The 89,733-nt window shown below is 70.8% G+C and carries 83 protein-coding genes, 2 rRNA genes and 1 pseudogene; 59 read left to right on the forward strand and 27 right to left on the reverse strand.

Features of this window, described 5'->3' with window-relative positions:
• Positions 1-126: ribosomal RNA gene (locus FDA94_RS30705) — 23S ribosomal RNA — on the forward strand; the annotation flags it as partial.
• Between the two features lie 52 nt (positions 127-178).
• Positions 179-295, forward strand: a 5S ribosomal RNA gene (rrf, locus tag FDA94_RS30710).
• Positions 296-443: 148 nt separating this feature from the next.
• Here the strand turns inward: rrf and FDA94_RS39565 are convergent.
• The gene (locus tag FDA94_RS39565) at positions 444-2,132 is read right to left on the reverse strand and encodes a hypothetical protein (protein WP_170991201.1); all 1,689 of its coding nucleotides are present in this window, start codon (positions 2,130-2,132) and stop codon (positions 444-446) included.
• On the opposite strand from FDA94_RS39565, the gene FDA94_RS30720 reads away from it, so the two are divergent.
• The gene (locus FDA94_RS30720; protein ID WP_137250562.1) at positions 2,025-3,035 is read left to right on the forward strand and encodes a tetratricopeptide repeat protein; all 1,011 of its coding nucleotides are present in this window, start codon (positions 2,025-2,027) and stop codon (positions 3,033-3,035) included. The two genes, FDA94_RS39565 and FDA94_RS30720, sit on opposite strands and share 108 nt — an antisense overlap.
• Here FDA94_RS30720 and FDA94_RS30725 read toward each other — a convergent pair whose 3' ends face one another.
• Complete coding sequence (locus FDA94_RS30725) at positions 3,036-3,962, reverse strand: MBL fold metallo-hydrolase (RefSeq protein WP_137250563.1); 927 nt, start codon at positions 3,960-3,962, stop codon at positions 3,036-3,038.
• 100 nt (positions 3,963-4,062) lie between these two features.
• Between FDA94_RS30725 and FDA94_RS30730 the strand changes: the two genes are divergently transcribed.
• Positions 4,063-4,440, forward strand: coding sequence for a single-stranded DNA-binding protein (locus FDA94_RS30730; protein ID WP_137250564.1), 378 nt, complete (start codon positions 4,063-4,065; stop codon positions 4,438-4,440).
• A 103-nt stretch (positions 4,441-4,543) separates the two neighbouring features.
• Here FDA94_RS30730 and FDA94_RS30735 read toward each other — a convergent pair whose 3' ends face one another.
• Positions 4,544-4,909, reverse strand: a complete 366-nt coding sequence (locus FDA94_RS30735) for a transposase (RefSeq protein WP_170991202.1) — start codon at positions 4,907-4,909, stop codon at positions 4,544-4,546.
• A 223-nt stretch (positions 4,910-5,132) separates the two neighbouring features.
• Here FDA94_RS30735 and FDA94_RS41620 point away from each other — a divergent pair.
• Positions 5,133-5,356 (forward strand): annotated as a pseudogene (locus FDA94_RS41620) (transposase); the annotation flags it as partial.
• A 623-nt stretch (positions 5,357-5,979) separates the two neighbouring features.
• The gene (locus tag FDA94_RS30745; RefSeq protein WP_137250566.1) at positions 5,980-6,837 is read left to right on the forward strand and encodes a hypothetical protein; all 858 of its coding nucleotides are present in this window, start codon (positions 5,980-5,982) and stop codon (positions 6,835-6,837) included.
• A gap of 407 nt (positions 6,838-7,244) precedes the next feature.
• Here FDA94_RS30745 and FDA94_RS30750 read toward each other — a convergent pair whose 3' ends face one another.
• Complete coding sequence (locus FDA94_RS30750; protein WP_137250567.1) at positions 7,245-7,487, reverse strand: hypothetical protein; 243 nt, start codon at positions 7,485-7,487, stop codon at positions 7,245-7,247.
• Positions 7,488-8,127: 640 nt separating this feature from the next.
• Positions 8,128-9,354 (reverse strand): DUF1015 family protein, encoded by a 1,227-nt coding sequence (locus tag FDA94_RS30760; protein ID WP_246060239.1) that lies wholly within the window; start codon positions 9,352-9,354, stop codon positions 8,128-8,130.
• A 165-nt stretch (positions 9,355-9,519) separates the two neighbouring features.
• Between FDA94_RS30760 and FDA94_RS30765 the strand changes: the two genes are divergently transcribed.
• Together FDA94_RS30765 and FDA94_RS30770 are read left to right on the forward strand one after the other, a co-directional pair.
• On the forward strand, positions 9,520-9,861 hold the full coding sequence (locus FDA94_RS30765) for a tetratricopeptide repeat protein (RefSeq protein ID WP_137250569.1): 342 nt from the start codon (positions 9,520-9,522) through the stop codon (positions 9,859-9,861).
• On the forward strand, positions 9,858-10,847 hold the full coding sequence (locus FDA94_RS30770) for an HAD-IIA family hydrolase (RefSeq protein WP_212735579.1): 990 nt from the start codon (positions 9,858-9,860) through the stop codon (positions 10,845-10,847). Before FDA94_RS30765 ends, FDA94_RS30770 begins: the two co-directional genes overlap by 4 nt.
• 747 nt (positions 10,848-11,594) lie before the next feature.
• Here FDA94_RS30770 and FDA94_RS30775 read toward each other — a convergent pair.
• Together FDA94_RS30775 and FDA94_RS30780 are read right to left on the reverse strand one after the other, a co-directional pair.
• Entirely contained in the window at positions 11,595-11,942 is a 348-nt protein-coding gene (locus FDA94_RS30775; protein WP_137250570.1) for an SCP2 sterol-binding domain-containing protein, read from the reverse strand.
• A gap of 297 nt (positions 11,943-12,239) precedes the next feature.
• Positions 12,240-13,088, reverse strand: coding sequence for a hypothetical protein (locus FDA94_RS30780; RefSeq protein WP_137250571.1), 849 nt, complete (start codon positions 13,086-13,088; stop codon positions 12,240-12,242).
• Positions 13,089-13,119: 31 nt separating this feature from the next.
• Here FDA94_RS30780 and FDA94_RS30785 point away from each other — a divergent pair, with 31 nt between their 5' ends.
• From FDA94_RS30785 to FDA94_RS30850, 14 genes are all read left to right on the forward strand, one after another.
• Positions 13,120-13,350, forward strand: coding sequence for a hypothetical protein (locus FDA94_RS30785; protein WP_170991203.1), 231 nt, complete (start codon positions 13,120-13,122; stop codon positions 13,348-13,350).
• 160 nt (positions 13,351-13,510) lie between these two features.
• Positions 13,511-13,804, forward strand: coding sequence for a hypothetical protein (locus tag FDA94_RS30790; protein WP_137250573.1), 294 nt, complete (start codon positions 13,511-13,513; stop codon positions 13,802-13,804).
• Between the two features lie 40 nt (positions 13,805-13,844).
• Positions 13,845-14,657, forward strand: coding sequence for a TlyA family RNA methyltransferase (locus FDA94_RS30795; RefSeq protein WP_137250574.1), 813 nt, complete (start codon positions 13,845-13,847; stop codon positions 14,655-14,657).
• Complete coding sequence (locus tag FDA94_RS30800; RefSeq protein WP_137250575.1) at positions 14,654-15,559, forward strand: NAD kinase; 906 nt, start codon at positions 14,654-14,656, stop codon at positions 15,557-15,559. The genes FDA94_RS30795 and FDA94_RS30800 overlap by 4 nt, the downstream gene beginning before the upstream one ends.
• 76 nt (positions 15,560-15,635) lie before the next feature.
• Complete coding sequence (gene recN / locus FDA94_RS30805) at positions 15,636-17,354, forward strand: DNA repair protein RecN (RefSeq protein ID WP_137250576.1); 1,719 nt, start codon at positions 15,636-15,638, stop codon at positions 17,352-17,354.
• A gap of 425 nt (positions 17,355-17,779) precedes the next feature.
• Complete coding sequence (gene steA / locus FDA94_RS30810) at positions 17,780-18,985, forward strand: putative cytokinetic ring protein SteA (RefSeq protein WP_425460185.1); 1,206 nt, start codon at positions 17,780-17,782, stop codon at positions 18,983-18,985.
• Positions 18,982-19,986 (forward strand): copper transporter, encoded by a 1,005-nt coding sequence (locus FDA94_RS30815; protein WP_137250578.1) that lies wholly within the window; start codon positions 18,982-18,984, stop codon positions 19,984-19,986. The genes steA and FDA94_RS30815 overlap by 4 nt, the downstream gene beginning before the upstream one ends.
• Positions 19,987-20,002: 16 nt before the next feature.
• Entirely contained in the window at positions 20,003-20,851 is an 849-nt protein-coding gene (locus FDA94_RS30820; protein WP_137250579.1) for a hypothetical protein, read from the forward strand.
• The gene (gene murJ, locus FDA94_RS30825; protein WP_137250580.1) at positions 20,848-22,416 is read left to right on the forward strand and encodes a murein biosynthesis integral membrane protein MurJ; all 1,569 of its coding nucleotides are present in this window, start codon (positions 20,848-20,850) and stop codon (positions 22,414-22,416) included. The genes FDA94_RS30820 and murJ overlap by 4 nt, the downstream gene beginning before the upstream one ends.
• Positions 22,413-23,429 carry a glycosyltransferase family 4 protein gene (locus FDA94_RS30830; protein ID WP_137250581.1) on the forward strand — a complete coding sequence of 339 codons (1,017 nt, stop codon included), beginning with the start codon at positions 22,413-22,415 and terminating at the stop codon, positions 23,427-23,429. Before murJ ends, FDA94_RS30830 begins: the two co-directional genes overlap by 4 nt.
• Positions 23,430-23,674: 245 nt before the next feature.
• Positions 23,675-24,661, forward strand: a complete 987-nt coding sequence (locus FDA94_RS30835) for a TerC family protein (protein ID WP_137250582.1) — start codon at positions 23,675-23,677, stop codon at positions 24,659-24,661.
• 140 nt (positions 24,662-24,801) lie between these two features.
• Positions 24,802-25,434: a phosphatidylserine decarboxylase gene (locus FDA94_RS30840; RefSeq protein WP_137250583.1), complete on the forward strand. Its 633-nt coding sequence runs from the start codon at positions 24,802-24,804 to the stop codon at positions 25,432-25,434.
• Entirely contained in the window at positions 25,421-26,248 is an 828-nt protein-coding gene (pssA, locus tag FDA94_RS30845) for a CDP-diacylglycerol--serine O-phosphatidyltransferase (RefSeq protein ID WP_137250584.1), read from the forward strand. The genes FDA94_RS30840 and pssA overlap by 14 nt, the downstream gene beginning before the upstream one ends.
• Before the next feature lie 36 nt (positions 26,249-26,284).
• Positions 26,285-26,557, forward strand: coding sequence for a hypothetical protein (locus FDA94_RS30850; RefSeq protein ID WP_137250585.1), 273 nt, complete (start codon positions 26,285-26,287; stop codon positions 26,555-26,557).
• Here the strand turns inward: FDA94_RS30850 and FDA94_RS30855 are convergent, their stop codons facing one another.
• Both FDA94_RS30855 and FDA94_RS30860 read right to left on the reverse strand, forming a co-directional pair.
• Positions 26,558-27,196, reverse strand: a complete 639-nt coding sequence (locus tag FDA94_RS30855) for an MBL fold metallo-hydrolase (RefSeq protein ID WP_137250586.1) — start codon at positions 27,194-27,196, stop codon at positions 26,558-26,560.
• Between the two features lie 4 nt (positions 27,197-27,200).
• On the reverse strand, positions 27,201-27,902 hold the full coding sequence (locus tag FDA94_RS30860; protein ID WP_137250587.1) for a maleylpyruvate isomerase N-terminal domain-containing protein: 702 nt from the start codon (positions 27,900-27,902) through the stop codon (positions 27,201-27,203).
• Between the two features lie 148 nt (positions 27,903-28,050).
• On the opposite strand from FDA94_RS30860, the gene uvrA reads away from it, so the two are divergent.
• From uvrA to FDA94_RS30920, 12 genes are all read left to right on the forward strand, one after another.
• A complete protein-coding gene (gene uvrA, locus FDA94_RS30865) occupies positions 28,051-30,891 on the forward strand; it encodes an excinuclease ABC subunit UvrA (RefSeq protein ID WP_137250588.1) in 2,841 nt (946 codons plus the stop codon).
• 107 nt (positions 30,892-30,998) lie between these two features.
• Positions 30,999-31,586, forward strand: coding sequence for a Rieske (2Fe-2S) protein (locus FDA94_RS30870; protein WP_137250589.1), 588 nt, complete (start codon positions 30,999-31,001; stop codon positions 31,584-31,586).
• Between the two features lie 155 nt (positions 31,587-31,741).
• The gene (locus FDA94_RS30875) at positions 31,742-32,800 is read left to right on the forward strand and encodes a hypothetical protein (RefSeq protein ID WP_137250590.1); all 1,059 of its coding nucleotides are present in this window, start codon (positions 31,742-31,744) and stop codon (positions 32,798-32,800) included.
• A 51-nt stretch (positions 32,801-32,851) separates the two neighbouring features.
• Positions 32,852-34,753: an excinuclease ABC subunit UvrC gene (gene uvrC / locus FDA94_RS30880; protein ID WP_137250591.1), complete on the forward strand. Its 1,902-nt coding sequence runs from the start codon at positions 32,852-32,854 to the stop codon at positions 34,751-34,753.
• The gene (gene rapZ / locus FDA94_RS30885) at positions 34,750-35,628 is read left to right on the forward strand and encodes an RNase adapter RapZ (RefSeq protein ID WP_137250592.1); all 879 of its coding nucleotides are present in this window, start codon (positions 34,750-34,752) and stop codon (positions 35,626-35,628) included. Before uvrC ends, rapZ begins: the two co-directional genes overlap by 4 nt.
• Positions 35,625-36,560 carry a gluconeogenesis factor YvcK family protein gene (locus FDA94_RS30890; protein ID WP_137250593.1) on the forward strand — a complete coding sequence of 312 codons (936 nt, stop codon included), beginning with the start codon at positions 35,625-35,627 and terminating at the stop codon, positions 36,558-36,560. Before rapZ ends, FDA94_RS30890 begins: the two co-directional genes overlap by 4 nt.
• A 63-nt stretch (positions 36,561-36,623) precedes the next feature.
• Complete coding sequence (gene whiA / locus FDA94_RS30895; RefSeq protein ID WP_030452232.1) at positions 36,624-37,604, forward strand: DNA-binding protein WhiA; 981 nt, start codon at positions 36,624-36,626, stop codon at positions 37,602-37,604.
• A gap of 164 nt (positions 37,605-37,768) precedes the next feature.
• Positions 37,769-38,773: a type I glyceraldehyde-3-phosphate dehydrogenase gene (gap, locus tag FDA94_RS30900; RefSeq protein ID WP_137250594.1), complete on the forward strand. Its 1,005-nt coding sequence runs from the start codon at positions 37,769-37,771 to the stop codon at positions 38,771-38,773.
• Positions 38,773-39,960, forward strand: coding sequence for a phosphoglycerate kinase (locus FDA94_RS30905; RefSeq protein ID WP_137250595.1), 1,188 nt, complete (start codon positions 38,773-38,775; stop codon positions 39,958-39,960). The genes gap and FDA94_RS30905 overlap by 1 nt, the downstream gene beginning before the upstream one ends.
• Position 39,961: 1 nt before the next feature.
• Entirely contained in the window at positions 39,962-40,726 is a 765-nt protein-coding gene (gene tpiA, locus FDA94_RS30910) for a triose-phosphate isomerase (protein WP_137250596.1), read from the forward strand.
• A 116-nt stretch (positions 40,727-40,842) separates the two neighbouring features.
• Positions 40,843-41,073, forward strand: coding sequence for a preprotein translocase subunit SecG (secG, locus tag FDA94_RS30915; RefSeq protein ID WP_061300674.1), 231 nt, complete (start codon positions 40,843-40,845; stop codon positions 41,071-41,073).
• Between the two features lie 72 nt (positions 41,074-41,145).
• A complete protein-coding gene (locus FDA94_RS30920; RefSeq protein WP_081898407.1) occupies positions 41,146-41,493 on the forward strand; it encodes an RNA polymerase-binding protein RbpA in 348 nt (115 codons plus the stop codon).
• Positions 41,494-41,542: 49 nt separating this feature from the next.
• On the opposite strand, the gene FDA94_RS30925 is transcribed toward FDA94_RS30920, so the two are convergent.
• Positions 41,543-43,171, reverse strand: a complete 1,629-nt coding sequence (locus FDA94_RS30925) for an amidohydrolase (RefSeq protein WP_137250597.1) — start codon at positions 43,169-43,171, stop codon at positions 41,543-41,545.
• 1 nt (position 43,172) lies between these two features.
• The gene (locus FDA94_RS30930) at positions 43,173-44,561 is read right to left on the reverse strand and encodes an NAD(P)/FAD-dependent oxidoreductase (protein ID WP_137250598.1); all 1,389 of its coding nucleotides are present in this window, start codon (positions 44,559-44,561) and stop codon (positions 43,173-43,175) included.
• Positions 44,562-44,750: 189 nt separating this feature from the next.
• Between FDA94_RS30930 and FDA94_RS30935 the strand changes: the two genes are divergently transcribed.
• Complete coding sequence (locus tag FDA94_RS30935; RefSeq protein ID WP_137250599.1) at positions 44,751-45,782, forward strand: GNAT family N-acetyltransferase; 1,032 nt, start codon at positions 44,751-44,753, stop codon at positions 45,780-45,782.
• A 58-nt stretch (positions 45,783-45,840) separates the two neighbouring features.
• Here the strand turns inward: FDA94_RS30935 and FDA94_RS30940 are convergent, their stop codons facing one another.
• A complete protein-coding gene (locus tag FDA94_RS30940; RefSeq protein WP_137250600.1) occupies positions 45,841-46,458 on the reverse strand; it encodes a Clp protease N-terminal domain-containing protein in 618 nt (205 codons plus the stop codon).
• A gap of 37 nt (positions 46,459-46,495) precedes the next feature.
• Positions 46,496-47,002, reverse strand: coding sequence for a GNAT family N-acetyltransferase (locus FDA94_RS30945; RefSeq protein WP_137250601.1), 507 nt, complete (start codon positions 47,000-47,002; stop codon positions 46,496-46,498).
• A 23-nt stretch (positions 47,003-47,025) separates the two neighbouring features.
• Here FDA94_RS30945 and FDA94_RS30950 point away from each other — a divergent pair, with 23 nt between their 5' ends.
• A complete protein-coding gene (locus FDA94_RS30950) occupies positions 47,026-47,775 on the forward strand; it encodes a hypothetical protein (protein WP_137250602.1) in 750 nt (249 codons plus the stop codon).
• On the opposite strand, the gene FDA94_RS30955 is transcribed toward FDA94_RS30950, so the two are convergent.
• The 8 genes from FDA94_RS30955 to tkt all read right to left on the reverse strand — a co-directional run bounded on the left by FDA94_RS30955 (position 47,762) and on the right by tkt (position 57,992).
• Positions 47,762-48,718 carry a quinone oxidoreductase family protein gene (locus tag FDA94_RS30955; protein ID WP_137250603.1) on the reverse strand — a complete coding sequence of 319 codons (957 nt, stop codon included), beginning with the start codon at positions 48,716-48,718 and terminating at the stop codon, positions 47,762-47,764. The two genes, FDA94_RS30950 and FDA94_RS30955, sit on opposite strands and share 14 nt — an antisense overlap.
• A 1-nt stretch (position 48,719) precedes the next feature.
• Positions 48,720-49,607 (reverse strand): dioxygenase family protein, encoded by an 888-nt coding sequence (locus FDA94_RS30960; protein ID WP_137250604.1) that lies wholly within the window; start codon positions 49,605-49,607, stop codon positions 48,720-48,722.
• A 203-nt stretch (positions 49,608-49,810) separates the two neighbouring features.
• Positions 49,811-50,539: a 6-phosphogluconolactonase gene (gene pgl / locus FDA94_RS30965; RefSeq protein ID WP_137250605.1), complete on the reverse strand. Its 729-nt coding sequence runs from the start codon at positions 50,537-50,539 to the stop codon at positions 49,811-49,813.
• Positions 50,540-50,603: 64 nt separating this feature from the next.
• Positions 50,604-51,509: a glucose-6-phosphate dehydrogenase assembly protein OpcA gene (locus FDA94_RS30970; RefSeq protein WP_137250606.1), complete on the reverse strand. Its 906-nt coding sequence runs from the start codon at positions 51,507-51,509 to the stop codon at positions 50,604-50,606.
• Positions 51,506-53,113 (reverse strand): glucose-6-phosphate dehydrogenase, encoded by a 1,608-nt coding sequence (gene zwf / locus FDA94_RS30975; protein ID WP_137250607.1) that lies wholly within the window; start codon positions 53,111-53,113, stop codon positions 51,506-51,508. The genes FDA94_RS30970 and zwf overlap by 4 nt, the downstream gene beginning before the upstream one ends.
• A gap of 50 nt (positions 53,114-53,163) precedes the next feature.
• Positions 53,164-54,777, reverse strand: a complete 1,614-nt coding sequence (locus FDA94_RS30980; protein ID WP_137250608.1) for a glucose-6-phosphate isomerase — start codon at positions 54,775-54,777, stop codon at positions 53,164-53,166.
• Between the two features lie 3 nt (positions 54,778-54,780).
• Entirely contained in the window at positions 54,781-55,887 is a 1,107-nt protein-coding gene (gene tal, locus FDA94_RS30985; RefSeq protein ID WP_137250609.1) for a transaldolase, read from the reverse strand.
• A 2-nt stretch (positions 55,888-55,889) separates the two neighbouring features.
• Positions 55,890-57,992, reverse strand: coding sequence for a transketolase (gene tkt / locus FDA94_RS30990; RefSeq protein WP_170991204.1), 2,103 nt, complete (start codon positions 57,990-57,992; stop codon positions 55,890-55,892).
• Between the two features lie 257 nt (positions 57,993-58,249).
• On the opposite strand from tkt, the gene FDA94_RS30995 reads away from it, so the two are divergent.
• From FDA94_RS30995 to FDA94_RS31015, 5 genes are all read left to right on the forward strand, one after another.
• Positions 58,250-59,173 carry a heme o synthase gene (locus FDA94_RS30995; RefSeq protein WP_062340442.1) on the forward strand — a complete coding sequence of 308 codons (924 nt, stop codon included), beginning with the start codon at positions 58,250-58,252 and terminating at the stop codon, positions 59,171-59,173.
• A gap of 36 nt (positions 59,174-59,209) precedes the next feature.
• Positions 59,210-60,370, forward strand: a complete 1,161-nt coding sequence (locus tag FDA94_RS31000) for a PrsW family intramembrane metalloprotease (protein WP_137250610.1) — start codon at positions 59,210-59,212, stop codon at positions 60,368-60,370.
• A 132-nt stretch (positions 60,371-60,502) separates the two neighbouring features.
• Positions 60,503-63,106, forward strand: coding sequence for a M14 family zinc carboxypeptidase (locus FDA94_RS31005; protein WP_246060241.1), 2,604 nt, complete (start codon positions 60,503-60,505; stop codon positions 63,104-63,106).
• A gap of 114 nt (positions 63,107-63,220) precedes the next feature.
• Positions 63,221-63,652 carry a cellulose binding domain-containing protein gene (locus tag FDA94_RS31010; protein WP_137250611.1) on the forward strand — a complete coding sequence of 144 codons (432 nt, stop codon included), beginning with the start codon at positions 63,221-63,223 and terminating at the stop codon, positions 63,650-63,652.
• A 174-nt stretch (positions 63,653-63,826) separates the two neighbouring features.
• Positions 63,827-65,101 (forward strand): lytic polysaccharide monooxygenase, encoded by a 1,275-nt coding sequence (locus FDA94_RS31015; protein WP_137250612.1) that lies wholly within the window; start codon positions 63,827-63,829, stop codon positions 65,099-65,101.
• 116 nt (positions 65,102-65,217) lie between these two features.
• Here the strand turns inward: FDA94_RS31015 and FDA94_RS31020 are convergent, their stop codons facing one another.
• Together FDA94_RS31020 and FDA94_RS31025 are read right to left on the reverse strand one after the other, a co-directional pair.
• Complete coding sequence (locus FDA94_RS31020) at positions 65,218-65,883, reverse strand: SanA/YdcF family protein (RefSeq protein ID WP_246060242.1); 666 nt, start codon at positions 65,881-65,883, stop codon at positions 65,218-65,220.
• A gap of 6 nt (positions 65,884-65,889) precedes the next feature.
• On the reverse strand, positions 65,890-66,831 hold the full coding sequence (locus FDA94_RS31025; protein ID WP_246060243.1) for a COX15/CtaA family protein: 942 nt from the start codon (positions 66,829-66,831) through the stop codon (positions 65,890-65,892).
• 72 nt (positions 66,832-66,903) lie between these two features.
• Between FDA94_RS31025 and FDA94_RS31030 the strand changes: the two genes are divergently transcribed.
• The 6 genes from FDA94_RS31030 to FDA94_RS31055 all read left to right on the forward strand — a co-directional run bounded on the left by FDA94_RS31030 (position 66,904) and on the right by FDA94_RS31055 (position 72,151).
• Positions 66,904-68,067 (forward strand): NAD(P)/FAD-dependent oxidoreductase, encoded by a 1,164-nt coding sequence (locus FDA94_RS31030; RefSeq protein ID WP_246060244.1) that lies wholly within the window; start codon positions 66,904-66,906, stop codon positions 68,065-68,067.
• The gene (locus tag FDA94_RS31035; protein ID WP_137250614.1) at positions 68,064-68,300 is read left to right on the forward strand and encodes a (2Fe-2S)-binding protein; all 237 of its coding nucleotides are present in this window, start codon (positions 68,064-68,066) and stop codon (positions 68,298-68,300) included. The genes FDA94_RS31030 and FDA94_RS31035 overlap by 4 nt, the downstream gene beginning before the upstream one ends.
• Positions 68,297-69,541 (forward strand): FAD-dependent oxidoreductase, encoded by a 1,245-nt coding sequence (locus FDA94_RS41235; RefSeq protein ID WP_137250615.1) that lies wholly within the window; start codon positions 68,297-68,299, stop codon positions 69,539-69,541. The genes FDA94_RS31035 and FDA94_RS41235 overlap by 4 nt, the downstream gene beginning before the upstream one ends.
• Positions 69,538-70,407 (forward strand): dihydrodipicolinate synthase family protein, encoded by an 870-nt coding sequence (locus FDA94_RS31045; RefSeq protein WP_246060245.1) that lies wholly within the window; start codon positions 69,538-69,540, stop codon positions 70,405-70,407. Before FDA94_RS41235 ends, FDA94_RS31045 begins: the two co-directional genes overlap by 4 nt.
• A gap of 1 nt (position 70,408) precedes the next feature.
• Complete coding sequence (locus FDA94_RS31050; protein WP_137250616.1) at positions 70,409-71,407, forward strand: proline racemase family protein; 999 nt, start codon at positions 70,409-70,411, stop codon at positions 71,405-71,407.
• A 66-nt stretch (positions 71,408-71,473) separates the two neighbouring features.
• The gene (locus tag FDA94_RS31055) at positions 71,474-72,151 is read left to right on the forward strand and encodes a GntR family transcriptional regulator (RefSeq protein WP_137250617.1); all 678 of its coding nucleotides are present in this window, start codon (positions 71,474-71,476) and stop codon (positions 72,149-72,151) included.
• A gap of 63 nt (positions 72,152-72,214) precedes the next feature.
• On the opposite strand, the gene FDA94_RS31060 is transcribed toward FDA94_RS31055, so the two are convergent.
• The 3 genes from FDA94_RS31060 to FDA94_RS40090 all read right to left on the reverse strand — a co-directional run bounded on the left by FDA94_RS31060 (position 72,215) and on the right by FDA94_RS40090 (position 74,853).
• Positions 72,215-73,087, reverse strand: coding sequence for an EamA family transporter (locus tag FDA94_RS31060; RefSeq protein ID WP_246060246.1), 873 nt, complete (start codon positions 73,085-73,087; stop codon positions 72,215-72,217).
• 96 nt (positions 73,088-73,183) lie between these two features.
• Positions 73,184-73,948, reverse strand: a complete 765-nt coding sequence (locus tag FDA94_RS40085; RefSeq protein WP_425460186.1) for an ABC transporter permease — start codon at positions 73,946-73,948, stop codon at positions 73,184-73,186.
• Positions 73,945-74,853 (reverse strand): ABC transporter ATP-binding protein, encoded by a 909-nt coding sequence (locus FDA94_RS40090; protein WP_137250618.1) that lies wholly within the window; start codon positions 74,851-74,853, stop codon positions 73,945-73,947. The genes FDA94_RS40085 and FDA94_RS40090 overlap by 4 nt, the downstream gene beginning before the upstream one ends.
• A gap of 149 nt (positions 74,854-75,002) precedes the next feature.
• Between FDA94_RS40090 and FDA94_RS31075 the strand changes: the two genes are divergently transcribed.
• Positions 75,003-75,776 carry a VOC family protein gene (locus tag FDA94_RS31075; RefSeq protein WP_137250619.1) on the forward strand — a complete coding sequence of 258 codons (774 nt, stop codon included), beginning with the start codon at positions 75,003-75,005 and terminating at the stop codon, positions 75,774-75,776.
• Positions 75,777-75,834: 58 nt separating this feature from the next.
• On the opposite strand, the gene FDA94_RS31080 is transcribed toward FDA94_RS31075, so the two are convergent.
• A complete protein-coding gene (locus FDA94_RS31080) occupies positions 75,835-79,170 on the reverse strand; it encodes a glycosyl hydrolase family 95 catalytic domain-containing protein (protein WP_212735580.1) in 3,336 nt (1,111 codons plus the stop codon).
• Between the two features lie 291 nt (positions 79,171-79,461).
• Between FDA94_RS31080 and FDA94_RS31085 the strand changes: the two genes are divergently transcribed.
• The 11 genes from FDA94_RS31085 to FDA94_RS31135 form a co-directional block, all read left to right on the forward strand.
• Positions 79,462-80,376, forward strand: coding sequence for an alpha/beta fold hydrolase (locus tag FDA94_RS31085; RefSeq protein ID WP_137250620.1), 915 nt, complete (start codon positions 79,462-79,464; stop codon positions 80,374-80,376).
• Between the two features lie 288 nt (positions 80,377-80,664).
• Entirely contained in the window at positions 80,665-81,396 is a 732-nt protein-coding gene (locus tag FDA94_RS31090) for a helix-turn-helix transcriptional regulator (RefSeq protein ID WP_137250621.1), read from the forward strand.
• On the forward strand, positions 81,393-82,805 hold the full coding sequence (gene sufB / locus FDA94_RS31095) for a Fe-S cluster assembly protein SufB (RefSeq protein WP_137250622.1): 1,413 nt from the start codon (positions 81,393-81,395) through the stop codon (positions 82,803-82,805). Before FDA94_RS31090 ends, sufB begins: the two co-directional genes overlap by 4 nt.
• 2 nt (positions 82,806-82,807) lie before the next feature.
• Positions 82,808-83,926 (forward strand): Fe-S cluster assembly protein SufD, encoded by a 1,119-nt coding sequence (gene sufD, locus FDA94_RS31100; protein WP_137250623.1) that lies wholly within the window; start codon positions 82,808-82,810, stop codon positions 83,924-83,926.
• A complete protein-coding gene (locus FDA94_RS31105; protein WP_137250624.1) occupies positions 83,923-84,240 on the forward strand; it encodes a non-heme iron oxygenase ferredoxin subunit in 318 nt (105 codons plus the stop codon). Before sufD ends, FDA94_RS31105 begins: the two co-directional genes overlap by 4 nt.
• A gap of 1 nt (position 84,241) precedes the next feature.
• Entirely contained in the window at positions 84,242-84,988 is a 747-nt protein-coding gene (gene sufC / locus FDA94_RS31110; protein ID WP_137250625.1) for a Fe-S cluster assembly ATPase SufC, read from the forward strand.
• Positions 84,988-86,253 carry a cysteine desulfurase gene (locus FDA94_RS31115; RefSeq protein ID WP_137250626.1) on the forward strand — a complete coding sequence of 422 codons (1,266 nt, stop codon included), beginning with the start codon at positions 84,988-84,990 and terminating at the stop codon, positions 86,251-86,253. Before sufC ends, FDA94_RS31115 begins: the two co-directional genes overlap by 1 nt.
• Positions 86,250-86,681, forward strand: coding sequence for a Fe-S cluster assembly sulfur transfer protein SufU (sufU, locus tag FDA94_RS31120; protein WP_030452277.1), 432 nt, complete (start codon positions 86,250-86,252; stop codon positions 86,679-86,681). The genes FDA94_RS31115 and sufU overlap by 4 nt, the downstream gene beginning before the upstream one ends.
• Before the next feature lies 1 nt (position 86,682).
• On the forward strand, positions 86,683-87,051 hold the full coding sequence (locus tag FDA94_RS31125; RefSeq protein WP_137250627.1) for a metal-sulfur cluster assembly factor: 369 nt from the start codon (positions 86,683-86,685) through the stop codon (positions 87,049-87,051).
• Positions 87,052-87,361: 310 nt separating this feature from the next.
• The gene (locus FDA94_RS31130) at positions 87,362-89,194 is read left to right on the forward strand and encodes a DEAD/DEAH box helicase (protein WP_212735581.1); all 1,833 of its coding nucleotides are present in this window, start codon (positions 87,362-87,364) and stop codon (positions 89,192-89,194) included.
• 169 nt (positions 89,195-89,363) lie between these two features.
• On the forward strand, positions 89,364-89,733 hold a 370-nt coding region (locus FDA94_RS31135), incomplete at its 3' end, for a GntR family transcriptional regulator (protein WP_170991205.1).

Here is an 89,733-nt window from a genome sequence, read left to right on the forward strand (position 1 = left end):
CTTGAGATGAGGTCTCCCACCTGTGAAGGGTAAGGCCCCCGGTAGACGACCGGGTTGATAGGCCGGGAGTGGAAGCGCGGTAACGTGTGGAGCTGACCGGTACTAATAGGCCGAGGACTTGACCATAAATGCTCGCGTCGACTATGCAACTCTCAGGCTGCAAACAGCCTAGTAGAGTTACGGCGGTTATGGCGGAGGGGAAACACCCGGTTACATTCCGAACCCGGAAGTTAAGCCCTCCAGCGCCGATGGTACTGCACCGGGGACGGTGTGGGAGAGTAGGACACCGCCGGACAATTTTCAACGAAAGCCCGACCAGTATTGGTCGGGCTTTCGTCATTTCCGGGCAGGTCCGCATCACCTGCGAAGACTTGCTAGGCTGGCGTAGCCGGGCCACCCTGACGAACGGGTGGCCTTCGTCGCGTCAGAGGAATACGCGACCCCTAACAGTGCCCATACCGCGCACCCGCCTCGCAGCCAGAGACGTAGATCCGTACGCGGTGGAGCAACAGAGGATCAAAGTGAACAGAGAAGACGGGCGTGACGGCGCGGGCCGTGGCGATGAGCGAAACGACCGACCGGCCGGCGGCCGCGACGGCGACAGGTATGGCCGCGGCGATGCCGGCGGCAGAGGTGGCCAGGTAGACGGCCAGAACGACCGGGGCAACCGCCCCTTCCGCGCGAACAGCCGCGGTGGTTACCGCGACCGCGACGAGGTCCGCGGCGGCGGCTTCGGCGGCCGCTACGGTGTGCGCGACTCCCGCCCCCAGCGGTCGTCCGGCGACCGCGGCGACCGCGGTGACCGCCCCCAGCGTTCTTACGGCGACCGTGACGACCGGCGCGGCTTCCAGCCCCGCGACGACCGCCCCCAGCGCCCCTTCAACGACCGCGGCGACCGTGGCGACCGCCCGCAGCGGCCTTTCAACGACCGAGGCGATCGTCCCCAGCGGCCCTTCAGCGACCGTGGTGACCGTGGTGACCGCCCCCAGCGGTCTTTCAACGACCGGGGTGACCGCCCGCAGCGGTCCTTCGGTGACCGTGGCGACCGGCCGCAGCGTTCGTTCGGTGACCGTGGTGACCGCCCTCAGCGGCCTTACCAGGACCGCGGCGACCGTCCCCAGCGGCCTTTCAACGACCGTGGTGACCGTGGTGACCGGCCCCAGCGGTCTTTCAACGACCGGGGTGACCGCCCGCAGCGGTCCTTCGGTGACCGTGGCGACCGTCCCCAGCGGCCTTTCCAGGACCGTGGTGACCGGCCGCAGCGTTCCTTCCAGGACCGTGGTGACAGGCCGCAGCGCCCGTATGGCGACCGGGGTGACCGCCCGCAGCGATCGTTCGGTGACCGTGGCGACCGCCCTCAGCGGCCTTTCCAGGATCGTGGTGACCGCCCTCAGCGGCCGTTCCAGGATCGTGGTGACCGTCCCCAGAGGTCCTTCAACGACCGTGGCGACCGGCCCCAGCGTCCCTACCAGGACCGCGACGACCGTCGTGGCTTCCAGGACCGGGGCGACCGTCCGCAGCGTTCCTTCCAGGATCGCGGTGACCGGCCCCAGCGGTCCTACGGCGATCGTGACGACCGTCAGTCCCGGCCCTTCCAGAACCGTGACGACCGTCCGCAGCGCTCCTACGGAGACCGCGACGACCGTCCGCAGCGGCCGTTCCAGAACCGGGATGACCGGCCTCAGCGGTCGTTCCAGGATCGCGGTGACCGTCCGCAGAGGTCCTATGGCGACCGTGACGAGCGGCCTTCCTACGGTGACCGTGATCGCTTCCGGGGTGGGGACCGTCCGCAGCGGTCGTACGGGAACCGGGATGACCGGTCCCAGCGGTCCTTCCAGGATCGTGGCGACCGGCCGCAGCGGCCCTTCCAGGACCGTGACCGCCGGCCTTCCGGCGACCGCGACGACCGTCCGCGCCGCAGCTTCGACGACCGTGGTGACCGTCCGCAGCGGTCCTTCGATGACGACCGGGGCGGCAGCCGTACCCGCTATGGGCGTGAAGACGAGCCGCAGCGCGAGCGCGAGGTGCTGCCCGAGCTCGAGGCGGACATCACCGCCGAGGAGCTCGACCGCGAGGCCCGTGGCGAGCTGAAGTCGCTGCCGGGCGATCTGGCCGAGCTGGTGGCCAAGCACCTGGTCGCGGCGACGCGCGCCCTGGCGGCGGAGGACGCCGAGAAGGCCTACGAGCACGCCAAGGTCGCGCGCCGGTTCGCCGGACGCATCGGTGTGGTCCGGGAGGCGGTGGGCATCGCCGCCTACCACGCGGGACAGTACGCCGAGGCGCTCAGCGACCTGCGGGCCGCCCGCCGGATGACCGGTTCGGAGGCGTTCCTCCCCGTCATGGCCGACTGCGAGCGCGGCATGGGCCGGCCGGAGCGCGCGCTCGACCTGGTGAAGTCCAAGGAGGCCGAGAAGCTCGACCGGTCCGGCAAGATCGAACTGGCCATCGTCGAGTCGGGCGCCCGGCGCGACCTGGGCCAGCTCGACGCGGCCGTCGTGACCCTCCAGCGCCTGCCCGAACTCCGCGACCCGCAGCCCCGTGACTGGTCGGCCCGCCTGGCCTTCGCCTACGCCGACGCCCTCGCGGCCGCCGGCCACGCGAGCGCCGCCGCCGACTGGTTCGGCCGCGCCGCCTCCTTCGACGAGGACGGCGAGACCGACGCGGCCGAGCGCTACGCGGAGTTGACCGGCGCGGTGATCGAGGACCTGGAAGAGGACGACGACTTCGAGGACGACTTCGCCGACGACGTCTCGGACGAGGACGTTCTCGACGACGAGGACTCCGGGGACTCCGAGGACGAAGCTCCGGAGACCGCCTCCACGGAGGAGGACTCCGACGTGGACGACTCGGAGGTAGACGACGCGGACGCCTCCGACGACGACTTCGACGACGAGGACCTCGACGAGAAGCCGGCCCCGGCCCCGGTGAAGGCCGAGGCCGACAAGCCCGCCGAGGAGGCCGGGTTCGGTCCGGCGTTCATCGAACCCGACTACGGCGACGTCCTCGACGGACCGGCGGACAAGCCGGAGGCCTGATCAGGCCTCCGGGCGGTCGAGCCAGTGCATGATCCCCGCCAGGTTCGGCTCGGTGCCGCTGAGCATCTCGATGTGCTCAGCGGCCTTGTCGCCGGGCGCGGGCCGGGCATAACGGTCACGGGTGCGCTGGTCGACCATCGCCACGGCGTGGTCGAGGTCGAGCTGCTCGCCCTTGGCCTGCTTGGCCAGATCCACCCAGATCAGTAGTTCCTCGGCGGATCGCTCCAGAATCGAGCCGACCTCGTCGACCGGGCCGTAGTGGCTGAACAGCAGCCGCTGCGGCCCGAGCGCTTCGAAGAGGGCGATCGACGCCAGAGCGGTCTCGAGGTCGAAATCCGGCGGCGGCGTGGACGGCCGGACGTCCCCGGTGTCCGGGATGTACACCCCGGCGGCATCCCCGACGTACAGGTCACCCGTCAGCGAGTCGACCAGCCCGACGTGATGCTTCGCGTGTCCGGGCGAATAGTGGCTGGTCAGCTGCCTCCCGTTGCCCAGATCGATGGCCCCGGTGTCGCCGAGCGCCCGGATCCGGGCCGCGTCGGTCGGTTTCAGCATCCCGAAGAGGGTGTCGAGCCGGTCACCCCAGACCATCCGGGCACTGGACATGAGCCGGGACGGATCGGCCAGATGCCGGGCCCCTTTCTCGTGTACGACGATCTCCGCCGCCGGGAACATGGCGGAGATGTCGCCCACGCCACCCGCGTGGTCGAGATGGATGTGCGTCACGACGACCGTGGCGAGATCGCCGGCCCCGACACCGAGCGAGGCCAACGCGTCGCGGACGACCGGCGCCGAGGTCGACGTACCCGTCTCCACCAGGCATGGTCGATCACCGAGAATCGCATATCCGGCAGTGATTCCGGCATATCCGGCCAGCCTCGTGTCGATTTCGTACACGTCTCCGCCGAGCGGGGTCACGTTTTCCACAGCTCACCTCAGAGCGAGAACGGGTTCTCACAGAATGGGACTCGAATAGCCGGTGCAGCAGCATAGTCACCGACAGTGGTGCCCGAGAGAAGGGGATCACATGTCAGTTGATCAAATGGTGAGCGCTCCTGCCCACCACAACGAGGTCGTTCTCGTCGGCCGCCTGTCCAAGGGCCCGGAGGCCCGCCTCCTGCCCAGCGGCACCGAGCTGATTCAGTGGCGCCTCGCCGTCCGCCGCCCCACCCCCGACAACGAGAAGGGCCGCGCCGACGCCATCGAGTGCGTGACCTACGACCCGATCGTCCGCGAGTCCCTGACGGGCCTGACCGTCGACGACGTGGTCGAGGTCCAGGGCGCCCTCCGCCGCCGCTGGTGGCGCGGCGGCAGCGCCTTCGAAGTCGAGGCCCGCTCGGTACGCCTGGCGCACCGCGCCGGGACGGGTGATACCGAGGCCAGGCCGGAGGAACCTTCGGAGTGAGGCTATAGAACCCTGCGGAGCGTCCTTGCGGCCGGCAGTTCGTGAGGTGGCGCTCCGGTTATCACGGCGCTGCACCTGGTTCCCGCAGACGAACCCTTGCCTTTCAACCGACAGGCGGTCCCAGCGAGTCACGGGTATGGGCCAGGCGGGCGATGATGACCGCGGCTCGGTAGCGGATGGCGGGCTTGTTGTAGCGGGTGGTGATTCCGTGGAGGCGTTTGAGCTGGTTGAAGCAGTGTTTGACGATGTTGCGCCGCTTGTGGCGCTCCCGGTCGATCCCGCAGCGGCGCCATCCGCGCCGGGCCGAGTGCGGCCGGCTGTCCACCCGCTCGGGAAGGGTGTGAGAGATCCGGCGCGGCCGCAGGTGGGTGCGGTCGATGCCGGTGGAGTATCCCTTGCCGGCCGCCAGGTGAGCGGGACGGCTGTGTGGTCGTCCCGGTCCGGTCCAGGCGATGGAGATGGCCTCCACCACGGTGATCAGGCGGGTGCGGTCGTTGATGTTGCCGCCGGTGATGACGAAAGGCCGGCGGCAGGCCGCGTCCTTCGCACGCCAGGTGGATCTTTGTGGTCAGGCCGCCCGGGGATCGTCCGAGCACGTGGTCGTCGGGTTCGGGTCCTTGTTGCGGAGTGAGCCGGCCTGAGCCCGGATCGTGCCGTTATCACCGGAAGATCCGGACCGGAGTGGATGGTGGCGCGATCACCGGCAGGTGATCAACGCAATCCCGTAGAAGATCCGCACCGGTGCCGACTGGCGGGACTTGCCCGACCGGTACGGGCCCAGGCAGACCCCTCTACCAGCGGTTCCGGCGTGGCGCAGGTCCACGACGACAGCGCAGGCCGAGTCGACTGGAGCATCGTGCCCGCTCACCAGTACGCGGCCGGCGCGCGAAAAGAGGATTGCGGAAGAGACGAACCTTCATCGTGAGTTCGTGACGGCGCACCATGCCACCATCAAGCCACACCACCTAGATCAAGGTCTGCAAGCCGAGCCGGTCGGCCAAGTCCACCACCTTCCGGCAGCGGCATGTGGAGCGGCGACGTCCAGCGCGCAGGTATCGCGGACAGACCGTAAACGGCTTCCGCCAGGCCTCCCGTCACGGCGGCGACCGTGTCGGTGTCGCCGCCGATACCGCCGAACCTGGGCAGGATCAGACGGCGCCGTTGAACTCCGTCGCCGACGTGGGATGCCATCCTTACGCCGTGACCGTGGCATACCGGTCGCGATGGTCGGGGTGTACGGCCCCCAGGTGGTGCAAGGGGCCACCTCCGGTCAAGGCGACGCGGATCAGCTCGTGGAAGATCACCCGCGAAGTAGACCGCCGCCGTGGTGGTGCGCATCAAGGAACCGTTGCCCGCCGCGTGGCGAGCTGTGCGGAAATGGGCGGCGGCGGCGCTGGGCCGCCGACGACCCCAAGGACATCGGCCTACAGACCGAGGACGTGCTGACCCGTGGCCCCGGGCGCGTCGCCCACGGCGGAGCCGACGATCACCCCGGCGGCGCGCTCTGTGCGGTCCATGTCGGCAATTATGATCACCCGCATGTTCTCACCCAGATTCGGGGCGATCGTCATCACTGTCGCCGTTTCGACCGGCTGCGGAGACGGCGGTGGGGGCACGGCGCGCACGCCCGCCGAGGCGGTGACCCTGGCGATGACGGGCTCTTCCGGGGTGAAGGTCACCAGGAACATACGCTTCGACTACGGCGAGCAGGCCGCGAAGGAAGACGGCAGCTTCAGTTTCGCCGGCGAGTACGAGGAGAGCCGCACGACCGGCGTCGTCGGCGCGACCGGCGCCGACCTGACCACGACGTTCCATTACATCGGCATCCCTGACGAGCTGAAGGGGATCATCCCGGCCGATCTCGACCACATGACGACCCGGACGATCACGATCCCCGGCTCCGGCACCTACCTGAACCGCGTCGACCGGAGGGATGTCCCCGAGGGCAAGTCCTGGCTCTACGGCCGCGACGCCACATGTGAACAACTGCTGGACCTCAAGGGCCCGGCCACCATCCATGACCTGCTCTCCCCCGAGATGCTGGGGAAGCTGACGGCCGCGCCCCCTTCTCCCGGGGAGACCGTCGACGGAGCCGCCACGCTCGTGTACGAGGGAAGCGCTCCCCAGTCGGAGTTCGGCGTCGAGGTCCAGAACGACGACCCGGTGTTGAGAGCCCAGTTCCGCGAGCAGTTCGGCTCGGCGCGGATCTCCTGGCGGCTCTGGGTCGGGCCCGATCTGCTCCCCCGCCGGGCACACGTCACCTTCACCCAGGACGGAGAACCCACGGCGGGCAGGGCCGAGATCGACCTCACCGCCTGGGGTACCGAGGTGACCGTAGAGCCCCCGCCATCCGACCAGGTGCACGAGACCACATCCTGCCAGGACCCGGAACCGTGACGGGTGACACCTGAGGGCCACCCGTCAGGCGGCCAGCAGCCCACCATCGTCGCGATCGCTGCGGGACTTCGTGCGCTGGGCGGACCTGACGCGTCAAGCCACCCTCCTCGACGACGCTCCGGTCGTGCCATCACCGCACCACGACGTCGGCGCGATCTCGGCCGCCTGGCGGTGGCCCTGGCCCCCGTCGAGGACCTGGACCTGGACGCCGAGGCCGCCCGCACCTGCGAGACGGCTCTCGCGCGCACCCAGAACCCGGCCGAACGGGCCATCCTGCAAGGGCGGCTGGAGGAGTTGCGGTCAGGGCGACTTCCACCGGCTCTTGCCCCGCGCACGCCGGAAACGCCTGGGCCCGCGCCACAGCGGATACTCGAACGAGTACAGCTGCGCCGCCTCCACCAGGGTGGTCACCATGCGCCCCCGCGGCTGCGAGCCGAGCTCTTCACCTGCTCCAGCAGGAGGACGCCGAGTTGCGCCCAGGCCGGTATGACATGGCCGTTTCCGGTGACGACCACGCCCGCCCGCCGGGCGCGCGGATCCGGGGTCCCTTCGAGGGCGCGGCGGTAGAACGGCAGGGCATCGCCGGGCCGCCGCAGCATCTCGTGGAACGACCGCACCCGCCTGATCACCGTGGTGGAGGCCATCTCCATCGCCCGGACCGGACCGGGACGACCACACAGCCGTCCCGCTCACCTGGCGGCCGGCAAGGGATACTCCACCGGCATCGACCGCACCCACCTGCGGCCGCGCCGGATCTCTCACACCCTTCCCGAGCGGGTGGACCAGCCGGTCGCACTCGGCCCGGCGCGGATGGCGCCGCTGCGGGATCGACCGGGAGCGCCACAAGCGGCGCAACATCGTCGAACGCCGCTTCAACCAGCTCAAACGCCTCCGCGGAATCACCACCCGCTACGACAAGCCCGCCATCCACTACCGAGCCGCGGTCACCATCGCCCGCCTGGTGCTCCGACTCAACCACGATCCACCAAACACGCCCTACGCAGTGGTCTTCACGCCGGGCAAGCCGAACTCCCTGAAGGCCTGTCCGCAGTGACCCTCACGCTGGGCAAGCCGAACATCCGAAAGGACCGCCCGTGGCGGCTTTCACGCTGGGCGGGGCGGACCGATCGTCCGCATGGAGGGTGTGGTGGTCGTGCGCGGAGTCGGTTCGCGGTATCCGTCACGCCGGGCAGTCGGCCGCGCGTGCAAGTCGGCCAGTGGCGGCCCTCATGCCAGGCGGGCTGATCGGCTTCGGGGCCTGCCGATCCGGGACACGCATCATGCGCCCGCTCAGCCGGTGGCGAAGGTTCTCAGGACCAGGCCGGTGGCGGGTTTCGGGCTGAAGGAGGTCGATTTTCTCGGGACTCGCTCGCCTTCTTCGGCTACGGCGAAGACGTCGGCCGCGTTCAGAGGACGCATCAGGACCGCCGTGCCGTTGGACCGCCCGGCCTGGTGGGCGGCGGCGGTGTGGTCGTGGTGGACGATCTGGACGTGTTCCTCGTCGTCGTCGATGCCCCAGACCTTGGGGAGGAGGAACTCGTTCAGGACGGCGGTGGCCAGGGAGCGCCAGCGGGCCGAGCGGTCTTTCGGCATGGCCAGGTTCAGCTGGAGGGGGTCGGGATTGGTCAGGAGGTGGGCAGTCTGGCCTGCGGTGACGACGTAGGCGGGGTCCTCCGCTGTGGCCAGGGCGGCGAGGGCTTCGTCCAGGTTGGGGTGGTCGTGGACCTGCCAGGCGCCCTTGGCGCGGGCGACCGCCTCGCTGAGGGGGAGGTCCGGGATCACGCGGTGGATCGCCTTCAGGTCGGGCGGATAGGCCGTGGAGTCGACCAGGTAGGCGAGGCCGCCGTCCCAGGGGCCGGGTTCGTCGTGTTCGGCCTGGAGTTCGCGGTAGGTGGCGTAGCGGTGGTGGCCGTCGGCGATCATGGCGCGGTGGTCGGCCAGGTCGGTGGCGATCTTGTCCAGGGCGCCGGGGTCGGTGATGGCCCAGAGGCGGTGCCTGGTGTGCTCGCTCAGCTGGACGTCCACCAGAGGGGGTCTCGTCGAGGCCGTCTCCTCGACGAGGGCGGTGGCGGGGCCGTCTCCGGCGTACAGGAGGAAGATGGGTTCGAGGTTGGCCTCGGTGGTGCGCATGAGGGCCAGGCGGTCGGCCACGGGGCCGGGCATGACGTTCTCGTGGGGGAGGACGGCGTCGGAGCCGACCCCCACGGCGCCGATCAGGCCGCGCTGGACGAAGGTGGGGCCGCTCTGTTCGTACACATAGAGAGCGGGTTGCTCGTCGGCGGCCAGGATCCCCTCGCTGAGCCACGCGGCCAGGGTGTCGCGGGCCTCGGTGTAGTGGCCGGCGCCGGGAAGGATCAGGCGGACCACGTTGTTCGGATGGGCGTCAGCGAGCCGCCGAGCCTCGGCGGGGGAGATGAGGTCGTAGGGCGGCGAGGTGAGGGCGCTCAGATCGTCGGCCGTGTATCGCACGCCGCGGAACGGGCGCAGCACCAGTCCCGCCCGTTCAGATCTCTCCATATCGGGCATGCTGCCATAAAGGCCCGGACTCCCCACTGCCGCGGTGCCCGGTTGGAACCGAAATCGGAAGCAGGAGGCCATTGCGTGACACGGCATGATCAGAATGGAGTGGGCGATACGTCCGGCAGCCCGTCGGGCGACGTATACGAGTGGTACCAGCGTGGCATGAAGCTCCTCCAGGAGGGCAGCCCCGCCGCCGCCGCGGCGCTCCTCGAGCGCGCGGCCGACGCCGAGCCCGACTCCCGGAGCATCCGCGAGGGCCTGGCTCGGGCCCAGTTCAACTCGCGCCGGTACGAGGACGCGGCCACCAGCTTCCGCTGGATCGTGGACGCGAACCCGGCCGAAGACTACGCCTACTACGGTCTCGGTATGGCACTTTGGCGAACCGGTGACATCGAAGGCGCCCAGGAACCCCTGGCCGTCGCCGTTGCGATGCGTCCCGACGAACGAAACTACGTCTCCGCCCTCACCCAGATCCGGGCGACCCTGCGCGCGAGGCGCGCGTGAATCACCTGCTCGACGCGTACGACACCTTGCTCCTCGACCTCGACGGTGTGGTCTACCTGGGACGGCACGCGGTCCCGGGCGCACCGGAGGCGCTGGCCCTGGCCGGGGAGCGGGGCGTACGCCTGGCTTACGTCACCAACAACGCCTCCCGCACCCCGGCGGCGATCGCCGAACACCTGACCCACCTGGGGGTGCCCGCGTCGCCCGACGACGTGGTGACCTCCGCGCAGGCCGCCGCCCGGCTCGTGGCCGAACACGTACCGGCCGGGTCTCCCGTGCTCGTCGTCGGCGGCATGGGGCTGCGGTCGGCGCTGCGCGCACACGGGCTGCGGCCGGTGACGACCGCGCTGGAGGGGCCGGCGGCGGTCGTCCAGGGCATCTGGGACGGCATCTCCTACGGGCTGCTCAGCGAGGGGACGCTGGCGGTGCGGGCCGGGGCCTGGTTCGTGGCGGCCAACCACGACAGCACGATGCCGACCGACCGGGGCGAGATGCCCGGGAACGGGTCGATGCTGAAGGTGATCGAGTCGGCGACCGGGGTGAGCCCGGTGGTGGCGGGGAAGCCGGAGCCTCCGCTGCATCGGGAGTCGATGATCCGTACCGAGGCGAAGCGGCCCTTGATCGTGGGCGATCGGCTCGACACCGACATCGAAGGCGCCAACCGGGCCGGGGTCGACAGTCTGCTGGTGCTGACCGGGGTGGCCACGCCGCTCGACCTGCTGACGGCAGAGCCGGTTCATCGGCCCACCCACGTGGCGGACGACCTTTCCGGGCTGCATCAGCCTGCTGCCTCGGCCCGTGCCATCGACGATGGGTGGGAGTGCGGCGGGTGGGTGGCTTCCTGGGATGGCGGGCGGTTGCGGCTGACCGGCGGCGGGGAGTCGATCGACGCGTTGCGGGCGGCTTGCGCTGCTACGTGGGCCGGCGTGGGGGATGGGCGAGCGGAGGAGGATGCCGTCAAGCCGGCGCTTCGGGCCTTGGGCTAGGGCTCAGGCCGGGTTGGTTTCCCAGGCTTCGGGCGGTGGCCTGTTGCCGTGAGGACCGAGCGGGTCATGCGCGGCAGCCGAGCAGGTCATGTGCGAGCGGCAGAGGGCTTGAGTATCGCCTACGGCGGGTTACCCCGTCGGGCGGGCGGATTCTCGGCTGTGACTCTTTCGCGTGGTATTGAATTGTCGCTGCGCGGAGGTGGGCGGGTCGGCTTTCTCGGTTGGGCTTACGGGGCTGGAGCGGTTGCGGCTCCGGGCTGGAGTAGGCGCGGACTGGTAGCCATTCGAAGGAGCTGCTTGGGCCGTCTGTCGGCTTCAGACGCAATGAGTTCGTGCAGTGGCTGGGCGGGGTGCTTGCGTTCGCCTTTCTTGGGAGTCGGATCGGTCGTTTCGTTGGGGCTTTAGAACTTAAACCCCTTGAAACGGTGCGGGACGCCGGATGCCGCGCCGAATTCGTCGCGATGGGGTGGAAGCCCTCCAGGTGTGGTCTCCCGGCTGTGGTCGTGGTGGAGCGGTGCGCGTTCACGGCGGAGGTCTCAGATGGGGGTCTGCACTCGCGGTGGGGTGTTGTCGTAGGAGCCCTCTGACCGGTAGTCCATCGCACCGGCGGTCGGTGTGGTGGTCTGGGTCGCGTCGCGGACCACCACACCGGGCGTGCGGGTGCGGTCGTCGGGACGGGAATCGGGGTCGCGTTGAGGGGTTCTCGGCTCGCGGGAAGCAGGCGGAGGGCGGGCCGGATGGGGGCGTTCAGAGGAGGCGGCGGAGGCGGAGGAGGTCGCCGAGGCTCGCGTCGATTTTGACTCTGCCGGTGAAAAGGGCTCTGGCCATGTCGAGTTCGCCGTTGACGAGGGCGATGAGGTCTTCGCTGCCCACGGTGAGTTTCACTTCGGCGGGACGGCCGTCGGCCGGGGGGATCTCGGTGAAGGGGTCGAGACCTTCGCGGTGAATGCGGCCGTAGAAGGTGACGTTCAGGTCGGAGATGCGGCATTGGAGCCGGCGCTCGACGACGTGTTTGGCTCGGTCCTCGTCACTGATCTCGTGGAACTGCTCGCCCAATTTGTCCAATGCGGCACGGCATTCTTCGATCGTCGCCATGCGTCATCCCCCTTAAGCCAGGACCGGTCAAATGCCCATCTACCAACGGACGGTAGCGTTCAACCTGAGTACTACGCGAAATCTGACACGTGGGGGCGTGTCAGATGACAAGGGGGTTCGCATGGTGTTCCACACGTTGCGTGGCATCGTACAGATGGCCACGTCACTCACCGAGACGGCCACGAGCAACGCCCGTGCAGCCGTCATCGACATGCTCGACACGGACTCGTCGCGGTCCGCCAAGGGGCGGCGGGCATCGTCCCGTTCGTCCCGGTCGGCGCGGTCGTCGAAGGGGATTCAGGGGCTCGTCCGGTCGGGGGCCGACCAGGTGCTCGGGGTGTTCGACCTCGCGCGCAAGGACGAGGTCGACCGGCTGCGGTCGCAGGTCCGCGAACTGCAGGGACGTCTGAAACCGGCCAGTCGCGCCAACAGGTCGCGGACGAGCACCCGGGCGAAGGCGGCCTCGGCGCGGACGTCCCGGGGGGTGTCGTCCCGGGTGACCGGGATGGCGGCCCAGGCCGAGCGGACCATCTCGGCCATCAGCGGGAAGGCCGCTTCGGCGACCGCCACGAAGACGTCGGCGGCCAAGCGGACCGCCAAGGCGGCCGCTTCGGGGACGACGGCCCGCAAGACGTCGGCCGCCCGTTCCGGCACGGCGCGCAAGGCCGTGACCGCGCGCACCGCCGCGTCTCGGAAGGCCTCGACGACGGCCCGTACCGCCGCGTCGCGGTCCAGGGCCGGGCTCAACGGCGCGTCGGCGGGATCCGCGTCCGCGCACAGTGCGTCCGCGCGTACTACGTCGGCGTCTCGTGCGTCGGCGGCGGGTTCGCGGGCCGGTTCGGCTCGTCGGGCTGCCGGCTCGCGGGCGGCGGGGGCCGCCAAGGCGTCGGCCGGTTCCGCCCGTAAGGCGTCGGCTGGTTCCGCGCGTAAGGCGTCGGGTTCGCGTTCCACGGCGGCCAAGTCCGTGGCGGCTCGTTCCGCCGCCTCGGGTTCCGCGCGGAAGGCGTCGGCCTCCCGGTCGGCCTCGGCTGCTCGTAAGGCGTCCACCTCGGCTCGGGCCTCGGCCGCTCGGAAGGGCTCCTCGGTCACCGCCGGGAACCGGATCGCGCAGGCCGAGAAGGCCGCCGCGCGGATCGTCAAGGCCACCGGGTCCACCCGTGTCGCGCGGGCCGAGAAGATGGCCGCCCGGATGGCCCACGCCGTCGGGACCGCTCGCACGCCGGCCACCGCCGCGTCCCGGATGGTCAAGGCCACCGGGTCGGCTCGGGCGGCCAAGGCGCTGGGGGCGGCCTCGCACGCGGGGAACGTCGTGGCGGCCAAGCTGTCGACCGCGCCCGGGAAGGGCGGGAAGAAGGCCGCCAAGAAGGCGATCGCCAAGAAGCCGGGCAAGAAGGCCGGCAAGAAGTAGCGGCGCCGCCGCAGGCGGGTGGGCGGCGGGCGACGTCGTCGGCCCGGTCCGCTACCGTCGAGGCGGCGGAGCGTCTGAGGCCCGTGTTCGGGAGCCTTGTTTCGGGTGCCTCGTGAGGCGTTTCGGGCGAGGGCCGCGTATCTGACACCGGAGGGGGCGCATGACCGAGATGAACTCGGCCGGCGGTGGGGAAGCCGTCGTGCCGGTGCAGGCCGCTGTGTCCGCGGATGCCGGTTCGCCGGCGGACGTCATGGCGACCCCGACAATCAACGTGGTGCCGGCCGTTGCCCCGGCCGGCACCCAACCGCCCGGCGCCGAGGCCGATCCGGAGGCGGCGGTCCGCGCCGCCGTCGAACGGCTCGCGGAGGTGCCGGTGGCGGCTCATGTCGAGGTGTACGAGCAGGTGCTCGGCACGTTGGAGGAGACCCTTGCCGCTGTGGACGACCGCCCGTGATCGATAATCCCCCCACCACGTCCTTCGCCAGGGGTGACCGTTGAGTCAGCGCCGCCGTCTCGACAGCGAGCTGGTGCGGCGCAAGCTGGCCCGCTCGCGGGAGCAGGCCGCCCAGCTCATCGAGGCGGGCCGGGTCACCATCGGTGGCCAGCCCGCTTCCAAAGCGGCCACGCAGGTCGACACCGCCGCCCCGATCGTGGTCGCCGAGGCCCCCGACGGGCCCGACTACGTCTCGCGGGGGGCGCACAAGCTCATCGGCGCGCTCGACGTCTTCACCGACCTCGACGTCACGGGGCGGCGCTGCCTCGACGCGGGCGCGTCGACCGGCGGGTTCACCGACGTGCTGCTGCGGCGGGGGGCCGCCCACGTGCTGGCGGTCGACGTCGGCTACGGGCAGCTGGCCTGGTCGCTGCGGACCGACGAGCGGGTCACCGTGATGGAGCGGGTGAACGTCCGCGACCTCACCCCCGAGATGGTCGGGGAGCCGCCCACGCTCGTCGTCGGCGACCTGTCGTTCATCTCGCTGCGGCTGGTGCTGCCCGCGCTGACCGCGTGCCTGGCCGAGGGCGGAGAGCTGGTCATGCTGGTCAAGCCGCAGTTCGAGGTGGGGAAGGAACGCGTGGGCGCCGGAGGGGTCGTCCGCGACCCGGAACTGCGGGCCGAGGCGGTGCGCGACGCCGCGGCGGCGGCGCGGCAGCTGGGGCTCACGGTCAAGGGCGTGACGGCCAGTCCGCTGCCGGGACCTTCGGGGAATGTGGAATACCTGATCCGGCTCGGGAAGGGGCCTGGTCACGAGGCGGTCGGCGATGTGGCCGCCGCCGTCGCGCGTGCCGTCGAGGAGGGGCCCCGATGAGCGACAGCCGATCGGTCCTGATCACCACCCACACCGGGCGTGACGCCGCGGTCGAGAGCGCCCGGCTGGTCATCGACCGGCTGCTCAAGGAGGGGCTGACGGTCCGGGTTCTGGCCGACGAGGCCGAAGAGGTGGCCCGGCTGGGCGTCGAGGTCGTCCCGGCCGACGAGCGGGCCGCCTTCGGCGCGGAGATCATCATCGTCCTGGGGGGCGACGGAACGCTCCTGCGGGCCGCCGAGATCTCCCGGCCCACGGGCGTGCCGCTGCTGGGCGTCAACCTCGGGCACGTCGGCTTCCTGGCCGAGGCCGAGGTGGAAGACCTGCACGTCGTCGTCGACCGGGTCGTCGACGGGCGGTTCGAGGTCGAGGAGCGCATGACCCTCGACGTGACCGTGCGCAACGGCACCGTGCTGGCGCGCACGTGGGCGCTCAACGAGGCGTCGGTGGAGAAGCGCGACCGCATGCTGGAGGTCGTGGCCGAGATCGACGGGCATCCGCTGTCCCGCTGGGGCTGCGACGGCGTCATCTGCGCCACGTCGACCGGGTCGACCGCCTACGCGTTCTCCGCCGGAGGGCCCGTCGTGTGGCCTCAGGTCGAGGCGCTGCTGGTGGTGCCCAACAGCGCCCACGCGCTGTTCGCGCGGCCTCTCGTGGTGGCCCCGACCAGCTCGATCGCGATCGAGCTGCTCTCGACGACACACCCGGGTGAGCTGTGGTGCGACGGCCGCCGCCGCTTCGATCTGCCGCCGGGCGCGCGCGTGGAGGTCCGCAAGGGCACCCATCCGGTACGCCTCGCGCGCATGCTCGGCGTCGACTCCACGGGCGTCCCGTTCACCGACCGGTTGGTCGCCAAGTTCGGCCTTCCGGTAGAGGGATGGCGCGGCCGCGCCAGGCCCGCCTGAGGTCCGAGCGACTCGAAAATCTTGGCGAGTTGCGCGTAGGATCGCTTGCGACATTGACGTTGAACGGGAGGGACCAGTGCGGCCGAGGGTCGAGGAGGTCCGCATCCAGGGACTGGGTGTCATCGACGAGGCCGTCCTCGAGTTGTCACCCGGTTTCACCGTTGTCACAGGTGAGACGGGCGCCGGCAAGACCATGGTGGTGACGGGCCTGGGGCTGCTGTTCGGCGGCCGGGCCGATCCCGCGCGGGTCCGGCCGGGGGCCGACAAGGCGACCGTCGAGGGCACGCTCATCGTCGATCCGAGCGGCCGGGCCGCTCAGCAGGTGTTCGACATCGGCGGTGAGGTCGACAACGGCGAGCTCATCATCTCCCGCACCGTCTCCTCCGAGGGCCGCTCGCGGGCCTGGCTCGGCGGGCGCACCGTCCCGGTCGGGACGCTCACGTTCCTGGCCGACGACCTGGTGGCCGTCCACGGGCAGATGGACCAGCAGCGGCTCCTGCAGCCGGGCCGCCAGCGCGCCGCGCTCGACCGCTACGCCGGAGACGAGCTGGTCAAGCCGCTGCGCGCCTACGAGCAGGCCTACAAGCGCCACAAGCAGGTCGGCGACCTGCTCGCCGAGCTGACCGGCCGGGCGCGCGAGCGCGCGCAGGAGGCCGACGTGCTGCGGTTCGGCCTGGAGGAGATCGAGAAGGTCGCCCCCCTGGCCGGCGAAGACGCCGAGCTGAAAGAGGAGGCCGAGCGCCTCACCCACGCCGACACCCTGCGCACGGCCGCCACGACCGCCCACACCGCGCTGCTGGGCGACCCGATGTCGGGGCCCGAGGCGGCGCCCGACGCGGTGTCGCTGATCGGGCAGGCGCGGTCGGCCGTCGAGTCGGCCCGCGACTACGACCCCGCCCTCGCGGGCCTCGCCGAGCGGCTGGCCGAGGCCGGCTACCTGCTCAACGACGTGGCGACCGAGCTGGCCGCCTACGCCGAGTCGGTGGAGGCCGACCCCCAGCGCCTGTCGATCGTGCACGAGCGCCGGGCCCTGCTCAACGGGCTGACCCGCAAATACGGCGCCGACGTCGCCGAGGTGCTGGCCTGGGCGCAGCGGGCGGCCGTCCGCGTCGGCGAGCTCGACGGCGACGACGACCGCATCGGCGAGCTGACCCGCGAACACGAGGAGCTGACCGCCCGGCTCGGCGAGCTGGCCGGTGAGCTGACCCGAATCCGCGAGGCCGCCGCCGAACGCTTCGCGGTCGCGGTGACCGAGGAGCTGACCGCCCTGGCCATGCCCCACGCCCGGGTCGCCGTCGTGATCGAGTCGAGCGGCGACTTCGGCCCTACGGGGGTCGACGAGGTCGAGCTGCGCATGGCGCCCCACCCGGCGTCCCCGCCGCTGCCGCTGAACAAGGGCGCGTCGGGGGGCGAGCTCAGCCGCGTCATGCTGGCCATCGAGGTCGTGTTCGCCGGCGCCGACCCGGTGCCGACGTTCGTCTTCGACGAGGTCGACGCGGGCGTCGGCGGCAAGGCGGCCGTGGAGATCGGGCGGCGGCTGGCCAAGCTGGCCCGCACCGCCCAGGTCATCGTGGTCACCCACCTGCCCCAGGTGGCGGCCTTCGCCGACCAGCATCTCGTGGTCGAGAAAGACAGCGACGGCAGCGTGGTCCGCAGCGGCGTGGTCACCCTCGACCGCGAGGCCCGCAAGCGCGAGCTCGCCCGCATGCTGGCCGGCATGGAGGACTCCGAGCTCGGCCGCGCCCACGCGGAGGAACTCCTGGCCACGGCGGCCGCCGCGAAGTCGGTCGGCTGACGGTCTCCGTCGTCGCGGTGAGCGGCCCGATCGGAGCCTGGCGCCGGATGCGGCGCGGCGGGGCGTCGGCGGGCGGGGCCGGGTGGGCGGAGCCGTAACGGAAGCGAATAAGCAGGTCAGTGTGGGCGGCGGGAGAGCGGAATCACGACCTCGCCTTAATCACATATCGGAAACGTGTCAGCGAATCTCACGAAATTCGGCCAGGCTGGAGTCACGACGGATGCCGGTCGCGCGGGGGCGTGGGACCGGTCGGCCGGAAACGCTTCCCGCGACGGGTGACATCGGTTCGTGTTCTGGGCATATGTGGGCATCGTGCCCGGACGAGGCCGGATGGCGACATGGGGGACGGCAGCATGAGGGCAGGGTGGCGACAAAGCTGGCGGGTGCCGGGGTGTCGGGCCTTCACGCTCGTCGCCTCTGGCAGGATGGTCCCGATGAAGGTCTCGAGCGTCAGGGTTCCAGGCCTCCGCCGCCGGAAGGTCAGTGTCCTTCCCGGGGTGACTGCGACGGCGCGCATCGACCGACGCACGAAGAGGCTCACCAAACGCCTTCGCCCGGGGGAAGTCGCGATCATCGATCACGTCGACATCGACCGGGTCAGCGCGGAGGCCCTCGTCGCGTGTGGCGTGGCCGTGGTGGTCAACGTCGCGGCGAGCGTCTCCGGCCGTTACCCGAACCTGGGGCCGCAGATCCTCCTTGAGGCCGGGGTGACCCTGGTCGACAACGCGACGCCCGACCTGTTCGAGAAGGTCCGCGACGGCGACACGGTCCGGGTCTCCGACGGCGTCGTCTACGTCGACGAGGAGATCGCCGGCAAAGGCGAGGTGATGACCGCCGAAACGGTCGAGGCCGCCATGGTCGAGGCCCGCGCGGGGTTGTCAGTCCAGATCGAGGCGTTCACCGTCAACACCATGGAATACGTGCGCCGCGAGCGCGACCTGCTCATCGACGGCGTGGGCGTGCCCGACATCCGCACCAAGCTCGACGGGCGCCACGCGCTGATCGTGGTCCGCGGCTACCACTACAAGGAAGACATCGCCGCCCTGCGGCCCTACATCCGCGAATACCGCCCGGTCATGATCGGGGTCGACGGCGGCGCCGACGCGCTGCTGGAGGCCGGCTACCGGCCCGACATCATCGTCGGCGACTTCGACTCGGTGTCCGACGAGGCGCTGACCGGCGGCGCCGAGCTTGTCGTCCACGCCTATCCCGACGGGCGGGCCCCCGGGCTCGACCGGGTGCGCAAGCTGGGGCGCGACGCCGTGGTCTTCCCGGCCGCCGCCACCAGCGAGGACATCGCGATGCTGCTGGCCGACGAGAAGGGCGCCTCGCTCATCGTCGCGGTCGGCACCCACGCCACGCTCGTCGAGTTCCTCGACAAGGGCCGGTCGGGCATGGCCAGCACCTTCCTCACCCGGCTCCGGCTGGGCAGCAAGCTCATCGACGCAAAGGGCGTCAGCAGGCTCTATCGCAGCCGCATCTCCGCGGCGTCGCTGCTACTCCTGGTGGCCACCACCATCGTGACGATCGGCGTGGTGCTGTTCGTCTCGCCGGTCGGCAAGATCTGGCTCGACGGGGCGCAGGACGTCTGGAACGGCTTCATATTCTGGGTGGTCGGACTCTTCTCGTGATCGATTTTCGCTATCACCTCGTCTCCATCGTGGCGATCTTCCTGGCGCTGACCGTGGGCATCGTGCTCGGCAGCACCGTCATCCAGGATCCGATCATCGAGTCGACGCAGGTGACCGCCGAGACCTTGAAGAAGGAGAACCTGACCCTGCGGGCCGAGATGGCCGCGCAGCAGGCCCGCGAAGACGGCAACAACACCTTCGTCGGCGCCGCCACCGCCGAACTGGTCGAGCGTGACCTGGCGGGCGAGCGGGTCGTGGTCGTCGAGGCGCCGGGCGCGCCCACGGCCCTGCGCGACCCGCTGCGCGAGGTGCTGGAGCTGGCCGGGGCGACCTACACGGGCCGGGTGTCGCTCACCGACGGCTTCCTGGAGCCCGAGCAGGCCGGGGTCGTCGACGGCCTGGCGACCCAGCTCGCCCCGGCGGGGGCGGCCTTCCCCGAGGGCGCGACGCCCTACGACAAGGCGGGCACCGTCCTGGCCGCCGCGCTCGTGACGAACATGCGGCCGCAGGCGGGCACCGTCAACACCGCCACCTCGACCGTGCTGTCGGCCTTCCAGGAGGGCGGGTTCATCGCGGTCTCCGGCGAGCCGGCCGACCGGGCCACCCTGGCGATCGTGGTCGCGCCCGCGCTGCCCTACGAGGGCGAGACCGCCGAGACCATGAACGGGGCGATCGTTTCGGTATCGGGCGCCCTCGACAAGGCCGGGCTCGGTACCGTCATGACCGGCACCACCGCCGCCTCGGCGACCGGCGGCGTCATCGCCGCGCTGCTCGACTCGGGCGAGGAGACCTCCCAGGTCTCCAGCGTCGACACCCTCGACCTGCCGTCGGGCCGGATCGTGGTGGTCGACGCGCTCCGGGAGCAGCTCGGCGGCCAGTCGGGCGCCTACGGGATCGGCAGCGGCGCGACCGCGTTCGAGCCGGCCCCGGCCGTGCCCGCGATCACGCCGTCCGTCACCCCCTCTGCCACCCCGTCTCCCGTGGCCTCGTCCACGGGCTGACCCGGAAGGATCCGCCGTGACTCAACGTCCCCTGCTCCTCGCCCTGGCGGGGGCGGCGCTCGGCGCGGCCGCCGCGAGGGTCGCCTACACGACCTTCACGAAGAGGCAGCCCTTCGGCGACGAGAAGACCTGGGCCCGCGTCAACCATCGCGGCGAGCCCGTCACGCTGCTCGAAGGCCCGGCGTTCGCGGCGGGGGCGGGGGCCGCGCTGGCGCTCACGCCCGGTCTGCCGGTGAAGGTGAAGGCGGCCGGGGTGCTGACCTCCGTCGCCTGCGGCGCGCTCGGCGCCTACGACGATGTGTTCGGCACCAGCGCGTCCAAGGGGTTCAAGGGGCATCTGTCGGCGCTGCGCCGGGGGCAGGTCACCAGCGGCGCGGTGAAGATCCTCGGGATCGGCGCGACCGGCCTCGCCGCCGCCGCGCTGACCCGCCGGAACGCGGCCGACATCGTCGTCGACGGCCTGCTGATCGCCGGGTCGGCCAACCTGGCCAACCTGTTCGACCTGCGGCCCGGCCGGGCGATCAAGGTCGGACTGCTGGCCGGGGCCCCGCTCGCGGGCTCGCCGCTGGCGGCCGTGCCCCTCGGCGCGGCCGCGGCGCTGCTCCCCGACGACCTGGCCGAGCGCGCCATGCTGGGCGACACCGGCGCCAACGCGCTGGGGGCGCTGCTGGGGCTGGCCGCCGCACAGCAGCTGGGGCGTCCGGGGCGGCTGGCCGTGCTGGGCGCCGTCGCGGCGCTGACGGCCGCCTCGGAGAAGGTGTCGTTCACCAAGGTCATCGCGGGTAATCCGGTGCTGAACCGGCTCGACATGCTCGGGCGTCGCCCGGTGCCGCCTCCGGCCGAGGTCATCCGGCCCACCCCTTGACCGTCCGGGGGGTCGCCGGCGCGGCCCTGCTCATCGGCGTCATCACGATCGCGGCGCGGGTCACCGGCTTCGCCAAACAGCTGGTGTTCGCCAAGACGGTCGGCACCGGCTGCCTGTCGACGGCCTATTTCACGGCGAACGCCGTACCGAACCTGATCTTCGAGATCGTCGTCGGGGGCGCGCTGGCGGGCATGGTCGTGCCGGTGCTCGCGGGCGCGGCCGAGCGCGGCGACACGGAGACCACCGGGCGGATCGCCTCGGGGCTGCTGACCTGGGTCGTGGTGCTGCTGGTCCCGCTGAGCGCGCTGACCGCGCTGCTCGCGGGCCCGGTCGTGTGGGTGTTCGTGCCGGGCGCGATGGACGGGTGCGACGCCGGTGACGTCGTGGCGCTCGCCGCGCACATGCTCGTCGTCTTCGCGCCCCAGATTCTCCTGTACGGTCTGGCGGTCGTCCTCTACGGCGTCCTGCAGGCCCACCGGAGGTTCGCCGGGCCCGCCCTGGCCCCGCTCGTGTCGAGCGTCGTCGTCATCGCGGCCTACCTGGCGTTCGTCCCGCTCGGCGGCACGATCGAGATCACCGGGCTGCCCCGCGCGGCCGAACTCGTGCTCTCGATCGGCACCACCCTCGGCGTGCTGTGCCTGGTGCTGACCGTGCTGTGGCCGGTCGCCCGGCTCGGCCTGCGCTGGCGGCCGACCCTGAGCTTCCCGCCCGGGGTCGCGCCCCAGGTCAGACGCCTGGCGGTGGCCGGGCTGAGCGCCCTGCTGGCCCAGCAGGCGGCGATGGCCGTGGTGGTCAGGCTGGCCAACGAGGGCGGCGCGGGGCGGCTGGCCGCCTACAACTACGCGTGGGCGATCTACCTGGTCCCGTACGCCGTCCTCGCCGTCCCGATCGCGACCAGCGCGTTCCCCGTGCTGTCGGCCCGCTGGGAGACCGGCGACGCGCGGGGGTTCGCGGAACTGGCCGCCCGCACCACGCGCGCGGTGCTCCTCATCTCCGGCCTGGCCGCGGGCGCGCTGGTGGCCGTGGCCGCGCCGGTCGCCGAGGTGTTCCTGGCGACCCGCTCGAAGGTCCCGCCCGACCAGCTCACCCTGGGCATCGTCGCCTTCGCCCCCGGCCTGGTGGGTTACGGCCTGATGGCCCACCTGTCGCGCGTCCTGTACGCCGGCGGCCACGGCCGCCCCGCCGCCCGCGACCAGGTGATCGGCTGGCTCGTGGTGATCGCCGCCCAGGTGACCCTGGTGCTCACGCTGCCCGACGACTGGGCGGTCGGCGCCCTCGGCCTGGGCAGCACGATCGGCATGACCACGGCGGGCGTCCTGCTGCTCCTGGCGGTACGCCGCGTCCACGGTCCCCTCGCCGGGCTCTCCCGGGCCGCGTTCGCCTCCGTCGCCGGCGGCGTGACGGGCGCGGCGGCCGGTTCGGCCGTCGTCTGGCTGCTCGGCACCCCGGGCCTGTGGCTCAGCGTGCTGGTGGCGGGCCTGGCCGGGATCGTGGCGGCCGGCTTCGGCGGGGCGGTCGCCGCCGCGATCGACCGCGACGACCTCAAGGAAGTGATCAGACGGTGAAGATCCTGCTGACCCTCGGCACCAGCGCCGGGGGAGTGGGCCGCCACGTCCGCACCCTCGCCGACGGCCTCCAGGCCCGGGGGCACGAGGTCGTCGTCGCGGGCCCGGCCGAGACCAGGCACCGCTTCGGCTTCACCCAGACCTTCGTCGAGATCCCGGTCGCCGACCGGCCCCACCCGGTCAACGACGCCCGGACGGTCGGCGTCCTGCGCCGGATCACGGCCGACGTCGTGCACGCCCACGGCCTGCGGGCCGGCGCCCTGGCCGCGCTGGCCCGGCCGCGCCGGCTCGTGGTCACGCTGCACAACGCGGTCACCGCCGGGGGCGCGATCGGCGCGGTCTACGCGACCCTCGAACGGGTCGTGGCCCGGCGGGCCGACGTGGTGCTGGGCGTCTCGCCCGACCTCTGCGAGCGCATGACGGCGCTCGGCGCACGGGCCGTCGCCCCGGCCGTGGTGCCGGCGCCGCCGCTGGCCGACCTGCCCGCCACCACCGAGTTCGGCGGGAAGAGGGTGCTGCTGACCGTGGCGCGGCTGGCCCAGCAGAAGGGGCTGGAGGTGCTGCTCGACGCGGCGGCGGGGGCGTACCCGCCTGATGTGGTCTTCGCCGTGGCCGGGGAAGGGCCGCTGCGCGACGCGCTCCAGGAGCGGGTGACCCGCGAGAACCTGCCCGTGATCCTGCTCGGCCCCCGCGACGACGTGGCGGCGCTGCTGAGGGCCGCGACCGCCCTGGTGGTGCCGAGCCGGTGGGAGGGGCAGCCGCTGGTCGTCCAGGAGGCGCTGCGGGCCGGGGTGCCCGTCGTGGGCTTCGCCGTGGGGGGCGTCCCCTCGATGGTGGGCGAGGCGGGGCTGCTGGTGCCGTCCGGCGACGACGGGCGGCTGCGGGCCGAGCTGGTGCGGCTGCTCCTCGACGCGAAGCTGGCCGAGGACCTGTCGGCCGCCGCGCTGGCCAGGGGAAGGGCGCTGCCGGACGAGGCGGACGCCGTTGAGGCCGCCTTGAAGAACTACGGCTGACCGGGGAATCACCCGGGCTTGTTCCGGGTTGAGAGGAATAATTCGTTCAGGAAACCTGGCCCTGGGGTTCAGTAGCCCTTGGGCATGGTCTCTATACTGTTCGCGTTGGGGGGGAGTATCCCTTCGCGACGGTCCCGTCATCACGGTGTCAGCACCCGGGGCCGTCGGTCCGTGTCTGGAAGATTTCCAGGGGCGGGAGAGACCTCCGGCAGTGTGTCTTGTCGCGCGCCGGAGGGATTAAGAGAGTGGACATTCCCGTGTGGGGTTGGGCTGCCGTCATCATCGGCCTGCTCGTGGTCATCGCCATCGATCTGTGGGTCGTGGACCGTGGAGAACCCAAGGAGTTCTCCATCCGTCAGGCGGGCTTCTGGGTGGGTCTCTACGTCGCGCTCGCCGTGCTGTTCGGCATCGGCCTGCTGATCTTCGCGGGGCCCCAGCAGTCGGGTGAGTTCTTCGCCGGTTACATCACCGAATACAGCCTGAGCATCGACAACCTGTTCGTGTTCTTCATCATCATGTCCAGGTTCGCGGTGCCGAAGGCCTACCAGCACAAGGTGCTGACGATCGGCATCCTGATAGCGCTGGTCATGCGCGGGTTCTTCATCGTCGTCGGCGCCGCCGCCCTCAACTCCTTCCACTGGCTCTTCTACGTGTTCGGCGCGATCCTCCTCTACACCGCGTACACGATGATCCGCGACCACAACAAGAGCGAAGAGGACTTCGACGAGAACATCCTGCTGCGCTACGCGCGCCGGGCGTTCCCGACCACCCCCGACTACGTCGGCTCCAAGATGATCGTCCGGGTCGACGGCAAGAAGATGGTCACCCCGATGCTGATCGTCATGATCGCCATCGGCAGCACCGACCTGCTGTTCGCCCTCGACTCCATCCCCGCGATCTTCGGTCTGACCACCGACGCGTTCATCGTCTTCACCGCCAACGCGTTCGCCCTGATGGGTCTGCGGCAGCTCTACTTCCTGCTCGGCGGCCTGCTGCAGCGCCTGGTCTACCTCAGCTACGGCCTGGCGTTCATCCTCGCCTTCATCGGCGTGAAGCTGATCCTCGAGGCCATGCACGACATCGTCGACTGGGCGCCGAAGATCCCGATCCAGGTCTCCCTGGGCGTCATCATCGGCACGATGCTGATCACCACGGTGGCGAGCATCGTCAAGTCCCGCCGCACTCCGGCCGTCCCGACGGACGCCGCCCCCGAGCAGGCGGAGCGCCACTAAGCCTCGAAAACCCCGCTGGGGTGCCGCGCTTGACGCGAAAGAGGACGGTTAGGGACTGTGGCATCGGTAACATAACTGCTTAAGTCGCAAATCCGTCCTCTAGTCGCAAAAGAGTACAAAGGCTCCTAGTGTCGAACGAAATGGAAAGTCCTCGCCCGCGCGTACGGCTCGCGCGCGGTGTGTCGCCGTGGCTGGCTCCGACTGCGGCCGCGGCGGCCGTGACCGCGGCCCTGACCGCTCGGTCTCCCAAGTGGGCTCTCGCGGCGGTGCCGCTGACGGCCCTCACGGGAGGGATGCTCTGGTTCTTCCGCGATCCTGACCGTTCGCCCGGCGCCGGGCGGCTTATCTCGCCCGCCGACGGCGTCGTGCAGAGCGTCGACCCCTGGGCCGACGGCCGCACTCGCGTCGCCATCTTCATGAGCCCGCTGAACGTCCACGTCAACCGTGCGCCCGTCGCCGGGACCGTCGTCTCGGTCGAGCACGTCGCGGGGGGCTTCGTGCCCGCGTTCAACAAGGACAGCGACAAGAACGAACGCGTGGTGTGGCACTTCGACACCGCGCTCGGCGACATCGAGATGGTCCAGATCGCCGGGGCCGTCGCGCGCCGAATCGTCCCCTATCTGCAGGCCGGCGCGAAGGTCGCCCAGGGCGACCGCGTCGGGCTGATCCGGCTGGGCTCCCGGGTCGACCTCTACCTGCCCGAGGGCGTCGAGCCCGCCGTGACCGTCGGCGACAAGACCGTGGCAGGGGTGACCCGCATTGACCGCGCCTGATATCAGGGCCGGAAGCTGGTCCGTCGAAGAAGAGGAAGAACCGACAGGGCCGGTCGGCAAGGCGTTCCGCCTGTCGGCGGCCGACCTGCTCTCTCTGGGCAACGCGCTGTCGGGGTTCCTGTCGGTCGTCGTGCTGGCGTACAGCGCGATCGACCAGCTCAGGATGACCGGCAAGTTCGAGCCCGACCCGCGCTTCTTCGGGACCGCCGTCGTGCTGCTGCTCGTCGGGGCGACCTGTGACCTGTTCGACGGGCTGGTGGCCCGCCGGTTCCGGGCCTCGGCGATGGGCGCCGAGCTCGACAACCTCGCCGACGTGATCAGCTTCGGCTTCGCACCGGCGTTCATGATCGTGATCTGGGGCGGGTTCGACGCCCCGCTGCCCCTGTGGCTCGTCTTGGCGGCCGCGGCGTCGGTGCTGCTCGCCGGGGTGATCCGGCTCGCCCGGTTCGCCTGCGTGAAGACCAAGAGCGGCGACTTCATGGGGCTGCCCATCCCCATGGGCGCCATGACGATCGTCTCGATCGTGCTGCTGTTCCAGCCGACGATCTGGACGGTCCTCGGCATCTTCGCCACGTCCTACCTGATGATCAGCCGGATCGAGTACCCCAAGCCCAAGGGCAACCTGGCGGCCCTCGTCCTCGGCTGGATGATGATCAACGTGGCCTGCCTCACGATCTGGGCGGCCGGTCTCCCCGGCGGCGACCAGCTCATCCAGGTCGGCGCGATCATGCAGATCGCGATCGTGTCGGCGATCCCCCTGCGGGTGCTGATGTTCCGGCGGGCCCAGCGCAAGGAGCGCCGCTCGGCGGGATGACTTTCCGGGGCGGGACCGCCGTTGTTCAATGAACGCATGGCGACCGCCCCGCGTGAGCTCACCCGGTCTTATTTCCTCGGCAAGCTGGCGCGTGAGCTCGAACAGCGCGGCTTCGCCGTCACCCTGCGGCTCGACCCGCCGTCGCTGAAGGTGAGCGACCCGGAGGCCGCCCTGCTCAACGAGACCGTCGACTGCGTCTCGCTGCAGGGCGGCTGGTTCTACCGGTGGTCGTGGGGCGAGATCGTCGAGAGCGCCGACGATCCCGACGCCGCCGCCACCCTCATCGCCAAGGTGCTGGGCGCGCGCTGACTACCAGCCGCGCGCCTTCCATTCGGGCAGCGCGGGGCGCTCTGCCCCGAGCGTGGTGTCCTTGCCATGACCCGGGTAGACCCAGGTCTCGTCGCCGAACCGGTCGAAGATCCGCTCCACCACGTCGGTGTAGAGCCGGTTGAACCGCTCCGGATCCTTCATGGTGTTGCCCACCCCGCCCGGGAACAGCGAGTCTCCCGTGAAGACGTGGCCCGGGTAGTAGAGGGCGATCGAGCCCGGCGTGTGGCCGCGCAGGTGGATCACCTCCAGGTCGGTCACGCCGACGGTCACCCGGTCGCCGCCGTCGACGGGCCGGGCCTCGACCGGCAGCGCCGCGGCGTCCTCGCGGCCCGCCACCACGGTCGCGCCGGTCGCCCTGGCGACCTCCTCCAGGGCGCCCCAGTGGTCGCCGTGCTGGTGGGTGGTCACGATCACGCTGATGGGCTGTCGCCCGATCAGCTCCAGGAGTCTCTCGGGCTCGGCGGCGGCGTCGATCAGCATGCCGTCGCCGGTCTCGCGGCAGCGGATCAGGTAGGCGTTGTTGCCGAAGTCGCCGACCTCCATCTTGGCTATGGTGATCTTCTCCAGCTCCCGGACGTCGGCCGGGCCGCCCTTGGACACGTCTCCCGTATAGGTCATGAGATCACGCTAGGCCTTCGGGGGCGGACCGGACCATCCAGGGCGGGGGAGCGGGGAAGCCGCCGGGGGCGTGGCGGCCGATCAGCCAGGCGACGAGCTCGCGCTTGGTGGCCTGGAGGTCCGGGCCGTCGGTGCCGCCGATCTTCTCGCCGGTGTCGGTCGCGGTGAGGCTCCGGTACGTCGGCTCGCCCAGCAGCGCGGGGGAGTCGCGCCACTCCCAGTCGACGTAGCGGTCGGGCCAGTCGCGCCAGGTGTACTCGGTGCCGAGGTCGCCGTGGTGGATCTCGACCTCGCGCAGGCGGCGCATCACGACGTACCAGGCGGGGTGCTCGGGCGGGCGGGTGCCGCTGATCAGGGCGTTCCACCGCTCCTCGGGGATCGCGTCCATGGCCGCGGCGAAGCGGGCGGTGCTCTCCTCAAGGTCGGCGAGCTGCTCCTTCGCGGGACGGCCGTAGCCCGCCTCGATGCCGGCGTCGCGTTCGGACGCGTCGCGGTACTGCGGGGTGACCACGCCCGTACGGGCCCAGGTGAGCAGGTTGACCAGGGAGTCGGCGTTGCGGGCGACGTGGGTGACCGCGTGGCCCCGGGTCCAGCCGGGCAGGGCCGAGGGCGCGCGCATCTCCTCGTCGGACAGGGCGGCCACGGTGGAGATCAGCCGGGCGTCGGCGGCCTGGAGCTCCGCCCGGTAGTCGTCAAGAAGGGACATGGCTTCATCCTGGACCACGGGACAACAGGTTTGACCGGCTGCATACTCTGGATGAGCAGGGGGAGACCGGCCCGGCCGGTTTTTGTCGGTGGCGGCGGATAGCCTGCCCGACGCACACCTGTAGACCCCAACGACCATCGGGAACGCTGTGGCTGACCGTCTCGTCGTGCGTGGCGCGCGCGAACACAATTTGAAGGACGTCTCTCTCGATCTCCCCCGAGACGCCCTGATCGTCTTCACCGGGCTGAGCGGCTCAGGCAAGTCGAGCCTGGCCTTCGACACGATCTTCGCCGAGGGCCAGCGGCGCTATGTCGAGTCGCTGTCGGCGTACGCCCGGCAGTTCCTCGGCCAGATGGACAAGCCCGACGTCGACTTCATCGAGGGCCTGTCCCCGGCGGTGTCGATCGACCAGAAGTCGACCAGCCGCAACCCTCGGTCGACCGTCGGCACGATCACCGAGGTGTACGACTACCTGCGGCTCCTCTGGGCCCGCATCGGCAAGCCCCACTGCCCGACCTGCGGGCGGCCGATCGCCCGGCAGACCCCGCAGCAGATCGTCGACCGCGTCCTGGAACTGGAGGAGGGCACCCGCTTCCAGGTGCTCGCGCCGGTGATCCGGGGCCGCAAGGGCGAATACGCCGAGCTGTTCCGCGAGCTCCAGACCAAGGGCTACGCCCGCGCCCGCGTCGACGGCACGATCATCCGCCTCGAAGAGCCGCCGACCCTCAAGAAGTACGAGAAGCACGACATCGAGGTGATCGTCGACCGGCTGGCGGTCAAAGAGTCGGCCCGCCGCCGGCTGACCGACTCGGTCGAGACCGCGCTGCAGCTGTCGGGGGGCACGATCACCCTCGACTTCGTCGACCTGGAGGCCGACGACCCCAACCGGGAGCGCTTCTACTCCGAGCACCTCTACTGCCCCTACGACGACCTGTCGTTCGAGGAACTGGAGCCCCGCTCGTTCTCGTTCAACTCGCCGTTCGGCGCCTGCCCCGAGTGCACCGGCCTGGGCACCCGGATGGAGGTCGACCCCGAGCTGGTCGTCCCGGACCCCGAGAAGACCCTCGGCGACGGCGCGCTCACCCCGTGGGCGGGCGGCCACACCAGCGACTACTTCGAGAAGCTGATGGAGGGCCTGGGCAACGCGCTCGGGTTCGACCTCGACACCCCGTGGGAGAAGCTGACCCGGGCCCAGCAGAACGCCCTGCTGCACGGCCACGACGAGCAGGTCCACATCCGCTACAGCAACCGGTTCGGGCGCCAGCGCTCCTACTACACCGACTTCGACGGCGTGATCCCGTGGATCCAGCGCCGCCACGCCGAGTCCGAGAGCGACGCGGTGCGGGAGAAGTTCGAAGGCTACATGCGGGAGATCCCGTGCCCGGCCTGCAAGGGCCGCCGCCTCAAGCCGGTCTCGCTCGCGGTGACCGTCGGCGGGTCGTCGATCGCCGAGGTCGCGGCCCTGTCGATCGGCGAGTGCGCGAAGTTCCTGGCCGGGTTCAAGCTCTCCGAGCGCGACATGCACATCGCCGAGCGGGTGGTGAAAGAGATCAACGCCCGCCTGGGCTTCCTGCTCGACGTGGGTCTCGACTACCTCACCCTCAACCGGGCCGCCGGCACCCTCGCCGGCGGCGAGGCCCAGCGCATCAGGCTCGCCACCCAGATCGGCTCGGGCCTGGTCGGCGTCCTGTACGTCCTCGACGAGCCCTCGATCGGCCTGCACCAGCGTGACAACATGCGCCTGCTGGAGACCCTGATCCGGCTGCGCGACATGGGCAACACCCTGATCGTCGTCGAGCACGACGAAGACACCATCGCGGCGGCCGACTGGGTGGTCGACATCGGCCCCGGCGCCGGTGAGCACGGCGGCCAGGTGGTCGTCTCGGGCACCGTCGAAGAGCTGCTGGCCAGCGAGGAGTCGCTGACCGGCGCCTACCTGTCGGGCCGGCGGGCCATCGCGGTGCCGAAGAAGCGCCGCAAGCGCGACCGCAAGCGCCAGCTGGTGGTCAAGGGCGCCCGGGAGCACAACCTCGGCGGCATCGACGTCGAGTTCCCGCTCGGCGTCTTCACCGCCGTGACCGGGGTGTCCGGATCGGGCAAGTCGACGCTGGTCAACGACATCCTCTACAACGCGCTGGCCAAGGAGCTGCACGGCGCGAAGACCGTGCCGGGGCGGCACTCGCGGGTCAACGGGGTCGACCAGCTCGACAAGGTCGTCCACGTCGACCAGTCGCCGATCGGGCGCACCCCGCGCTCCAACCCGGCGACCTACACCGGGGTGTTCGACCACGTCCGGAAGCTGTTCGCGCAGACGACCGAGGCCAAGATCCGCGGCTACCAGCAGGGCCGGTTCAGCTTCAACGTCAAGGGCGGGCGCTGCGAGGCGTGCGCCGGCGACGGCACCATCAAGATCGAGATGAACTTCCTGCCGGACGTCTACGTCCCGTGCGAGGTCTGCCACGGCGCCCGCTACAACCGGGAGACGCTGGAGGTCCACTACAAGGGCAAGACGATCGCCGAGATCCTCGACATGCCGATCGAGGAGGCGCTCGACTTCTTCGAGGCCATCCCGGCGATCAGCCGCCACCTGCGCACCCTCAACGACGTCGGCCTCGGCTACGTCCGTCTCGGGCAGCCCGCCACCACCCTGTCGGGCGGCGAGGCCCAGCGCGTGAAGCTCGCCTCCGAGCTGCAGCGGCGGTCGACGGGCCGCACGATCTACGTGCTCGACGAGCCCACCACCGGTCTCCACTTCGAGGACATCCGGCGGCTGCTGGGCGTGCTGGAGCGGCTGGTCGACGCCGGGAACACGGTCATCGTCATCGAGCACAACCTCGACGTGATCAAGACGGCCGACTGGGTGATCGACATGGGCCCCGAGGGCGGTTCGGGCGGCGGCCGGGTGGTCGCGACCGGCACCCCCGAAGACGTCGCGCTGGTCGACGGCAGCCACACCGGGGTGTTCCTGCGAAAGATCCTCGACCTGTAAGTGCATTTCTTCATATTCCGGTGGGATCCGGTAGGCCAGGCTGAACCACGAACGGGGTTGGGCCCGTACCTACCAATGATCGGGAAGTCCCCCAGCGGAGGATGGAAATGAACGTTAACGGCACCTCTGAGCAGGAGCAGGTCACGAGCGCGCTGACGCGGCGGGGCCTGGTCTTCGCGGTGGGCGGCGCCGGGCTGGCCGCCGCCCTGACGGCGTGCACCGGCTACTCCTCCGGCACGGCCACCAGCGCCGAGCCGCCGGGGTCGGTGCCCGCCGACCAGGCGAAGCCGGCCTGGGGCGACAATCCGCCTCCCGCCGGCGACACCGAGTCCGAAGCGCCCCCGGCCGACCAGCCGGAAGAGGAGCCGGCCGACCCGCCGGCCGAGGAGGAGCCGCCCGCCCAGGCGGCCAACGCCTTCGCCAAGACCGCCGACATCCCCGAGGGCGGCGGCAAGATCTTCGAGGCGGAGAAGGTCGTCATCACCCAGCCGACGCCGGGCAACTTCAAGTGCTTCACCGCGGTCTGCACCCACGCGGGCTGCACGGTGGCCAGCATCTCCGGCGGCACCATCAACTGCCCCTGCCACGGCAGCAAGTTCAAGATCGCCGATGGGTCGGTGGCGGGCGGCCCCGCGCCGTCGCCGCTGGAGGAGAAGCAGATCACGGTGAACGGGGACAGCATCGTCCTCGCGTAGTGTGATGGCGCGTGCTCCGCACGCGCCCGAGCGGAGGTCTGGCTTGTGGTCATCGGGAACGCGGATCGGCGCGGTCCGGGCGGAGGTCGTGGACGGGCAGGCCCGCCCTTGGGGTGTCGGGGGTGCTCGGTTGACGGTCGGTTGATGATCATGGAGTGGTGTGGGGGTTCGCGCGGGCCGGTCGGCCGGGGTGGTTCGTCCTGGCCGCGGGGGCGGTGCTGGGGTGGGGGGTGCTCGTCGCCTTCCGGCACGCCTGGCTGGCGGACTGGGACCTCCATGTCGCCACCCTGCGGGCGATGCTCGACGAGCCGCCGGCCGGGGGCTGGACGCCGACGCCCTACGTCCTCGGGCTGGCGATGCTGGCCCGGATCTCCGGCGCCGGGCCCGAGACCGTTCTCGGGGTCGCCGGCTTACTGAACGTCCTGTTGCTGCTGGTGGCCCTGCGGGCGTTCGGGCGGGAGCTCGGCGCGCGTGACTCCGTCGCGGCGCTCGCGGCGGTCTTCACGGTGGTGCTGTGGGGGGTCAGCGGGTTCGGGGCCACCGGGTTCCCGGGGCTCACCTCCTTGTCGTTCTCGTTCGCCTTCCCCTCGACGCCCGCGTTGGCGCTGATGGTGCTGACCTGGACGGTGTTCGTGCGGTTCCGGGAGACCGGGCGCGGGCTCGTCGGGCTGGTGCTGCTGCCGCCGATGATCCTGCTCGTCCATCCGTTCGCGGCCGTGGCGACGCTGCTCGGGGTGGTGGGCATCCTGGTGGCCCGGCGGTGGGAGTGGCGGCGGCTGGTGCTGATCGTTCCCGCCGGGGTGGGGGCGATCGCGCTGGCGCTGGCGTGGCCCTATCCCGACGTGACCGGGGTGCTCGGCGATTCGCCGGAGTTCTCCGAGGTGCACGCGCCGCTGCTGGAGGACCCGCATCTCCGGTACGGCCTCGCGCTGCTCGGCGTCCCCGCCCTCCTCTACGGCGTGCGCCGGCGGCTCGGCAGGGAACTGCTGATCATCGCCGCCCTCGGGACCGGGGTCGTCGGGGTGGCCGCGTGGGCGGGGCGCTATGAGTTCGCCCGCTTTGTACCGGTCGTCGTGCTGATGTGCCATCTGGCGCTGGCGCGGCACCTGGCGGAGCGGATGACGGGCTGGCGGCCCTACGCCGTTGTGACCGCCATCGGCTGTGTCGCCGGGTTCGTGGCGGCGATGCCGCAGATGGTGGAGACGCTCCCGTGATGTCCTCGATCATGGAATCGGAATGTCAGCGGGGGCGGATAGTCTTTGAGGGTGGCTGATCCGGCAACCTATCGGCCCGCACCCGGATCGATCCCCGAGTCTCCCGGCGTCTACCGTTTCAGGGATCCCTCCGGCCGGGTGATCTACGTGGGCAAGGCGAAGAGCCTGCGGCAACGACTGAACTCCTACTTCGCCGACTTCGCGAGCCTCCACTTCCGCACGCAGTCGATGCTGACCACCGCCGCCCGCGTCGACTGGACCGTCGTCGGCACCGAGGTCGAGGCCCTCCAGCTCGAATACTCCTGGATCAAGGAGTTCGACCCCCACTTCAACGTCAAATACCGCGACGACAAGTCCTATCCCTACCTCGCCGTGACGATGTCCGACGAGTTCCCCCGCGTCCAGGTCATGCGCGGCGCCAAGCGCAAGGGCACCCGTTACTTCGGGCCCTACAGTCACGCCTGGGCCATCCGCGAGACCGTCGACCTGCTGCTGCGGGTCTTCCCGGTCCGCACCTGCTCGGCGGGTGTGTTCAAACGGGCCGGCCAGATCGGGCGGCCCTGCCTGCTCGGCTACATCGACAAGTGCTCGGCGCCGTGCGTCGGCCGGGTCACGCCTGAGCAGCACCGCGACTTGGCCGAAGATTTCTGCGACTTCATGGCCGGCAACACCACCCGCTTCATCAAGCGCATCGAACAGGAGATGCGCGAGGCCGCCGCGGTGGAGGAGTACGAACGCGCCGCCCGCCTGCGCGACGACGTCCAGGCCCTCCAGAAGGCGCTGGAGAAGCAGGCCGTGGTGCTCGGCGACGCCACCGACGCCGATGTGGTGGCCCTGGCCGAAGACGACCTCGAGGCCGCCATCCAGGTCTTCTACGTGCGCGGCGGGCGCATCCGCGGCCAGCGCGGCTGGGTCGTCGACAAGGTCGAGGAGTCCACGCCCGGCGACCTGGTCGAGCACTTCCTCATCCAGATGTACTCCGAGGCCGAGATCCCGCGCGAGATCCTCGTCCCGGCGAACCCGCCCGACCTCGACGCCGTGGTCGAGCTGCTCTCCGAGGCGAAGGGCGCCCGCGTCCAGGTGAGGGTGCCGCAGCGCGGCGACAAGAAGGCGCTCATGGAGACCGTCGAGCGCAACGCCAAAGAGGCCCTCACCCAGCACAAGCTGCGCCGCTCCAGCGATCTGACCAGCCGCAGCAAGGCCCTCCAGGAGCTCGCCGAGGGGCTCGACCTCGACCAGGCGCCGCTGCGCGTCGAGTGCTACGACGTCTCCCACATCCAGGGCACCAACGTGGTCGCCTCGATGGTCGTCTTCGAAGACGGGCTGGCCCGCAAGAGCGAATACCGGCGGTTCCAGATCAAATCCGCCGAAGGCGACGTCGCCTCCATCCACGAGGTCATCACCCGGCGGTTCCGCCGCTACCTCGAGGAGCGCAGCGCCACGGGCGAGCTCGGCGGCGAACCGACCGGCGAGCCGATCGACCCCGAGACCGGCCGGCCGCGCAAGTTCGCCTACCCGCCCAACCTGGTCGTCGTCGACGGCGGCCCCGCGCAGGCCGCGGCGGCCCAGCGGGCCCTCGACGAGCTCGGCATCGACGACGTGGCGGTGTGCGGCCTGGCCAAGCGGCTCGAAGAGGTCTGGCTGCCGGGCGACGACCAGCCGGTGATCCTGCCGCGCACGAGCGAGGCCCTCTACCTTCTGCAGCGGCTCCGTGACGAAGCGCATCGCTTCGCGATCACCTACCATCGTGCCAAGAGGTCCCGATCGCTCAAAGAGAGCGCTCTGGACGCGGTCCCCGGTCTCGGTCCCGCCCGGCGGCAGGCTCTTCTCCGTCACTTCGGCTCCGTGAAACGCCTTGGTGACGCGACGGCCGCCGAGATATGCGAGGTTCCCGGCATCGGGCCGGCGACGGCCGAGGCCATCGTCGCGGCGTTGAAGGGGGAGAGCGCATGAGCGAGAACGGCTCCGGCGAGCCCGGTTTCGTGATCGTCACCGGAATGTCCGGCGCCGGGCGGAGCACCGCGGCCAAGGCGCTGGAGGACCTGGGCTGGTTCGTCATCGACAACCTGCCGCCCGGCCTGCTGTTCTCGCTGGCCGAGGAGGCCGGGCGGGTCAAGCTGGCCGCCGACCACGTCGCGGCGGTCGTCGACGTCCGGTCGCTGGCGTTCACCACCGACCTCAACGCGGCGATCGAGGAGCTCGACGGCCGCGGGGTCGAGGTCCGGGTGGTGTTCCTGGAGGCCAGCGACGACGAACTGGTGCGCCGGTTCGAGAACGTGCGCCGGCCCCACCCGCTCCAGGGGGAGAACCGCCTGGTCGACGGCATCGACCGTGAGCGGGGCATCCTGCGCGAGGTCCGGGCCAACGCCGACCTGGTGATCGACACCTCCAAGCTCAACGTCCACGAACTCCGCAAGAAGATCGTCTCGTTCTTCGGCGGGGAGGACCGGCCAGGCCTTAAGGTCAACGTGGTGTCGTTCGGTTACAAATACGGCCTTCCGGTCGATGCCGACCTCGTGGTCGACTGCCGTTTCCTGCCCAACCCTCACTGGGTGCCGGAACTGCGGCCGATGAACGGTCTCGACGTACCGGTGAGGGAATACGTGCTCAGCCAGCCCGGCGCCAAGGAGTTCCTCGACGGCTACGAGGAGGTCTTCGGCGTGGTCGCCGCCGGTTACACCCGCGAGGGCAAGGGCTATGCCACCCTCGCCGTCGGCTGCACCGGTGGCAAGCACCGCAGCGTGGCCATGTCCGAGCAGCTCGGCGCGCGGCTGCGCGAACGCGGCATGGACGTCCAGGTGAGCCACCGCGATGTAGGCCGCGAGTGAGCGAGGGCGTCAGAGTCGTCGCGCTGGGAGGCGGCCACGGTCTGCACGCCTCGCTCTCCGCCCTGCGCCGGGTCACCACCGACCTCACCGCCGTGGTCACGGTCGCCGACGACGGCGGCTCCAGCGGCCGGCTGCGCCGCGAACTCGGCGTGCTGCCGCCCGGCGACCTGCGCATGGCGCTGGCCGCGCTCTGCGGCGACGACGAGTGGGGCCAGACGTGGTCCCGGGTCGTCCAGCACCGCTTCCACGGCGAGGGCGACCTGCAGGGGCACGCGGTCGGCAACCTGCTGATCGTGGCGCTCTGGGAGCTCCTTGACGACCCTGTCAAGGCGCTCGAGTGGGTCGGCCGCCTTCTCGGCGCCCACGGGCGGGTGCTGCCGATGGCCTCGGTGCCGCTCGACATCCAGGCCGAGGTCGAGCTCGACGGCGCGGTGACGACCGTCCGGGGGCAGGTCGCGTGCGCGCTCACGCCCGGTCGCGTGCGGGCGATTTCGCTCGTTCCATCCGATCCGCCGGTGTCTCCCGAGGCGGTCCGCGCCATCCACGAGGCCGACTGGGTGGTGTTCGGGCCCGGCTCCTGGTTCACCAGCGTGCTGCCGCATCTGAAGGTCCCCGAGCTGGCCAGGGCGCTGGCGACCACCACCGCCCGGCGCCTGGTGATCCTCAACCTGGCTCCTCAGCCGGGGGAGACCGACGGCTTCTCGCCCGAGAACCATCTGGAGGTGCTCCGCGACCACGCGCCGACGCTGCTGGTCGACGCCGTCGTCGCAGATCGGGGCGTCGTTCCCGAACCGGGCGAACTGGAGAAGGCCGTGGTGGCCCTCGGGGGCCGCCTGGTATTGGCCGATGTGGGCGCCTCTGACGGATCTCCCAGGCACGATGCACCACGCCTTGCCGCTGTCCTGGACGAGATTTTCCGCGAGAAGCGGTGATACCCCCTAGTCAGCGTGCGAGAGACTAACGGCCATAGTCTGTTTGGGGGAGGACACGCGCTAATGGCCATGACAGGCGTGGTAAAAGACGAGCTGAGCCGCCTGCCGGTGCTGAAGCCCTGCTGCCGCAAGGCCGAGGTGTCGACGCTGCTCAGGTTCGCCAGCGGGCTCCATCTGGTGGGCGGCCGGATCGTGATCGAGGCCGAGCTCGACACCAACGTGACGGCCCGCCGCCTGATCAAGGACATTGGCGAGGTGTTCGGCCACAAGGCCGAGGTCCTGGTGCTGGCCCCGGCGGGGCTGCGGAAGGGGTCGCGTTACGTCGTGCGCGTCTACAAGGACGGCGAGGCGCTGGCGCGGCAGACCGGCTTGATCGACAACCACGGCCGCCCGGTGCGGGGCCTGCCCCGACAGGTCGTGTCAGGAGCGACGTGCGACGCCGAGGCCGCCTGGCGGGGCGCGTTCCTGGCCCACGGCTCGCTGACCGAGCCGGGCCGGTCCATGTCGCTCGAGGTGACCTGCCCCGGCCCCGAGGCCGCGCTGGCCCTGGTCGGGTCCGCGCGCCGCCTGAAGATCCACGCCAAGGCGCGCGAGGTGCGCGGCGTCGACCGCGTGGTCGTCCGCGACGGCGACGCCATCAGCGCCCTGCTGACCCGCCTGGGCGCCCACGACAGCGTGCTGGCCTGGGAGGAGCGCCGGATGCGGCGCGAGGTCCGGGCCACCGCCAACCGCCTCGCCAACTTCGACGACGCCAACCTGCGCCGCTCGGCCCGCGCGGCCGTGGCCGCCGGGGCGCGCGTCCAGCGGGCCCTGGAGATCCTCGGCGACGACGCCCCCGAGCACCTGGTGATCGCCGGGCGGCTGCGGGTGGAGCACAAGCAGGCGTCGCTGGAGGAGCTCGGCCAGATCGCCGACCCGCCCCTGACGAAGGACGCCATCGCCGGCCGCATCCGCCGCCTTCTCGCCATGGCCGACAAGCGGGCCCAGGACCTCGGCCTGCCGACCACCGAGGCGAGCCTCACGGCCGACATGCTCAGCGGCTGAGCTGTCGAATAGGGGCAATTTTTTACAGTTAGCCGCCCCGCTTTGCGGCTTTCTTACGCTATGCCGCCCTGCGGCAGACCCGCTTGGTCTAAACCAATTTGAGTCCGATAGGGTCTGCACCGAGGTTTCAGTCACGTAACGACGGACGAGGAGAACGGATCCCCGTGACCATCCGCGTAGGCATCAACGGCTTCGGCCGCATTGGCCGCAACTTCTGGCGAGCCGCCGCAGCCAGCGGCAAGGACATCGAGGTCGTCGCTGTCAACGACCTCACGGACAATGCCACGCTCGCGCATCTGCTGAAGTACGACAGCATCCTCGGCCGCCTCCCCTACGAGGTGAAGGCGACCGCTGACGAGATCATCGTCGACGGCAAGCCCATCAAGGCGTTCGCCGAGCGCGACCCGGCCAACCTTCCGTGGGGCGACCTGGGCGTCGACGTCGTCGTCGAGTCGACCGGCTTCTTCACCGACGCCAACAAGGCCAAGGTCCACGCCGCGAACGGCGCGAAGAAGGTCATCATCTCCGCTCCGGCGAAGAACGAGGACGTCACCATCGTCATGGGTGTCAACCACGACACCTACGACCCGGCGAACCACACGATCATCTCCAACGCGTCGTGCACCACCAACTGCCTGGCCCCGCTCGGCAAGGTCCTCAACGACTCCTTCGGGATCGAAAAGGGCCTCATGACGACGATCCACGCGTACACGCAGGACCAGAACCTGCAGGACGGCCCGCACGGCGACCTCCGCCGCGCCCGCGCCGCCGCGCTGAACATCGTCCCCACCTCGACCGGCGCCGCCAAGGCGATCGGCCTGGTGCTGCCGGAGCTCAAGGGCAAGCTCGACGGCTTCGCGCTGCGCGTGCCGATCCCCACGGGCTCGGCCACCGACCTGACCGTCGACCTCAAGCGCGAGGTGACCGTCGAAGAGGTCAACGCCGCGTTCAAGGCCGCCGCCGAGGGCCCGCTCAAGGGCTTCCTGACCTACACCGAGGACGAGATCGTCTCGAGCGACATCGTCACCGACCCGAGCTCCTGCATCTTCGACGCCGGCCTGACCAAGGTCTTCGGCAACCAGGTGAAGGTCATCGGCTGGTACGACAACGAGTGGGGTTACAGCAACCGCCTCGTGGACCTCATCGAGTACGTGGGTGCCTCGCTCTGATGCGTGGTCTCGACGAGCTCGACGTGAAAGGTCGGCGCGTCCTCGTGCGCGCCGACCTGAACGTTCCCCTCGACGGGGACGTGATCACCGATGACGGCCGCATCCGCGCCTCGCTCCCGACGATCCGGGAGCTGGCCGGCAAGGGCGCCAAGGTGATCGTCTGCGCTCACCTGGGCCGTCCCAAGGGCCAGGTCAAGCCGGAGTTCTCGCTGGCCCCCGTGGCCAAGCGGCTCTCCGAGCTGCTGGGCGAGCCGGTCGCCTTCGCCGCCGACGTGGTCGGCGACTCCGCCCGCGCCACCGTCGCGGCGCTGGAAGAGGGCCAGGTGGCCCTGCTGGAGAACCTGCGCTACGAGCCGGGCGAGGAGTCCAAGGACGACGCCGCCCGCGCCGAGTTCGCGGCCCGCCTGGCCATGCTCGCCGACCTCTACGTCGGCGACGGCTTCGGAGCGGTCCACCGCAAGCACGCGTCGGTCTACGACGTGCCCAAGCAGCTTCCGCACGCGGTCGGCGGCCTGATCGCCGCCGAGGTCGACGTGCTGAAGAAGCTGACCGTCGACCCGGCCCGCCCCTATGCGGTGGTGCTGGGCGGTGCGAAGGTCTCCGACAAGCTCGGCGTCATCGCCAACCTGCTGACCAAGGTCGACCGCCTGCTGATCGGCGGCGGCATGGCCTACACCTTCCTCAAGGCCCAGGGCTACGAGGTCGGCAGGTCGCTGCTGCAGGAAGACCAGCTCGACACGGTCCGCGGGTTCCTCAACCAGGCCGCCTCGCTCGGCGTCGAACTGGTGCTGCCGGTCGACATCGTCGCGGCCACCCACTTCGCCGAGGACGCGGAACACGAGGTCGTCGACGCCACCGCCATCCCGGCCGACCGGGAGGGCCTGGACATCGGCCCGCGCACGCGCGAGCTGTTCGCCCAGAAGCTGGCCGACGCCCAGACCGTGTTCTGGAACGGCCCGATGGGCGTGTTCGAGTTCGACGCGTTCGCGAACGGCACCCGCGCGGTCGCCGAGGCGCTCGTGCGCTCCGAGGCGTTCACCGTGGTCGGCGGCGGCGACTCCGCCGCGGCGGTCCGCAAGTTCGGCCTGCCGGAAGACGGCTTCTCGCACATCTCGACCGGAGGCGGCGCCTCCCTCGAGTACCTCGAGGGCAAAGAACTGCCCGGCCTGATCGCGCTGGAGGACTGACGTGAGCCGCAAGCCGCTCATCGCCGGCAACTGGAAGATGAACAAGAACCACCTTGAGGCGATCAAGCTGGTTCAGGAACTCGCCTTCTCCCTGACCGACAAGGACTTCGACAAGGTCGAGGTCGCGGTGCTGCCGCCGTTCACCGACCTGCGCAGCGTCCAGACGCTGGTCGACGGCGACAAGCTCCGCATCGTCTACGGCGGCCAGGACCTGTCCGCCTACGACGGCGGCGCCTACACCGGCGAGATCTCCGGCGCCATGCTCGGCAAGCTCGGCTGCACCTTCGTGGCGATCGGCCACTCGGAGCGCCGGCAGTACCACGCCGAGGACGACGCTCTGGTCAACGCCAAGGTCCAGGCGGCCTACCGCCACTCGGTGACGCCGATCCTGTGCGTCGGCGAGGGCCTGCCGGTCCGGCAGGCGGGCAACCAGGTCGAGCACACGCTGGCCCAGGTCGACGGCGCCCTCAAGGGTGTCTCGGCCGAGCAGGCGAAGACGATCGTGATCGCTTATGAGCCGGTCTGGGCGATCGGCACCGGCGAGGTCGCCACTCCTGACGACGCTCAGGAGGTGTGCGGCGCGATTCGCGTGCGACTCGCCGAGCTGTACGACACGGAAGTCGCCGACGCCGTCCGTATTCTTTACGGAGGCTCGGTGAAGTCTGACAACATCGCGGGGATCATGGCACAGCCCGACGTCGACGGCGCGCTCGTCGGCGGGGCCAGCCTCGACCCGGCGGAGTTCGTGAAGATCTGCCGGTTTTAGCGCAGATGTCGGCCTAGCTGGGTCATTATGGGGGTGCGACTTGACACCAGGTCGTACCCTCATAGAGCACGTTTGAATCGTCATGCCGCTCAGGCGCTATCCGGAAAAGGTCTGCCGTGACTATCGGAATCTCCATCGCCCTCATTCTGTCGAGCGCCCTCATGGTGCTGCTGGTTCTGCTCCACAAGGGCAAGGGTGGCGGTCTGACGGACATGTTCGGCGGCGGCTTCGCGTCGTCGTTCGGCGGTTCGTCCGTCGTGGAGCGCAACCTTGACCGTCTGACGGTCATCACCGGCGTCGTGTGGTTCGTCTGCATCATCGCGCTCGGCCTGCTGCTCAAGCCGTAGCAGCCCCAAGCGTCACATAGGGTTCATTCTCTCCCCGTGTTCCCCGCGGGGCGATCGAGCGAGGAGTAATCCGTGGGTAGTGGCAACGCGATCCGTGGCAGTCGAGTCGGAGCCGGCCCGATGGGCGAGGCCGAGCGCGGCGAGGCGGCCCCCCGAGTGCGTGTCGCCTTCTGGTGCGCGAATCTTCACGAGACGCGTCCCAGTTTCGCCAGTGACGCGGCCGTCCCGGAATTCTGGGACTGCCCCCGTTGCGGCCTGCCCGCCGGTCAGGACCAGGCCAACCCGCCTGCTCCGCCGCGCAATGAGCCCTACAAGACCCACCTTGCCTACGTGAAGGAGCGCCGGAGCGACAAGGACGGCGCGCAGATCCTCGCGGAGGCGCTGGAGCGGCTGCGTTCCTCCTCGCGTCCGATCTACTAGGACTCGCCGAAACGGCCCCGCTGCGCAGGCAGCGGGGCCGTTTCGCGTTTCACCGCGCGAAGACCTGGTTTCCGTCCACGAACGTCGCCCGGACCTCGGTGAGGGCGATCTCGCCGGCCGGCTGGGCGAAGGGATCCCGGTCGAGCACGACCAGGTCGGCAGGCCGGCCCGGTTCGATCACGCCCGCCGGTGAGCCGTTCAGCCAGGCGCTTCCCTCCGTGTACGCCGTCATGATCGTCCGCAGGTCGAGCGCCTGCCCCGGGAGGAACGGCGCCGCGGTGTGCCCGGCGTGGTGGGAGCCGGGCGGCTCGACCCGGTTGACCGCGACGTGCATGCCTTCGAGGGGGTCGGCCGAGGAGACCGGCCAGTCGGAGCCCGCCGCCAGCCGGGCGCCCGAGGCGACCAGGTCGCCGAACGGATACTGCCACGACGAGCGGGGCTCGCCCAGGTAGGGCAGGGTGAGCTCGTCCATCTGGGGGCTGTGGGCGGCCCACAGCGGCTGGAGGTTGGCCACCGCGCCCAGCTCGGCGAACCGGGGCACGTCGTCGGGGGTGATGATCTGCAGGTGGGCGATGTGGTGGCGGTTGGCCGGGTCGGTGCCCTCCAGGGAGTCGAGCACCTCCCTGACCGCGCGCTCGCCGATGGCGTGGAAGTGCACCTGGAAGCCCAGCGCGTCGAGCTCGCGGACGTAGCCCTTCAGCAGCGCGGGATCCACGTAGGACAGGCCGGTCCCGCCGCAGTGACATCCGGTCTCACTCCGACTTCTGAGATCGGGCCGGTTGTAGGGCTCGATCACGGCCGCCGTGAAGTTCTCGGCGATGCCGTCCTGCATGATCTTGATCGAGGTGGCACGGAACCGGTCGAGGCCCTCGGCCGAGGCCCGGCGCTCCACCAGTGACGGGATCTGCTCGGCGCCCCGCGTCCGGTCCCACCACAGGGCGGCCACCACGCGGGCGGTGAGCATGCCCTTCCCAGCCACCGACAGGTAGGTGGGGAGCTGGTCGTCGGAGCCCGCGTACGAGCCGACGATCGCGTCCTGCCAGCCGGTGATGCCCAGGGAGAACAGGTGCCGCTGGGCGTCCAGCAGCGCGGCCTCCTGGTCGGCGGCGGTGGGGCGGGGGGTGAGCAGGCCGACCAGGTCCATCGCGCCCTCGTGCAGGACGCCGGTCGGGGTGCCGTCGGGGTCGCGTTCGATGCGGCCGTCGGCGGGGTCGGGGGTGTCCCTGCCGATGCCGGCCCGCTCCAGGGCCCGCGTGTTGACCCAGGCCGCGTGGTGGTCGCGCTGGATCAGGTAGGCGGGGCGGTCGAGGAAGTCGAGCTGCTCGCGGCGGGGCAGACCGCCGGGGAAGGCGGCCATGTCCCAGCCGCCGCCCTGGATCCACTCGCGGTCGGGGTGGGCGGCGGCGTACTCCCGCACCTCGCCCAAGTAGGCCTCCAGGCCGTACACCTCCGACAGTTCGCACAGCGCCCGTTCGAGACCGGCCTGGACCGGGTGGACGTGGCTGTCGGTGAATCCCGGCGTCAGCAGTCCGCCGGCCAGGTCGAACGGCTCGGCGGCCGGAGTGGCGAGGTCGTCGAGCGTCCCCACGGCGGCGATGACTCCGTCGCGGACCAGCACCGCTTCGGCGAAGCCGCCGGGGGTGAAGACGCGGCCTCCGTGGAACAGGGTCTCGGTCAATTCAGTGTCCTGTGATCTTGTCGGCGATTCTGGCCAGCACGGACGTGCGGGGCACGCCCCCGGCCTCCCGGGCGTCGGCGAGCCGGTAGAGACGGTACATCGCGTGCACCCCCGTCCAGCGCAGGGGTTCGGGCTCCCACTTGCGCACCCTGCGGCCCACCCAGGGCAGCGCGGTCAGCTCGGTGTCGCGGCCCAGCACGAGGTCGCGCAGGGTGCGTCCGGCGACGTTGGTGGCGGTGACGCCGTGGCCGGTGTAGCCGCCGGCCCAGCCGAGGCCCGTCGAACGGTCCAGGCCCACGGTGGCGCACCAGTCGCGCGGCACGCCCAGCACGCCCGACCAGGCGTGCGCGATCGTGGTCGAGCGGGCGGCGGGGAAGAAGCCGAGCAGCAGTCGCCAGAGGGCGTCGACGGTCCAGCCGTGGGTGCGGCCCCGGTCGTCGACCCGGGAGCCGTAGAGGTAGGGGCGGCCCCGGCCGCCGAAGGCGATGCGGTCGTCGGCGGTGCGCTGGGCGTACATGTAGTAGTGCGCGAAGTCGCCGAGGAGCTCGTGGCCCTGCCAGCCGACCTCGTCCCAGAAGCGCTGGGGGAGCGGCTCGGTGACGATCATGGAGCTGTTCATCGGCAGCCAGTCGCGGTGGTTGTCCTTCAGCGTCGCGGTGAAGCCCTCGGTGCAGCGCAGGATCACGTCGGCGCGGACCGTGCCGCGCGCCGTCGTCACCCGGCCGGGCGCGATGCCGGTCACCTCGGTGCCCTCGTAGAGCTCCACCCCCAGGTTCTGTACGACCCCCGCCAGCCCCCTGGCCAGCTTCGCCGGCTGCACCCGCGCACAGTGAGGGCTCCAGGAGGCCGTCAGGGCCCCCTGGACCCGGATGCGCTCGTCCACGGGCACCACGGCCACGTCCTCGGGGCCCCAGCCCCAGGCGTGCTGGCCCTCGACCTCCTGCTCCAGGCGCAGCGCCTGCGCGGGGGTCCTGGCGACGTTGAAGACGCCGCCCTTCACCACGTCGGCGTCGATGCCCTCGGCCGTACAGACGGAGATGACCTCGTCGACGGCGCTGAACAGCTCCCGCTGGAACGCCCGCGCGGCCTCGGCGCCGTGGGTCTCGGCGTAGCGCCGCGGGCTCCCTGGCAGCAGCCCGGCCAGCCAGCCGCCGTTGCGGCCCGAGGCGCCGAATCCGGCGAACTCCTTCTCCAGGACCACGACGTGCAGCGACGGGTCGGCCTTCACCAGGTAGTACGCCGTCCACAGGCCCGTGTAGCCGCCGCCGACGATCGCCACGTCGGCCCGCAGGTCGCCGTCGAGCCGGCGGGCGGGCTCGGGGACGCCGAGCGCCCGATACCAATAGGAGACGTCACCGTTGGCGAAGGAATCGGAGAGCGGAGCGTTCATAGGGGCAATCCTGCTCTATTCGTCACCTAGGCCGCATCTCACGACGGAACGCGTGGCGCAAGGCGGTATTGAGCCCCGTTATGCGAAGTCTTAACAGAATTTGTCATGACGAAACGGATGGCACACCGCCATGTAGCAAATGCGTAACAACGCTGCCCCAGGCTGGGACGCAGCGGAGGGAGAGATGTTATGGGGTTTCTGCGGATCAGGACGACGGTCGACGAACGTCCCGGGCGGCTGGCGTCACTGGCGTCGGCGCTCGCGGCCAAGGGCGGCAACATCCTCGGCCTGTCCGTGCAACCCGACTCCGACGGCACCGTCGACGAGTTCATCGCCGACATCCCGGCCTCGGCGGACGACGTGCGGGTCGCCCTCGAGGAGGCCGGAGGCCGGCGGGTCAAGGTCGTCCCGGCGACCGCCCACGAACTGACCGACGAGCCGACGCGGGTGCTGCTGCTGGCCGCGCGGCTGCGGGCGATGCCGTGGCGGCTGCCGGAGATCCTCGGCGACCTGCTGCGCGCCGACGACGCCCGCTGGGTGTTCGGCGCCGTGAAGGGCGAGCTGCCCGACCCCACCCTGCTGGTGGTGCCGGTGGCGCCCCGGCGGTCGATCCGGCTGCGACGGACCGGCCTGCCCTTCACCATGACCGAGGCGGCCCGCGCCGCCGCGCTGGTCCGGCTGGCCCAGCCGCCGGCCGACCCCGTCTCGGCCGAGCGCGACGTGACGCTCGGCGACGGGACGCAGGTGCAGGTGAAGTCGCTGGCCCCGATCTACCGCGAGGCCGTACGGGACCTGCACGAGCGCTGCTCCCCGGAGACCCGCAGGTTCCGCTACTTCACCTCGTCCCCCAGCCTGCCCCCGAGGGTCTTCGACCGGCTCTGCGACCGGTCGAAGGGCCACTCGCTGGTGGCCGGGTACGACGGCCAGGTGGTCGCGCTGGCCAGCCTGAACTTCGGCGCCGAACCCGGCACCGCCGAGTTCACCCTCCTGGTCGAAGATCGCTGGCAGGGCCGCGGCCTCGGGGCCGCCCTGACCCGGTTGCTGCTGGAGGAGGCCCGTGACCTGGGCCTGGCCGAAGTGCGGGCCACGCTGCTCTCCGACAACGCGCGCATGCGGAGTCTGCTGATCTCCCTCGGCGCCACGCTGGGCTACACCGATGATCCCGGTGTGGTCGAGGCGCGGATCGCCGTGGGTGTGCTGGCGCCGGTCGTCCCGGCCTAGACCGCGCCACACGAGACATTCCGGTCCGGGGCGGCTCAGGGGCCCCGGACCGGAATGATCATTTCTCCGGGTCGGGCGGCACACCCATCGCGTCGAGCCGCCGGTGGAGGCTCTCGAGGCTGTCGAGGACCTGCCGGAGCAGCTGCCGGTCGGCGGTGTGGCGGCGCAGGGTGGTGCGGATGGCGTCGTCGCCGGGCGCGGTCAGCCGGTCCATCACCGACCGGTCCTTGGCGGCCTGGTCGTCCATCCGCCCGATCAGCGCCTGTTTGAGCACCTCGGGTTCGACGCCGCACTCGCGCAGGGCGTGGACGCCCACGTTCTCGCCCTCGTTCAGCGCGCTCAGCAGCAGGTGCTCGGTGCCGATGTGCTTGTCGTAGCGCCGCAGGGCCTCCAGGTGCGACATCTCCAGGACCTTCTTCGCCCGTGGGGTGAAGGGGATGTGGCCCGGCGTCGGCGCGTCGGGGTCGGACGGGCCGGTGAGGCGGACGACGACGGCCCTCATCTCGTCGAGCCGCGCGCCGCATTCGGCGACCGCCTGGCCGGCCAGGCCCTGTCCTTCGTTGATCAGCCCCAGCACGATGTGCTCGACGCCGATGTAGGGGTGCTGCAGTTCCCGGGCTTCCTGGTTGGCCAGGACGACGACCTGGCGGGTGCGGTCGGTGAAGCGCTCGAACACGGGTTTCCTCCGTGTGGAGTGTGGGGGACTGCCCCCACTATGCGCCGGAAACGGCGGGCGCGCGAAGCGTGTAGACGTGGACGGGCCCGTGCTCGCCGATCCGGGTCCGGGTGCGGATCATGCCCAGCTTCTCGGCCAGCCGCTGCGAGGCGGTGTTGGCGGCGTCGGTCTCGGCCACCACCTCGGGCGCGCCCCGGGTCTCGAAGGCGAACCCGACCACCAGGCGGGCCGCCTCCAGCGCCAGCCCCCGGCCCTGCCATTTCGGATCTACACTGTAAAGGAGCTCGGCCGCGTGGTCGTCGGTGGTGCGCAGCCCGCACACCCCGATCTCGTGGTCGTGGACGATCGCCCACAGGCCGTAGCCGTGGGTGTCGAAGTCCTCACGGCTGTCGCCCACGATCTCGGCCACCAGCGCCGCCGAGACGAGCGAGTCGTCGAACAGGTGCCGCCGCACGCTCGGCTCGTTCCAGTGGACCAGCAGCCACGGCGCGTCCGACGGGGCGATCGGGCGGAGGGTCAGCCGGTCTCCGCGCAACTCGGTCATGCGGGCCAGGGTATGACCTCTCCGTGAACCGTGAAGAGGCTGCCGACCAGCTTTACGCCCTGCCCCCGGAAGAGTTCACCGCCGCGCGGAACCGGCTCGTCAAGGAGACCGGCGACAAGGAGATCGGGAAGCTGCGCAAGCCCACCGTGCTGGCGTGGGCGGTCAACCAGGTGGTGCGCTCACATCCCTCGGAGATCGGCGAACTCCTGGCCGTGGGGGAGGAGATGCGGACCGCCTGGGCCTCCGGCGACGGCGACGCCCTGGCCGCCCTCGGCCCGCGCCGCTCCGCCGCCGTGGCCGCCGTCTCCCGCCTGGTGCTCAAGGCCGCCGGCCGGTCGATCTCGCCGGCCGAGCTGGAGCAGACCCTCGACGCCGCCGTGATCGACGCCGAGGCGGCCGCCCTGGTCCGTTCGGGGCGGCTGGCGGGGGCCCTGAGCTACAGCGGCTTCGTGCCCACGGCCGTCCCTCCTTCGTCCTCCGTACGCCGCAAGCCCGCCGCGCCCGACCCGTCGATCCGGGCCGCGGCCGAGGCGGCCGTGGCGACGGCGCGGGACCGCCACGCGGAATGGGCCGACCAGCTGGGACCGGCCGTCGCCGAACGCGACGAGGCGCTCGACGGCGTCGCCGGGGCGGAGCGCGCCCTGACCGAGGCGCGCAAACGGGCGTCGGCGGCCGAGCAGCGCCACGACGTCGTCAGAAAGGAGGAGGCCAAGGCCCGGCAGGCGCTCACCGACGCAGAAAGCGCGCTGAGACGCGCCTCTACGGACAGATGACGACCCGCCCCGGAGGCCGCTTCGCGACCGCCTCGTAGGCGTCGCCGGCCAGTTCCAGGCCGAAGGTGAACGCGATGGGCGGCGGCCGGAACTCGCCCGACTCCAGGTGGGACGTGATCTGGCCGAGCAGTTCGGCGCACCGGACGGCGCCGAGCCGCCGGGTGTCCAGGCCCAGCATGCGCACCTCCCGGTGGTAGAAGTCGGGCAGGTCGATCTCGACCTTGCGCGTTCCGGTCGAGGCGATGACGACGAGCCTGCCCTGGTGGGCCAGGCAGGCCAGGGCCGAGGAGGTGGTGACCCCGCCGACGGCGTCGTACACGACCTCGGCGCCGGCGCCCCGGGTCAGCCGCCGCACCTCGGGGGCGACGTCGCCGTGCAGCAGGACGAAGTCGTCGAGGGCCGCCTCGTCCACCGGAGGTTTCCGGTCGATCCCGATGACCCTCGCCCCCCGGACGCGGGCGATCTGCGCCACCGCCGAGCCGACGCCGCCGTTGACCCCGAAGATCGCGATCGTCTCCCCCTTCTCCAGCAGGGCGGTCTCGACGACGCCGAGCCAGCCGACGACGAAGTTGACCCCGAGGACCGAGGCCTCGGCGAAGGTGAGCCTCTCGGGCTTGCGGATCAGCGCCGAGACCGGGACCACGACGAGTTCGGCGTGCGAGCCGTCGCGGGTGTACCCCAGGTCGCCGCCGGTGCCCCACACCTCCGCGCCGATCCAGTCGTGCGGCCCGCCGACGACCACCCCGGCGAAGTCGCGGCCCGGGACGCGGGGCAGCGAGGTGCCCGGGACGTAGCCGGAGACGGTCTTCAGGTCCGACGGGGTGACCGAGGCGGCCCTGATCGAGACGAGGGCGTCGCCGCCGTTCAGCTCGGGCTCGGTGACGTCGACGATCTCCAGGACGTCGGCGGGCGAGCCGTAACGGGTGAAGCGCAGGGCGCGCATGTCACGGCCTCCTCTCCGGCCCGGCCGGGGTGAGCGTGAAGGTCCAGTCGACGGTCTGGAACGGCTCGCCGACCTCGGTCCCGTCGGGCGCGGTCCCGGGCTCGCGGTGGACGAAGTCGACGACCAGCGACCGCTTGACCGCGAAGACGGCGTCCTGGTCGAGGTAGGGGTCGTCGCGCCGGAACAGCATGGTGATCAGGGGCCGGTAGCCGTCGGCGTGCAGCCGGAAGTGGAGGTGCTCGGGCCGCATCGCCGAGCGTCCGGCGGCCCGCATGATCTCCCCGCACGGCCCGTCGACCGGCACCGGGTAGAACCGCGGCGCGATCGACCGGTACCAGAACCGGCCGTCGTCGTCGGTGGTCAGCAGGGCCCGCATGGCCGGGCGGCCGTGCAGCCGCTCTTCCTGCTGGACGTCGTAGTGCCCCTCGCCGTCGCTGTGCCAGGTGTCGACCCTGACCCCGGAGAGGGGACCGCCGTCCGGCCCGAGGACCCGGCCGGTGAAGAACAGGGGCGTGCCCGGCACCCCGCCGGAGATGTCGGCGCCGTTGGGGGCCTCCGGGCGTCCTTCGACGTAGAAGGGGCCGAGCAGGGTGCTGTCGGTGGTGTGCGGCCCGTGGTGCTCGTTGATCAGGTCGACCAGGACGCTCAGCCCGAGGATGTCGGAGAGCAGCACGAACTCCTGGCGCGTGAGCGTAGTGATCTTGCCGACGCGCTCCAGGAAGTCCATCGCGGTGAACCACTCGTCGCCGGTGAGCCGCGTCTCCCGGGCGAAGTCGTGCAGATGCCGCACCAGCTCGACGAACAACTCGCGGGTGCGCGGGTCGTGACAGCCGTCGAAGGTGCTCTGCACCTCTTTGGTGATCGTGTCCTCGGTCAGGTCGATCGACATGATCCCTCCCCTCGTCCGTGGACCACTCAAACGACACTATCCGCAGGTCAGAAGAGGGTTCTCGGACGCGGGGCGGGCCGCGTAAAAGCGGCCACAACGCCGGGCAGGAGGGGTTCTCGCGGCGTCGCGCCGCCGCAAGGCCGGGCTCGGGGCCCGGTCAAGCGCGGGCCCCCGCCCGGCAAATCCCGGCTTTACCCGCCGGGCTACTGGCCGGGGATCTCGGCGGCCGAGGCCCGGTCGATCAGGAACAGGGTCTTCTCCACCCCGCGCGCGCCCGCCGCCGGGGCGGCGAGCTGGTCGCACGTCAGGGCGACCCGCACCGCGGCCGCCTTCTCGGCGCCCGACGCGATCACCCAGACCTCGCGCGCCGCCTGGATGGCGGGGAAGGTCAGGGACACCCGCGTGGGCGGTGGCTTGGGGGAGTCGTGCACGGCCACGACCAGGCGGTCGTTCTCGTGGAGCGCCGGGTGGCCGGGGAACAGGGAGGCCACGTGGGAGTCGGGGCCCATGCCCAGCATCAGGACGTCGAAGGCCACCCCGGAGCCCAGGGCGGCGGCGTACCGGTCGGCGGCCTCCTCGGCGGACAGGCCCGCATGGGAAGCGGGCATCGGGTGGACCCGCTCCGGGTCCAGGTCGAGCACGTCGAGCAGGGCCTCGCGGGCCTGCTTCTCGTTGCGGTCGGGGGAGTCGGCGGGGACGAACCGCTCGTCGCCCCACCAGACGTCCACCGCGCGCCAGTCGACCGCGTCGCGGGCCGGGGAGGCGGCCACGGCGGCCAGCGTGGCGATGCCGATCGTGCCGCCGGTCAGCACGACCGACGCCGTCCCCCGCTCCGTCTGCACGTCGGTCAGCCTCGTGATCAGCCGGGCCGCCACGGCCTGGGCCAGGACGGCCGGGTCCGGGTGGACCACGACGAAGGGGACTGCGCTCATGACGTACCTCCGATAAAAGAGAAACCGCCCGTCTCCCGGAAGGGGAGACGGGCGGTTGACGATCTTATTGTCCGGCGAGGTTCTTCAGCGCGCCCGCGTAGATCTCGTCGGGGTCGAGCCGCCGCAGCTCCTCGGCCAGCAGCTCCGACTCGGTGCGGCGGGCCAGCGCGACGTTGCGGTCGGGCTGTCCCGGCCGCGACAGGGTCGCCAGCCGCGCGTCGCCGCGGACCAGCGACAGCTCGCCGCCCTTGGCCAGCGTCAGCCGCACGGCGGTCAGGCCGGGGCCCTCCGACTCGCCGACGGCGATGTCGGCGCCGAGCTTGTCGGACAGCCACGACGCCAGCAGGCAGGCACTGGGGTGCCCGGCCGTCGCCTCGACGATGCCGCCCGTGACCGGCCCCACGGGCAGGTCGAACGCCGCCGCCAGGAGCGACCGCCACGGCGTGAGGCGGGTCCAGGCCAGGTCGGTGTCGCCCGGGACGTAGCCCGCCCAGCGCGAGGCGATGACCTTGGCGCCGTCGTGGGCGGTGCGGGCGTCGACGATCCGCCGGGTGGCGAGGTGCCCGACCGGGTCCTTCGCCGGCGCGGACGGCCCGTCGGCCGGCCACCAGACCACCACCGGGGTGTCGGTCAGCAGCAGCGGGCTGAGCACCGAGTCGGCGTGCTTGGTCAGCTCGCCGTAGAGGCGCAGGATGACGACCTCGCCGGGCGAGGACTCGCCGACGCGCAGTTCCGCGTCGAGCCGGTCGCCCTCGCGGGCGTCGCGCCGGATCACCACCAGGATCCTCGACGGGTGCTCGCGCGCCGCGTCGGTGGCGGCGCGCACCGCGTCGTACTGGCCCGCCTCGTCGGAGACCACCACGAGCGTGAGCACCATGCCGACGGCAGGGGCGCCCATCTGGTGGCGGAGCTTGGTCAGCGCGGAGCTGATCTTCGAGGCGGTGGTCGCGGTCAGGTTGAAACTGGTCACAGCCGCCTCCAGACACGTCCGTCGCGGGCGAGCATCTCGTCGGCGCCCGCGGGACCCCACGTGCCGGCCGGGTAGCCCTCGGGGCGGCCGTGGGTGGCCCAGTACTCCTCGATCGGGTCGAGGATCTGCCAGGACAGCTCCACCTCCCGCTGGTGCGGGAACAGCGGCGGGTCGCCGATCAGGACGTCCAGCAGCAGCCGCTCGTAGGCCTCGGGGCTGCTCTCCATGAACGACTCGCCGTAGGCGAAGTCCATGGACACGTCGCGGACCTCCATGGCCGTGCCGGGCACCTTCGACCCGAACCGCACCGTGATGCCCTCGTCGGGCTGGACGCGGATGACCAGGGCGTTCTGGCCGAGGATCTCGGTGTCGTCCTTGCTGAACGGCAGGTGCGGCGCCCGCTGGAACACCACGGCGACCTCGGTCACCCGGCGGCCCAGGCGCTTGCCCGCGCGCAGGTAGAACGGCACCCCGGCCCAGCGGCGGTTGGCCACCTCGAGCTTGATGGCGGCGTAGGTGTCGGTCAGCGAGTCCTTCGGGATGCCGTCTTCCTCGAGGTAGCCGATGACCTTGTCACCGCCCTGCCAGCCGGCGGTGTACTGGCCCCGGATCGCGCCGGTCGCCAGGTCGTCGGGCAGCCGGACCGCCTTGAGGACCTTCTCCTTCTCGCGGCGCAGCGAGTTGGCGTCGAAGGACGTCGGGTCCTCCATCGCGACCAGCGCCAGGAGCTGGAGCAGGTGGTTCTGGATGACGTCACGGGCCGCGCCGATGCCGTCGTAGTAGCCCGCCCGCGAACCGATGCCGATGTCTTCGGCCATCGTGATCTGCACGTGGTCGACGAAGCTGCGGTTCCAGATGGGCTCGTAGAGGTTGTTGGCGAAGCGCAGGGCCAGGATGTTCTGGACCGTCTCCTTGCCCAGGTAGTGGTCGATCCGGAAGACCGAGCTCTCCGGGAAGACCGCGCTGGTGATGCGGTTGAGGTCCTGCGCGCTGGCCAGGTCGTGGCCGAACGGCTTCTCGATCACCACGCGGCGCCACGACCCGTCGGGGTGCTGCGCCAGACCGGTGCGCTTGAGCTGCTCGACGACCGTCGGGAAGAACTTCGGCGGGACCGACAGGTAGAAGGCGTAGTTGCCGCCCGTGCCCCGGGTCTCGTCGATCTCCTTCAGCATCATCGACAGGCAGTCGAACGCGCCGTCGTCGTGGAACTCTCCCGGGCAGAAGTGGATGCCCTCGGAGATCTGCTTCCAGACCTCCTCCCGGAACGGGGTCCGGGCGTGCTCCTTGACGGCCTCGTAGGTGACGTTGGCGAAGTCCTCGTGCGCCCAGTCGCGGCGGGCGAAGCCGACCAGGGAGAAGCCCGGCGGCAGCAGGCCGCGGTTGCCCAGGTCGTAGATCGCCGGCAGCAGCTTGCGCTTGGCCAGGTCGCCCGTGACGCCGAACAGCACCAGGACGCACGGCCCGGCCACCCGGGGCAGCCGCTTGTCACGCGGGTCGCGCAACGGGTTCTCGGCGATGGTCTGGTCGGTGACCGCGACCTCCGCTATGGCCGTGGTCGAGACCTGGGTCTCGTCGGCGAGGGCGGCGGGCTCGTTTTCAGACATCATTCGGCGCCCTCCTGTGCGACGGCTCCGTTTTGATCTCATGCATCAGGTCAGAGCTCCTCGGCGACCGAGAGCAGATGGGCGACGCCCGCCCGCCGGTCGGTCAGGTGGAGGCGCACGGTCGGACGCCCCCGCGACTGGAGCGCCCCGAGGTCGCCCAGCGCCTGCGCGAGCTGGAGCTCGGCCAGGCCGTAGGGCCGGCCGGGAACCTCCACGTCGTCGCTGTTGACGCCGGTGATCTGCAGGAACACTCCGACCTGCGGGCCACCCTTGTGGTATTGGCCCGTGGAGTGCAGGAACCGGGGCCCCCACCCGAAGGTGACGGCGTGGTCGGTGCGGTAGTCGAGCAGGTTGCGCAGCGTCGCGACGTCGGCCGCGGCCCACGCCTCGGTCGTCTGCTCGAAGTCGCCTCCGCCCAGGATCGCGGCGTCGAAGGCCGCCTCCCGGTCGAGGTAGGCCATGATCGCCAGGTAGCCGTTCTCGGGGATCTCCCGCAGCACCCAGGTGAGCACGTCGGCCAGGTTGTCGCAGTTCTCGCCGACGTCGCCGTAGACCTCGACCGGCCCGTCGACCACGACGGGGTAGGCGCTCTCGGGCCTGCCCTGGAGGATCTTGGCGGTGTTCTCCTTCGACTCGGCCACGTTGGGCTGGTTGAAGGGGTCGATCTCCAGCACGCGGCCGGCGATCGCGGTGGCGTACTCCCACACGAGGAACTGCGCGCCCAGCGGGCCGTCGACGTGGACGTCGCCCTCGGGGCCGATGTCGACCGAGAACTGGTCGGCGGCCTCGGCCGAGTCGGCGCCGACGACGGGCAGGATGCCCTTGCCCGACTTGCCGGTCGACTCGGCGATGAGCTGCTCGATCCAGTCGGGCAGCCCGGTGATGTCGGACAGCGCGTCGCGCAGGATCAGCTTGTCGCGGCCGGCCAGCGCCTGGGCGCCCAGAAGCGCGCCCAGCTCGAGACCGGGGTTGCCCTCGTTCCGGGCCAGCGACGGGGCGACCTCGGCGGCGTCGTCGAGCAGCTTCACGACGTCGGCGCCGGCCAGCGCGCTCGGCACCAGGCCGAACGCGCTGAGCGCGCTGTAACGCCCGCCGACGTTGGGGTCGGCCAGGAAGACCTGGTAACCCGCCTCGGCGGCGGTCTTCTCCAGAGGTGAACCCGGGTCGGTCACGACGACGATCCGGTCGGCCGGGTCGATGCCGGCGTCGCGGAAGGCCTTCTCGTAGATCCGGCGGTGGCTGTCGGTCTCGACGGTGCCGCCGCTCTTCGACGCGACCACCACGACCGTGTTCTCCAGCCGCTCGCCCAGGGCGCGCAGCACCTGGCCGGGGTCGGTGGTGTCGAGCACGGTCAGCGGCACGTCCTCGGTCGCGCAGATGACCTCGGGCGCCAGCGACGAGCCGCCCATGCCGGCCAGCACGACGTGGTCGAGCCCTTCGGCCCGCACCCGCTCCACCAGCTTGGTCAGCTCGGGAAGCAGTTCCCGGCTGGTGGTGGGCAGGGTCAGCCAGCCGAGGCGGATCGCCGCCTCGGTCTGCGCCTCGGGCCCCCAGAGGGTCGAGTCGCCCGCCGCGAGAGCGGCCGGCACGCCCTCGGCGACCAGCTTGTCCTTGACGGCCGCCGCGGCCTCAGCCGCGTGACCCAGGGTCACCTCTACCGCCATGAGTTATCGGGCCTTCCCCAGCTCGGTGGTGACGGTCTCCAGCAGTTCGTTCCACGAGACGGCGAACTTGTCGACGCCTTCGTCCTCGAGCGCCTTCACGACGTCGTCGTAGTCGATGCCGACGCTCTTGAGGGCGGCCATGGCGTTCCAGGCGGCCTCGTAGAACGGACGGATCGTGTCGCCCGAGATACGGCCGTGGTCGGCCACGGCGTTCAGCGTCTTCTCCGGCATCGTGTTGACGGTGCCGGCGGTGACGAGCTCGTCGACGTAGAGCGTGTCGGGGTAGTCGGGGCTCTTGGTGCCCGTGGAGGCCCACAGCGGGCGCTGGGGACGCGCCCCGGCCGCGCGCAGCTCCTGCCAGCGCGGGGTGTTCACGACCTCCTCGAAGGCGGCGTAGGCCAGGCGCGCGTTGGCGACGGCGGCCTTGCCCTTGAGCTCCAGCGCCTCGGGGGTGCCGATCTTGTCGAGCCGGGAGTCGATCTCGGAGTCGACGCGGCTGACGAAGAACGAGGCCACCGACTCGATCTGGGACAGGTCGAGGCCCTTGGCCTTGGCCTGCTCCAGGCCGTCGAGCCAGGCGTCCATGACCGCGCGGTAGCGCTCGAGGGAGAAGATCAGCGTGACGTTGACGCTGATGCCCTCGGCGATGGCCGCGGTGATCGCGGGCAGGCCCTCGAGGGTCGCCGGGATCTTGATGAACAGGTTCGGCCGGTCGACGAGCCACCACAGGGCGCGGGCCTCGGCGATGGTCGCCTCGGTCTCGCGGGCCAGGCGGGGGTCGACCTCGATGGAGACGCGGCCGTCGACGCCGGAGGTGGCGTCGTAGACCGGGCGCAGCACGTCGGCGGCCCAGCGGATGTCGAACGTGGTGATCGCGCGCACGGCCTCGTCGACCGAGACCTTGCGGACCGCGAGGTCGTGCAGCTGGGTCTCGTAGGCGTCGCCCTTGCTCAGCGCGGACGCGAAGATCGTCGGGTTGGAGGTGACACCGGTCACGTTCTTCTCGCGGATCAGGGCCGCGAGGTTGCCGGTGCGCAGGCGCTCACGGCTGATGTCGTCGAGCCAGATCGACACGCCGAATTTGGTCAGCTTGGAAAGGTTCTCACTCATATTCAGTTTCCCGTCGTCTCGCCCTTGTCGGCGCCGGTCTTGGCGAGCGAGGCCTTCGCCGCCGCGGCCACGCGCTCCGCCGTGAGGCCGAACTGCTCGTAGAGGGTCCTGTAGGGGGCCGAGGCGCCGAAGTGCTCCAGGCTCACCACGACGCCATCGTCTCCTACGAACTCGCGCCAGCCCAGCGCGATTCCCGCCTCGACGGCGACCCGCGCGTGAACATTCGGTGGCAGGACCTCCTGCCGGTAGGCGGCGTCCTGCGCGTGGAACCACTCGACGCACGGCATCGAGACGACGCGCGTCGGGATGCCCTGCGCCTCGAGGCTCTTGCGGGCTCCGACGGCGATCTCGACCTCGGAGCCGGTGCCGATGATGACGACCTGCGGCTGCCCGTTCGAGGCGTCTTCAAGCACGTAGCCGCCCTTGGCCACCTTGGTCGCGTCGGCGGTGCCGGCGTAGACCGGCAGGTTCTGCCTGGTCAGCGCGAGCGCGGCCGGGCGGTCGTTGTGCTCCATGATGATCCGCCAGGCGGCGGCGGTCTCGTTGGCGTCGGCCGGGCGGACCACGTCGAGGCCCGGGATCGCGCGCAGCGCCCACAGGTGCTCGATCGGCTGGTGCGTCGGGCCGTCTTCGCCGAGGCCGATGGAGTCGTGCGTCCAGACGTAGGTGACCGGCAGCTTCATCAGCGCGGCCAGGCGCACCGCGGGGCGCATGTAGTCGCTGAAGACCAGGAAGGTGCCGCCGTAGGGGCGGGTGCCGCCGTGCAGGGCGATGCCGTTGAGGATGGCGCCCATGCCGTGCTCGCGGATGCCGAAGTGGAGGGTGCGGCCGTAGGGCCCGCCGGGGAACTCCTTGGTCTGGAACTCCTCGGGGATGAACGACGGCTCGCCCTTCATCGTGGTGTTGTTCGACTCGGCCAGGTCGGCCGAACCGCCCCACAGCTCGGGCAGCACCGGCGCCAGGGCGCTCAGCACCTCACCGGACGCCTTGCGGGTGGCCATGGAGCCACCGGCCTCGAAGGTCGGCAGCGCCCCGGTCCAGCCGATGGGCAGCTCCTTGGCGCTGAGCCGGTCGAGCAGGGCGGCCCGCTCGGGGTTGGCGGCGCGCCACTCCTGGTAGCCCTTGTCCCACTCGGCGTGGGCGGCCCGGCCGCGCTCGACGACGCCGCGGGCGTGCTCCAGCACGGCCACCGGGACGACGAACGACTCGTTCGGGTCCATGCCGAGGATCTTCTTGGTGGCGGCGATCTCGTCGGCGCCCAGCGCCGAACCGTGGATCTTGCCGGTGTTCTGCTTGTTCGGGGCCGGCCAGCCGATGATCGTGCGCAGCCGGATGAACGAGGGGCGGTCGGTCTCGGCGCGGGCGGCCTCCAGAGCGGCGTGGAGGGCGGCGACGTCCTCCACGTAGTCGCCGGTCTGGGTCCAGTCGACGGTCTGGGTGTGCCAGCCGTAGGCCTCGTAGCGGGCCACCACGTCTTCGGAGAGGGCGATCTGGGTGTCGTCCTCGATGGAGATGTGGTTGGAGTCGAAGACCACGGTCAGGTTGCCCAGGCGCTGGTGGCCGGCCAGGGCGCTGACCTCGTGGCTGATGCCCTCTTCGATGTCGCCTTCGGAGGCCACGCACCAGATGTGGTGGTCGAAGGGGGAGGTGCCGGGGGCGGCGTCGGGGTCGTAGAGGCCGCGCTCGCGGCGGGCCGCCATGGCCATGCCGACGGCGTTGCCGATGCCCTGGCCCAGCGGGCCGGTGGTGGTCTCGACGCCGAGCGTGTGGCCGTGCTCGGGGTGACCGGGGGTCAGGCTGTCCCAGGTGCGCAGGGCCTTGATGTCGTCGAGGCTCAGACCGTAACCGGACAGGTAAAGCTGGATGTACAGTGTCAGACTCGAATGACCACAGGACAGTACAAATCGGTCACGACCCACCCAGTGGGAATCGGTCGGGTCGTGTCGCATCGTCTTCTGGAACAGCAGGTAGGCGGCGGGGGCCAGGCTCATCGCCGTACCGGGGTGTCCCGAGCCCGCCTTCTCGACAGCGTCCATCGCCAGGGCGCGCACCACGTCGACGGCCTGCCGATCGAGGTCGCTCCACTCAAGACCAGCACTGCTCACTCGCTCGATCCCCTCTTGTTTACACTCACGCGGTTCAGGCGTTCCCGCCCACACGGGACCCTAACGGGTGCGGATGCGTACCGTCTGGTAGGCACCCCCCAAACGATCAGGGGGTGGGTGAGCAGCCCCGATTCAGGGACCACGGGCCCGTCCCACTACAGTGATTTCCCTAGTTCCGGCTGCTGCCCGGAGATCCCGCTCTAATCCCGAGGTTACGCGTTGACCCCGCACGTGCTGGAAGCGCCTTGACGGTGCTCATGAAGAACGAAGCGATGGCCCCCGCCGCGGTTCGCCGCGGCGCAGGCGAGGTCATCCGGGCCTATGTGGCGCTGACCAAGCCGCGGATCATCGAGCTGCTCCTGATCACGACGCTGCCGGTCATGTTCCTCGCCGCCAAGGGCCTTCCCGACCTGTGGCTCGCGATCAACACCATGGTGTTCGGCACCCTGTCGGCAGGCAGCGCCAACGCGCTGAACTGCTACATCGACCGCGACATCGACGAGGTGATGCGCCGCACCCGGCGCCGCCCGCTGGCCCGTCACACGGTGTCCCCGAGGGGCGCGCTCACTTTTGGCGTGATTTTGGGCGCGGCTTCCACGCTGGGCCTCGGCCTGACCGTGAACTGGCTGGCCGCCGCCCTGTCCTTGGGGGCGATCCTCTTCTACGTCCTGGTCTATTCGATGTTCCTGAAGCGGCGCACGTCGCAGAACATCGTCTGGGGCGGCATCGCCGGGTGCATGCCCGTGCTGATCGGCTGGGCCGGCATCACCGGCGGCATGTCGTGGGCGCCGGTCGTGCTGTTCGGCGTGGTGTTCTTCTGGACGCCGCCGCACACCTGGACGCTCGCCATGCGCTACCGAGAGGACTATGCCGCCGCGAAGGTGCCGATGCTCCCGACGGTGGCCTCCGAGGCCACGGTCGTGAAGCAGGTCATCTGGTACACGTGGGCGACCGTGGTCTGCTCGCTGCTGCTGTGGCCGGTGGCCGGGACCTCCCTGTTCTACCCCGCCGTCGCGGCCGTCCTGGGCGCCGCCTGCCTGTTCGAGGTGTACGCCCTGCGCCACCGCCTGAAGGCGGGCAAGACCGGCGTCGACCTGCGCCCGATGCGGTTCTTCCACTGGTCGAACATCTACCTGGCGCTGCTGTTCCTGGCCGTGGCGATCGACTCCCTGATCGCCTGAGCGGACAGCGCGTCGAGGTTCCGTTACGCTCACGGAATGGCGAGCCTGGATCCGCGATCGGTGTTGAGGGGGCGCCCGTCCTTCGGGCTCATCATCGGGCTTGTGGTGGCGGGCATCTGCGCGACCGTGTCGTTCTCGTTCGACATCCTCAACGGCGACCCGGTCGAGTTCTTCATCGCGCTGGCGGCGGCGATCGCGCCCGTCCCGCTGCTGCTGGCGGGGGTGCTGGCGCTCGACCGCATGGAGCCCGAGCCGCGCAGCAACCTGATCTTCGCCTTCATGTGGGGCGCCGGGATCGCGGTGCTGTTCGCCGGCCTGCTCAACTCGCTCAACCTGATCTACGTCGAGAACGCGCTGGGCGACCCCGAGGGCGCCCGCAACTACGTCGCCACCTTCGGCGCCCCGCTCGTCGAGGAGTCGATGAAGGGGCTGGTGCTGGTCGGCCTCCTGCGCTACCGGCGGCAGGAGCTCGACGGCCCGACCGACGGCATCATCTACGCCAGCATGGTGGGCCTGGGCTTCGCGATGTCCGAGAACGTCAGCTACTACCTGGCGGCCCTCACCGAGAACGGCCCCGAGGGCCTGGCCGCCACGGTGGTGCTGCGCGGGGTGCTCTCACCGCTGGCCCACCCGCTGTTCACCTCGCTGATCGGGATCGCGGTCGCCTACGCCGCCCAGCCGCAGAACCGGGGCGCGCGCGGGGTCTGGATGGTGGTCCTCGGCTGGATCGGCGCGATGATCCTGCACGGCCTCTGGAACGGGTTCGCCTCGTTCGCGGGCTTCAACGGGCTGATCGTGGCCTATCTGATACTGATGGCGCTGCTCTTCGTGGAGCTGTGGGTCATCGTGCGCGACCGGAAGCGGGTGGTCGGCATGATCCAGCACTACCTGCCGCCCTACGAGCGCACCGGGCTGATCACGGCCGCCGACGTCGTCATGCTCTCCTCGCTGAAGCACCGGCGGGAGGCCCGCAAGTGGGCCCGGCAGCACGGCGGCCGGCGCGGGCAGCAGGCGATGAGCGACTACCAGCTGGCCGCCACCGAGCTCGGGCTGCTGCATGAGCGGGCGGTGCGCGGCGGGGTCTCCGAGGCCGACTTCCTCACCACCCAGCGGTCGCTGGCCGACCTGATGGCCTACTCGCGGGGCATGTTCCCGGTGCCGCCGCCGCGCGTGACCGTACCGCCGCCCTGGGCTTGAAATCTTCCTGTCAAGAGGGCTTCCGGTGACAGGTTCACACGGATTCGGTGTCGCCTCAGTTACAAATCTTGTGTTATTTCACATTTGATCACTACGAATTAAGGCACGCACTCTGATCACGGAGGTTCTCTGTTGCGTGCCCCCACCGCCCTCCTGAGCGTCGCCGTCGCGGCCACGCTCCTCGTTCCGACGGGTTCGGCCTCCGCCGAGCCGACCCCGCCGCCCGGGGTGACCACCCGCGACTTCGGCAACGGTCCCGAGCGCAACGAGGAGGCCGCCGGCGTCGCCGATCCGGCCGCCGCCACGTTACGCGCCCTGGCGGGCGACACGACCCCCGCTGCCGCCGCCGAGCGGCTCAGGCAGTTCCCCTTCTTCCGCGACTTCAAGGACAAGGAGCGCGGCTACCCCCGCCAGACCCGCCTGCCGGTTCCCGCCGAGAACCCGGCCGACGCCTCCATCAAGCTGGGCCTGACGCCCTACCACGCCATCGCCGGCAAGCTGAACGCCCTCCAGGCCCGCAGCAACCGCGTCAGCGTCGAGATCATCGCCACCTCCCACCAGGGCCGCGACCTCTACCTCGTGACGGTCACCGCGCCCGAGAGCAAGCACCAGGCCCGCGAGCAGGACGCGATCCGCGACCGGATCGAGAACGACTCGGCCAAGGCCGCCAAGGACCGCAAGCTGCCCGGGAAGTACAAGGCGCCGGTCTTCATCAACAACAACATCCACGGCAACGAGTGGGAGGGCACCGACGCCGCCCTGCGCGTGATCGAGGAGCTGGCCACCAGCAACGACAAGAAGATCGTCGACCTGCTGAACCGCACCCGGCTCTACTTCAACGTCACCGCCAACCCCGACGGCCGGTTCGGCAACACCCGCGCCAACGGCGCCGGCTTCGACATGAACCGCGACTTCATCACCGCCTCGCAGCCCGAGGTCCAGGCGATGCGCCAGGTCATGATCGACACCCAGCCGGTCGCCATGATCGACCTGCACGGCTACGTCAACGGCACCCTCATCGAGCCGACGACCCCGCCGCACGGCGCCAACTACGAGTACGACGTGTTCATCAAGAACACCTACGCCAACGGCCTGGCCATGGAGCAGGCGGTGCTGGGCCTGGGCTACACGCCCGAGAAGGACGGCGTGAACCCGCCGACCATCCCGTTCCGCGACGACGCCGAGGGCTGGGACGACTGGCCTCCGATCTTCACCCCGCAGTACGCCCCCTTCCAGGGCGCGGTGGCCTCGCACACCATCGAGTTCCCGATGCGGGTCAACAACGCCGACTACGCCAACCTCCCGGTGGAGGAGCTGCGGCGCCGCTCGGCCATCAACACCAACATCGCGGCGGCGGTGATGCGGGCGACGTACACCTTCGTGCAGGAGCGCCACGACCAGCTGATCGCCGACCAGATCGAGGTGTTCCGCCGGGGCGCCGCCGGTGAGGCCTCCAAGCAGGTGCCGCTGGACATCGTGCCCGGCTTCGGCCCGGAGGACGTCTACAACACCACCTTCCCGCGCGCCTACGTGATCCCGGCGGGCGACGGGCAGCGTTCGGCCACCGCCGCCGCGCGCCTGGTCGACCACCTGATCGCCAACGACGTGCGGGTCGAGCGGGCCAAGCGGGCCTTCCAGGCCAACGGCAAGTGGTACGCCGAGGGCTCCTACATCGTCGACATGCACCAGCCCAAGCGCGGCATCGCGAACGTGATGCTGGAGCCGGGCGCCGACATCACCCCGCGCGTCGACTCCATGTACGACATCTCCGGCTGGAGCCACGCCCTGCTCTGGGGCGCGACGGTCGACTCGGTCGGCTCCCTGCGGGCCGACGCCAAGACCGTCGACCGGGCCGACCTCGACGGCTCCGTGCCGTGGACGAACCGCTCGCTGTCGCTGCGGGTCACCGACGGCCGCGAGATCCAGGCCGTCAACGAGCTGCTCGGCCAGGGCGTCCAGGTCACCTGGGCGGACAGCGGCACCGCCGTGATCCCAGCCTCGGCCCGCCGCGCCGCCGAGGGCGTCGCCCGCAAGTACGGCGTCACCTTCGGCGTCGCAGACAAGGCCGCAGGCGCCAAGCTCGGCCAGGTCCGGATCGCCGCCGCGGTCTCGGCCGACGAGCTGTTCACCCTGCGTGAGCTGGGCTTCCAGGTCACGCCGGTGTCGACGGCCGTGCTGAACGCCGGGTTCGACTGGAGCGCGACCGACGTGCTCTTCGTCTCCAGCGGCCTCAACTACGCCCAGCTCAACGCCGAGGCCAAGGCCGCGCTCGACGCCTACCTGACGACGGGCGGCGTGGTCACCCGCGGCAGCACCGGCGCGACCTTCAACGGCGCCGCCGGCCTGCTCACCGTGACCTCGGTCGCCGGTCGCAGCGACGCCAACGGCGTGGTGAAGGTGACCTCGCCGGGCGGCCCGGTCGGCGGCGACGCCCCCGCCAACTCGTTCGTCTACTCGCCGCGCTGGTTCACCGGCCTCGGTTCGGAGGTCCGCGTCGAGCAGGCGTACGCGACCGACGGCCCGCTGGTCAGCGGCCACTGGCGGGCCAACGCCAACGGCACCGGCGGCCAGGACGCCGCCCGCGGCCAGGCGGCCGTGGTCAGCGGCCGGGACGAGCGCGGCGCGGCCGTGGTCATGTTCGGCACCGAGCCGATGTTCCGCAACCACCCCAAGGGCCTGTTCGCCCAGGTGGCCAAGGCGCTCTACTGGTCGTCCTCCGCGGCCGACGTGAAGTAGACGTGAACTGAACGAGACACGGCCCCTGGCGCTCCGGCCGGGGGCCGTGTTTCAATTCCGGCGGGCCCGAACCCACGTGACGATCGTCGATCCGTCACGCCTGGAGGGCCCCCGTTGAAGAGAAACTCCCTCACCGCCCTTGCCGTCCTCGTCCTGGTCGCCGGGGCGGCGCTGATCGCCTGGCGGATCATGGGGAGACCCGCCGAGGCGGTCCACTTCCACCCCTCGCCGTCGCCCGCCGTCGCGGCCTCCAAGTGCACCGCCGACGTCAAGCTGATCACCACCTGGCCTGGGGGTTTCCAGGGTGAGGCCAAGATCACCAACACCGGCACGGCGCCGATCAACGACTGGTACGTCCAGTGGAACGTCCCGCTGGAGGCCAAGATCACCCAGTCGTGGAACGGCACGTGGATGCAGAGCGGCCCCTCGGTGATGATCCACGCCGAGAAGTGGAACAAGGTGCTCAAGCCGGGTGCGACCGAGGTCGCCGGCTTCAAGGGCGACGCGAAAGAGGCCCCCACCATCGCCGACATCTACTGCGGCTGAAACGTTCAGGGGTTTCCCCTGGTCAGCGCCCCGGGCCGGGCCGTCTCCTCGACGCCCCGGCCGGGCCGGTGTCATCGTCCGGATCGTCACGCAGGTCATCGGGCCCCCTGTTTCCGGGTGGGCCGTCTTTCCGGAGGGCGTACCACGCATGCCCCCGACCGAGAGGACCGCATCGTGACCCGACCCCTGATCGCCGTGGTGGCCGCCTTGGCGGCACTCGTGGCGATGGTCGTCGCATCGCCGTCGGCGCAGGCCCACGGCGCCACCACCAATCCGGCCAGCCGCACCTACGCGTGCTACGTCGACGGCCTGACCGGCGGCCAGATCATCCCGAAGAACGCCGCCTGCGCCGCCGCCGTCGCCCAGGGCGGCACCCAGCCCCTCTACGACTGGTACGGCGTGCTGCGCTCCGACGGCGCCGGCCGCACCCGGGGCTACATCCCCGACGGGCAGCTCTGCTCCGGCGGCAACACCAAGTACGCCGCCTACGACCAGCCCCGCACCGACTGGCCCTCGACCAACCTGACCTCGGGCGCCAGCTACAACTTCGTCTACGGCGCCTGGGTGCCCCACCCCGGCGCGTTCCGCCTCTACGTCACCAAGCAGGGCTACGACCCGAGCCAGCCGCTGACCTGGTCGATGATGGAGGAGAACCCCTTCTTCACCGCCGACCCGCAGCCCGCGCTCGACAACGGCGCCTACCGCTGGACCGCCACCCTCCCGGTCCGGACCGGCAGGCACATCATCTACGCCGTCTGGACCCGCAGCGACAGCGCCGAGACCTTCTACAGCTGCTCCGACGTGGTCTTCGGCGGCACCGCGACCCCCACACCCAGCCCGTCGTTCCCCGCCGGATGCCAGCCCGGCGCGCCGACTCCGGCGCCGTCGTGCCCGCCGGTCAGCCCGAGCCCGTCGTTCCCGGCCGGGTGCCAGCCCGGCGCGCCGACTCCGGCGCCGTCGTGCCCGCCGGTGAGCCCGAGCCCGTCGTTCCCGGCCGGGTGCCAGCCTGGCGCGCCGACTCCGGCGCCGTCGTGCCCGCCGGTGAGCCCCAGCCCCAGCCCGTCGTTCCCGGCCGGATGTGAGCCCGGCGCGCCGACTCCGGCGCCGTCGTGCCCGCCGGTCAGCCCCAGCCCGACGCCCACCCCCGGCTCGTGCACCGTGACGGCCGGCATCGCGAGCGCCTGGAACAGCGGCTTCCAGGGCAGCGTGACCATCCGCAACACCGGCTCGACCCCGATCTCCTCGTGGACGGCCACCGCGACCGTCGCCTTCGGCACCACGGTCACCTCGGCCTGGAACGCCGCCTACACGCAGAGCGGCACGACGCTGACGTTCCGGCCGATGTCGTGGAACACCACGATCCCGCCGGGCGGCACGATCGTGATCGGCTTCCTCTCGAACTTCAGCGGCGGCGGCACCCCGACGGTCACGGCCGGCACCTGCCGGTAGACGCGCGAAGCCCGCCACGACAGGGCGTGGCGGGCTTCCGCGGTCACGAGGTCCCGGGAATGGTAACCGGCGGTCCCCATCTCCGGCCACGCGCGGTCACGTCCGCGCAGGTCGATCTATGAACGTTTCGCCAGCGCGGTGTCGAGGGAGCTCTCGTAGGGCCCCAGGAACGTGGGGTCGGACTTGAGCACGACCGAGTCGAGGAACGCCTTGCCGGTGGCGAAGAACTCACGGGCCGCGTAGACGTAGGTCGTCAGCGCGTACTTGCGCTGGGAGTCGTCGCCGACGCCGAACGTGGCCAGGCCGGCCTCCCGGCAGAGGGTCACCGCGCGGGGGAGGTGGAAGGTCTGGGTGACCACGGTCACCCGGGACGCGCCGAAGATCTTCTTGGCGCGTACGCAGGAGTCCCAGGTGTCGAGGCCCGCGTAGTCGAGCACGAGCGCCCCGGCCGGGACGCCCTTGGCCAGCAGGTAGTCGCGCATGACCGTGGGCTCGTCGTACTCCTTGACGTGGTTGGTGCCCGACAGCAGCAGCGCCCTGACCTTCCCGGCCCGGTAGAGCGCCGCGCCGATGTCGAGGCGGTCGCGCAGCATCGCGGTCGGCCAGTCGCCGACCACCCCCGCGCCCAGCACCAGCGCGACCGGCGCGGCCGGGACCCCGGCGGTCCAGCCGGGGTCGTTGGTGTCGATGCGGTGGCCGTCACTCGACAGCCACGCCCACGTCATGGGCGCCAGGGCGGCCAGGCTGGCCGCGACGGCGCCCCGGAAAACGGCTCGTTTCACGAAGGGTCAGACGCGGGCGACGCTCTCGCGGTTCGCGAACTCGGTGATCTCGCTGCGCTCCCGCAGCGTGTGCACCACCCGCAGCGTGGCGATCCACACGAGGGCCGCCCCGAGCACGTGGAACCCGACCAGCAGGGCGGGGACGGCGAGGAAGTACTGGACGTACCCGATGATCCCCTGCGCGATCTCCACGCCGAACAGGATCAGTGCCGCCTTCCTGGCCCGCTCGGGCGCCTTGGTCAGGTAGAGGGCGAACAGCAGGGCGAAGCTCAGCCCGACGACCACCCACACGACGTCGGCGTGGATGCGGGCCACGACCTCGATGTCGAAGTCGAAGCGGCTGGCCCGCTCGTCGCCGGAGTGGGGGCCGGTGCCCGTGGTGACGACGCCCGCGACCAGGAGGACGAGCATGGCCCCGGTCAGCACCCGGCCCAGCGTGACGATCCACGGATGGACGACGGGCACGGTGGGCCCGTCGCCCTCGGTCGACCGGGCGAACAGCATGTACGCCGCCGCGATCATCCCGATCGACACCAGGAAGTGGACGCTCACGGTGACCGGGTTGAGCGCGGTCCGCACCACCAGCCCGCCCCAGAGCGCCTGGAAGACCACGCCGAGCGGCTGGACCAGCGCCAGCGGGATCAGCGAACGCCGCCTCAGCCTCCACGCGGCCAGGAACACCGCGATGGCGACCGCCAGCACCAGGAGGCTGAACATGCGGTTGCCGAACTCGATCGCGGTGTTGATCGGCGAGTGGTCCGGATGGGGGACCGGGACGAAACTGTCGGCGGTGCACCGGGGCCAGGTCGGGCAGCCGAGCCCCGATCCCGTGAGCCGCACCGCCGCGCCCGTGACGGTGATGCCCGCGTTGACCACGACCGCCGCCAGCGCCCAGGCCCGCATGTCACGGGCGGCAGGGGTCCAGACGGAGGAGAAGAGACGCTTCACGGCGTCAATGCTAGGTGCGGTGGGGGGCGGTCCCTCTTGCGGCCCGATATGTCATGTGACATGGTACAAACCGTGGACGTTCTCGTGGTCGGAGCCGGGATCGTGGGCGCTTCATGCGCCTATGTCCTGACCCGTGCCGGTGTGCGGGTAACGGTAGTCGATCGCGGGGGAGTGGCGTCGGGCACCACCGGCGCAGGCGAGGGCAACATCCTGGTGTCCGACAAGGAACCGGGGCCCGAACTCGAGCTGGCCCTCCGGTCGAACGAGCTCTGGCGGGAACTCGACGAAGAGTGCGGCGGCTTCGAGTGGGAGCCCAAGGGCGGCCTCGTCGTGGCCGAGACCCCGGAGGTCCTCGACGCCCTCACGGCTTTCGCCGACACCCAGCGTCGGCACACCCGGCCCGCCGGGGCCGACCCGGGCCGGCCGGAGAACGTGCCGCCCGCCTCGGTCCAGGTCGCCGCCGTCCCCGTCGCGGCGGAGAACCTGCGTGGCTTCGAGCCGCACCTCGCCGACGGCCTGGCCGGCGGCGTCCACTACCCGCAGGACGCGCAGGTGCAGCCCATGCTGGCCGCCGCGCGCCTGCTCAAGGCCTCCGGGGCCCGGCTGGTCCGGACCGCCGTAGAGCGTTTTCTCGTCTCCGGAGACCGCGTGACCGGGGTGCGCACCGGCCAGGGCGACCTGTACGCGGACGCCGTCGTCAACGCCGCCGGCACGTGGGCCGGGAGCTTCCCGCAGGCGCCGCTGCCCATCCGGCCGCGCAAGGGGTTCATCCTGGTCACCCAGCCGTTCGCGGTCCCGCCGGTCCGGCACAAGGTCTACACGGCCGCCTACGTCACCAACGTCGCCAGCGACGCCGAGGGGCTGGAGACCTCCGGCGTCATCGAGTCGACTCGGGCGGGCACCGTGCTCATCGGGGCCTCCCGGCAGCGGGTCGGCTACGACACCGCCATCGACTACCCGGTCCTGGCGAAACTGGCCAGGCAGGCGATCGGGCTGTTCCCGGTGCTCGGAGACCGGCAGGTCATGCGGGCCTACGCGGGGCTGCGGCCGTACTCGCCCGACCACCTGCCGGTCATCGGGCCCGACCACCGCCTCGGGAACCTCTTCCACGCCTGTGGGCACGAGGGCGCCGGCATCGGCCTGGCGCCGGCCACCGCCGAGATGGTCGCCGCGCAGCTCACCGGACGGCCGCCGAGGGTCGATCCGGCGCCCTTCGCCCCGGGGAGGTTCGCATGATCGTGTTCCGCTTCGAAGGACGTCCGATCACCGCAGAGGAAGGACAGTCGATCGGGGCGGCCCTGCACGCCGCCGGGATCCGGTCGTGGCGGACCACCCGGTTCGGCGGCCGCCCGCGCGGGCTCTTCTGCGCCATCGGCGCCTGCTTCGACTGCCTGCTCACCGTCAACGGCGCCCCCGACCAGCGGGCCTGCCAGACCGTGGCCCGCGCGGGCGACGAGGTGAGCGGATGAGCTACGACCTCGCCGTCATCGGGGCCGGACCGGCCGGGCTGACCGCCGCCAGGGTCGCCGCCAAGCGCGGGCTCAGGGTCGCCCTCCTCGACGCCTACGCCACGACGGGCGGCCAGTTCCTCCGGGGGACCGCGCAACCCCGCCTGACCGGCGTCGACGTCCTGCTCGGGCAGCGCGTCTGGGCGGTCGAGAAGTCCGCCGGGGCCTTCCTGGTCCACGCGTCCACGACCGTCACCGCCGCCACGCTGCTGGTCGCCACCGGCGCCCACGACAGGGTCATCCCGTTCCCGGGCTGGGATCTGCCGGGGGTGCTGACCGCCGGGGGCGCGCAGGCCCTGGTGAAGGGCGAGCGGATCAGGCCCGGCGAGGAGATGGTGGTGGCCGGCACCGGGCCGTTCCTGCTGCCCGTCGCGGTCACCCTGCTCGACGCGGGGGTGCGGGTCAAGGAGGTCCTGGAGGCCAACCGGCCCTCGCCCCGGATGGCCGCCGCGCTGGCCCGGATCCCGTCGAAGGCCACAGAGGCGCTGGGCTACGCGAGACGGCTGGCCGAGGCGCGGGTGCCGTACCGGACCGGGCACGCCGTGGTCGCCGCCCACGGCGAGGACTCCGTCGAGGGCGTCACCGTCGCCAAGCTCACCGCTGACTGGAAGCCCTATGCCTGGCGCACCGTCGACTGCGACACCGTCGCCGTCGGCTACGGCTTCACCCCGCAGGCCGACCTGCCGCTCCAGCTCGGCTGCGCGTTCAGCGGCGACCACGTCGTCACCGACGACCGGCAGCGGACCTCCGTCGAGGGGGTGCTGGCCGCCGGTGAGGTGACCGGGGTCGCGGGGGCGCCGAGCGCCGTCGTCGAGGGCGCGCTCGCCGTCCACGCCCTGGTCGGCGAACCGCCGCCCCGGCTGCTCGCCGAGAAGGCGCGGCTGCGCCGCTTCGCGCGGGCCCTCGAACTGTCCTATCCGGTACGCGACGGCTGGCGTGACTGGCTCACGCCCGACACCGTCGTCTGCCGCTGCGAAGAGGTCACCCTGCGCGCGATCGACGAGGCCCGTGACCTAGGCGCGCACGACCCTCGCACCCTCAAGCTGCTGGCCCGGCCCGGTATGGGCTGGTGCCAGGGCCGCATGTGCGGCCACGCCGTCGCCAGGCTCACCGGGCATGAGCCGGCCCCCCAGAAACGGCCGTTCGCCCAGCCGATCACCCTCGCAGACCTGACCCTGCACGATCGAGAGGACAACGCGTGATCCGACCTTGGCACGGAATCATGGTGGCCACCGCGCTCCCCTTCACCCGGGACCTGACCGTCGACTACGACGCCTTCGGCGCCCACTGCCGGCGGCTCGTCGACGAGGGCTGTGACGGCGTGGTCCCCAACGGCTCACTGGGCGAATACCAGACCCTGACGCCCGACGAGCGGGCCCGGGTGGTCCGGACCGCCGTCGAGGCCGTCGGCGGTGAGCGGGTGATGCCCGGCGTGGCCGCCTACGGCTCCCGCGAGGCCCTGAGCTGGGCCGAGCAGGCCCGCGACGCGGGGTGCGCGAGCGTGATGCTGCTGCCGCCCAACGCCTACCGGGCCGACGAGGGCGCCGTGTTCGAGCACTACCGGACCGTCGCCAAGGCCGGGCTGCCGATCGTCGCCTACAACAACCCGATCGACACCAAGGTCGACCTGACCCCGGCGCTGCTGGCCCGGCTGTTCGGCGAGGGCCTGATCGTGGCGGTCAAGGAGTTCACCGGCGACGTGCGGCGGGCGTACATGATCAGGGAGCTGGCGCCCGAGCTCGACCTCCTCGTGGGCTCCGACGACGTGGTGCTGGAGCTGCTCACCGCCGGGGCGAAGGGGTGGATCGCCGGGTTCCCCAACTCGGTGACCCGCAAGTGCGTCGACCTCTACCGGGCCGCCGCGGCCGGCGACCTGACCACGGCGCTGCCGCTGTACCGGGATCTGCACCCCCTGCTCAGATGGGACGCGCGGGTAGAGTTCGTGCAGGCGATCAAGCTGTCGATGGACGTGGCCGGCCTCAACGGCGGCGCCTGCCGGCCGCCCCGCCTGCCGCTCCCCGCCGACGTCGCGGCCGAGATCAGCGCCGCCACAGAGAAGGTCATGTGACGTGCGCACCCGAAGGATCTTCCACGCCGTCGACTCCCACACCGAGGGCATGCCCACCCGCGTGATCACCGGCGGCGTGGGGGTGATCCCCGGCGCCACCATGGCCGAACGCCGCGAGCACTTCATGGCCCACCTCGACCACGTCCGCACGCTGCTCATGTACGAGCCCAGGGGCCACGCCGCGATGAGCGGGGCCATCCTCCAGCCGCCCACCCGGCCCGACGCCGACTGGGGCGTGCTCTACATCGAGGTCTCCGGCTGCCTGCCGATGTGCGGCCACGGCACGATCGGCGTGGCGACGGTGCTGGTGGAGACCGGCATGGTCGAGGTCGTCGAGCCCGTGACGACGATCCGGCTCGACACCCCGGCCGGGCTGGTCACCGCGTCGGTCGCGGTCCGCGACGGGGTGGCCGAGTCGGTCACCATCGAGAACGTGCCCTCGTACGTCCACGCGCTCGCCCAGACGGTCAAGGTCGACGGGTTCGGGGAGCTCACCTACGACCTGGCCTACGGCGGCAACTTCTACGCCATCCTGCCGATCGAGTCGGTGGGGCTGCCGTTCGACCGGGCGTACAAGCAGCAGATCCTCGACGCCGGTCTCGCGATCATGGACGTGATCAACGAGAGCGAGCCCGTCCATCCTGAGGACCCCGGCATCCGCGGCTGCCACCACGTGCAGTTCCTCGCCCCCGGGTCGACCGCGCGGCATTCGCGGCACGCGATGGCCATCCACCCCGGCTGGTTCGACCGGTCGCCGTGCGGGACCGGCACCAGCGCCCGCATGGCCCAGCTCCACGCCCTGGGCGACTTGCCGATCAATGCCGATTTCACCAATGAGTCGTTCATCGGCACCCGGTTCACCGGGCGTCTCGTCGGGTCGGCCACGGTGGGAGATCGGCAGGCCGTGGTGCCGCACATCACCGGCCGCGCCTGGCTCACCGGCACCGCCCAGTACTTCCTTGATCCACGGGACCCGTTCCCCGAGGGATTCCTGCTGTGACCAGGCGGTCGCGTACCGGTCCTAACCGGTACGATCACCAGATCCGATGTCACGGATGGGAGTGGGATGGGCACGGGAGCAGAGGGACTCGGCCTGCCGGTCGTGGGTGAGCGGCAGAGCCTGCGCGAGCAGGTCGCGCAAGCCCTCAGAGACGCGTTGGTCGCGGGTGAGATGAGGCCGGGGGTCGTCTACTCCGCGCCGGTGCTCGCGGCGCAGTTCGGCGTCTCCGCGACCCCGGTCCGCGAGGCGATGCTCGACCTGGCCAAAGAGGGCCTGGTCGAGGCGGTGCGCAACAAGGGGTTCCGGGTCACCGAGATGTCCGACTCCGACCTCGACGACATCACCGAGATCCGCCGCCTCATCGAGGTGCCCACGGTCGCCAGGCTGGCCGAGTCGGGGCGCGAGGCCGACTTCGAGCGGCTGCGCCCCCTGGCGCGCGAGATCGTCACCTCCGCCGAACGGGGCGACCTGCTCACCTACGTGAACGCCGACCTGCGCTTCCACGTCGAGCTGCTGAGCCTGGCCGGCAACGCCCACCTGGTCGAGGTGGTGCGCGAACTGCGCGGCCGGGCCCGTCTCTACGGGCTGAAGGGCCTGGCCGACGCCGGGAAGCTGGTCGACTCGGCGCGCGAGCACGTCGAACTCCTCGACGCCCTGATCGACGGCGACCGGGCCGCGGCCGAGCACATCATGGGCGACCACATCCAGCACGTCCGGGGCATCTGGGCCAACAAACCGGAATAGCGAGCCGCGGACGGCCGAAGGCCGGCTGTGGCTCGCGTTCGGGAATCTGCCGCAAAGACGGGCTCACCCCGAGCGCGCGGCCCCGACCGAGGCCACCACCACACATCCGATCGCGGCCCACTCGCGCAGGTGCAGGATCTCGCCGAGCACGACGAGCCCCACGAGGGCGGCGACGGCCGGTTCGAGCGACATCAGGATGCCGAACACCCGCTTCGGCATCTTGCGCAGCGCCTCCAGCTCCAGCGAGTAGGGGATCACCGACGACAGCAGCCCGACGCCGAGCCCGATCAGCAGGATCATCGGGTCGAGCAGCCCCGCGCCGCCCGAGATGATCCCCGGGGGTGCGACCACCAGCGTCCCGATGATCATCGCGAAGGCCAGCCCCGACGTGCCGGGGAAGCGCTGCCCCACCGACGCCGAGAGCAGGATGTAGGCGCCCCAGCAGACCCCGGCCCCGGCGGCGAAGGCGATCCCGACCCAGTCGGCGTTGGCGGCGTCACCCCAGGGGGCGAGCAGCACGATCCCGGTCGCGGCCAGCGTCACCCAGAGGAGGTCGAGCCGCCGGCGGGAGGCCGCCACGGCCACCCCCAGCGGTCCCATGAACTCGATGGCGACCGCGATGCCGATGGGCAGCCGGGCCAGCGCCTCGTAGAACGAGAGGTTCATCAGTGCGAGGATCGCCCCGAAGGCCGCCCCGATCCCGATGCTCTGCCACGAGAGCCCCCGGATCCTGGGCCGGACGAAGGCCACCAGCACGAGCGTGCCGGCGGCGATCCTCAGGAAGACCACGGCGGTGGGGGAGAGCTGCGCGAACAGGTTCTTGGCCAGGCCCGCGCCGATCTGCACCGACACGATGCCGAGCATCACCAGCAGCGGCGGAGGAACGGCGTCGGAGAGCCGGAACGACCCCTTGTACGCCCCCGCGTCAGCGGTCACCTTGGCCCCACCCCTCACCCGAAATCAGCGGATCTCACTGTAAGGGGCAAACACCAAGTTCGCTCATGATTCCGCCTGGTGAGACGGCCGGGGGAGCTACTCCCAGCGGAACCAGCGAGCGGCTGCGGCCAAGGCCAGCACGGCCCACGACAGCAGCACCAGCGCCGCGCCCATGGGGAATCCTCCTACCCCGGTCAGCACCGACCTCACGCCGTCGGTCAGGGCGGTGATCGGGAGGATCTCCAGCAGCGGCCGGATGCTCTCGGGGAAGGCCGAGACGGGCAGCACCACCCCGCCGAGCGCGAGCAGCAGCAGGTAGACCAGGTTGGCCCCGGCCAGCGTGGCCTCGGCCCGCAGGGTGCCGGCCATCAGCAGGCCGAGGCCGCTGAAGGCCGCCGTGCCCAGGACGACCAGCAGCGCCACGGTCAGCGGGTTGCCGTGGGGCGACCAGCCGAGCGCGAGCGCGACCAGCACCAGCACCACGATCTGCAGCACCTCCACCACGATCACCGCGGCGGTCTTGGCCAGCATCAGGCCGGTCCGCGACAGGGGAGTGGCCCCCAGGCGCTTCAGGACGCCGTAGCGCCGCTCGAAGCCGGTCGCGATGGCCTGGCCGGTGAACGCCGTCGACAGCACGGCCAGGGCCAGCACGCCGGGCGCGACGAAGTCGACCCGGGGGCCCCCGACGTCGAGGAACGGCGCTTTGGAGAACCCCACGAGCAGCAGGATCGGGATGATCAGCGTCAGCAGGAGCTGCTCGCCGTTGCGCAGGGTGGCGCGGACCTCCGCGCCCGCCTGGGCGAGCACCATCTGCGCGAGCGGGGCCGCCCCGGGCGCCGGAGACAGGTCGAGGGTGGTCAACGTAGCTCCCGTCCGGTCAGCTCCAGGAAGACGTCTTCCAGGGTGCGCCGCTCGATGCTGAGGTCTTCGGTCGTCACGCCCTCGGTCGCGCACCACGCGGTCACCGTGGCCAGCAGCGACGGGTCGACCTGGCCTTCGATGATGTAGTGGCCGGCCGGGGACTCCTTGGCCGCGCTCCCGGGCGGCAGGGCGCTGAGCACCTCGTCGAGGTTCAGCCCCGGGCGGGCGCGGAACCGGAGCTGGCGCTCGGCGCCGGTCAGCTCGGCGGGCGAGCCCTCGGCGACCACGCGGCCCCGGTCGATGATCACGACGTGGTCGGAGAGCTTCTCGGCCTCGTCCATGTGGTGGGTGGTCAGCACCACCGACACCCCGGCGGCGCGCAGCTCGCGGATCATGTCCCAGCAGGCGTGCCGGGCCTGCGGGTCGAGCCCGGCCGTCGGTTCGTCGAGGAAGACCAGTTCGGGACGGCCGATGACGGCCGCCGCGAGCCCGAGCCGCTGCTGCTGGCCGCCGGACAGCCGCCGGTAGGGGGTGCGGGCGTGGTCGGTCAGCCCCAGCCGGTCGAGCAGGGCCGAGGGGTCGAGCGGGTGGGCGTGGAAGCGCGAGACCAGCTTCAGCCACTCTCCGGCGCGGGCCGCCTGGGGCACCCCGCCCGACTGGAGCATGATCCCGATCCGCGGCTTCAGGCCGGGGTCGTCGGGCGCGAGCCCGAGGACCCGCACCGAGCCGGAGTCGGACGTGCGGAAGCCCTCGCAGATCTCGATCGTGGAGGTCTTCCCGGCGCCGTTGGGGCCGAGCACGGCGGTCACCTCGCCCCGGCGGCAGCGCAGGTCGAGGTGGTCGACCGCGGTGACCGGGCCGTAGCGCTTGACCAGATCGCGGACCTCGACCGCGGCGTCTTCCATGCCTTCGAGTGTAGGGAGTGAGCACCCCGCCTCCGTCCGCGACCGGGCCGGTAAAGGCTTGCTCCGGGAAGGGCCATGGTCCCTGATAGGGGTGTTTGTGCGTGTAAGGGTGGAATTGTCCCCATGGCTCAACGCAAGGAGGGTGGCGCATGTCCGAGTTCACGGGCTATGCACCCGGCGTGCCGTGTTGGGTGGACCTGTCCACGCCCGACATCGACGCATCCACGGACTTCTACACCGAGCTCTTCGGCTGGACGGCGGTCTTCGACGAGAGCGAGGACTACGGCGGCTACGGCGTCTTCCACCTGCACGGCAAGTACGTCGCCGGGATCGGCCCCGTCTACCAGGAGGGCATGCCCGCCGCCTGGAACACCTACGTCTGCACCGACGACGTCGCCAAGACCACCGAGCTGGTCCGCGAGAACGGCGGCAGCATCGTCACGGAGCCCATGCAGATCAAGAACGAGGGCCGCACGGCCGGCTACCTGGACCCCGCCGGGGCCTACATCTGCGCCTGGCAGCCGCTCGACAAGAAGGGCGCCCAGCTGGCCAACGAGCCCGGCACGCTCAACTGGAGCGAGCTGATCACCCGCGACCCCTTCTCGTCCAAGGAGTTCTACGGCGACGTCTTCGGCTGGACGGCCGACACCCGGCCCATGGGCGACATGGAGTACACCACCTTCGCCGAGAACGGGCACGTGCTGGCCGGGATGATGGCCATGCCCGACGCCCTGCCGTCGGAGGTGCCGTCGTACTGGCTGGCCTACCTGGGGGTCGACAACCTCGACACCGCCGTCCAGGAGTCGGCGCGGCTGGGGGCCACCCAGATGGTGGGGCCGACCGAGGTGCCCGGGATGGGCAACTTCGCGATCATCACCGACCCCGCCGGGGCGACCGTGGGGCTCTGGGAGAGCACGCCCTAGAGACGAAAAGGAGAACCGGCCGGGAAGCACCCCGGCCGGTTCTCCTCTGTTCAGGTGGTTAGAAGGCGATGTCCTGCCAGGTCGAGACCTGGTTGGCGGGCAGCGCGTAGGGAAGGACGGCCATCCGGTCGACGGCGCCGGTCATCCGCTCGCCGCCGCCCTGGTTGGCGGCGAAGATCAGCGGCCGGTTGTTGCAGCCGTAGATGCCGGTCGAACCGGTGTTGCCGCCGCCCGCGCGGACACCGTCGACGTAGACGTCGATGGCGCCGTTGCGGTTGAGGGTGATCACCAGGTCGATGTAGCGGCCGGTGGGCAGCGTCGCGTTGGTCGTGACGCCCTGGCCGGCGCCGATGAGGCGCAGGCGGTTCTCCGGCGTGACGTCCATCAGGACGCCGTCGGTGCCGGGGTTGCCCGAGGGCTGCGAGTCGAACAGACGGCGGTAGCCGGAGCCGCCGATCTTCACCTCGGCCGCGAACGTGGCCTCACGCAGGTAGCCGAGGGTGGTCGGCTGCTCGGTGCGGACGTAGTTCTGGCCGCCCAGGATCAGGCCACCGTCGGCGTCGTAGGTCGCCGCGCCGTTGACCACGACGCCGTCGCGGCCGGAGCCGGACTGGTCGGCGATGGTCGTGCCCGACTCCGGGTCCCAGGCGACGATGGCACGGTCGGCCGGGGGAACTGCGCACGGGTTGAGGGCGGCGCCGGTGGCGGCGCTGATCGACCAGCCGGAGCCGGCCAGGGTCGCCTGGATCCGCGCCGACGTCTGGCCCGTGGACGGACCGGCCGTGACGTTGACCGTGATCTCCCTGCTCTCGCCCGCCGGAACCGACGCGACCTGGGTCGAGGCCGGGTCGGCGGTCCAGCCGGAGGGGAGCTGGAGGGTCAGGGTGCCCGCCGGGGACGCGTTCTGGATCGCGGTGACGGTGGCCTTGACCGGGACGACCTGTCCGGCGCCGATCTCGGCCGGGGCCGACACCGACAGCTGGATCTCGTTGTAGAGGGTGTAGGTCCGGCCCGCCTCGGCGCCGAACGTGAGGGTGTCGCCGGTGCGGATCGCGTCGACCGGGTTGCCCTGGTCGTCGACGAACGAGTAACGGGCGTTGATCGCGCCGGCCCGGACCTTCAGCTCACCGGTGTCGCCGGCCTTGATGACGGCCTTGGTGAGGCTGCTGTTGGACCACTCGACGTCGACGGTCGCGTTGCCGCGGGCGCGCAGGCCGGAGACCGAGCCGTTCTTCCACACGGCCGGGAGGGCCGGGAGGACGTGGATCGTGTCCTGGTGCGACTGCAGCAGCATCTCGGTGACGCCCGAGGTGGCGCCGAAGTTGCCGTCGATCTGGAACGGCGGGTGGGTGTCGAACAGGTTGTCCAGCGTGGACGACTTGAGCTGCTCGCTGAGCATCTTGTGCGAGTGGTCGCCGTCGAGCAGACGCGCCCAGAAGTTGATCTTCCAGGCCTTCGACCAGCCGGTGCCGCCGTCGCCGCGCGCGGTCAGCGAGATCTTGGCGGCCTCACCCGCGGGGGTGCCGGCCTTGATCGCGTTGCCCGGGTGCACCGCGAACAGGTGCGAGACGTGGCGGTGGTCGTTGTTGGGGTTGTCCAGGTCTTCCTTCCACTCCTGGAGCTGGCCCCAGGAGCCGATGCGGATGCCCGGGTCGAGCTTGGCCAGGGTGTTGGTCAGCTCGGCCTGCAGCGCCGTGTCGACCTTGAGGGTCTTGGCGGCGTTCAGGGTGTTGGTGAGCAGCTCGGTGACGATCTGCTGCGACATCGAGGCGCCGGCGGTGAACTGGCCGTTCTCCGGCGAGTACGACGGGGAGACCACGAGCTTGCCGTCACGCGGGTCGGTGTGCAGGAAGTCGAGCCAGAACTCGGCCGCGCCCTTCATCACCGGGTAGGCGGTGCGCTTGAGGTACTTCTCGTCGCCGTTGAACCGGTAGTGGTCGTACATCTGCTGCGTGGTCCACGCGGCGGCCTCGGGGAACCAGAACGACTCGGGGTAGTTGTGCAGGCCCGTGAAGCCCCAGGGGTTGGTCTCGTTGTTCACGACCCAGCCGCGGGCGTTGTACATGTCGGTCGCGGTCTTGGTGCCGGGGGCGACCATCGAGGCGATGTACTCGTCGTAGGGAACCGTGGTCTCGGCCAGGTTCGTCTGCTCGGCGAGCCAGTAGTTCATCTGCAGGTTGATGTTGACGTGGTAGTCGGCGTCCCACGGCGGGTTCGTGACGTTGTTCCACACGCCCTGCAGGTTGGCCGGCAGCGACCCCTCACGGGAGGAGGAGATCAGCAGGTAGCGGCCGTACTGGTAGAACAGGGCCTCCAGGTAGCGGTCCTGCGTCGCCGAGCCGCCCGAGTAGGCCGCGCGCAGCTGGTTGGTCGGCAGGTTCGGCGCCTGCTGGCCCAGGTTCAGCTTCACCCGGTCGAACAGCTCGTGGTAGTCGTTCAGGTGGGCCTGCTTGAGGGCCGCGTACGACATCGACGAGGCCCAGTTGGCCCAGTGGCGCACGTTGTCGTGCGGGTCCTCGGTCCGGTAGGTCGGGTACTCCATCGAGTAGTCGGTGCCGGCCGAGATCACGAACCACGCGGCGTCGGCGTTGGCGACCGTGATGCGGTCGGTCCCGTCGGTCCGCGAACCGCCCTCGGTGACGACGTTGACCTGCGACTCGAAGTTGAGCCCGTTGTTGGCCAGCTTGCCGCGGATGGTCATGCGGCCCTTGGAGACGCTGACCGTCTTGTCGTTGCGCGGAGAGGTGTGGCGAACGGTGAAGTTCACCTTGCCGGCGGCGTCGGCCGAGATGCGGCCCACGATGACGTTGTTCGGGTAGGACGCGAAGTACTCGCGCTTGTAGGTGACGCCGGCGTCCTTGTAGGTGACGGCGGCGACCGCGTCGTTCAGGTTCAGCGACCGCTTGTAGTCGGTCGGGTTCGCCGGCGCGCCCGGGAAGTCCAGGAACATGTCGCCGAACGTCTGGTAGGACCCGAAGTTCGTCTTGCCCTGGCCGAGGCGCTGCGCCACCTGGGCCGGGGTCATCTGCTTGTTCGTGTCGATGAGCGCCTGGACGTCGGCGATCGCGGTGGGCCGCGGCGTCGTCCAGTTGCCGAAGTTGTAGCCGTTGGAGCCGGGGCCGCCGGTCCAGAGGGTCTTCTCGTTGAACTGGATCTGCTCGGTGGCGACGCCACCGTAGATCATCGCGCCGAGGGCGCCGTTGCCGATCGGAAGGGCCTGCGACTCCCAGTTGGTCGCCGGCTTGTCGTACCAGAGGGTCAGATCGTCCTGCGCGGCAGCGGCCTCTTGGACCTGAGCCGTGGCGGTGCTGCCCTGCAGCACCGGCACGCCCAGAGCCATGGCCAGCCCCAGCGCCGTGGCGGCGCCGAGCAGCCGCCGTGGGGGGTGACTCACGGGTGTTCCTTATGGGTCAGGGTTGGTGATCTCACAATGAAATAGCACCGAAACTTAGGCGAAACAAGCTCTGAGATCCGATGAATTCTGTTGCAATCAAGTTGTGACCCACGCCTCACAGGCTGGTCTAGTCCGATGGATTGGGCCTTTTGATCTTCGGATGTCGATCAATGGGGATGATGTTCAGCCAGAGATCGGATCAATTTCCGGCGACGGTCTCCTAGACATCGGATCTATAGGCCTTCGACAGGGTGCCTGGTACAGACCAGCCGTGGCGACGATGATTCCGGTATGCGGCATGCCGACTGGGGAGTGCGCTCTCCGCGCTGGGCCGGGATCGCCGGCAGGGAGACCGGCGTCTGCGGCACCACGGTGCACTACCTGAGCTCCGGCCAAGGCCGGAGCGGGCCCGTCCACCTGCTGGTCCATCCGATGGCGGGCAGCGCGACGATGTGGCTCGACCTCATCGGCCCGCTGAGCGCCCTCGGCCCGGTCATCGCCCCCGACCTGCCGGGCACCCTGTTCGGGCACACCGGCACGCCGCACCACCGGGCGGCCCGCGCGGAGCCGTGCGCCCGCTTCCTGCGGGCCTTCACGGCCCGGCTCGGGATCACCGGCGCGGTCGTGCACGGATGGTCCATGGGCGGGCTGGTGGCGCTGCTGTTCGCCGAGGCGGCCCCCGACCGGGTCGGGCGGCTCGTCCTGGCCTGCCCCGCCCTGCCCGGCCCACTGCCCCCGGGCGAGGCGCGATTCTGGCGCTTCCTGGGCCGGCCGCTGCTCGCGGCCGGGCCGCCGGTCGCGCGGGCGGTGCTGCCCCTGGCCGGGAGGCGGCTGCTCGACCTCAAGGTGAGCCGGTACGCCGACCCCGGCGCCTGGTCCGGCGGCGCGATCTCGCCGGACATGACCGCCCTGCTGGCCGACCAGCTCCGGGAGGCGCGGCCGCAGAGGCTCGGCGCGGCCGTCACGGCCTTCGCCTCGGTCGTCTCGGCCCTGTTCGTCGACCGGCGGGCCGTCCACCGGGCCATCGCCCGGGTCGGCGCGCCCACCCTGCTGCTCTGGGGCGGCCGGGACGCCCTGATCGGCCGGGAGGTCGCGGACGACCTCGCCGCCCGCCGCCCCGACTGGCGGTGGCGGGACTTCCCCGAGGCCGGGCACCTGTTGCCGCTGGAGACGCCGCACGGCTATGTCGAGGCGGTCGCGCGCTGACCGGATCTTTACCCGGAAATGGGCGGGCGCGCCCGGGTGAAACCGGGAATTGTCCGCCGAAACCGAGGGAACCGCGAATCCGCCTCGTGGCGTGGGCGGCCGTCGTCCGAGGTCAGCGATCGGTGAGGGCATCCCGGGCTATATGCTCAAGCCGCCCTCCCCCGGGGGAGGATGCCCCATTCGCACCCCGTTCAACTTAGGTAAGCCTTACCTGGGTGACAAATTGCATTCCGCGCGAATGCGGGGTTCCGTTTGTCGTGCGGGAAGGAATTACGCCACACTGATGTTGTGAAAAACGTGACCGGGACCAACGCAGGGGAGACCACGCGGTCCTCCGGCGTGCCCTCGGAACGGGGAACCCGGGCGCGGGTCGCGCGCCTGATCCTCGAACACGGCCCGGTCACCGCCGCCGACCTCGGCGAACGGCTGGGGCTCACCCCGGCCGCCGTGCGGCGGCATCTCGACAACCTTCTCTCCGAGGGGATGATCGAGCCCCGTCAGGCGCACACGAAGGGGCAGCGGGGGCGTGGCCGTCCGGCCAAGCTCTTCGGCATCACCGATGCCGGGCGCAGCGCCTTCGAGCACGCTTACGACGACCTCGCCGGCAGCGCGCTGCGGTTCCTGGAGGAGCATCTGGGGCCCGCCGCCGTCACCGAGTTCGCCCGCCAGCAGGTCGCCGGGCTCGTCGCCCGGCTGGCGCCCGCCATGCGGCAGATCCCGGCCGAGCAGCGTGTGCGCATGCTCGCCGAGGCGCTGTCGGCCGACGGATACGCCGCCTCGTCCACCAAGACGGGGACCGGCGGGGAGCAGCTCTGCCAGCACCACTGCCCGGTCGCCCACGTCGCGGCCGCGTTCCCGCAGTTGTGCGAGGCCGAGACGGAAGCGTTCGGGCGTCTCCTGGGCACGCCCGTCCAGCGGCTGGCCACCATCGCCCACGGAGACGGAATCTGCACCACCCACGTCAGCCCCCACGCGCTGGCGCGAGCCACTCGTATAGAGAGCAAGGAGCCCGGAAGGTGACTGTCACCGACCGCCCGGAGCTGGAAGGCCTCGGGAACTACAAGTTCGGCTGGTCCGACCCCGACGCCGCCGGCGCCGTGGCGCGCCGCGGCCTGAACGAGGACGTCGTGCGGAACATCTCCGCACTGAAGAACGAACCCGAGTGGATGCTCGACCTGCGTCTGAAGGGGCTGCGCCTGTTCGGCAAGAAGCCCATGCCGACCTGGGGCTCCGACCTCACGGGCATCGACTTCGACAACATCAAGTACTTCGTGCGGTCGACCGAGAAGCAGGCGGCGTCCTGGGACGACCTGCCCGCCGACATCAAGAACACCTACGACAAGCTGGGCATCCCCGAGGCCGAGAAGCAGCGGCTCATCGCGGGCGTCGCGGCCCAGTACGAGTCCGAGGTGGTCTACCACAAGATCCGTGAGGACCTTGAGGAGAAGGGTGTCATCTTCGTCGACACCGACACCGGCCTGCGCGAGCACGAGGAGCTCTTCAAGGAGTACTTCGGCTCGGTGATCCCCGTCGGCGACAACAAGTTCGCCGCGCTGAACACCGCGACCTGGTCGGGCGGCTCGTTCATCTACGTGCCGCCGAACGTCAACGTCGAGATCCCGCTCCAGGCCTACTTCCGGATCAACACCGAGAACATGGGCCAGTTCGAGCGGACCCTGATCATCGTCGACGAGAACTCCTACGTTCACTACGTCGAAGGCTGCACCGCCCCGATCTACTCCAGCGACTCGCTGCACAGCGCGGTCGTGGAGATCGTCGTGAAGAAGGGCGCCCGCTGCCGTTACACGACCATCCAGAACTGGTCGAACAACGTCTACAACCTGGTCACCAAGCGCGCCGTGGCCTACGAGGGCGCGACCATGGAGTGGATCGACGGCAACATCGGGTCCAAGGTCACGATGAAGTACCCGGCCGTCTACCTGATGGGCGAGCACGCCAAGGGCGAGACCCTCTCCATCGCGTTCGCCGGTGAGGGCCAGCACCAGGACGCCGGCGCCAAGATGGTGCACCTGGCGCCCAACACCTCCAGCACGATCATCAGCAAGTCGGTCGCGCGCGGCGGTGGCCGCACCTCCTACCGGGGCCTGGTCCAGATCGAGGAGGGCGCCGCCGGATCGGCCTCCACGGTCAAGTGCGACGCCCTGCTGGTCGACCAGATCAGCCGCTCCGACACCTATCCCTATGTCGACGTCCGCGAGGACGACGTGTCCATGGGCCACGAGGCGACCGTCTCGAAGGTCTCCGAAGACCAGCTCTTCTACCTGATGAGCCGCGGTCTGAACGAAGACGAGGCCATGGCCATGATCGTGCGTGGCTTCGTCGAGCCGATCGCCCGTGAACTTCCCATGGAGTACGCCTTGGAGCTCAACCGTCTGATCGAACTTCAGATGGAAGGAGCGGTGGGCTGACCATGGGTCTCGAGACCAAGCCGCTCGTGACCCTGCACGAGACGGCCTCCTTCGACCTGTCCGACTTCCCCGTCCCGACCGGACGTGAGGAGCAGTGGCGGTTCACGCCGCTGTCGCGGCTGAAGGGCCTGCACGACGGTTCGGCCGTCAACGACGGCAACGACCGCACCGAGGTCCTGACCCCTGCCGGGGTGAGCTACGAGCTGGTCAGCCGGGAAGACCCCCGGATCGGCACGGCGGGCAAGCCGGCCGACCGGGTGGCGGCGCAGGCGTACAACGCGTTCGAGAAGGCCGGTGTGATCACCGTGCCCAAGGAGCTTGTGCCGTCGGAGCCGATCGTCGTCAACGTCCACGGGCAGGGCGGGACCGTCTTCCGCCACCTGCTCGTCGACGTCAAGCCGATGGCCGAGGCGGTCGTCGTGCTGAACTACACGGGCACCGGCGTCCAGGGCGCGAACGTCGAGTTCGTCGTCGGCGACGGCGCCAAGCTGACCGTGGTGTCGAACCAGGACTGGGACCGCGACGCCGTCCAGGTGGCGCAGTACACGACGCTGGTCGGCAGGGACGCCACGTTCAAGTCGGTCGTGGTCACCCTCGGGGGCGACCTGGTCCGGATCTCGCCGCGCGTGGCGTACACCGCCCCGGGCGGGCGGGCCGAGCTGGTCGGGCTCTACTTCGCCGACGCCGGTCAGCACCTGGAGCACCGTCTCCTGGTCGACCACAGCGTGCCCAACTGCGCCTCCGACGTGACCTACAAGGGCGGCCTCCAGGGCGACGACGCCCACACGGTCTGGATCGGCGACGTGATCATCCGGGCCGAGGCCGAGGGCACCGACACCTATGAGCTCAACCGCAACCTGCTGCTGACCGACGGCGCCCGCGCCGACTCGGTGCCGAACCTGGAGATCCTCACCGGCGAGATCGCCGGTGCGGGCCACGCGTCGGCCTCCGGGCGGCTCGACGACGAGCACATGTTCTACCTGCAGGCGCGCGGCATCCCCGCCGACGAGGCCCGCAAGCTGATCGTGCACGGCTTCTTCAACGAGCTGATCCAGCGCATCGAGGTGCCGGAGATCCAGGAGAAGGTGCTGGCCGCTGTAGAGGCGGAACTGGCCCGATGAGCTTCGAGAAGGTCTGCAAGGTCGAGGACGTCCCCGACGAGGGCGTCATCGGCGTCGAGGTGGACGGCACTCCCGTGGCCCTCGTCCGCGAGGGCTCGGAGGTGTACGCCGTCCACGACGTCTGCTCCCACGCCGAGGTGCGCCTCAGCGAGGGAGAGGTCTACGACGGCACGCTGGAATGCTGGCTGCACGGATCGTGTTTCGACATCCGTACCGGCAAGCCGACGGGCCCCCCGGCGACCAAGCCCGTTCCCACATACCGAGTCAAGATCGAAGGCGACGACGTGTATGTCTCGCTCTCGAAGGAGTCATAACGTGTCCACGCTTGAGATCCGCGACCTGCACGTCTCCGTCGGCGACAAGGAGATCCTCAAGGGGGTCGACCTGACCGTCCAGGCCGGCAAGACCCACGCCATCATGGGCCCCAACGGCTCGGGCAAGAGCACGCTCGCGTACGCCATCGCCGGCCACCCCAAGTACACGATCACCAGCGGCAGCGTCACCCTCGACGGTGAGGACCTGCTCGACATGTCGGTCGACGAGCGCGCCCGCGCGGGCCTGTTCCTCGCGATGCAGTACCCCGTCGAGATCCCCGGCGTGTCGGTGTCCAACTTCCTGCGCAGCGCCGTCACGGCGGTGCAGGGCGAGGCCCCCAAGCTGCGCCAGTTCGCCAAGGACCTCAAGTCCGGCATGGACAACCTGGCGATCGACTCGGCCTTCGCCACCCGCAACGTCAACGAGGGGTTCTCCGGCGGCGAGAAGAAGCGCCACGAGATCCTCCAGCTGGAGCTGCTGAAGCCGAAGGTGGCCGTCCTCGACGAGACCGACTCGGGCCTCGACGTCGACGCCCTGCGCGTCGTCTCCGAGGGCGTCAACCGCTTCCGCGCCTCGGGTGACACCGGCGTGCTGCTGATCACCCACTACACCCGCATCCTGCGCTACGTGAAGCCCGACTTCGTGCACGTCTTCGCGGCCGGCCGCATCGTCGAAGAGGGCGGTCCCGAGCTCGCCGAGAAGCTGGAGAACGAGGGCTACGAGGCCTACACGAAGGTCAGTTCCTGATGTTCGACGTCGATCTCATCAGAAAGGACTTCCCGGTCCTTTCTCGTGAGCTGCCAGGAGGGCGTTCGCTCGTCTACCTCGACTCCGGCAACTCCTCGCAGAAGCCGAACCAGGTGATCGACACCATGCGCGATCACCTGGCCCACCACTACAGCAACGTCGGCCGCGCCCACCACACGCTGGGCGCGGAGTCGACGGCCGCCTACGAAGACGCCCGCGACGTGATCGCCGCGTTCGTGGGCGCGCCGTCGCGCGACGAGATCATCTTCACCAAGAACGCCTCCGAGGCGCTCAACCTCGTCGCGTACGCCTTCGGCAACCCGATCGCCACCGACGAGCGGTTCCGGGTGGGGCCGGGCGACGAGATCGTCATCAGCGAGATGGAGCACCACTCCAACATCGTGCCGTGGCAGCTGCTGGCCCAGCGGACCGGCGCCACGCTGCGCTGGTTCAAGGTGACCGACGAGGGCCGCCTCGACCTCGACGACCTGAACGACCTGGTCAACGAGCGCACCAAGATCGTCTCGATCGTGCACCAGTCCAACGTGCTGGGCACGGTCAACTCGGTCTCGCCGATCCTGGCCCGCGCCCGCGAGGTCGGCGCGCTGATGATGCTCGACGCGTCCCAGTCGGTGCCCCACATGCCGGTCGACGTCACCGAGCTCGGCGTCGACTTCGTGGCCTTCACCGGCCACAAGATGGTCGGCCCGTCGGGCATCGGCGTGCTGTGGGGCCGCCGTGAGCTGCTCGACGCCATGCCGCCGTTCCTCGGCGGCGGCGAGATGATCGAGGCGGTCTGGATGGACCGTTCGACCTACGCGCCCGTGCCGCACAAGTTCGAGGCCGGCACCCCGCCGATCGTCGAGGCCATCGGCCTGGGCGCGGCGGCCGACTACCTGACCGGCATCGGCATGGCCGACGTGAAGGCCCACGAGAAGGCGCTGACGGGCTACGCCCTCGACGCGCTCGGCGAGGTCCCCGGCCTGAAGGTGATCGGCCCGCGCACCAACATCTCGCGGGGCGGCACGATCTCGTTCACTCTGAAGAACCTGTCGGGTGACGACATCCACCCCCACGACGTCGGGCAGGTCCTCGACGACGCGTTCGGCATCGCCGTCAGGGTCGGTCACCACTGCGCCAGGCCGCTTCACCTGCGGTTCGGCATCCCCGCCACGACTCGTGCCTCGTTGTACCTTTACAACACCACTGACGAGATCGACGCCCTGGCGCGGGGGCTCCACCATGTGCAGAAGGTGTTCGGATGATCGCTGAGTCGATGTACCAGGAACTGATCCTGGAGCACTACAAGCACCCCCAGGGCCGTGGCCTGCGCGACCCGTTCGACGCCGAGGTCCACCACGTCAACCCCACCTGCGGCGACGAGATCACGCTGCGGGTGAAGGTCGACGAGGGCAAGGTCCTCGACGTCTCCTACGAGGGCCAGGGCTGTTCGATCAGCCAGGCCGCCGCCTCGGTGCTCCATGAGCTGGCCACCGGATCGACCGTCGAGGAGAGCCTCGGCGTCGTCGACGAGTTCACCCGGCTGATGCAGGGCCGCGGCCAGGTGGAGGCCGACGAGGACGTCCTCGGCGACGCGGTCGCGTTCGCGGGGGTCGCCAAGTACCCGGCACGGGTGAAGTGCGCCCTGCTGTCCTGGATGGCGTACAAGGACGCCGTGGTGAGGAGTGCCTGAAATGAGCAAGCCGACCGAGACCCCGACGGCCGCCCCCTATGACGGCGACCTGTCCGAAGGCGACGTCATGGAGGCCCTCCGCGACGTCGTCGACCCCGAGCTCGGCGTGAACGTCGTCGACCTCGGCCTGATCTACGGCCTCAACCTCGACGCCGCCGGCGAGGGCGAGAAGCCGGTCGCGACGATCGACATGACGCTGACCAGCGCCGCCTGCCCGCTGACCGACGTCATCGAAGACCAGGCGAACTCGGCGCTCGCCGACCTGGTCAGCGGCGTGGTCATCAACTGGGTATGGCTGCCGCCGTGGGGTCCCGACAAGATCACCGACGACGGTCGTGACCAGCTGAGGATGCTCGGCTTCAACGTGTGATTCCCAATGAGTTTCCCGGTGTAAGATACGAGGGTTGACTTCAAAGGCCGTCCGCTTTGAAAGCGGGCGGCCGTTTGCCGCGACTGTGAACCGCGGCGACTGCACACTGCTATGCAGTTTCTCGCGCCACGATGAGATCGGCGCGTTTATCGGGCGGTGCGCAGAGCTGGCACTCGGCACCTTTGGAAGGGGTGCCCTCCCCCGATGCGGCGGATTGCCGCCCCGGTTTAAACTGGCTCGTCCTTTCGCAGAAGAGACGCGCCTGCGTGCTGCGGCACGTTTTCTCACCGAAAGGCACGACCACGTGACCATGCTCGAACCGACCATGTCCGCGACCGACTCCACCGACGAGGCCGTCAACGGCTTCGCCGCGCTGGGGCTGCCGCGCCCCCTGGTCACCGGGCTCGCCCGTCAGGGCATCGCATCGCCGTTCCCCATCCAGGAAGCCTGCATCCCCGACATCCTGACCGGCCACGACGTCCTCGGCCGCGGCGCGACCGGCTCCGGCAAGACGCTGGCGTTCGGCCTGCCGATGATGGCCCGCATCTCCGGTGACCGCGCGCTGCCGCGCCGTCCGAAGGCCATCATCCTCGTCCCCACCCGTGAGCTGGCGCTCCAGGTGAACGACGCCCTCGAGCCCCTCGGCCGGGGCCTGTCGCTGCGGATGAAGACCGTCGTCGGCGGCATGTCCATGGGCCGCCAGATCGAGGCGCTGCGCCGCGGCGTCGAGGTCATCGTCGCCACGCCGGGCCGTCTGACCGACCTGATCGAGCAGGGCGAGTGCTCGCTCGAAGACGTCGAGATCAGCATCCTCGACGAGGCCGACCACATGTGCGACCTGGGCTTCTTCCCGGTCGTCAGCGCGCTGCTCGATCAGACCCCCGTCAGCGGCCAGCGGCTGCTGTTCTCGGCCACCCTCGACGGCGACGTCGACCAGCTCGTGCGCCGCTTCCTGGTCGACCCGATCACCCACTCGCTCGCGCCGGCCACCTCGGCGGTCGACACGATGGAACACCACCTCGTCACGGTGAGCTGGCAGGACAAGCCGGCCGTCACCGCCGAGATCGCCAACCGCGAGGGCCGCACCATCCTGTTCGTGCGCACCCAGCACGGCGTCGACCGGGTGGTCAAGCAGCTGGCCCGCGTCGGGGTGAAGGCCGGTGGCCTCCACGGCGGCAAGCGACAGAACCAGCGCACCCGCATCCTCGGCGAGTTCCGCGAGGGCGGCATCATGGTGCTCGTCTGCACCGACGTCGCCGCGCGCGGCATCCACGTCGACGACGTGTCGCTCGTGCTGCACGTCGACCCGCCGGCCGACCACAAGAGCTACCTGCACCGCGGCGGCCGTACGGCGCGGGCGGGCGAGAAGGGCAGCGTCCTGACGCTGGTCATGCCCAACGAGCGCCGCTCGACCGACGCCATGGCCCGCCGGGCCGGCATCACGCCCTCGCGCCACCGCGCCGTTCCGGGCGCTCCGGTGCTGGCCGACATCGCCGGGGCCCGCGAGCCCAGCGGCGAGTCGATCCCGGTCTGGGAGCCCGACATCCGCAAGCCGCTCCGCCCCCGCTCGGGCGGCCGCGACGAGCGTCCGTCGGGTGGCCGCAAGCGCTTCGAGGGTCGTCGCCGGTACGACGGCGACCGCCCCCAGAGCCACGACGACCGTCCCCGCCGCGACTTCGGCGACGACCGTCCGCGCCGTGAGGGCGACGACCGTCCGCGCCGTGAGGGCGAGGACCGGCCGCGCCGCGAGTTCGGGCACCGTCCGCGCTTCGCCCACGACGACCGGCCGCGCCGTGAGGGCGACGACCGTCCCCGCCGCGAGGGCGACCGTCCGCGCTTCCAGGGCGACGACCGGCCGCGCCACAACGACGACCGGCCCCGTTACCAGGGCGACCGTCCCCGGTTCCAGGGCGACGACCGGCCGCGCCGCGACGCCTCGGCGCCGGCTCCGGCCCGGGGTCACTTCCGTGACGACCGCGCGCCGAGGGCGTACAACAACGACCGCGAGCGGCCCGTCCGCGACGACCGGGCCGAGCCCCGCACCTTCGGCGAAGACCGCGCCCGCGGCGGCTTCCGCGGCCGGTCGGGCAGCGGCGGCGGCTTCCGTCAGGGCCGTCCGGGTGGCCGGTTCAACGGCCGTTAGGCGATAGCGAACAGAAACGCCGGTTCCCCGCGGGGGACCGGCGTTTCGTCGTCTCACGGCACGTCAAACGGCCGTTCCCTTCGATGGAACATCTGTGTCACGCCCTAGGTGACAGAGATTCGCCGAAACGACGGGGACATGAACCATGCGCAACCCACAAGGGCTCCGCGTGCCGATCCACTTGGGCCGCGGCGCCGCAGAACCGCTGCCCGACCAGCTCGCCGGACAGCTCCGCAAGGCCATCGACTCGGGACAGCTCGCGGCGGGGATCCGCATGCCGTCCACGCGGACCATGGCCGTGGCCCTGAAGATCTCGAGGGGGGTGGCCCTGACCGCCTACCAGATCTTGCACTCCGAGGGGTACGTCACCAGCCGCCACGGATCGGGCACCTACGTGGCCACGCGGGCCCGGCAGGCCGAACGGGCGCCGCTGCGCCCGCCCACCCGCCCGAACGCCGTCGACATGCGGCCCGACCAGCCCACCGCCGACGCCTTCCCGCTGGCCGAGTGGCGGGCGGCCTGGCGCCGGGCCAGCCACC

Origin of the sequence: Herbidospora galbida (assembly GCF_005233835.1) — a bacterium.
GTDB classification, from domain to species: domain Bacteria; phylum Actinomycetota; class Actinomycetes; order Streptosporangiales; family Streptosporangiaceae; genus Herbidospora; species Herbidospora galbida.

Coding starts and splice junctions, on each gene's coding strand:
- FDA94_RS30955 (WP_137250603.1), bottom strand. CDS start 48,718: ATGCGCGCCCTGCGCTTCACCCGTTACGGCTCGCCCGCCGACGTCCTG.
- whiA (WP_030452232.1), top strand. CDS start 36,624: ATGGCCATGACAGGCGTGGTAAAAGACGAGCTGAGCCGCCTGCCGGTG.
- FDA94_RS30730 (WP_137250564.1), top strand. CDS start 4,063: ATGTCAGTTGATCAAATGGTGAGCGCTCCTGCCCACCACAACGAGGTC.
- FDA94_RS30800 (WP_137250575.1), top strand. CDS start 14,654: ATGAGCGACAGCCGATCGGTCCTGATCACCACCCACACCGGGCGTGAC.
- rapZ (WP_137250592.1), top strand. CDS start 34,750: ATGAGCGAGAACGGCTCCGGCGAGCCCGGTTTCGTGATCGTCACCGGA.
- zwf (WP_137250607.1), bottom strand. CDS start 53,113: ATGTCTGAAAACGAGCCCGCCGCCCTCGCCGACGAGACCCAGGTCTCG.
- FDA94_RS31085 (WP_137250620.1), top strand. CDS start 79,462: ATGCGGCATGCCGACTGGGGAGTGCGCTCTCCGCGCTGGGCCGGGATC.
- FDA94_RS30945 (WP_137250601.1), bottom strand. CDS start 47,002: ATGACCGAGTTGCGCGGAGACCGGCTGACCCTCCGCCCGATCGCCCCG.
- FDA94_RS30980 (WP_137250608.1), bottom strand. CDS start 54,777: ATGGCGGTAGAGGTGACCCTGGGTCACGCGGCTGAGGCCGCGGCGGCC.
- FDA94_RS31075 (WP_137250619.1), top strand. CDS start 75,003: ATGTCCGAGTTCACGGGCTATGCACCCGGCGTGCCGTGTTGGGTGGAC.
- FDA94_RS40090 (WP_137250618.1), bottom strand. CDS start 74,853: ATGGAAGACGCCGCGGTCGAGGTCCGCGATCTGGTCAAGCGCTACGGC.
- FDA94_RS30935 (WP_137250599.1), top strand. CDS start 44,751: ATGGGGTTTCTGCGGATCAGGACGACGGTCGACGAACGTCCCGGGCGG.
- FDA94_RS31130 (WP_212735581.1), top strand. CDS start 87,362: ATGCTCGAACCGACCATGTCCGCGACCGACTCCACCGACGAGGCCGTC.
- FDA94_RS30750 (WP_137250567.1), bottom strand. CDS start 7,487: ATGGAGATGGCCTCCACCACGGTGATCAGGCGGGTGCGGTCGTTCCAC.
- tal (WP_137250609.1), bottom strand. CDS start 55,887: ATGAGTGAGAACCTTTCCAAGCTGACCAAATTCGGCGTGTCGATCTGG.
- pgl (WP_137250605.1), bottom strand. CDS start 50,539: ATGAGCGCAGTCCCCTTCGTCGTGGTCCACCCGGACCCGGCCGTCCTG.
- FDA94_RS30775 (WP_137250570.1), bottom strand. CDS start 11,942: ATGGCGACGATCGAAGAATGCCGTGCCGCATTGGACAAATTGGGCGAG.
- FDA94_RS30870 (WP_137250589.1), top strand. CDS start 30,999: ATGAACGTTAACGGCACCTCTGAGCAGGAGCAGGTCACGAGCGCGCTG.
- sufD (WP_137250623.1), top strand. CDS start 82,808: ATGGGTCTCGAGACCAAGCCGCTCGTGACCCTGCACGAGACGGCCTCC.
- FDA94_RS30860 (WP_137250587.1), bottom strand. CDS start 27,902: ATGTCCCTTCTTGACGACTACCGGGCGGAGCTCCAGGCCGCCGACGCC.
- FDA94_RS30760 (WP_246060239.1), bottom strand. CDS start 9,354: ATGGAGAGATCTGAACGGGCGGGACTGGTGCTGCGCCCGTTCCGCGGC.
- sufU (WP_030452277.1), top strand. CDS start 86,250: ATGATCGCTGAGTCGATGTACCAGGAACTGATCCTGGAGCACTACAAG.
- FDA94_RS30840 (WP_137250583.1), top strand. CDS start 24,802: ATGGAAAGTCCTCGCCCGCGCGTACGGCTCGCGCGCGGTGTGTCGCCG.
- FDA94_RS30850 (WP_137250585.1), top strand. CDS start 26,285: ATGGCGACCGCCCCGCGTGAGCTCACCCGGTCTTATTTCCTCGGCAAG.
- FDA94_RS31115 (WP_137250626.1), top strand. CDS start 84,988: ATGTTCGACGTCGATCTCATCAGAAAGGACTTCCCGGTCCTTTCTCGT.
- FDA94_RS30960 (WP_137250604.1), bottom strand. CDS start 49,607: ATGTCGATCGACCTGACCGAGGACACGATCACCAAAGAGGTGCAGAGC.
- FDA94_RS30745 (WP_137250566.1), top strand. CDS start 5,980: ATGTTCTCACCCAGATTCGGGGCGATCGTCATCACTGTCGCCGTTTCG.
- FDA94_RS30995 (WP_062340442.1), top strand. CDS start 58,250: ATGAAGAACGAAGCGATGGCCCCCGCCGCGGTTCGCCGCGGCGCAGGC.
- FDA94_RS31000 (WP_137250610.1), top strand. CDS start 59,210: ATGGCGAGCCTGGATCCGCGATCGGTGTTGAGGGGGCGCCCGTCCTTC.
- FDA94_RS30790 (WP_137250573.1), top strand. CDS start 13,511: ATGACCGAGATGAACTCGGCCGGCGGTGGGGAAGCCGTCGTGCCGGTG.
- FDA94_RS31035 (WP_137250614.1), top strand. CDS start 68,064: ATGATCGTGTTCCGCTTCGAAGGACGTCCGATCACCGCAGAGGAAGGA.
- steA (WP_425460185.1), top strand. CDS start 17,780: ATGGTCCCGATGAAGGTCTCGAGCGTCAGGGTTCCAGGCCTCCGCCGC.
- FDA94_RS31125 (WP_137250627.1), top strand. CDS start 86,683: ATGAGCAAGCCGACCGAGACCCCGACGGCCGCCCCCTATGACGGCGAC.
- FDA94_RS30785 (WP_170991203.1), top strand. CDS start 13,120: ATGGCCGCCCGGATGGCCCACGCCGTCGGGACCGCTCGCACGCCGGCC.
- FDA94_RS30855 (WP_137250586.1), bottom strand. CDS start 27,196: ATGACCTATACGGGAGACGTGTCCAAGGGCGGCCCGGCCGACGTCCGG.
- FDA94_RS30905 (WP_137250595.1), top strand. CDS start 38,773: ATGCGTGGTCTCGACGAGCTCGACGTGAAAGGTCGGCGCGTCCTCGTG.
- FDA94_RS31055 (WP_137250617.1), top strand. CDS start 71,474: ATGGGCACGGGAGCAGAGGGACTCGGCCTGCCGGTCGTGGGTGAGCGG.
- FDA94_RS30765 (WP_137250569.1), top strand. CDS start 9,520: ATGAAGCTCCTCCAGGAGGGCAGCCCCGCCGCCGCCGCGGCGCTCCTC.
- FDA94_RS41235 (WP_137250615.1), top strand. CDS start 68,297: ATGAGCTACGACCTCGCCGTCATCGGGGCCGGACCGGCCGGGCTGACC.
- FDA94_RS30930 (WP_137250598.1), bottom strand. CDS start 44,561: ATGAACGCTCCGCTCTCCGATTCCTTCGCCAACGGTGACGTCTCCTAT.
- FDA94_RS31105 (WP_137250624.1), top strand. CDS start 83,923: ATGAGCTTCGAGAAGGTCTGCAAGGTCGAGGACGTCCCCGACGAGGGC.